Annotated in this window: 102 protein-coding genes, 3 tRNA genes and 2 riboswitches (1 of these 107 running past the window's edge); of the genes, 51 read left to right on the top strand and 54 right to left on the bottom strand. The window is 59.8% G+C overall.

All coding sequences use genetic code 11. The features are described 5' to 3' along the window. Positions 1-750 carry the 5' portion of a LysR family transcriptional regulator gene (locus B7O88_RS05805; protein WP_088274255.1) on the bottom strand. 201 nt of this gene lie to the left of the window's left edge, so 750 of the gene's 951 nt are visible here — the first part of the coding sequence; the start codon lies at positions 748-750; its stop codon lies beyond the left edge, outside the window. A 169-nt stretch (positions 751-919) separates the two neighbouring features. On the opposite strand from B7O88_RS05805, the gene B7O88_RS05800 reads away from it, so the two are divergent. Further along, the gene (locus B7O88_RS05800; protein WP_088274254.1) at positions 920-2,128 is read left to right on the top strand and encodes an acyl-CoA dehydrogenase; all 1,209 of its coding nucleotides are present in this window, start codon (positions 920-922) and stop codon (positions 2,126-2,128) included. Between the two features lie 230 nt (positions 2,129-2,358). Here B7O88_RS05800 and infA read toward each other — a convergent pair whose 3' ends face one another. The 3 genes from infA to aat all read right to left on the bottom strand — a co-directional run bounded on the left by infA (position 2,359) and on the right by aat (position 4,166). Further along, positions 2,359-2,577, bottom strand: coding sequence for a translation initiation factor IF-1 (gene infA / locus B7O88_RS05795; RefSeq protein ID WP_080050557.1), 219 nt, complete (start codon positions 2,575-2,577; stop codon positions 2,359-2,361). 130 nt (positions 2,578-2,707) lie between these two features. After that, the gene (locus tag B7O88_RS05790; protein WP_088274253.1) at positions 2,708-3,418 is read right to left on the bottom strand and encodes an arginyltransferase; all 711 of its coding nucleotides are present in this window, start codon (positions 3,416-3,418) and stop codon (positions 2,708-2,710) included. A 52-nt stretch (positions 3,419-3,470) separates the two neighbouring features. Further along, on the bottom strand, positions 3,471-4,166 hold the full coding sequence (aat, locus tag B7O88_RS05785) for a leucyl/phenylalanyl-tRNA--protein transferase (RefSeq protein WP_088274252.1): 696 nt from the start codon (positions 4,164-4,166) through the stop codon (positions 3,471-3,473). Between the two features lie 204 nt (positions 4,167-4,370). On the opposite strand from aat, the gene B7O88_RS05780 reads away from it, so the two are divergent. From B7O88_RS05780 to B7O88_RS05750, 7 genes are all read left to right on the top strand, one after another. Next, positions 4,371-6,773, top strand: coding sequence for a DNA translocase FtsK (locus B7O88_RS05780; RefSeq protein ID WP_412779061.1), 2,403 nt, complete (start codon positions 4,371-4,373; stop codon positions 6,771-6,773). 18 nt (positions 6,774-6,791) lie between these two features. Next, positions 6,792-7,433, top strand: a complete 642-nt coding sequence (gene lolA / locus B7O88_RS05775) for an outer membrane lipoprotein chaperone LolA (RefSeq protein WP_088274250.1) — start codon at positions 6,792-6,794, stop codon at positions 7,431-7,433. A gap of 49 nt (positions 7,434-7,482) precedes the next feature. Beyond that, the gene (locus tag B7O88_RS05770) at positions 7,483-8,766 is read left to right on the top strand and encodes a replication-associated recombination protein A (RefSeq protein ID WP_088274344.1); all 1,284 of its coding nucleotides are present in this window, start codon (positions 7,483-7,485) and stop codon (positions 8,764-8,766) included. After that, positions 8,759-9,130 (top strand): fluoride efflux transporter CrcB, encoded by a 372-nt coding sequence (gene crcB, locus B7O88_RS05765; RefSeq protein ID WP_088274249.1) that lies wholly within the window; start codon positions 8,759-8,761, stop codon positions 9,128-9,130. Before B7O88_RS05770 ends, crcB begins: the two co-directional genes overlap by 8 nt. A 36-nt stretch (positions 9,131-9,166) precedes the next feature. Then, the gene (gene serS / locus B7O88_RS05760; protein ID WP_088274248.1) at positions 9,167-10,450 is read left to right on the top strand and encodes a serine--tRNA ligase; all 1,284 of its coding nucleotides are present in this window, start codon (positions 9,167-9,169) and stop codon (positions 10,448-10,450) included. 81 nt (positions 10,451-10,531) lie between these two features. Further along, positions 10,532-11,959, top strand: coding sequence for a siroheme synthase CysG (cysG, locus tag B7O88_RS05755; RefSeq protein ID WP_088274343.1), 1,428 nt, complete (start codon positions 10,532-10,534; stop codon positions 11,957-11,959). A gap of 88 nt (positions 11,960-12,047) precedes the next feature. After that, positions 12,048-12,548, top strand: coding sequence for a thioesterase family protein (locus B7O88_RS05750; RefSeq protein WP_235005739.1), 501 nt, complete (start codon positions 12,048-12,050; stop codon positions 12,546-12,548). A 15-nt stretch (positions 12,549-12,563) separates the two neighbouring features. Here B7O88_RS05750 and B7O88_RS05745 read toward each other — a convergent pair whose 3' ends face one another. Further along, on the bottom strand, positions 12,564-13,250 hold the full coding sequence (locus B7O88_RS05745) for a VOC family protein (RefSeq protein ID WP_088274247.1): 687 nt from the start codon (positions 13,248-13,250) through the stop codon (positions 12,564-12,566). Positions 13,251-13,359: 109 nt separating this feature from the next. Then, a complete protein-coding gene (locus B7O88_RS05740; RefSeq protein WP_088274246.1) occupies positions 13,360-15,156 on the bottom strand; it encodes an arylsulfatase in 1,797 nt (598 codons plus the stop codon). A 206-nt stretch (positions 15,157-15,362) separates the two neighbouring features. Between B7O88_RS05740 and B7O88_RS05735 the strand changes: the two genes are divergently transcribed. From B7O88_RS05735 to B7O88_RS05690, 10 genes are all read left to right on the top strand, one after another. Then, positions 15,363-16,049 (top strand): type 1 glutamine amidotransferase, encoded by a 687-nt coding sequence (locus B7O88_RS05735; protein WP_200818412.1) that lies wholly within the window; start codon positions 15,363-15,365, stop codon positions 16,047-16,049. Further along, positions 16,046-16,585, top strand: coding sequence for a lipocalin family protein (locus B7O88_RS05730; RefSeq protein ID WP_200818411.1), 540 nt, complete (start codon positions 16,046-16,048; stop codon positions 16,583-16,585). The genes B7O88_RS05735 and B7O88_RS05730 overlap by 4 nt, the downstream gene beginning before the upstream one ends. 92 nt (positions 16,586-16,677) lie before the next feature. After that, positions 16,678-17,895, top strand: coding sequence for a GGDEF domain-containing protein (locus tag B7O88_RS05725; protein WP_140418566.1), 1,218 nt, complete (start codon positions 16,678-16,680; stop codon positions 17,893-17,895). 119 nt (positions 17,896-18,014) lie between these two features. Continuing rightward, the gene (locus B7O88_RS05720; RefSeq protein ID WP_088274243.1) at positions 18,015-18,563 is read left to right on the top strand and encodes a hypothetical protein; all 549 of its coding nucleotides are present in this window, start codon (positions 18,015-18,017) and stop codon (positions 18,561-18,563) included. Further along, complete coding sequence (locus tag B7O88_RS05715) at positions 18,563-18,868, top strand: winged helix-turn-helix domain-containing protein (RefSeq protein WP_088274242.1); 306 nt, start codon at positions 18,563-18,565, stop codon at positions 18,866-18,868. The genes B7O88_RS05720 and B7O88_RS05715 overlap by 1 nt, the downstream gene beginning before the upstream one ends. Before the next feature lie 49 nt (positions 18,869-18,917). Continuing rightward, positions 18,918-19,820, top strand: coding sequence for a MotA/TolQ/ExbB proton channel family protein (locus B7O88_RS05710; RefSeq protein ID WP_088274241.1), 903 nt, complete (start codon positions 18,918-18,920; stop codon positions 19,818-19,820). Position 19,821: 1 nt separating this feature from the next. Then, positions 19,822-20,256 (top strand): TonB system transport protein ExbD, encoded by a 435-nt coding sequence (gene exbD, locus B7O88_RS05705; protein ID WP_088274240.1) that lies wholly within the window; start codon positions 19,822-19,824, stop codon positions 20,254-20,256. Continuing rightward, positions 20,256-20,978, top strand: a complete 723-nt coding sequence (locus B7O88_RS05700) for a TonB C-terminal domain-containing protein (RefSeq protein WP_088274239.1) — start codon at positions 20,256-20,258, stop codon at positions 20,976-20,978. The genes exbD and B7O88_RS05700 overlap by 1 nt, the downstream gene beginning before the upstream one ends. Positions 20,979-20,993: 15 nt before the next feature. Further along, positions 20,994-23,609 carry an ankyrin repeat domain-containing protein gene (locus tag B7O88_RS05695; RefSeq protein ID WP_088274238.1) on the top strand — a complete coding sequence of 872 codons (2,616 nt, stop codon included), beginning with the start codon at positions 20,994-20,996 and terminating at the stop codon, positions 23,607-23,609. 48 nt (positions 23,610-23,657) lie between these two features. Continuing rightward, positions 23,658-25,184, top strand: a complete 1,527-nt coding sequence (locus tag B7O88_RS05690; RefSeq protein ID WP_088274237.1) for a phospholipase D family protein — start codon at positions 23,658-23,660, stop codon at positions 25,182-25,184. A 5-nt stretch (positions 25,185-25,189) separates the two neighbouring features. Here B7O88_RS05690 and B7O88_RS05685 read toward each other — a convergent pair whose 3' ends face one another. Then, positions 25,190-25,552 carry a DUF6746 family protein gene (locus B7O88_RS05685; protein ID WP_088274236.1) on the bottom strand — a complete coding sequence of 121 codons (363 nt, stop codon included), beginning with the start codon at positions 25,550-25,552 and terminating at the stop codon, positions 25,190-25,192. A gap of 87 nt (positions 25,553-25,639) precedes the next feature. Further along, on the bottom strand, positions 25,640-27,082 hold the full coding sequence (cls, locus tag B7O88_RS05680; RefSeq protein ID WP_088274235.1) for a cardiolipin synthase: 1,443 nt from the start codon (positions 27,080-27,082) through the stop codon (positions 25,640-25,642). Positions 27,083-27,179: 97 nt separating this feature from the next. On the opposite strand from cls, the gene B7O88_RS05675 reads away from it, so the two are divergent. Beyond that, positions 27,180-29,141, top strand: a complete 1,962-nt coding sequence (locus B7O88_RS05675; protein ID WP_088274234.1) for a CASTOR/POLLUX-related putative ion channel — start codon at positions 27,180-27,182, stop codon at positions 29,139-29,141. Between the two features lie 22 nt (positions 29,142-29,163). Here the strand turns inward: B7O88_RS05675 and B7O88_RS05670 are convergent, their stop codons facing one another. The 6 genes from B7O88_RS05670 to B7O88_RS05645 form a co-directional block, all read right to left on the bottom strand. After that, a complete protein-coding gene (locus B7O88_RS05670; RefSeq protein WP_200818410.1) occupies positions 29,164-29,502 on the bottom strand; it encodes a TusE/DsrC/DsvC family sulfur relay protein in 339 nt (112 codons plus the stop codon). After that, complete coding sequence (tusB, locus tag B7O88_RS05665; RefSeq protein WP_088274233.1) at positions 29,499-29,810, bottom strand: sulfurtransferase complex subunit TusB; 312 nt, start codon at positions 29,808-29,810, stop codon at positions 29,499-29,501. Before tusB ends, B7O88_RS05670 begins: the two co-directional genes overlap by 4 nt. Further along, positions 29,807-30,172: a sulfurtransferase complex subunit TusC gene (gene tusC, locus B7O88_RS05660; protein WP_235005738.1), complete on the bottom strand. Its 366-nt coding sequence runs from the start codon at positions 30,170-30,172 to the stop codon at positions 29,807-29,809. The genes tusB and tusC overlap by 4 nt, the downstream gene beginning before the upstream one ends. After that, positions 30,162-30,551, bottom strand: coding sequence for a sulfurtransferase complex subunit TusD (tusD, locus tag B7O88_RS05655; RefSeq protein WP_088274232.1), 390 nt, complete (start codon positions 30,549-30,551; stop codon positions 30,162-30,164). Before tusD ends, tusC begins: the two co-directional genes overlap by 11 nt. Before the next feature lie 69 nt (positions 30,552-30,620). After that, the gene (locus B7O88_RS05650) at positions 30,621-31,286 is read right to left on the bottom strand and encodes a Bax inhibitor-1/YccA family protein (protein WP_088274338.1); all 666 of its coding nucleotides are present in this window, start codon (positions 31,284-31,286) and stop codon (positions 30,621-30,623) included. Positions 31,287-31,423: 137 nt separating this feature from the next. Then, positions 31,424-33,994 carry a hybrid sensor histidine kinase/response regulator gene (locus tag B7O88_RS05645; protein WP_088274231.1) on the bottom strand — a complete coding sequence of 857 codons (2,571 nt, stop codon included), beginning with the start codon at positions 33,992-33,994 and terminating at the stop codon, positions 31,424-31,426. 370 nt (positions 33,995-34,364) lie between these two features. Between B7O88_RS05645 and B7O88_RS05640 the strand changes: the two genes are divergently transcribed. Further along, positions 34,365-36,218: a putative bifunctional diguanylate cyclase/phosphodiesterase gene (locus tag B7O88_RS05640; RefSeq protein ID WP_160003146.1), complete on the top strand. Its 1,854-nt coding sequence runs from the start codon at positions 34,365-34,367 to the stop codon at positions 36,216-36,218. Between the two features lie 169 nt (positions 36,219-36,387). Here the strand turns inward: B7O88_RS05640 and B7O88_RS05635 are convergent, their stop codons facing one another. Together B7O88_RS05635 and B7O88_RS05630 are read right to left on the bottom strand one after the other, a co-directional pair. After that, entirely contained in the window at positions 36,388-37,146 is a 759-nt protein-coding gene (locus B7O88_RS05635; protein WP_088274229.1) for a type 2 periplasmic-binding domain-containing protein, read from the bottom strand. Positions 37,147-37,204: 58 nt separating this feature from the next. After that, the gene (locus tag B7O88_RS05630) at positions 37,205-38,083 is read right to left on the bottom strand and encodes a LysR family transcriptional regulator (protein ID WP_088274228.1); all 879 of its coding nucleotides are present in this window, start codon (positions 38,081-38,083) and stop codon (positions 37,205-37,207) included. Positions 38,084-38,135: 52 nt separating this feature from the next. Between B7O88_RS05630 and B7O88_RS05625 the strand changes: the two genes are divergently transcribed. Further along, the gene (locus B7O88_RS05625) at positions 38,136-38,627 is read left to right on the top strand and encodes a multidrug/biocide efflux PACE transporter (RefSeq protein ID WP_235005743.1); all 492 of its coding nucleotides are present in this window, start codon (positions 38,136-38,138) and stop codon (positions 38,625-38,627) included. Here the strand turns inward: B7O88_RS05625 and zigA are convergent. After that, positions 38,595-39,809 (bottom strand): zinc metallochaperone GTPase ZigA, encoded by a 1,215-nt coding sequence (zigA, locus tag B7O88_RS05620; protein ID WP_088274226.1) that lies wholly within the window; start codon positions 39,807-39,809, stop codon positions 38,595-38,597. The two genes, B7O88_RS05625 and zigA, sit on opposite strands and share 33 nt — an antisense overlap. A 183-nt stretch (positions 39,810-39,992) precedes the next feature. Here zigA and B7O88_RS05615 point away from each other — a divergent pair, with 183 nt between their 5' ends. Beyond that, the gene (locus tag B7O88_RS05615) at positions 39,993-40,964 is read left to right on the top strand and encodes an alpha/beta fold hydrolase (protein WP_088274225.1); all 972 of its coding nucleotides are present in this window, start codon (positions 39,993-39,995) and stop codon (positions 40,962-40,964) included. Between the two features lie 42 nt (positions 40,965-41,006). Here the strand turns inward: B7O88_RS05615 and cyoE are convergent, their stop codons facing one another. From cyoE to cyoA, 5 genes are read right to left on the bottom strand one after another with little or no spacing between them, the layout of a single operon-like run. After that, positions 41,007-41,897: a heme o synthase gene (gene cyoE, locus B7O88_RS05610; RefSeq protein WP_088274224.1), complete on the bottom strand. Its 891-nt coding sequence runs from the start codon at positions 41,895-41,897 to the stop codon at positions 41,007-41,009. Further along, on the bottom strand, positions 41,894-42,235 hold the full coding sequence (cyoD, locus tag B7O88_RS05605; RefSeq protein WP_459562086.1) for a cytochrome o ubiquinol oxidase subunit IV: 342 nt from the start codon (positions 42,233-42,235) through the stop codon (positions 41,894-41,896). The genes cyoE and cyoD overlap by 4 nt, the downstream gene beginning before the upstream one ends. Then, complete coding sequence (locus B7O88_RS05600) at positions 42,232-42,849, bottom strand: cytochrome o ubiquinol oxidase subunit III (RefSeq protein ID WP_088274222.1); 618 nt, start codon at positions 42,847-42,849, stop codon at positions 42,232-42,234. The genes cyoD and B7O88_RS05600 overlap by 4 nt, the downstream gene beginning before the upstream one ends. Further along, positions 42,849-44,861 carry a cytochrome o ubiquinol oxidase subunit I gene (cyoB, locus tag B7O88_RS05595; RefSeq protein WP_088274221.1) on the bottom strand — a complete coding sequence of 671 codons (2,013 nt, stop codon included), beginning with the start codon at positions 44,859-44,861 and terminating at the stop codon, positions 42,849-42,851. Before cyoB ends, B7O88_RS05600 begins: the two co-directional genes overlap by 1 nt. Next, positions 44,861-45,814: a ubiquinol oxidase subunit II gene (gene cyoA / locus B7O88_RS05590; RefSeq protein ID WP_088274220.1), complete on the bottom strand. Its 954-nt coding sequence runs from the start codon at positions 45,812-45,814 to the stop codon at positions 44,861-44,863. The genes cyoB and cyoA overlap by 1 nt, the downstream gene beginning before the upstream one ends. Positions 45,815-46,395: 581 nt before the next feature. On the opposite strand from cyoA, the gene B7O88_RS05585 reads away from it, so the two are divergent. After that, the gene (locus B7O88_RS05585) at positions 46,396-46,827 is read left to right on the top strand and encodes a group II truncated hemoglobin (RefSeq protein WP_088274219.1); all 432 of its coding nucleotides are present in this window, start codon (positions 46,396-46,398) and stop codon (positions 46,825-46,827) included. A gap of 3 nt (positions 46,828-46,830) precedes the next feature. Here the strand turns inward: B7O88_RS05585 and B7O88_RS05580 are convergent, their stop codons facing one another. From B7O88_RS05580 to B7O88_RS05570, 3 genes are all read right to left on the bottom strand, one after another. Continuing rightward, positions 46,831-47,313 carry a GNAT family N-acetyltransferase gene (locus tag B7O88_RS05580; RefSeq protein ID WP_088274218.1) on the bottom strand — a complete coding sequence of 161 codons (483 nt, stop codon included), beginning with the start codon at positions 47,311-47,313 and terminating at the stop codon, positions 46,831-46,833. Continuing rightward, positions 47,310-49,622: a multiheme c-type cytochrome gene (locus B7O88_RS05575; protein WP_088274217.1), complete on the bottom strand. Its 2,313-nt coding sequence runs from the start codon at positions 49,620-49,622 to the stop codon at positions 47,310-47,312. Before B7O88_RS05575 ends, B7O88_RS05580 begins: the two co-directional genes overlap by 4 nt. Positions 49,623-49,699: 77 nt before the next feature. Continuing rightward, positions 49,700-50,416, bottom strand: coding sequence for a GGDEF domain-containing protein (locus tag B7O88_RS05570; protein WP_200818409.1), 717 nt, complete (start codon positions 50,414-50,416; stop codon positions 49,700-49,702). Positions 50,417-50,800: 384 nt separating this feature from the next. Beyond that, a riboswitch (TPP riboswitch) is annotated at positions 50,801-50,921 on the top strand. On the opposite strand from B7O88_RS05570, the gene B7O88_RS05565 reads away from it, so the two are divergent. From B7O88_RS05565 to B7O88_RS05555, 3 genes are all read left to right on the top strand, one after another. Then, entirely contained in the window at positions 50,911-52,293 is a 1,383-nt protein-coding gene (locus B7O88_RS05565; protein WP_088274215.1) for an SLC5/6 family protein, read from the top strand. It overlaps the preceding riboswitch by 11 nt. A gap of 153 nt (positions 52,294-52,446) precedes the next feature. Then, complete coding sequence (locus tag B7O88_RS05560) at positions 52,447-53,955, top strand: flavin-containing monooxygenase (protein ID WP_088274214.1); 1,509 nt, start codon at positions 52,447-52,449, stop codon at positions 53,953-53,955. A gap of 16 nt (positions 53,956-53,971) precedes the next feature. Further along, positions 53,972-54,925, top strand: coding sequence for a 3-hydroxyacyl-CoA dehydrogenase (locus B7O88_RS05555; protein WP_088274213.1), 954 nt, complete (start codon positions 53,972-53,974; stop codon positions 54,923-54,925). Between the two features lie 44 nt (positions 54,926-54,969). On the opposite strand, the gene B7O88_RS05550 is transcribed toward B7O88_RS05555, so the two are convergent. Together B7O88_RS05550 and B7O88_RS05545 are read right to left on the bottom strand one after the other, a co-directional pair. Beyond that, positions 54,970-56,190: an MFS transporter gene (locus B7O88_RS05550; RefSeq protein ID WP_088274212.1), complete on the bottom strand. Its 1,221-nt coding sequence runs from the start codon at positions 56,188-56,190 to the stop codon at positions 54,970-54,972. A gap of 116 nt (positions 56,191-56,306) precedes the next feature. Beyond that, entirely contained in the window at positions 56,307-56,765 is a 459-nt protein-coding gene (locus B7O88_RS05545; RefSeq protein ID WP_088274211.1) for a hypothetical protein, read from the bottom strand. Between the two features lie 125 nt (positions 56,766-56,890). Beyond that, positions 56,891-57,035, top strand: a riboswitch (FMN riboswitch). Positions 57,036-57,106: 71 nt separating this feature from the next. Here B7O88_RS05545 and B7O88_RS05540 point away from each other — a divergent pair. Beyond that, complete coding sequence (locus B7O88_RS05540) at positions 57,107-57,592, top strand: 6,7-dimethyl-8-ribityllumazine synthase (RefSeq protein ID WP_088274210.1); 486 nt, start codon at positions 57,107-57,109, stop codon at positions 57,590-57,592. A 32-nt stretch (positions 57,593-57,624) separates the two neighbouring features. On the opposite strand, the gene B7O88_RS05535 is transcribed toward B7O88_RS05540, so the two are convergent. Continuing rightward, positions 57,625-57,840, bottom strand: a complete 216-nt coding sequence (locus B7O88_RS05535; protein ID WP_088274209.1) for a dodecin — start codon at positions 57,838-57,840, stop codon at positions 57,625-57,627. Between the two features lie 165 nt (positions 57,841-58,005). Between B7O88_RS05535 and B7O88_RS05530 the strand changes: the two genes are divergently transcribed. The 3 genes from B7O88_RS05530 (at position 58,006) to B7O88_RS05520 (ending at position 61,920) form a co-directional block, all read left to right on the top strand. Continuing rightward, positions 58,006-59,361: an imelysin family protein gene (locus tag B7O88_RS05530; protein WP_088274208.1), complete on the top strand. Its 1,356-nt coding sequence runs from the start codon at positions 58,006-58,008 to the stop codon at positions 59,359-59,361. Positions 59,362-59,458: 97 nt separating this feature from the next. Next, positions 59,459-60,874 (top strand): di-heme oxidoreductase family protein, encoded by a 1,416-nt coding sequence (locus B7O88_RS05525; RefSeq protein ID WP_088274207.1) that lies wholly within the window; start codon positions 59,459-59,461, stop codon positions 60,872-60,874. Between the two features lie 8 nt (positions 60,875-60,882). Next, a complete protein-coding gene (locus B7O88_RS05520) occupies positions 60,883-61,920 on the top strand; it encodes an imelysin family protein (RefSeq protein ID WP_088274206.1) in 1,038 nt (345 codons plus the stop codon). Positions 61,921-62,007: 87 nt separating this feature from the next. On the opposite strand, the gene B7O88_RS18140 is transcribed toward B7O88_RS05520, so the two are convergent. Then, positions 62,008-62,202 carry a hypothetical protein gene (locus B7O88_RS18140; protein WP_235005744.1) on the bottom strand — a complete coding sequence of 65 codons (195 nt, stop codon included), beginning with the start codon at positions 62,200-62,202 and terminating at the stop codon, positions 62,008-62,010. On the opposite strand from B7O88_RS18140, the gene B7O88_RS05515 reads away from it, so the two are divergent. Next, positions 62,110-63,045: a DUF1513 domain-containing protein gene (locus B7O88_RS05515; protein ID WP_235005742.1), complete on the top strand. Its 936-nt coding sequence runs from the start codon at positions 62,110-62,112 to the stop codon at positions 63,043-63,045. The genes B7O88_RS18140 and B7O88_RS05515 overlap by 93 nt on opposite strands. 25 nt (positions 63,046-63,070) lie before the next feature. On the opposite strand, the gene B7O88_RS05510 is transcribed toward B7O88_RS05515, so the two are convergent. Next, on the bottom strand, positions 63,071-63,403 hold the full coding sequence (locus tag B7O88_RS05510) for a PilZ domain-containing protein (protein WP_088274204.1): 333 nt from the start codon (positions 63,401-63,403) through the stop codon (positions 63,071-63,073). Positions 63,404-63,633: 230 nt separating this feature from the next. Between B7O88_RS05510 and B7O88_RS05505 the strand changes: the two genes are divergently transcribed. Beyond that, positions 63,634-64,119 carry a copper chaperone PCu(A)C gene (locus B7O88_RS05505; protein WP_088274203.1) on the top strand — a complete coding sequence of 162 codons (486 nt, stop codon included), beginning with the start codon at positions 63,634-63,636 and terminating at the stop codon, positions 64,117-64,119. Here B7O88_RS05505 and B7O88_RS05500 read toward each other — a convergent pair. From B7O88_RS05500 to B7O88_RS05490, 3 genes are all read right to left on the bottom strand, one after another. Further along, positions 64,113-64,745, bottom strand: coding sequence for a trimeric intracellular cation channel family protein (locus tag B7O88_RS05500; RefSeq protein WP_088274202.1), 633 nt, complete (start codon positions 64,743-64,745; stop codon positions 64,113-64,115). The two genes, B7O88_RS05505 and B7O88_RS05500, sit on opposite strands and share 7 nt — an antisense overlap. A 27-nt stretch (positions 64,746-64,772) precedes the next feature. Beyond that, positions 64,773-66,137 carry a glutathione-disulfide reductase gene (gene gorA / locus B7O88_RS05495; protein WP_088274201.1) on the bottom strand — a complete coding sequence of 455 codons (1,365 nt, stop codon included), beginning with the start codon at positions 66,135-66,137 and terminating at the stop codon, positions 64,773-64,775. A gap of 61 nt (positions 66,138-66,198) precedes the next feature. Further along, positions 66,199-67,569, bottom strand: a complete 1,371-nt coding sequence (locus B7O88_RS05490; protein ID WP_088274200.1) for a UDP-glucose dehydrogenase family protein — start codon at positions 67,567-67,569, stop codon at positions 66,199-66,201. 172 nt (positions 67,570-67,741) lie between these two features. Between B7O88_RS05490 and B7O88_RS05485 the strand changes: the two genes are divergently transcribed. Further along, a complete protein-coding gene (locus tag B7O88_RS05485) occupies positions 67,742-68,902 on the top strand; it encodes a sensor domain-containing diguanylate cyclase (protein ID WP_160003144.1) in 1,161 nt (386 codons plus the stop codon). Here the strand turns inward: B7O88_RS05485 and B7O88_RS17935 are convergent. From B7O88_RS17935 to gacA, 7 genes are all read right to left on the bottom strand, one after another. Further along, positions 68,899-69,072 (bottom strand): hypothetical protein, encoded by a 174-nt coding sequence (locus tag B7O88_RS17935; RefSeq protein ID WP_088274198.1) that lies wholly within the window; start codon positions 69,070-69,072, stop codon positions 68,899-68,901. The two genes, B7O88_RS05485 and B7O88_RS17935, sit on opposite strands and share 4 nt — an antisense overlap. 350 nt (positions 69,073-69,422) lie before the next feature. Next, positions 69,423-69,509, bottom strand: a tRNA-Leu gene (locus tag B7O88_RS05475). Positions 69,510-69,520: 11 nt separating this feature from the next. Then, positions 69,521-69,594: transfer RNA gene (locus B7O88_RS05470), tRNA-Cys, on the bottom strand. Between the two features lie 47 nt (positions 69,595-69,641). Continuing rightward, positions 69,642-69,717: transfer RNA gene (locus tag B7O88_RS05465), tRNA-Gly, on the bottom strand. A gap of 325 nt (positions 69,718-70,042) precedes the next feature. Further along, positions 70,043-70,612 (bottom strand): CDP-diacylglycerol--glycerol-3-phosphate 3-phosphatidyltransferase, encoded by a 570-nt coding sequence (pgsA, locus tag B7O88_RS05460; protein WP_088274197.1) that lies wholly within the window; start codon positions 70,610-70,612, stop codon positions 70,043-70,045. Between the two features lie 30 nt (positions 70,613-70,642). Further along, positions 70,643-72,475, bottom strand: a complete 1,833-nt coding sequence (gene uvrC / locus B7O88_RS05455) for an excinuclease ABC subunit UvrC (RefSeq protein WP_088274196.1) — start codon at positions 72,473-72,475, stop codon at positions 70,643-70,645. After that, positions 72,472-73,116: a response regulator transcription factor GacA gene (gene gacA, locus B7O88_RS05450; protein WP_088274195.1), complete on the bottom strand. Its 645-nt coding sequence runs from the start codon at positions 73,114-73,116 to the stop codon at positions 72,472-72,474. The genes uvrC and gacA overlap by 4 nt, the downstream gene beginning before the upstream one ends. A 294-nt stretch (positions 73,117-73,410) precedes the next feature. Here gacA and B7O88_RS05445 point away from each other — a divergent pair, with 294 nt between their 5' ends. The 3 genes from B7O88_RS05445 to B7O88_RS05435 all read left to right on the top strand — a co-directional run bounded on the left by B7O88_RS05445 (position 73,411) and on the right by B7O88_RS05435 (position 77,432). Beyond that, positions 73,411-75,345 carry a DUF294 nucleotidyltransferase-like domain-containing protein gene (locus B7O88_RS05445; protein ID WP_088274194.1) on the top strand — a complete coding sequence of 645 codons (1,935 nt, stop codon included), beginning with the start codon at positions 73,411-73,413 and terminating at the stop codon, positions 75,343-75,345. Further along, the gene (locus B7O88_RS05440) at positions 75,342-76,052 is read left to right on the top strand and encodes a 3'-5' exonuclease (protein ID WP_088274193.1); all 711 of its coding nucleotides are present in this window, start codon (positions 75,342-75,344) and stop codon (positions 76,050-76,052) included. Before B7O88_RS05445 ends, B7O88_RS05440 begins: the two co-directional genes overlap by 4 nt. A gap of 135 nt (positions 76,053-76,187) precedes the next feature. Then, complete coding sequence (locus B7O88_RS05435) at positions 76,188-77,432, top strand: OmpP1/FadL family transporter (protein ID WP_088274192.1); 1,245 nt, start codon at positions 76,188-76,190, stop codon at positions 77,430-77,432. A 60-nt stretch (positions 77,433-77,492) separates the two neighbouring features. On the opposite strand, the gene B7O88_RS05430 is transcribed toward B7O88_RS05435, so the two are convergent. Beyond that, on the bottom strand, positions 77,493-79,259 hold the full coding sequence (locus tag B7O88_RS05430; RefSeq protein WP_088274191.1) for a sodium:solute symporter family protein: 1,767 nt from the start codon (positions 79,257-79,259) through the stop codon (positions 77,493-77,495). Between the two features lie 16 nt (positions 79,260-79,275). Then, complete coding sequence (locus B7O88_RS05425) at positions 79,276-79,542, bottom strand: DUF4212 domain-containing protein (protein ID WP_088274190.1); 267 nt, start codon at positions 79,540-79,542, stop codon at positions 79,276-79,278. Positions 79,543-79,837: 295 nt separating this feature from the next. Here B7O88_RS05425 and B7O88_RS05420 point away from each other — a divergent pair, with 295 nt between their 5' ends. After that, positions 79,838-80,515 (top strand): DUF4197 domain-containing protein, encoded by a 678-nt coding sequence (locus B7O88_RS05420; RefSeq protein ID WP_088274189.1) that lies wholly within the window; start codon positions 79,838-79,840, stop codon positions 80,513-80,515. Positions 80,516-80,655: 140 nt separating this feature from the next. Here B7O88_RS05420 and B7O88_RS05415 read toward each other — a convergent pair whose 3' ends face one another. Beyond that, a complete protein-coding gene (locus B7O88_RS05415) occupies positions 80,656-81,960 on the bottom strand; it encodes a serine hydrolase domain-containing protein (protein WP_088274188.1) in 1,305 nt (434 codons plus the stop codon). 187 nt (positions 81,961-82,147) lie between these two features. Here B7O88_RS05415 and B7O88_RS05410 point away from each other — a divergent pair, with 187 nt between their 5' ends. From B7O88_RS05410 to B7O88_RS05400, 3 genes are all read left to right on the top strand, one after another. Further along, a complete protein-coding gene (locus tag B7O88_RS05410; protein WP_088274187.1) occupies positions 82,148-83,788 on the top strand; it encodes a VRR-NUC domain-containing protein in 1,641 nt (546 codons plus the stop codon). After that, positions 83,785-86,109: an ATP-dependent DNA helicase gene (locus B7O88_RS05405; RefSeq protein ID WP_088274186.1), complete on the top strand. Its 2,325-nt coding sequence runs from the start codon at positions 83,785-83,787 to the stop codon at positions 86,107-86,109. Before B7O88_RS05410 ends, B7O88_RS05405 begins: the two co-directional genes overlap by 4 nt. A 190-nt stretch (positions 86,110-86,299) precedes the next feature. After that, the gene (locus B7O88_RS05400; protein ID WP_088274185.1) at positions 86,300-87,397 is read left to right on the top strand and encodes an AI-2E family transporter; all 1,098 of its coding nucleotides are present in this window, start codon (positions 86,300-86,302) and stop codon (positions 87,395-87,397) included. A 41-nt stretch (positions 87,398-87,438) separates the two neighbouring features. On the opposite strand, the gene B7O88_RS05395 is transcribed toward B7O88_RS05400, so the two are convergent. Further along, positions 87,439-89,274 carry a sensor domain-containing diguanylate cyclase gene (locus tag B7O88_RS05395; protein WP_160003143.1) on the bottom strand — a complete coding sequence of 612 codons (1,836 nt, stop codon included), beginning with the start codon at positions 89,272-89,274 and terminating at the stop codon, positions 87,439-87,441. Positions 89,275-89,528: 254 nt separating this feature from the next. Between B7O88_RS05395 and B7O88_RS05390 the strand changes: the two genes are divergently transcribed. From B7O88_RS05390 to B7O88_RS05380, 3 genes are all read left to right on the top strand, one after another. Further along, complete coding sequence (locus B7O88_RS05390; RefSeq protein WP_160003142.1) at positions 89,529-92,159, top strand: LuxR C-terminal-related transcriptional regulator; 2,631 nt, start codon at positions 89,529-89,531, stop codon at positions 92,157-92,159. A gap of 116 nt (positions 92,160-92,275) precedes the next feature. Beyond that, complete coding sequence (locus tag B7O88_RS05385; protein ID WP_088274337.1) at positions 92,276-94,078, top strand: acyl-CoA dehydrogenase; 1,803 nt, start codon at positions 92,276-92,278, stop codon at positions 94,076-94,078. 156 nt (positions 94,079-94,234) lie between these two features. Further along, positions 94,235-94,738: a winged helix-turn-helix transcriptional regulator gene (locus B7O88_RS05380; protein WP_088274182.1), complete on the top strand. Its 504-nt coding sequence runs from the start codon at positions 94,235-94,237 to the stop codon at positions 94,736-94,738. 1 nt (position 94,739) lies between these two features. On the opposite strand, the gene B7O88_RS05375 is transcribed toward B7O88_RS05380, so the two are convergent. The 3 genes from B7O88_RS05375 to B7O88_RS05365 form a co-directional block, all read right to left on the bottom strand. After that, entirely contained in the window at positions 94,740-95,780 is a 1,041-nt protein-coding gene (locus B7O88_RS05375; protein ID WP_088274181.1) for an MBL fold metallo-hydrolase, read from the bottom strand. 45 nt (positions 95,781-95,825) lie between these two features. Beyond that, a complete protein-coding gene (locus B7O88_RS05370; protein ID WP_088274180.1) occupies positions 95,826-96,683 on the bottom strand; it encodes a phytanoyl-CoA dioxygenase family protein in 858 nt (285 codons plus the stop codon). A 197-nt stretch (positions 96,684-96,880) separates the two neighbouring features. Continuing rightward, positions 96,881-97,762: a LysR family transcriptional regulator gene (locus B7O88_RS05365; RefSeq protein ID WP_088274179.1), complete on the bottom strand. Its 882-nt coding sequence runs from the start codon at positions 97,760-97,762 to the stop codon at positions 96,881-96,883. A 104-nt stretch (positions 97,763-97,866) separates the two neighbouring features. Here B7O88_RS05365 and B7O88_RS05360 point away from each other — a divergent pair, with 104 nt between their 5' ends. Next, entirely contained in the window at positions 97,867-98,766 is a 900-nt protein-coding gene (locus tag B7O88_RS05360; protein WP_088274178.1) for a DMT family transporter, read from the top strand. 35 nt (positions 98,767-98,801) lie between these two features. Here the strand turns inward: B7O88_RS05360 and uraH are convergent, their stop codons facing one another. Both uraH and B7O88_RS05350 read right to left on the bottom strand, forming a co-directional pair. Then, a complete protein-coding gene (gene uraH, locus B7O88_RS05355; protein WP_088274177.1) occupies positions 98,802-99,212 on the bottom strand; it encodes a hydroxyisourate hydrolase in 411 nt (136 codons plus the stop codon). Positions 99,213-99,245: 33 nt separating this feature from the next. After that, positions 99,246-99,740: a GlcG/HbpS family heme-binding protein gene (locus B7O88_RS05350; protein WP_088274176.1), complete on the bottom strand. Its 495-nt coding sequence runs from the start codon at positions 99,738-99,740 to the stop codon at positions 99,246-99,248. A gap of 142 nt (positions 99,741-99,882) precedes the next feature. On the opposite strand from B7O88_RS05350, the gene B7O88_RS05345 reads away from it, so the two are divergent. From B7O88_RS05345 to B7O88_RS05330, 4 genes are all read left to right on the top strand, one after another. Then, positions 99,883-100,554, top strand: a complete 672-nt coding sequence (locus B7O88_RS05345) for a heavy metal response regulator transcription factor (RefSeq protein WP_088274175.1) — start codon at positions 99,883-99,885, stop codon at positions 100,552-100,554. Beyond that, positions 100,551-101,921: a heavy metal sensor histidine kinase gene (locus B7O88_RS05340; RefSeq protein ID WP_088274174.1), complete on the top strand. Its 1,371-nt coding sequence runs from the start codon at positions 100,551-100,553 to the stop codon at positions 101,919-101,921. The genes B7O88_RS05345 and B7O88_RS05340 overlap by 4 nt, the downstream gene beginning before the upstream one ends. 532 nt (positions 101,922-102,453) lie before the next feature. Continuing rightward, on the top strand, positions 102,454-102,978 hold the full coding sequence (locus B7O88_RS05335) for a DUF3833 domain-containing protein (RefSeq protein ID WP_088274173.1): 525 nt from the start codon (positions 102,454-102,456) through the stop codon (positions 102,976-102,978). Continuing rightward, positions 102,978-103,679: an SDR family NAD(P)-dependent oxidoreductase gene (locus tag B7O88_RS05330; RefSeq protein WP_088274172.1), complete on the top strand. Its 702-nt coding sequence runs from the start codon at positions 102,978-102,980 to the stop codon at positions 103,677-103,679. The genes B7O88_RS05335 and B7O88_RS05330 overlap by 1 nt, the downstream gene beginning before the upstream one ends. A 51-nt stretch (positions 103,680-103,730) precedes the next feature. Here the strand turns inward: B7O88_RS05330 and B7O88_RS05325 are convergent, their stop codons facing one another. Further along, entirely contained in the window at positions 103,731-104,687 is a 957-nt protein-coding gene (locus B7O88_RS05325) for a sensor domain-containing diguanylate cyclase (RefSeq protein ID WP_088274171.1), read from the bottom strand. A 198-nt stretch (positions 104,688-104,885) separates the two neighbouring features. Here B7O88_RS05325 and B7O88_RS05320 point away from each other — a divergent pair, with 198 nt between their 5' ends. After that, complete coding sequence (locus B7O88_RS05320) at positions 104,886-105,830, top strand: L-threonylcarbamoyladenylate synthase (RefSeq protein WP_088274170.1); 945 nt, start codon at positions 104,886-104,888, stop codon at positions 105,828-105,830. 4 nt (positions 105,831-105,834) lie between these two features. Here B7O88_RS05320 and B7O88_RS05315 read toward each other — a convergent pair whose 3' ends face one another. Further along, positions 105,835-106,758: a LysR family transcriptional regulator gene (locus B7O88_RS05315; protein WP_088274169.1), complete on the bottom strand. Its 924-nt coding sequence runs from the start codon at positions 106,756-106,758 to the stop codon at positions 105,835-105,837. Positions 106,759-106,855: 97 nt separating this feature from the next. Between B7O88_RS05315 and B7O88_RS05310 the strand changes: the two genes are divergently transcribed. Further along, entirely contained in the window at positions 106,856-107,713 is an 858-nt protein-coding gene (locus tag B7O88_RS05310) for a DUF6671 family protein (protein ID WP_235005737.1), read from the top strand. A gap of 139 nt (positions 107,714-107,852) precedes the next feature. Here B7O88_RS05310 and B7O88_RS05305 read toward each other — a convergent pair whose 3' ends face one another. Then, on the bottom strand, positions 107,853-110,303 hold the full coding sequence (locus B7O88_RS05305; protein ID WP_088274168.1) for a YbcC family protein: 2,451 nt from the start codon (positions 110,301-110,303) through the stop codon (positions 107,853-107,855). Further along, the gene (locus tag B7O88_RS05300; RefSeq protein WP_088274167.1) at positions 110,300-111,826 is read right to left on the bottom strand and encodes an NADH-quinone oxidoreductase subunit L; all 1,527 of its coding nucleotides are present in this window, start codon (positions 111,824-111,826) and stop codon (positions 110,300-110,302) included. Before B7O88_RS05300 ends, B7O88_RS05305 begins: the two co-directional genes overlap by 4 nt. 105 nt (positions 111,827-111,931) lie before the next feature. Here B7O88_RS05300 and B7O88_RS05295 point away from each other — a divergent pair, with 105 nt between their 5' ends. Beyond that, entirely contained in the window at positions 111,932-112,816 is an 885-nt protein-coding gene (locus B7O88_RS05295; protein ID WP_088274166.1) for a LysR family transcriptional regulator, read from the top strand. A 156-nt stretch (positions 112,817-112,972) separates the two neighbouring features. Here B7O88_RS05295 and B7O88_RS05290 read toward each other — a convergent pair whose 3' ends face one another. Continuing rightward, the gene (locus B7O88_RS05290; protein ID WP_088274335.1) at positions 112,973-113,938 is read right to left on the bottom strand and encodes a calcium/sodium antiporter; all 966 of its coding nucleotides are present in this window, start codon (positions 113,936-113,938) and stop codon (positions 112,973-112,975) included. Positions 113,939-114,006 lie beyond the last annotated feature (68 nt).

Below are 114,006 nucleotides of genomic sequence, written 5' to 3'. Positions count from 1 at the left end.
GAACCGCTCATGCACCGTCATGATCAGGTCCGTTGACTCAAGCACCAGTGGCGCCATCTGATAATGCTGCGAACGCATGACAACGCGGCGCTGAATACCCATTTTGCCCAGAGCCAGATCCACATGACCCAGGCCGTTGCGACGGCTGGAGATATGTATGTGTGACTGGGCAAGATAATCGTCCAGAGTGATCTTGTCTTTCTTGGCCAGCGGATGCCCCTTGCGCATCACGCAGACATGGCGATCTTCGAACAACTTGACGTGACGAACCTGAGTATCGGTATTCAGCGGCGCATCAATGGCAAAATCCAGTCGCCCGGCGGCCAGCTCCTTGGTGGTTTCGCGGCGCTTGATCAGGAAACTGTCAATGTTGATGTTGGGCGCAGACCGGCGAATGCGAGAGGCCAGATGCGGCAGAATGACCGCCTCGGTGAGGTCCGTCATGCTGATGCGATAGGTTTTGGTTGCCTGCTCGGGAACGAAACTGCGACTTTCCTGCACCGACACCCGCAGCAGCTGAAGGGCGTTGCGAACAGGCGTGATGATATTTTGCGCCATTGGCGTCGGCACCATGCCCTGGGCCGTGCGCACGAACAGCGGATCGTTGAAGGTCTCGCGCAATCGAGCCAGCGCGTTACTGACCGCAGGTTGAGTGATGCCGACGATCTGGCCAGCCCTTGTCAGATTGGCTTCGGTGTAGATCGCGTCAAAGACAATGAACAGATTCAGGTCGACCTTACTGAGGTTCATCGCAACTTCCTTTAGTTAAATGACTCACGTCGAGACAAGGCAGTTCAGCACAAGGGCCAAGTATATATCGCTTATGAATGTTAATACACGGCAAAAATAGGTTAGATAAATCCATTAGCGTCATCTAGCATTTTGATCGTCGATACCAAACCAACCAAAGGCAACCACTATGGATTTCGGATACTCCCCCAAGGTTAAAGAGCTGCGCGAGCGCGTAGACAGCTTCATGCAGGAGCATGTGTTCCCGGCTGAACCCATCTTTCACCAGCAGGTAGCGGAAGGCGACCGCTGGCAGCCCACTGCCATCGTTGAGGAGCTGAAAGTCAAGGCGCGCGCAGCCGGACTGTGGAACCTGTTCCTGCCGGAGTCCGACCTTGGGGCAGGCCTCACCAACCTGGAATACGCACCGCTGGCCGAACTGATGGGCCGTTCCGGCCTGGCGTCTGAAGCCTTTAACTGCAGCGCTCCCGATACCGGCAACATGGAAACCATCGTTCGCTACGGTTCCGAAGAGCACAAGGAAAAGTGGCTCAAGCCCCTGCTGGCCGGTGAGATCCGCTCCTGCTTCGGTATGACCGAGCCGGGCGTTGCTTCCTCTGATGCCACCAACATGCAAGCCAATGCGCGCCGCGAAGGTGACGAGTGGGTCATCAACGGCCGCAAATGGTGGACTTCCGGTGCTTGCGACCCGCGCTGCAAGATCATGATTTTCATGGGTCTGACCAACCCTGATGCGCCGCGTCACCAGCAGCACTCCATGATTCTGGTGCCGATGGACTCCCCCGGCCTGAAAGTAATCCGCCCATTGCCCGTGTTTGGTTACGACGATGCGCCGCACGGTCATGCCGAAGTAGTGCTGGAAAACGTCCGCGTACCATACTCCAACGTACTGCTGGGCGAGGGTCGCGGTTTCGAGATCGCTCAAGGTCGCCTCGGCCCGGGCCGCATCCACCACTGCATGCGCTCCATTGGTGCGGCAGAGCGTGCGCTCGAGCTGATGTGCAAGCGTTCCGTCGAGCGTGAAGCCTTTGGCAAGCGCCTGGCTCAACTGGGTGGCAACATCGACCTGATCGCCCAATCGCGCATCGAGATCAATCAGGCTCGCCTGCTGACCCTGAACGCCGCTTACATGATGGATACCGTAGGCAACAAGGTCGCCAAGAGCGAAATCGCTCAGATCAAGGTGGTAGCACCGAACGTTGCGCTGAACGTCATTGATCGCGCCATTCAGATGCATGGCGGTGCGGGTGTTTCAGACGACTTCCCGCTGGCTCACATGTATGCCATGCAGCGCACGCTGCGCCTGGCAGACGGTCCGGACGAAGTTCACCGTGCAGCTATCGGCAAACTGGAAGTCGGCAAGTACATGCCGCGCTAAGCTTCCGGCTGTTAAAAAACCCGCTCTCGCAGCGGGTTTTTTAATGTCGGCTGATGCCTCACGGGGCACTCTGGCGAATTGACCTGCTTGAGCCGGAAGCCGGTCGGGCATCGGGGTCTGATTTGGCGGGCGCAACAACGCACACCCGATTTGCTCGGATGAGACAGAGTCTGGGTGGCGTTGCGATCAGCCGGGCGAGGGCAGGGAGGCCCGGCAGGGGACTGCGACTATCAGCGGGCGCGGTAGGTAATGCGACCTTTGGTCAGGTCGTAGGGGGTCAGTTCAACGCGTACCTTGTCGCCAGTCAGGATGCGAATATAGTTCTTGCGCATCTTGCCTGAAATGTGGGCAGTCACGACATGGCCGTTTTCCAGTTCAACGCGGAACATGGTGTTCGGCAGGGTGTCGATGATGGTGCCTTCCATTTCAATGCTGTCTTCTTTTGCCATTAAGCAACGACCTCTCGGGGTGGATTCTGGGTGGGCTATTGGTTGGTTACCCACAAAAAAGGTGGCCAATTGTGCCTGAAAACCGCACTTGAGCCAAGTTTGGCTGGATATTTTTACTGTTTATGTCGTTTCAGGTCAGGCGAACCCATTGCTGATTCACCAGCATCTCGAGTGGTCGGTACTCGGTTTTATAGTTCATCTTTCGGCAATTTCGGATCCAGTAGCCGAGATAAACCGCTGCGAGCCCTTGTCTGCGAGTCTCCTCGACCTGCCAGAGGATGGCATAACGGCCGAGACTGCGACGGGTTTCATCCGGCTCAAAGAAGGTGTAGACGGCCGATAATCCGTTATTCAGTTGATCGGTAACCGCTACAGCCAGCAAGCGATCCTCTTGATCCCGGAACGCATAAAAGCGGCAGAACTCCCAATTCTTGGCAAGAAAGGAGGCGAACTGATCCTTACTGGGGGGATACATGTCGCCATCTGCATGACGCGCGCAAATGTAGCGCTCGTATAGCGCGTAGATCTCGTCTGTCAGCTCAGGCTTGAGCTCGAATACCTGCAAGTCACGATTTCGCTTGAGTATTCGCTTCTGGGCCGAGGTGGGAGTGAAGGCATCGACAGGAATACGCGCCGGAATGCAGGCGTTGCAGTCCTTGCAATGCGGACGATAGAGATGATCGCCGCTGCGCCGAAACCCGAGATCAGAGAGCTGGCTGTATGTTTCCAGGTTGATCGGCTGCTGCGGATCAAGGAACAACGTCGTCGCCCGCTGATCCGGCAGATAGCTGCAAGGATGAGGGTGCGTGGCGTAAAACTTGAGTTGCGACAGGTCGGTCATGGGGTCTTCCCGGACAGCACTGGCCCGAGTATACGGCGAGCCTTGCGCGGGTTCAAAGCGCGTGCTGTCGCCATGCGTCTGCTGCATCTGGAGGGCACAGCCTTGCCAGCTCATGCAAAAAGGCTGCTCGCGGCATGCTTTCGGCACCCAGACTGAACAGGTGGTCCGTTGGCATCTGACAGTCGATCAACTCAAAGCCCCATTGCCCGAGTTGTTCAACCAGCGTTATGAACCCCAGCTTGGAGGCATTGCTCGCTCGGCTGAACATGGATTCACCAAAAAACACCTTGCCCAGCGCAACGCCATACAGGCCACCAACCAAAAGGCCGTCCTGCCAGACTTCTACCGAGTGGGCGATGCCCGCACGATGCAGATCGATGTAGGCCTGCTGCATCTGCGGGGTGATCCAGGTGCCGTCGGCGTAGTGCCGGGGCTCCGCGCAGGCGCGAATGACGGAGGAGAAGTCCTGGTCGAGGGTGACCCGCATACGCTGCTGGCGGATCAGCTTGCGCATGCTGCGCGAGACATGCAGGCCGTCCGGCCGCAGAACCGTTCTGGGATCAGGGCACCACCACAGGATCGGCTGGCCAGGGGCGTACCACGGGAAGATTCCATGCCGGTAGGCGGTGATCAGGCGTGGAACCGATAAATCGCCGCCGGCAGCCAGCAACCCGTTTGGTTCTTCCATCGCATGATCGGCAGACGGAAAGGCAAGGTCCTTTGCAGTTAACCAGGTCAGGTGCGCCATACGTGCTCCAGGTCCGCTTCAGTAATTCAAATGGTTTATCAGATTCGGGTTATAAGCTATTGTCCTGAATGAATAAAGCAGTACGCCGGGGCGGAACATTCAGAGCGCCTGACTGTCTGCTGTCCGATCAATGTGCCACGCGGTTATGAAATCGGCCTGATCAAGCCTTACAATATCCGCCTGAATCCAAATGGAAGCGTTGTTTTGAAGGAAACTGCAGCCCAGAAAATGTCGATGCCGTGGCGTGAGCAGCTGGCGTTGCGCCTGCGTGAGGGCGCCTTGCTGGCCATGATAGCCCTGTGCCTCTACCTGTGCATGGCGTTGTTTACCTTCGAGCCCAGCGATCCGGGCTGGACCCGCAGCAGCGGCAGTGCCGACGTACAGAATGCAGGGGGCGCCATGGGGGCCTGGATCGCCGACGTGCTGTTGCTGTCGCTCGGCTACCTGGCATTTCTGTTCCCGCTCATCGTCGCAGTAAAGGTGTACCAGATGTTCCGTCGGCGCCATGAGCCCATGATATGGAACGGCTGGCTGTTTTCCTGGCGGCTGATCGGCTTTGTGCTGACGCTGTTTGCCGGTACGGCGCTGGCAGCGCTGCATGGCTCTCCGGGTGCCCACTTCCCCGAAGGCGCAGGCGCGGGAGGTGTGTTGGGCCAACTGTTGCGCGACCTGACTTACCCTGCGCTCAACATGCAGGGCAGCACCTTGCTGTATCTGACCCTGTTTCTGTTCGGGCTGACCGTTTTCACCAACCTGTCGTGGCTGCGGGTTATGGATATTACCGGGCGGCTTACGCTGGACCTGTTTGATCTGCTCAAGCGCGCCTGGGCCGGGTGGCGGGGCCGACGCGCGGCATCGTCTGTTGCGGTTGCTCCGGCGCGCGAGCCGCGCCCGGCCCCCGGACCGCGCAAGGAGCCCTCATTCAGCGCAGAGGAACAGAAACGGGCGGACGCATCGCGTGCTCAGCGCCAGGAAGCGCTGGCCAGGCATGTGGCCTCACAAGAAAACCGCACTCCGCCGGAAATTGTCCCGCTGGATACCAAACCGGTGGAGGCCAGCGTTCGCACCCAGAAGGAAAAACAGGTCCGCCTGTTTACCGACGCAGCCGACCCTGACTCATTGCCGCCCATTTCGCTGCTGGACCCGGCCAGCAAGAAAACAAAAGGCTTTTCTGCCGAATCACTGGAAGGCATGTCGCGGCTGCTTGAAATCAAGCTCAAGGACTTTGGCGTCGACGCTCAGGTCGAGAAAGTGCAGCCAGGGCCGGTTATCACCCGGTTTGAAATTCAGCCTGCCCCGGGCGTGAAGGTCAGCAAGATTTCCAACCTGGCCAAGGACCTGGCACGCTCGCTTGCCGTCATCAGTGTGCGCGTGGTTGAGGTCATTCCGGGCAAGACCACGGTAGGGATCGAGATTCCCAACGAGGATCGCGAGATCGTGCGCTTGTCCGAAGTGCTGGAAACCCGCGAGTTCGACGAAGCCCAGTCCCCGGTCACCCTGGCCCTTGGGCACGATATCGGCGGTCATCCGGTGATGGCGGACCTTGCCAAAATGCCCCACCTGCTGGTCGCAGGTACCACGGGCTCAGGTAAATCGGTTGGCGTTAACGCCATGCTGCTGAGCATCCTGTTCAAGGCCACGCCCTCGGAAGTGCGTCTGATCATGGTTGACCCGAAGATGCTCGAGCTATCCATCTACGAGGGGATTCCGCACCTGCTGGCACCGGTCGTGACCGATATGAAGGAAGCCTCCAACGCGCTGCGCTGGTGTGTCGCCGAGATGGAGCGCCGCTACAAGCTGATGGCCGCAATGGGCGTGCGCAACCTGGCCGGGTTCAACCGCAAGGTTAAAGACGCCGCCAAGGCTGGCACACCGCTGACCGATCCGCTGTATCGCCGCGAAAGCATGGATGACCTGCCGCCGGAACTTGAGGCGCTGCCGGTGATCGTAGTGGTAATCGACGAATTTGCCGACATGATGATGATCGTCGGCAAGAAGGTCGAGGAACTGATTGCGCGTATTGCCCAAAAGGCTCGTGCTGCCGGCATTCACCTGATTCTGGCAACGCAGCGCCCATCGGTGGACGTGATCACCGGCCTTATCAAGGCAAACATTCCGACCCGTATGGCCTTCCAGGTATCCAGCAAGATCGACTCGCGCACCATCCTGGATCAGGGTGGGGCAGAGCAACTGCTGGGGCACGGTGACATGCTCTACATGCCTCCCGGCACCAGCCTGCCGGTGCGGGTACACGGCGCCTTTGTCTCCGATGATGAGGTCCATCGCCTGGTAGATGCGTGGAAACAGCGTGGCGAGCCGGATTACATCCAGGACATTCTGGACGGTGCCGACGACTCCGCAGCCAGCGGCAGCTATGATGGCGGCAGCGGCGGCGAGGACAGCGAGGAGGACGCGCTGTACGACGAAGCCGTGCGCTTCGTCACCGAAAGCCGTCGGGCGTCCATCTCGGCAGTACAGCGCAAGCTCAAGATTGGCTATAACCGCGCCGCGCGCATGATCGAAGCCATGGAAATGGCCGGCGTGGTTACCTCAATGAATACCAATGGCTCGCGCGAGGTCATCGCACCGCCGCCGATCCGCGACTGAGTGGAGAAACGCATTATCATGTTGAATATTCTGTCTGGCTGGCGTTGGCTGGGGCTGTGTGCGGCGCTGCTCGGTACGCCGGTACTGGCGCAGGACGCTGCAGACGCGGCAGCGCAGCGCCTGAACGAGCTGCTCTCGGCAGCCAATACCCTGACCGCCAACTTTTCCCAGATGACGCTGAGCTCCAACGGTTCCAATTTGCAGGAAACCAGCGGCCAGGTAACCCTGCAGCGTCCCGGCAAGTTCCGCTGGCATACCGATCCGCCACTGGAGCAGGTGCTGGTCTCCGACGGCCAACAGGTCTGGCTGTATGACCCTGACCTGATGCAGGTCACTATTCAGAAGCTGGATCAGCGCCTAACTCACACGCCGGCACTGCTGCTGTCGGGTGATGTCAGCACCCTCACGGACAACTTCAGCATCCGCTGGACTCAGGGTGGCAGCGTGGATGACTTTGTGCTGACGCCCAAGGCCAGTGACACCATGTTCGAGACTCTGAGGCTGTCTTTCCGTGACGGACTGATCAACGACATGCAGCTCAATGACCCGATCGGCCAGCGCACCAATATCCTGTTCCAGAACGTTGTGCTGAATGCACCGGTAGCCGGGTCACAGTTTACCTTCGAGGTGCCGGACGGAGTCGACGTCATCAGTGAATAACCGCGGCCTGTTTGCGCCGCCGGCGCCGCGCGAGCCGCTGGCAGCGCGAATGCGTCCGCGCACGCTCGATGAATACGCTGGCCAGGAGCATCTGCTCGGGGCCGGTCGACCGCTGCGCACCGCGCTTGAGCAGGGCGCTCTGCACTCGATGATCTTCTGGGGCCCGCCGGGCGTCGGCAAAACGACCCTGGCACGGCTGATCGCCACCGTGAGTGACGCCCACTTTGAAACCCTGTCTGCCGTACTGGCCGGGGTAAAGGATATTCGCCAGGCGGTGGACATTGCCCGCCAGAACTACGCCGCCAATGGCCGCCGCACTATCCTGTTTGTCGATGAGGTCCATCGTTTCAACAAGGCCCAGCAGGACGCCTTCCTGCCGTATGTCGAAGACGGTACGCTGTTGTTTATTGGCGCCACCACGGAAAACCCCTCCTTTGAACTGAACAACGCGCTGCTGTCCCGTGCCCGGGTGTATGTGCTCAAGGGGCTTGATGAAGACGCGCTGGGTGGTCTGCTTGATCGCGCCCTGACAGACAGCGAGCGTGGGCTCGGCGCACTGCAGCTGCAATTGGCGCCGCAGGCCCGGCAGCTGCTGCTCGATGCATCCGATGGAGACGCCCGCCGATTGCTGAACCTGCTGGAGATCGCTGCCGATCTGGTGGAACAGGGCGGCGTGATTGAAGCCGATCTGCTTGGCGAGTTGCTAAGTGATACCCGCCGCCGTTTCGACAAGGGCGGCGAAGCCTTTTATGATCAGATTTCCGCGCTGCACAAGTCGGTGCGAGGCTCCAATCCGGATGCCGCTCTGTACTGGTTCGCGCGTATGCTCGATGGCGGCTGTGATCCCCTGTATATCGCCCGTCGCGTCGTGCGCATGGCCAGCGAGGACATTGGCAACGCCGATCCCCGCGCATTGACGCTGTGCCTCAACGCCTGGGATGTCCAGGAACGCCTTGGCAGCCCGGAAGGCGAGCTGGCGGTGGCCCAGGCCATCACCTATCTGGCTTGTGCGCCGAAGAGCAACGCGGTGTATAACGCATTCAACACCGCCATGCGTGATGTTGCCGGCCAGGGGTCGCTGGACGTGCCGATGCATTTACGTAATGCGCCGACCAAGCTGATGAAAGACCTGGGTTACAACGAGGGCTATCGCTACGCCCACGACGAGCCCGAAGCCTATGCCGCCGGTGAAGACTATTTCCCTGAGGCGCTTGAGCCTCGCCGCTATTACCAGCCGGTCCCGCGCGGGCTTGAACTGAAAATCGCCCAGAAGCTGCAGCACTTGCGATCACTGGACGCGGCGAGCAGCAGGCAACGGAGGAAGGATGATTAAGCTGTATCTGGCTGTCATGCTGGGCGGCTCGCTGGGAGCGGCGGCACGTTATGGTGTGGCGCAGTGGTCAGCTGCCCACTGGCCCAAGCTGTTCCCGTTACCGACCTTGATCGTGAATCTGCTCGGATGCCTGCTGATCGGTGTACTATACGGCCTTTGGCTGGATCGCCCGGACCTGTCCCCCATGCTGCGCCAAACGCTGGTAGTGGGGTTCCTTGGTGCCTTTACCACCTTCTCGACCTTCTCGCTGGATACCCTCCGGATGCTGGAGAACGGTGAAGGTCTGCTGGCTCTGGCTTACATTCTGCTCAGTGTGTGCGTTGGTTTGTTCGCCACCTGGGCCGGCCTGTCGCTCGCGCGCTGACCGGCTGCCACCTGAAACTGTTGAAGATGATGACCCATGCTTGACGCAAAACTCGTTCGTACCCAACCGCAACTGCTCGCCGAGCGCCTTGCCACCCGCGGCTATGAGCTGGACCTCGCTCAGCTCGAGGCGCTGGAGTCCCGGCGCAAGGACGTTCAGACCCGCACCGAAAGTCTGCAGGCCGAACGCAACAGTCGCTCCAAGTCGATCGGGCAGGCCAAGGCGCGTGGCGAAGATATTCAGCCGCTGCTGGCTGACGTCGACCGCATGGGCAACGAGTTGGCTCAAGCCAAACAGGAACTCGAGGCAATCCAGGTCGAGCTGGACGCCATGCTGCTGAGCATGCCCAACCTGCCGGCCGAGACAGTCCCGGTAGGCAAGGATGAAAACGAGAATGTCGAAGTGCGCCGCTGGGGTACGCCGCGTGCATTCGACTTCGAGGTCAAGGACCACGTCGCACTGGGCGAGCAGCACGGCTACCTGGATTTTGAAACGGCCGCCAAATTGTCTGGTGCCCGCTTTGCCCTGATGCGCGGCCCGATTGCCCGTTTGCACCGCGCGCTGGCCCAGTTCATGCTGGATCTGCATGTTAACGAGCATGGTTACGAAGAGGCCTACACACCGTATCTGGTGCAGGCCGAAGCCCTGCAAGGCACCGGTCAGCTGCCCAAGTTCGAAGAAGACCTGTTCAAGATCAAGCGCGGTGAAGACCAGCGCGACCTGTACCTGATCCCGACTGCCGAGGTCTCGCTGACCAATATCGTCAGCCAGAGCATCGTTGCCGCCGAGGAGCTGCCGATCAGGCTGACCGCACACACCCCCTGTTTCCGCAGTGAGGCCGGTTCCGCCGGTCGCGATACCCGCGGCATGATTCGTCAGCATCAGTTCGACAAGGTCGAGATGGTGCAGATCGTTCGCCCTGAAGACTCTGCTGCCGCGCTGGAAGAGCTCACAGGTCACGCTGAAGACGTACTCAAGCGTCTGGAGCTGCCGTACCGCACCATGGCCCTGTGCACAGGCGACATGGGCTTTAGCGCCCAGCAGACTTACGATCTTGAGGTATGGATTCCGAGTCAGGGCAAGTATCGCGAGATCTCCTCCTGCTCCAACTGTGGCGATTTCCAGGCCCGTCGCATGCAGGCGCGCTGGCGCAATCCGGAAACCGGCAAGCCGGAACTGGTGCATACCCTTAATGGCTCGGGGCTTGCAGTGGGGCGCACCCTGGTGGCCGTGCTGGAAAACTACCAGCAGGCAGATGGCAGCATTGAAGTGCCGCAGGCCCTGCGCAGCTACATGGGCGGACTGGAGCGTATCGGCTAAGCCGAAGCCTCCAGCCTCACCAACAGCGGGAGCCAATGGCTCCCGCTTTGCCTTTTAATGATGTATGCCGAGGAAGCGAGCATGGAATTCCTGCCCCTGTTTCATAATCTGACCGGCCGCCGCGTGCTGGTCGTTGGCGGTGGCGAAATTGCCCTGCGCAAGGCTCGCTTGCTCAGCGAAGCGGGTGCTGCGTTGTATGTGGTGGCGCCCGAGGTCGAGCCGGCCCTGCGCGAGCTGGTTGCCGGCAGCAATGGCTCGATACGTGAGGGTGGCTATCAGCCATCGGATCTGGACGCAGCCGTGCTGGCAATTGCCGCGACGGATGACGAAGCACTCAACGCCCGGGTGTCGGCAGATGCTCAGGCGCTGCGTATTCCGGTCAACGCAGTGGATGCCCCGCACCTGTGCACCGTCATCTTCCCGGCAATCGTCGACCGCTCGCCGCTGTTGATTGCGATCTCCAGCGGCAGTCACGCTCCGGTGCTGGCTCGCTTGTCCCGCGCCAGAATCGAGACTCTGTTCCCCGCTGCCTACGGTCGACTGGCCCAGTTGGCCAAACGCTTCCGCCAGCAGGTCAAGGAGGCATTGCCGACCATCAACCAGCGCCGCGCGTTCTGGGAAAACATCTTCCAGGGCGAGGTGGCAGAGCGCGTGTTTGCCGGGCAGGACGACGAGGCCGCGCAACTGCTGGAGTCCGAGCTGAGCGGTCAGCAGGGACAGGTGTATCGTGGCGAGGTATATCTGGTCGGCGCCGGCCCGGGCGACCCGGACCTGCTGACGTTCCGCGCTCTGCGGCTGATGCAGCAAGCCGACGTGGTATTGCATGATCGCCTGGTAGCACCGGCCATCATCGATCTGTGTCGTCGTGATGCCGACCGTATCTATGTCGGCAAGGCGCGCAGCGATCACGCTGTGCCGCAGGAAGAGATCAATCAGTTGCTGGTGCGGCTAGCGAAGGAGGGCAAGCGCGTGCTGCGCCTCAAGGGCGGTGATCCGTTCATCTTCGGTCGCGGCGGCGAGGAAATCGAGGAGCTGGCAGCCCATGGCGTGCCATTTCAGGTCGTGCCGGGCATCACCGCAGCCAATGGCTGCTCGGCCTATGCCGGTATTCCGCTGACCCATCGCGATTACGCCCAGTCGGTGCGCTTCGTCACCGGACACCTGAAAGACGGCACCACCAATCTGCCCTGGAGTGAGCTGGTAGCCACTGGCCAGACGCTGGTGTTCTATATGGGGCTGGTCGGCCTGCCGGATATCTGCAGCCAGCTGATTGCCCATGGTCGCAGCGCCCAGACGCCCATCGCACTGGTTCAGCAGGGCACCACGAGCAATCAGAAGGTCCTGATCGGCACTCTGGCCGATATGCCCGAACGGGTCGCAGGCGAAACGATCAAGCCACCAACGCTGCTGATAGTCGGCGAAGTGGTATCGCTGCACGACAAGCTTAAATGGTTCAGGGCCGATGCATTGCCACCGGTGCAGGGTGTGCTGGGTACGGAACAAGGCTAAAACGCCAAATGCCGGACAGGCGCTGACGCCGCTCTGGCGTCGGGTAAGCAATTAGGGCAGGGTTTACCCTCTGTTTCAGGAGTACATCATGACCGATTCTGCCAACCTTACCCCGTCAGAAGACATGGAAGCCGACGCGCTGCCGGAAGAGCTGTCCCAGGCCGTTTACGGCTTCTTCAATCGGATTCCGTTCAATCGCCTGCTTGGAATCGAAATTGACGAAGTGCGACGCGACTGCGTAGCAATGAGTCTGGCGATGCGACCTGATCTGGTCGGCAACTTTACCCAGGGCATCCTCCACGGTGGAGCCATTTCCTCATTGATCGATGTCTGCGGCGGCGCCATGGCGCTGATCGGAGCCTTTGATCGTCACGCCCATCTCACTGTCCAGGAGCGCATGGTGCGCCTGTCGAAGCTGGGCACCATCGACTTGCGTGTCGATTATCTGCGTCCGGGGCGCGGAAAACAGTTTGTTTGTACCTCAACCCTGTTGCGCTCGGGCAACAAGGTCGGAGTGGTTCGCTCGGAGCTGCATGCCGACGACGGCACCCTGATTGCCGTCGGTACCGGCACCTATCTTTGCGGATAACAGCCAGGACGTGACTCAGGCGACCGGCTTGCCGGTCACCGAAGCGCGCTCCGACAGTTCAATCCAGACGCCGTCCGGGTCGCGGATAAAGGCAATACGTGCGGTGCTGCCAAGGGTCACCGGTTCACGGGCTCCACTGGCACCATTGGCCATAGCCTGTGCGTAGGCGAGATCACAGTCAAACACCTGCAGGGTCAGGTAGCGCAGCCCAAGCGCGGCAAGCGCCTGTTGATCGTCCGACGCGGGCGTATCTCCCTGTTCAAGCAGAATCCGTGCATCTGCGCAGCGAAGCATACCCGGGGCAAGCAGATCGCAGCCCAGCACGTCGGTGTAAAACCGTTGACTGCGATCAAGCTCAGCTACCCGCAGGCGCACTGCCAGCCCGGTAATGCCGTCGGTTCCGGCAGGCAGCAACGTGATGCGGTTGCCATCCGGGTCCTGCAGGGCGCGCTTTTGTGTCAGCCCGTCAATGCCAACCAGTATTTCGATGATGGGCATGGCAGCGGGTGAGGGCAGAGGGTCTCGTGCGTCATTAAGTTTCAATACCGCTTCACCAGCAGAGTAGCGGTGCTGAAGAATGCCACCACCCAGTTTCAGCGTATGGTCAAAGGGCAAGCCAACCTGCTCGCTCCAGAAGCGCTGCTGTGCATCGCGCTGATTGGTAAACAGACCGACATCAAAAAAGGCTTTGGCCAGACTCACGTCATTCTCCTTGGCAGACACGGGTGCCAACCCTAGCTCGCATCCCTTCCGGCTAGCGAGATGAAATCACACCCGGAATCGGCCACCATCGCTGCCGGTGATGGTGGCATCAGCGCCGACGGCGTTTCAGCAGCCAGCGCGCAGCCATTGCCACCAGCAACAGCAGAACCAGACCGGCCAATGCCAGAGCAACACGGTTCTTGGCAATAAACTGTTCACGGCCGTTACGCGTGACCTGTTCCCAGGCGCGATAGTCGGGCGGTACTTCGATCACCCGGTAGCGTTCGACGTAGTCGCGATAGGCCTGATAGAGCTCGGATACAATCTCTGGGTGCTGCTGCGCCAGATTGTGTCGCTCCAGCGGATCATTGGCGGTATCGAACAACTGCGGCCCGATACGCGCCGGGATGGCGTTGGTGCTTGAGGTAACCAGTTTGTAATTGCCACGCCAGACGGCGATTCCACCAGCCAGTTCGTAGACGGTCGTGCGGCTGGCGTCGTGAACCTGTTCCTGCCGGCCTTCGAGCAGGGCGCGCATGCTTTCACCCATGATCGGATGAACAGGCCTGCCCCGGTAGCTGTCGCCGGGCGGCGTGACACCGGCAATGTCGAGCAGCGTTGGGGTGATGTCGGTCACATAGCCAAAGCTGTTGGTTCGAGTGCCGGCGGCGACTCGACCCGGCTGACTGACGATCAACGGTACGCGCATCCCACCGCTAAACGGCGAGCCCTTGTAAGAGTAGAACGGTGTATTGGACGCATAGGCCCAGCCGGGACCGTATTCGCTGTAGCTGCCGGGCGCGCCGAGCGCATCAATATCCGTGTCATAGCGCAGGCGATAAAACAGCGGGGCGACCTCACGCAATACGGTCGATTCTCCCCCGTTATCGCTCATGAACAGGATCAGGGTATTGTCGTACTGACCGGTGTCCTTGAGATAGCTGAGCACCTTGCCGACGCTGGTATCCATCGCTTCAGCCATGCCGGCAAATACCGCCATTTGCCGTGCCCGATAGGCCTTCTCTTCATCACTCAGGCTGGCCCAGTCAATATGGCGACGAGCATAGAAGGTGCCCCAATCGTCGGTAACAGCGTTCTCACCGGTATCCGGCAACAACCCGCTCGCCAACTGGCGCTGGTAGCGCTGCTGGCGAATTGCATCCCAGCCCTGATCGTAGATGTCGGCATAGCGCTGAATATAGTCTTCAGGAACCTGGTGGGGTGCATGCACGGCCTGAAACGCCAGATAGCCGAAGAACGGCTTGCCGTCCGTACGACCGCTGTCGATATAGTCGATCAGCTTGTCGGCATAGGTGAACGAGGAATAAAAGCCCTCGGGAAGGTTCACCGGTTTGCCGTCCTCAATCCAGGTGGCGCTGCCGCCCGGTAGATAATGCTTGGCCTCCCAGTTGTCTGCACCGCTTTCCATCAGTGCAAAGGAGCGCGTGAAGCCGCGCGCAACCGGCTGACTCTGCGGGCGGTCGCCCAAATGCCACTTGCCGGCCATGTAGGTGTTGTAACCTGCATCTTGCAGTAGGGTTGGCAAGGTCACAACGCTGTCGTTCAACCAGGTTTCGTAGCCCGGCTGACCTTTCTGGTTGTCCGCCATGATCTCCTTCATGTTCCCCATGCCGACCAGATGATTGGTCACGCCAGTCATCAGCATTGACCGGGTTGGCGAGCAGGTTGCGGCCACGTGAAAGTTGGTGAACTGGACCCCGCTGGCAGCCAGCTGGTCGATGTTGGGCGTGTGGATTTCACCGCCGTACGCCCCCAGATCGCTGAAACCGAGATCATCGGCCACAATCAGCAGAATGTTGGGACGCGAGTCCGCGCTGGCGGTATTGAGCGGCAGCAGGATACTCAAGCCAAGGGCTGGAAGCAGGCGAAGGAGCGGGCGGTGCATGATAAAGTCCCTGTTTTTGTGGTTATGTGCAACCGAGTATAGGGAGCGCTATCGCGGGCGCTGCGGCCGAGTGTAGCCAAACGACTGTCCCTGGCAGCCAATCCTGGCGCCAGGCAGCGCCTCGTTACTCGGGAACCTTATGGCCGCCGGGCTGTTTATAGACAAGTTTGGACGGACTTTGCAGCAAGGGGGACGGGCGAGTGCACGTGCATTATCTGCAACATGTGGAATTCGAAGGGCTGGGCCTGATCGAACAATGGCTGACCGCTCACGGTCATACGCTAAGCGGCAGCAGGCTGTATGCCGGTGACGCACTCCCCGAGCTCGAGTCGGTTGACCTGCTGATCATCATGGGAGGCCCCATGAGCGTGAACGACGAGCAGGCCCTGCCGTGGCTGCGGGAAGAAAAGGCGTTCATTCGACGTGCGCTGACCGCCGACAAGGCGATGCTGGGTATTTGTCTCGGTGCACAACTGATTGCCGCAGCACTGGGCCAGCCGGTGTATGCCAATGCAGAACGCGAAATTGGCTGGTTCAGGGTAACGGGCAATACCCATCATAACGGCGCGGCCTTTCACTTCCCTGGTCAATTCCACGCACTGCACTGGCATGGTGAAACCTTTGATCTGCCTCCGGGCGCCATTTTGCTTGCGTCCAGCGATGCCTGCGAAAACCAGGCTTTCCAGCTGGGGCGTTCGGTTATCGGCCTGCAATTTCATCTGGAAGCCGATCGGGCATTGCTTGAACGCTTTGTCACCGCTGACGCACAGGCACTTTCTCCGGAACGCTGGGTCCAAACTGCCGGGCAGATTCTCAGTGTGGATGATATGACCCTGACCCGCAGCGCAGCGCTGCTGGATCACGTACTGACCTATCTGACGGAGGCTGTATGAAACACCGCATTTACGGATTGCTTGCCCTTATCGGGCTGGCGCTGCTCGGGGGCTGTGTTCAACTCCCGGATGGCATTGAGCCGGTAACGCCGTTTCAGGCTGACCGATACCTCGGGCACTGGTATGAAATCGCGCGGCTGGATCACCGTTTTGAACGCGGGCTGAGTCAGGTCAGTGCCGAGTACTCGCGTTCAGATAGCAACGAGATCAAGGTAATCAACCGCGGCTGTGATGCTCAAAGCGGATCCTGGAACCAGGCTGAGGGTCGTGCCCGCTTTGTCGACGACCCGAATACCGGGTTCCTGAAAGTATCATTCTTTGGGCCGTTTTACGGCACTTATGCCATCTTCGAGCTGGACCCCGAATATCAATATGCCTTTGTTTCCGGCCCCAATCGCGACTACCTTTGGTTCTTGTCGCGTGACCCCGAACCGGACGCAGCACTGCGTCAGCATTTCGTGAAGCGGGCTGGGGAGCTTGGCTTTGCAGTCGACGAACTTATCTGGGTCAAGCAGGGCGACAGTCGCTGCAGCTAGACGTGTTCGAAAATATGCACGGTCTCGTAGCCTTTCGCGGCGGCACAGGATACTCTTTGGCTCCAAGAATAATTACAGGCTGAGGCCGTTGCGTGCTTGATCTGACGACGTTGATGCTGGTGCTGGCGCTAACCACGGCCACAGCGGTGATTTGCCTGCTGGTTGCCGCCGCACTGAATCCCAGGGTTCCGTCCATTCGCTTCTGGGCGATTGGCCTCAGCATGGTCGTTTTCGGGGCTCTTTTACAGTCGGCACGCGCCTACATACCGATCTGGTTCAGCGCCATCGTCATTACCCAGGGCTACTTTGTACTGTGGTGGGGAGCGCGCTGCCACCAGCAGGGGTGGGCTGCCCCCCATTTCTGGCCAACCATGGCGACTCTGCTCGCTCTGCAGGGTGCAGCCTTCTTCCTGCTCAGGGATTCCCTTCGTTTCAGCATCATGACCCACAGCGCGATTGTAGTCGTGGTCGCCGGTCTCATGGTCTACGAAATTATCCGGGTACGACCAAGACCCCGTACCCTGACCTACGCCTGGTGCGCCATCTGGCTTGTTCATGCAGGCCTGTATCTGCGTCGTCTCATGCTGTACGGGCTTGATCCAGCGTATGCAAACGTCACCACCTTTGAGCAAGGCGAATCGGTCGAAGCGCTGAATTACCTTGAAGGCATCGTATTCATCTATGCCTTCACCATGATTTGCATCATGTTCCTGCTGCGCAGCCTTCAGGACGAACTCAAGACTCAGGCCATGCACGACCCGCTGACCAACCTGTTCAACCGCAGAGCTTTCGAACAGGCGGCACTGCGGCATCTGGAAGGTAACCGCAGGACAGGGGAGAGCGCAGCGCTGCTGTTGCTTGACCTGGACGGTTTCAAGGCAATCAACGACCGCCATGGCCATGCCGCAGGCGATGCAGTGCTGGCCCGATTTGCAGAGTTATTGCAGGACTCCTCACAGACACGGGACCTGATCTGCCGTTTTGGCGGAGAAGAATTTCTCTTGATGGTAGCCAACACGGATATGAACAAGGCAAGACAGCTTGCCGAACGGATTCGCGAAACCTGGCAACGTCAGCAGGTTCAGGTAGGCAGGCTAACGCTGAGCAATACCGTATCAATCGGGCTGACGCCGGTTCCGGCGGATTCCACATTGTCCCTGCACGAGCTGGTCGAACGAGCCGATCAGGCGCTGTACCAGGCCAAGCAGAGCGGGCGCAACCGCTGCTGCAGCTGGCCACTCACCGCTGACGACGCTGCCTGCCGAGAAGGCGAACAACGGAGTTTTGTTCAACTCGGCTCTCCGGAATAACCCAACAGGCATTGCCCCGGGCAATCTGCCCGCACCATTTTTCTTCATCATGTATTGCGTTTCCGAACTCTGTTCAATAGAGTGCTTTGCACAAGAATAAAACAAGCTGGATATGATGTATGCCGCCTTCACGCGAGGAAGCGGCGCAGGCCCTGCGCGAGATCAGCAATGTGCAGGCGCGTGTCGCCGGATTTCAGGACTATCGATTTGAAGCAAGCCAACTGATTCTCTGGGGGCTGCTTAATATCATCGGCTGCGTCGGCAGCGCTCTGTTCGCTGGCTACCTGCTTCCAATCTGGCTGGGTGTGGTGGTTGTCGGCCTGCTGCTCGGTGTATTCATGGCGGTCCACAGCGCCCCCCGAGTTCCCGGCGTAATCTGGCGCTATCTGCTGGTTATTCTCTCCATTTTGCTGTTTGACGTCATTCTGCACGTCATTTTCTGGCCTGTGTCTCCGCGCCAGGGCAGCATGATCGTCCCCCTGTTTGTTGCCACCATTTACATCGTTCGAGGCGCACAGTCACGGCCCCGTTACATCGCCGTTGGCGCCTTGCTGGCGGTGCTCAGCATGCTCAGCTTCCTGTTTGCAGGTGATGGCTACTGGTACTGGCTTGCACTCAGCTGGGGCGGCACCTTTGTGGTCTCGGGCCTCTGGCTGAGGAGGTGCTGATGCAGTCGCCAAACGACCTCATCCATCAGCCTGTGCGGCTCAAGATCATGGCCGCGCTCAACACGCTGGCATCCGATCAATGGCTGGAGTTTGTCTCGCTCAGGTCCATCGTCGATACCACCGATGGCAATCTTGGCGCACATCTCAATACCCTTGAAGCTGCCGAATACGTTCGAATCAAGAAGGATTTTGCAGGAAAGAAGCCGCGCACGCGGGTCTGCCTGAGCGCCAAGGGGCGTGTTGCATTCGGTCAGTATGTCGCCGAACTGCACGCCATTCTGGCGCCCCAGAACCTGGACACCTGATACGGCATCGCACCTGACTCACTCATAACATCAACAATCTGGAGTTGGCATGCACACTCGTTCGTTTATCTCGACCTCGGCCCGCTGGCAACAGCGTCTGCGTACCCTGTCATTGCTGGTGCTGCTTGTCGCCGGTGGCGGCGCAACCGGGTTGGTACTGGCCCAGGCCGATAACCAGCCGCCTGAAGCAACCGCAGCCAGCGCCGCAACAGCCACTGTCAGTGAAACGGTACCGGCGATTCAGGCAGCAGCACCAGAAGCCCAGCCGACAGTCGCGCACACCTCATTTGGCGTGCGTGAGATGTACCTGCAAGCCGATCCGCTGGTTAAATCGGTCATGATCCTGCTGGTGTTCTGTTCCGTGCTGACCTGGGCTGTGCTGCTCGAAAAGCTGTTCGTCTTCAGTGCAGCCAAACGCCGCAATAATCAGTTCCTCAAGGCCTATCGTGGCGGTCAGGCTGATCAGCTCGGAGAGCAGCTTGAGCGCAGCGCCATGGGACGGATGTGGAAGGTGGCCCAGGCCGAACTGAGTCACTACCGCACGCTGCCCGCCGAGGGCAACGATGCCGACCGGCTCAACCGTCTGCTGCAACGCATTGCGCTGACCGCCGGCATTGTTCAGGAACGCGATCTGGCCAGGATGGGAACCATGATGGGCGTACTGGCGACCATCGGCGCCACGGCTCCCTTTATCGGCCTGTTCGGTACCGTATGGGGGATCCTCAACAGCTTCGCCAGTATCGCCACCCTTAAATCTGCCAGCCTGGCCGTCGTTGCGCCCGGTATCGCTGAAGCACTGCTGGCAACGGCGCTGGGGCTGTTTGCAGCAATTCCCGCGGTGATGATCTTCAACAAGTTTGCCCGTGACATTAACGGCTTTGTCGGTTCGCTGGACAATTTCTCGGCAGAGATGATCGCCGGCGTCTCACGTCAGCTGGATGAAGGTCGCTGATATGGGCATCCAGCTGAACTCCGGGCCGCTGGTGAAGCGGCACAACTACCAGCAGAACGCCGAGATGAACATCACACCCTTTGTCGATGTGATGCTGGTTTTGCTGATTATCTTCATGGTCGCAGCGCCTCTGGCGACGGTGGACGTCCCGGTTGATTTGCCAAGCAACGCCGCAACACCGAATCCGCCACCGGACGAGCCGGTTTATGTCAGCGTGCAGGCCGACGGCATGCTGTTCGTGCAAGAGCAGCCGGTAGTACTGGCCGACCTTGCCGCCGGTGTCAACCAGCTGACCGGCGGGGATGTGCGAACGCGCCTGTTTCTGCGTGGTGACAAGGCGGTGGAATACGGAACCCTCATGCAGGTCATGAATACATTGCAGAAGGCCGGATACGGACAGATCAGTCTGGTCGCCTCGGAAGAACTGGAGCCCTGATGAGCGCCTACCGAGAACGCAGTAGCTGGCCGTTCCGGATACTGGTGGCAATCGTTGCCCTGGGCCTGCATATCGGACTGCTGGCGTGGTTGCAGAGCGCGGAGTTCCGCCACCAGGCACTGCCGGCCGGCCCGGATGTGGTGGCTGTTGATCTTTACGTGCCGCCGCCACCGCCGCCGGAGCCAGAACCTGAACCCGAGCCGGAACCCGAGCCCGAGCCCGAGCCACCAGCCCCCGAGCCGGAGCCGCAACCCGAGCCGCCAAAACCGACCGTTCGCAGGCCGCCCCCGGCGCCCGCAACACCGCCGACGCCCCGCGGCCCGCCGGTTCACAGCTTTGGTGCCAATCAGCAATGGGCAGCACCACCGACGCCGCCACCGGCAGCCACCAGCACACGCGGGAGAATGGCACCGTCCGGCTATGCCAACACGGTTAAGGGGCGAGTAACGGCCAACCTGCAGCGCCCCGAGGGCGCTGTTTACAAGCCGCCGCCAGGCTATCGTGGCGACCCCAACGACTTCAAGCGGCAATGCTACATCCCCTACGAAATCACGGTGGATGGTGCAGGCCAGATGGTCGGGTTCGAGATCGACCCCTGTGGCGATGCATTGCTGGATCAGGCTGCGCGTGAGGCCATCAGGCGTTCGGGTCCGTTTCCTCCACCACCCGGTGGCGGAGAAGGGCGCTACACCATTTACGGCACAGCCATCTTTTTGGACTGAATACGGAGTACTGGCATGTTTACCCCCACGCGTATTGTGTTGGTCTCAAGTGTGATCTTGCTGACGGCCTGTGCCGGTGCACCGGTGCCGCCGAAACCCAAACCGGATCTGACCCCCCGCCTGTCAGCTTTGCCGGATGCCGGAAGGGCAGGCTTTGATTGCAGCGGTGCCTTGCCGGAGGTGCATCGGCAGATCTGCGCCAGCGACAGCCTGGCGGCCCGGGATCGGCAGTTGACCGAGTTGCTGCACCAGCGTGTAAACGCACTGGATCTTCCCGGTGCGCTGCTGCTGGAGGCCAATCAGCGTCAGTGGCAACTGTCGCGTGCCGGAGCCTGTGGCCTGGGAACCGAGGCTGGTACCGCATTGCAACCAGATACCACAGCGCAAGCGTGCTTGGACGCCCTGTATCGCCAGCGCATCAATGAGCTGCGTAACTGGCCAGCGCCACCTAAGGTTACGTCATCACAGCGCCATGCCTGGTCCACCTATGCCGAGTTCAGAGTGGCTGAAGAACTCAGGCCCGGGTTCTGCAGCGCCATCGGTGCGGCCCTTAACCGCTCGTTGGCAGCAAAAGGCGAAGCAGACATTACCGTACTGTCCGGTGCCACCTTGCTGGCCGGCAGCCGCAAAGGGGATCGCGAAGCCAGCGTCGGCGGCCACCGTTACCGGGTGGAACTCTACAACCCGGGTCTGTACGCCGGCTACCAGCAACGGGCACGGGGGCTGCTGATTGATGACCGGGTCGTCATGGATCATCGGACCATGCCCGCCTGGATTGCCAAGCAACCGGGTTACGGCGGTCGGGCCAACGCATCCTCGTCACAAACCGGGGATTACGGCAGCATCGACTTGTTCAGCTATCAGGGCGAGCCGCTGGCACTGGTCAATGAAACCTGGGGCTTCTACTCGCCGGCTGCGCGTGGTGAGTCGGCCTATGCCGGCGTTTACGCACTGGGTAGTGATATCAAGCCACTGTGCCTGTTCCAGAGCTATCTCACACCGCCGCGTACAGACAACCTGCGCGGATTACCCACCTACGCACAGCTCAACAGTGCGCTCGAGCAACTCGCAGGTGACCCGCTGCCGGGCTATGCCCAGAGCGAACGCCGCGACCTGTTTCAGCGCTGGAAAGAGCGTCAGTGGACCCTTCTCAATCTGCCGTTGCTGGGTGTTGACGAATACCAGCGCAGTGGTCGCCAGGGCGCCATCGCTGCCCGCAACGATGCCGCAATGGAGCAGTTCTTCCTCTGGTCCGAGCGTAATATCGGCAACAAGCAACGCTACCGTCGGTTGATGCCGATGCTGGCTCCGGCGCATCAGGAGCTGCAGGCGATGTTTGTCGGTCAGGGACTGACGGCAGCAGAGGCCGGCATCGCCTCCGACCTGCTGTTCCACGAGACCTTTGCCCGCAGCATGGAGAATCTGGAACTGCCGGAGCAGGTGCCTGCGCTGCCAGCGGAACCTTTTGCACGCTATCAGGCGCGTTATGCGATCGCCCCTCAACCCGGCGCGCTTGAGCAAGGCAGGCAGTTTGCCACGCTGCACAGCGTCGTACTCAATGGTGCGCCGCTGAATGTGGTGTCCGATTTTATTGCCTATGAAACCGAGGTGCTGGGCGAAAATCGGGGGATCGGTCCTGATGGTGACACCGCACTGATGGCTGCCGTTGCGACCCCGGATGCTGTATCGCTGTTGCTGCAGCGCGGATTTGACGTTAATGCACGCAACCAGTGGGGGCGAACCGCGCTGATGGCTGCAGCCCAGAACGGGCAGAGTGAATCGGTACGCAGATTGCTGGCAGCCGGGGCCGACCTGTATGCCGAAACACGCGCTGTAGAAAATGCCGGTGTTGGTGGTCCGGATCGACAAGAAGCGGCCACCGGTCGACAGACCGCATTGCTACTCGCCGCAGCCAGCGGCGACGAGGCGACCATCAGAGCGCTGATGGATGCCGGTGCCATGCGTCAGGCCTGGCGTGGTTACGACCAGGCCATCTGCCGGGCAGTATCAACCAACGAATCGCTGACAACCGATCAGCGCGATAGCTTCAAGGCTTCCGAACTGTGCGCCTCGACTTACGCACCCCTGCCTGTCAGTGCCCAGAAGCCGATTGATATACGCGCCGGCGATGAACTGATTATCCGTGAAGACGGTCAGAGTTATCCGATCCAGCTGATTCGTCGACCTGCAATGACATTGTTCGGTAGACCGACTGAAATGCCGCCGGCGGATCTGACCGAAGACATCGGCCCTATGGCGATCAACGTTGCCACGACTGCAACCCGGCGTGCGAAGGTCAGGGTGACTGGACCGCTGAATCTGCTGTTCGACGATCTTGGCGCCAATTCGCCCGATCTGCTGCGCTTCCAGGTCAGTTTCCCTGTCAGCGGCTCGCCGGTACCTCAAGCGGGGTATCGTGTCTCGCAACAGCCGGAGCAGCAGGTATTGAGCCTGGATTTCGACCCGCAGCGTCATCAGGTCGAGGCTGCATGGCGGGCGCTCTACAGCGCGGCCTATACTCAGGGTCTGAATCCGGCCAAAACCGGCTATGTCGTGATCGATAACCGAGGCGTGCGCCGCGTCAGTTACCAGCTGGTTGTAAGCGATCAGTACGAGGAGCAAAACCCCTAGCCGTGGGCCGGTACAGGGCAGGGCGGCTACATTGAACGGGATACCTTCATGTTACGACTGTTCTGCCTGATGATCACAGCCTGTCTGATGACAGGCTGTGCGACTGCCGGCATGTCTCACAGCGAGCTGCCGACCTATTATCTGCCCGCGGACACATCAACCAAGCTGGGTCGCTATCTGGCAAAGCAACGCTCTACGGACCCGACGCAGTCCGGATTCATCCTCCTGCATGACGGTGCAGATGCACTCGCTGCGCGGATTCGGCTGATTGACATGGCCGAGCACAGCCTGGATATCCAGTACTACATCTATAACACCGATATTACCGGAGGGCTGATCACTGAGCGGCTGATGGCCGCGGCTGATCGCGGTGTACGAGTACGTCTGCTGATAGATGACGTCGGTGCCAACGTCGATGATGTCGGTATTGCTACCGTGGGCCTGCATCCCAATATCGACGTGCGCCTGTACAACCCGGTCAGCCTGCGCAGCAACTGGATGAAGCTGCTGGGCAAGGTAATCGAGTTCGGCCGCATCAACTACCGCATGCACAACAAGCTGATGGTTGCCGATAGCACAGCGCTGATCACCGGCGGGCGCAATATCGGTGATGAGTACTTTTCTCTGACCGATATCGACTTTCAGGACGTCGATGTCATCGCCATCGGCCCGATCGCCGAAAGCGCAGCTGACAGTTTTGACAACTACTGGAACAGCGGTATCGCCATCCCGATTACTGTGATGACTGGCGAGCGCACGGCAGAGGAACTTGCCGGAATGCGCGCAAAGCTCGGATCAGCGACGCGCCAGGCTGCGCGCAATCCCTACATAAGGGCGGTTGCAGAGTCGCGTTTCCTCAGTGATCTCGGTGGCAACGCCCTCTCATGGCATTGGGGCCAAGCGAGCTGGCTTTACGATGACCCGTCCAAGTCAGATCCCCGCGGCGACGGCAAGGAGATTGCCTACCTTGGCCGCAGCCTGATCGAGCCGATCAGGCAAACCGAAGAGGAGCTGCTGCTGACGTCCGCCTATTTTGTGCCACGCACAGGCGGAGAACGGCTGCTTCTGGGGCTGGTTGAGCGTGGCGTTGATGTCTCGGTACTGACCAACTCGCTGGCAACCACAGATGTACTGGCGGTACACAGTGGTTACGTCAAATCGCGTCGTCCGCTGCTCGAAGGTGGCGTCAGGCTCTGGGAGCTGAGACCGATTGCCGGACAGCAGGAAAGGGCCAGCCCATTCCTGGGTGAATCACTTGCCAGCCTGCACGCAAAAACCTTTGTGTTTGACCGCCAGGCAACTTTTATTGGCTCGGTGAACCTGGATCCGCGATCCATCAAAATCAATACTGAGGCAGGCGTCTACATCGAGAATCCCGAGTTGGCGCAGGAGATGGTCGAGCTTTTCGAGCGCTGGACCTCGGACGACTACGCCTTCAGGGTCGAACTGGATCGCCGGGGTGATCTGCGCTGGAGGGCCGAGGGACGAACCTGGGAAGCCGAACCTGATGCCAGCCGATTCCGTCGATTCATGAGCTGGAGCCTGGGCTGGCTGCCCTTGTCCGGACAGCTATAAACAAGTCATGCGAGACCTGACAGCCAGCGCCGGGCAGCAGCAAGGTACAGGCCTGCACAGCGCTTTACCTCGCTGGCATCACAGTGCTCTACCGCCCGATGCAGGGATTCCAGCGGGTCGGCAACCGGCGCAGCTGGAGAACCAAGTTGCAACAGATCGCTCTCCAGCTGATAACTGAGGTCCTCCAGGCGGCTGAGCGCGCTCTGGTCCAGCGGCTGCTCCAGCAATTGCTGTAGTGACAGGGTGTGCGCCTGGAGCTGCAAGACAGCAGGGTGACCGCTCGCGCCGGAGATCGCACCGGCGCCGGCCAGAGCTCCGGGCGCCATCATGCTGACCGTCAGACTTACTGGAACCAGATACATTTTCATGGCAAATCTCGCAAATGATATTCAATCTCATTTGGATTCTAGCCGGAATTGCCATGAAAGCAATAGCGCTGCAGCAGTTTCCTTGATTCAGAGCAAGGGGCTCAGGAAGAACATAAGGCGTTCCAACACACGCGCCCCACGCGAACGCTGCCGCCATTGCGCCCATTCAAGCTCAACGCTATCCGATATATAGCCGTCCAGCAGGCGTTTGATGACAGCGCAACCTTCTGGCGAAAAAAGCGGGACCGTGAGTTCAAAGTTGAGTTGGAGGCTGCGGATGTCCAGATTCACGCTGCCAACCAGCGCAAGCTGGCCATCCATCAGCATTGCCTTGGTGTGAAGCAGCCCGCCGCGAAACAGATAAATTGATCCACCTGCTTCGAGAAAACGCTCATAGTAAGCGCGGCTGGCCCAGCCGACCAGATGCGAGTCATTGCGCTCGGGTACCAGCACCTTGACCCGCACACCGCGCCGCGCAGCCTGGCAGAGCGCGTCAAATATCGCCTCTGATGGTACGAAGTAGGGCGTACTGATGGTGATACTTTCATTGGCGCGATAGATGCTGGACAGCACCGCCTGGGTGATCAGATCTTCGCCCATGCCCGGACCTGACGGCAGAATGGACAGCCATTTATAGCAGGTTGGCGGGCTGGGCGGCGCAGGGGCCAGACGACGGATACCGGTTTCGACCTCCCAGTCCCAGGCAAATACCTTGTCCAGGCCTCGTGCTGCAGGGCCATCCAGCCGCAGCATGATATCGACCCACTGTCCTACATTGGCCTCCTTCTTGAAGTGCGATGGGTCGGCCATATTCATCGAACCGGTGTAGGCAATGTGCCCGTCGATGACAACCAGCTTGCGGTGCAGACGCAGGTCGACGCGCTGCGCCAGTGCCCGCCAGAGTCGCACCGGCAGAGCCGGCACTACTTCGATTCCGGCATCGATGAAGCGCTTGCGCCAGCGCGAGCGAAAGAAAGGGCGACTGCCGGCGTGATCAATCAGCAGGGAAACCTGAACACCACGTCCGGCAGCGTCGATCAGCGCCTCGCTCAAGGTATCGATGCGCCCTCCGGGAAACCAGATATAGGTTTCCAGGTGAATACTGCTTTTGGCCTCACGCACATCCTGACACAGGCGATCGAAGATCTGCTCGGGCGTCTCCAGCAAATCCATTTGCTGGTAGCCCAACGCGCCAATGCCGAGGCGAGTTTCGATCAGTTGGCGAATCCCCTGCACCAGCTGCCCGCCGGGCAAGGGGGCCTTTTGGGTTTTGAAATCATCTGCAATGCTGGCGAGAAAGGGTTCCAGCATCGCCTCGGCCCGACGCGCACGTTGACGGCCAAGGTTGAGTTCACCCAGCATCAGATAGAGCAGGGCGCCCACAAACGGCAGGATGTAGATTACCAGCAGCCAGGATAGCGTCACGCTGACCGGATTGCGGCGGCCAATGACCCGGAAGGTGACCACGGCGGTAAAAAGCCAGTAGAGTACCGCCAGGGCGATGCCGATGATGTGTTCGATGTAGCTCATGCGGATTGAACAGAGTACCTGTCCAGACGTCCAATGAAGCAATCTAGCAGGATTTGCCCGCACCGTTAAGAACAAGCCGCCGCGAGATCTTCACCGCATGTTGCCATTTTCCTTTGTTGACCGCCTGCGTTATCTGGTCGAACGCCAGTTCATCAAGGGCGCGCACTATCAGTTGCTGGTGGTCGCTGCCTTCATTGCGCTTATCTCCCTGATTGGCGGCTGGCTGGTCTGGCCAACCGGCGGGGAGGCCAGTCTCGCTGACTCGGTCTGGTGGGCATTTCTGCGGCTGACGGATCCAGGTTATCTCGGCGATGACGAGGGCACCTGGCGACGTATCGTTTCCACAGTATTGACGCTCAGCGGTTATGTTGTCTTTCTCGGTGCCCTGGTGGCAATCATGACGCGCTGGCTGATTGCGATGATGGTGAAGCTTGAACAGGGACTCACGCCAGTCACCGTCAGCGGCCACATTGTCATCCTCGGTTGGACCAACCGCACCATCCCGCTCGTACAGGAGATCCTGGACGTTAATGGTGGGATTCAGCGCCTGCTCAAGGCGCGCCTGACAAAACGCCTTCGTCTGGTCATTCTGGCAGAGGACGTTACGGCAGAACATGTCCATGAGCTGCGCGCAGTCCCGCTGATTCGCAAGCACATGGGCAACATTATTCTGCGCTCGGGCACCGCCCTGCAGCCTGAAGACCTGGATCGCGCCGCCTGCCTGCAAGCGGCGGTCGTCCTTATTCCCGGGCGCAATCAGACCGCCGGCTCACTGGTCGGCAGCGATGTGGAGGCTATCAAGGCACTGCTAACCTTGCAGGCGCAGGCCCACCAGCGCGGAGTAACGCCCCCCTACGTCGTTGCCGAGGTTGATGACAGTCGCAAGATGGCGGTCATGCAGCGCGCCTACTCCGGCCCGCTGGAGGTGCTCGCCAGCGAGGCTCTGGTCAGTCGCCTGTTCGCTCAATCGATCATTCATCCCGGGCTGCCGGAGTTGTTTGGCGAAGTGATGACGGTGCATGAAGGCAACGAGTTTTACATACGATCTACCGATAACTGCGTCGGACAGACCCTGGCCAACATAGGCAGCCGCACGCCTGATGCCATCGTGTGCGGCCTCATGCGCCCGGATGGCGAGCGCTGGCGCACCTGGCTGAATGCACCGACCGGAGAAACGATCAGGAGTGGAGACAAGCTGGTGATGCTGGCTCGCGCCTACGAGCATGCTGCGCCACAGGGCGAACAGGTCGAAGTCAGCATGCGCCCGTTGCAACGCCCGGCCTCCGGTCCGTCACGTCCAGTCAGCACGGGTGGCATGCGCAGACTGCTGGTGCTCGGCTGGAACCGGCGTGTCCCTGCGTTGATCCACGAGCTTGCAGGATATCGCGAGTATCGCTTCGATGTGCACAACGTTGCGGTGGTCAAGGCAGACGAGCGGGCCGCCATGATCAGCAGCTACAGCCCGGCGACAGCCCGTGTCGACTGCCAGTTTACAGAGGCGGATTACATGGTCGAAGGGGCGCTGGATCAGCTGATGACGCAGCGTTTCGACAGCATCATCCTGGTGTCGTCTGATCGTCTGGACAGTGGAGAGGAAGCGGATGCCCGCGCCATGGTCGGCTATCTGATTGTCGACGAGCTGCTGCGCCAGCGTGCCATCCGTCCGCAAATTCTGCTCGAGTTGAGCGACCCGGCCAACGAAAGCCTGGTCGTGCGCAAGCGCGGCGAGACTATCGTCAGCCCCATGATTCTGAGTCACCTGATGGCACAGATAGCACAGCGCCGTGAGCTCGGGCTGATGTTCGAGGAGTTGCTGACCACCGGCGGTCCGGAGCTGGCGTTCCTCGATCCGCGGCATTATCCGATGCAGAGTGTTACCACCTTCGCCGACCTAGAGGCGATCGTCGCACTGCACGGGGATACTGCGCTGGGCGTATTTCGCCTCAAGGCCGATGAGCAGGGCAGGCGGCTGCAGCTGAATCCGCAGCGTGACAAGCCTCTGCGGCTGGCCGAAGGAGACCAGTTGGTGGTTCTGACCACCTTGCCCGAAGCGGCCTAGCTGGCGGCTGAACACCTTACAGCTAGAGACAGTTTTCCGGTTTGGGCAGCCCGGCGATCTTGCTGCCCAGCTTCGCCGGACTGCCCGGAAACAGCGTCAGCAAATACATGCTGTTGCCCTTGTCCTTACCCAGTTCCTGGCCAACAAACTTGACCAGCGCACGCATCGCCGGTGAGAGCTGAAAGGTCTGGTAAAAGCGGCGCAGCAGGAGGATGACTTCCATATGCGCGGGGGTCAGTTCAATACCTTCGCGCCGGGCCAGTTCATGTGCGACGGCTTCGGACCAGTCGTCCAGCGATACCAGGAAGCCTTCCTTGTCGACCGCAATGTCGCGGCCATCTGCATGGATAGTCTGCGTCACCAGCTCAATACCTTGTCATACCGGGTGCATAGCTCGACCATGTCCGGATAGTCGATCAGACTCACTCGCTGCGGCAGGTCATCTATCGCCAGGCCGCGGGCCAGAACGTCGGACTCCAGAGCAAACAACCTGATGCTGGCCGGTAACAATTGCATGGCGTTAACCGCGCTGGTGCGAGGCAGCAGCGCATAGACAGCATCCTCGATCAGCAGCAACCCTTGCTCCGGCCCGATAACTCGCAGGCTGGTGGCAAAATGGGTGTCATCTTGGGGGGCGTGACGCAGCAGGTGCAAAAGTGTTGACCTCATAAGGCTACCACCTGGTCGTGATGCTCCAGCAAGGTCGCGATCTCGGCGCTGTCAACGGCCTTGCAGTTGATGATGAATCGACCCGGCTGCAGGCCGCGCTCGGCAAGCGAATGCTGACACACGAACAGGTCTTCCACGCCGAACATCGGTAAAGCCTGAAGGTTGGATGCAACCGGCTTTTGCTCAATCAGTGTGGACTCTTGCCCCGGCAGCAACTGCAGAACGCCGGCGTCCATGAACAACAGGCTCACCGGCACGCCGAAAGCCGCAGCAGCAAGCGCCAAATCCAGTGCTTCCCGGGCCGCGATGGCTGTCGGCGGCTGGCGACTGATGACCAGCAGGCTTTTCAGATCAGGTTCCAAAGGTCACCGCCCGGTCTGCCGTCTGCAGCGCATCGACCCATTGCCCCAGCCCGGAAAGAACCCAGGGCTCTCCGGTGTTCGCCACTGGCCGCTCCCAGCGATCTGCCTCGGCGGCATCCAGTATCCCTCGGCGCAGGGCGGCGGCGATGCAGACGACTGCATCGAGGCCATTGTCGTTGATAAAGGCCTTCCAGCGCCGCGCCAGATCGCACTCGTCCTGCGGTTGCACACCCAGGGTGGAAGCAAGGTGCACCGCGTCACGGTAAAAAAACAGTCGGCTGATCTGGTGGCCGCCGGCCAATACAGCTTCGGCAAACATCAGGGCACTGCGTGCGGCAGGATCCTGCGGACCAGCCAGCAGGGCAATTGCAAACTTCATGGTTACATGCTCACAAACAAAATGGCCCGCCTTGAAGGCGGGCCATTGAGTATAACGCAGCAGGTTTATTCAGTCGTCGCTGAAGATACCCAGCAACTGCAGCAGACTCAGGAACAGGTTGTAAATCGAGACGAACAGGGTAATGGTCGCCATGATGTAGTTGTCTTCACCACCATGAATGATAGCGCTGGTCTGATACAGAATGACCGCCGAAGAGAACAGGACGAACCCTGCGGAAATCGCCAGTTGCAGACCGCTGATCTGGATAAAGAAACTGGCAACCACTGCGCACATCAGAACGATACAGCCCGCCATGATGAAGCCTGACAGGAAACTGAAGTCCTTGCGGCTGAGGATCGCGTAGGCGGACAGGCCAAAAAAGACCACCGCAGTCATGCCCAGTGCCATGGATACCAGCTGACCGCCATTGGGCAACGACAGATAGGCGTTCAGAATCGGACCAAGGGTATAGCCAAGAAAACCGGTAAAGGCAAAGGTGCTGACCAGTCCCCAACCGGAGTTACGCAGTTTGGTAGTCAGAAATAGCAGGCCGTAGAAGCCGACCAGAGTCACAATGATGCCGGGGTACGGCAAATTGAGGCTCATGGACACGAAGGCCACCACGGCGCTGAACGCCAGCGTCAGGGCCAGCAGCGAATAGGTGTTGCGGAACAGCTTGCTGACTTCCGCTTCGCTGACGCCAGCATGTTGAAGGGTCGTATTGTGTTCCTGCATGTTCATGTACAGCTCCTGTATCGGAAATCGAAAATCCGTTGGTAGACCCTGATCATACGGCTTGATCACAGCAAATCAAGCCGCCGAAAGCGTCCAACTATTACCATTCATGTGAAAACCGCCACAAACGGTATCCCTCACTTTGCCCGGGCGCGGTTCATGACGGCGTCCAGCATGCTCAGCAGTTTCTTTTCATCAACCGGCTTGTCGAGCCAGGCCAGCAACTCGTCAACCTGACCGTGCATCAGTCTCTGCCCCTCATCGCAGTAGGCCGATACAACCAGAATCGGCATGTGTGCCAGCGCTGCCTGCGCCCGAACCTCACGAATCAGGTTGAGGCCGTGCCCGTCCTGCAAGCGTAAATCCGTCACCATCGCGTCGTAGTGCGTTTCCTGCAATTGCTGTTGAGCGCCTTTCAACGTAACACTGGTTGTTGGCAGATAGCCGGCCTTTCGCAGTACCAGTGCAATGAAGTCTGCGATCATCGGGTCATCATCAACCACCAGAACGCTGGGTGTCTGCACCTGGGCAGTCGCCTCGGCCTGCACCTCAGCCTGCGCTTCAATCGGTAAGCTCAACCAGAACGTGGCGCCGTTCGGTGGCTCAGAGTCAAAACCGACGCAGCCATCCATTTGCGCCATCAACTCTCGCGAGATGGCGAGCCCCAGGCCAGTGCCTTCTTGTTTGCGCTTGTCTGAACCATCAGCCTGGGCAAACTTTGCAAACACCTGATCCCGGAACTCGGCAGGAATGCCTTCACCCTGATCGGTAACGCTTACCCGCACGGTATCCTGATCGGTTACTACATCGATCACGACCTGCGAACCCTGCGGAGAGAACTTGATGGCGTTGGACAGATAGTTGTTCAGCACCTGGTGCAATCTCATGCTGTCGACCCGAACCAGAACGTCATGGCAGCCATGGGACACCAGATTTACGCCACGGCTTTGAGCATAGGCCTGATTGGCTGCAAGAGCCTCGTCTATCAGTTCTTTCAAACTGCAAGTGCGAAGCTCGAACTTCATTTTGCCTGCAGCGAGCTTCTCCATATCAAGCAGGTCGTTGATCAGGTGGTTCAGGCGCTGGCTATTGGTCTCTGCAATTTCCAGCATTTTGCGCATGGGCGCAGGCACCTCACCGAGCGAGCCGCTGTTGACGATCGCCAGCGCACCAGAAATGGAGGTAAGCGGGGTACGAAGTTCGTGACTGACGGTGGAAACGAACTGGCTTTTCATCTGCTCAACCCGCTTCTGCTCGGTCAAGTCCAGCATTGTTCCACTTGCGCGTACAGCCAAGCCGCTTTCATCTCTCTGGATCGCGCCACGGAGCAAGACCGGAACTCGATGGCCAGCCTGATGACTCAGTGAAGTTTCAATCGAGAACGCCGATTGGTCCGACTGCAATGCCTCACGCAACAGCTTTATCAGTTTGTGCCGCTCTTCCGGAGCCACCAGAGCCTGCCAGCGATGCAGCGACTGAAAATCGGAGGTAGGAGGGTAGCCGAGCATTTCCCAGGCACGCTGGGACGCAATGAAGCGCATGTCATTCAGATAGATATCCCACCAGCCATCATTACTACCCTTGAGCACAAGGCGCTGGCGCTCCTCGCTTTGACGCAGCGCGGCATTGCTGCTGCGCAGTTGCTGGGTCATTGCGTGAGCCAACAGTTCTGCCTGATCACGACGCAGGACGAGGAGGGTAGCCATCAGAAACAGCAACAGACTGATGCCCAGCCCGGCAAAAGGTACCCAGCCACTGTTGTTGTAGCGATCATCAAACTCGGGCGTACTCTCAAACTCCAATTGCCAGTCGCGCCCGTAGAGGCTCAGCTGCACGGTACGCGTCAGAGCGGGAGAAGTGACCGTATCGTCGATATCGGAAAACAGGGTCGGGTTGTCTAGCCCGGGGGCAGTGTCGAGCAGCCGGTAGCCGACACCCGGGGTCAACGACCCGAGAATACCGGCAAGCAGATCACCCATACGATAGGGGCTGTAAACAAAGCCCCTCAATGCTGCCAGTCGCTCCTCGGTGGTCGAGACCGGCAAGCCGCCATAATAGACCGGCACATACATCAGAATCCCGGCCTGAATGACGCCGTGGGTCTCCTGCAACAGTTTGACCGGCCCAGTTACCCAGGACTTCCCCGATTCGGCCGCAGCCTGCATGGCAGCCTGGCGGGTAGGTTCGGAATACATGTCGTATCCAAAGGCTGCGAGATTGCGCCCTTCGAAAGGCTCAAGATACACAATCGAGGTATAAAGCGAGCGCTCCCCCTCAGGATGTACGCGAAAGTCGGGAAAGCCCTCTGCGCGGATTTGCCGTTCAAATTGCGACAGCACATTAGCGCGCACAACCTGGGTAAAGCCAACCCCAAGAATGCCCGGGTAATTATTCGCCAACTGCAATCGCTCGACCAGTATTCGCCACTTATCGCGATCGACTTCGACCGCTGCGTCAAACAGACCGGCACCTCCGAGCAGAATCTGCTCATGGTCAATCATGCGCTTGTGTATGGCAGACGTGATGTCGTCCGTTATCAGAAGGAACTCGCGATGTGCCGCACGCTCCTCGCGCTCGACCAGATAGGACCAGATAAACAGGGTCGCCAGGACACCGATACCGAGCACTAGCCAAGATAGAGCATTCTGACGACTGAAAGCGGCGTTTGAAACACCGGCACGGGCTTGCTGTTGCTCGAGTTCAGTCATCAGGCTATCCGGAAAAGGGCGACAGGGTGCCGGTTTGGGTAGATTTTGAGGCAAATCATAATGGGTTGGTTTTGTAGGTGCATAGCGTCAGATCAATCAAAGCAGTCCATGCATATTCACTCAGCGACCTGCCCATCTGCAAAGCATGATAAATTGACGCCCATTTATTGGCGCCGCAACAGACTCGAAGCTGCGTTGGCGACCAGGTAACGTAAAATCCTACAGCGCAATGGCTTGTGCGCAAGCTTGAGACGCGTTAGCGTTCGCGCGCTCAGCGCAAAAACATGCAAACCAGGGCAGCAGACCGGAAAAATTGACCATGGAAACGGCAGCATTCTCAGAAGGAGCAGGGGATACATTCGCTCTGCGTATGCGTGAACGCCAACACCGGCGACTGCGTCTGGTATCACATCTGGTCATCCTGATTTTGCTTGCAGTCGAAACTCGCGCGCTGCTGACTGGCGAATACGTCGCAGCAGCCCTGGTGGCGGTCATCTTGAGCGGTATCCTGCTGACCCTCAGACTCAACGCAAAACCCGGCCCGGATTGCGCTGCAGCCTTCGCACTGGTGTCGCTTACCGCGCTGCTGGGATACTCGATGTGGTCCAACCAGGGCCTCTACAGTGGCGCGCTCATTGCCTTTCCGACCATCCTTGTTATTGCCGGCCTGATTACATCAGAACGTCTGTTCTGGGGCCTGCTGACGCTAATGCTGATCACCGTGGCGGTGATCAGCATAGCTGCAGCCCTCGGTTATCACTCTTTTCATCCCTTGCCGATGGGGCTCCAGCGCTGGATGGTGGTGAGCAGCATTCTGCTGCTGTCAGCCGGCACCATAGTCTGGCTGATGAGAGAGATGCGCTGTATGCAGCGCTCGCTGGAATCGGAGGTAAAGCGGCTGCGCTGTTCCCAGGCCAAGCTTACCCATCTGGCAGGCCACGACGCCCTGACCGGACTGAGCAACCGGGCATCGTTCAACAGTCACGTTGCACGGATGATCGAAATGGCCGGCCGGCGTAAAGGCTGCATTGCGGTGCTTTATCTGGACATCGACAACTTCAAGACCATCAACGACTCACTTGGCCACTCAGCGGGGGACGAGCTGATACAGGCAATAGCCTCGCGCCTCAGGCAGGTAGTGCGGGATGCCGATGCCCTCAGCCGGCACGGCGCAGACGAGTTTGTCATGGCCCTGGCAGATGTCGAAGACCTGCAAACGGCAATCCGTGTAGCTCAGCGCATGCAGACGGTCATATCGCAGCCTTTCGAGGTCAACGCCAAGCAACTGTTTACCTCGCTGTCGGTCGGTATTGCGGTATTTCCTGATGACGGCACGGACGTCGACACTCTGGTACGGAAGTCCGAGGTTGCAATGTTTCAGGCCAAGAAAGCAGGGCGCAACACCCACATCGTGCATCAGGCAGATATGGCGTCGGACAATCACGACCGACTGGATATCGAGCAAGCACTGCGGCATGCCATCGCTCGGGATGAGCTCGAACTTTTCTATCAGCCGATCATTGCCTTGCGCGGAGACCGGCTGATTGGTGCAGAGGCATTATTGCGCTGGCGCCACCCTGAATATGGACTGCTTGGGCCAGACCGTTTTATGGACGTTGCCGAACAGTCAGGGCTGATTGTCGAGATCGGCGAGTGGGTACTCGGCCAAGCCTGTCGAGAAGCGGTACGCTGGCAGACCGAGGGGCTTGAAGGTCTGGGCGTATCAGTCAATCTGTCGGCGGTACAGCTGCGGCGGAACAACCTTGAGACGGTTGTGGCCGACGCGCTGGCCAGCACCGGTCTGGGCGCAGCAATGCTGGAACTGGAGCTGACTGAATCCATGCTGCTGGAGAAGTCGGATCAATTCCTGCAACTGCTGCGCAGCCTCAAGCAGATGGGCGTAAAGCTCGCCATTGACGACTTTGGCACCGGATATTCGAATCTGTCGTATCTGCAGCGCTTTCAGGTCGACCGGCTCAAGATCGACAAATCCTTTGTCAGTCAAATTGGCAGCAACGAACAAAACCGCGCCATCGTTACAGCAGTGATCCAGATGGCGCACAGCCTCAAGCTGGAAGTAACTGCCGAGGGGATTGAGCATCAACTGGTGCAACGCATCCTCACGTCGCTGGGTTGTGATCATGCGCAGGGCTATCTATTTTCAAGACCCGTGGAAGCAGACCGGTTTCTCGAATTTGCCAAGGCTCACAGCAGCATTGCCTAGGTTGGACGCCTGGAGGATTCGACGCTGGCAGCACTGGTAGCGCCCGCAGCCATCGCTTCGCATAATATATATTATGTTAAATAGCGTATTACGATTAACACGTAATGGAAGCTCTGGTCAGAATGCCCCGCCGCCTGCACCACTGTGCTCGACTCATTCCGCGACCGACTTACCTGGCAACCAAACACAGATCGCCCTCTGGCGGCGTTGCAGTTTGAGCTTGCAGCAGCCTTCTGACTAGCGCGATATTCTCCTGGTTGTCGGGCTCATCGCGCATCGCAATGACCAGAGGCTCTTCGAATAGCATCCTGGCAACCCGCACATCGCCTATTCCATGTCTGATAGCCAGATACTCCATCACTGTCGGATCCGACACAGCCAAATGAAATCGCCCCATGCTCAACATCTTCAGTAATGACAGCTCACTGCTGGCACCACGGTCAATGCTGTCAGGAAAACGCTGCAGTAATGATTGAAATCGCTCCGGATAGATGTAGCTTTTAACAATACCGATACGGTGGCTGGCAAAAGCCTCGTCAATCTCGGCAACCTGGACATCGCTATCGGCCATCTCCATCAGCGCCAGATGTGATGGCGTTACCTCGCCTGAGGAAACGAAGCCATCTCCCACCTCTATCGGCCAGGCAGGGAAAAAACCGAGATAGCCTGGCTGATGCGCGATCTGCTGGGCGCGCCGCCAGGGATAAAACTCGACCTGCAGGTCAATGTTGCACTGGCCGAGAATGGTTCGCAGATGCTGGATGGCATTACCGCCATGGACCATAGAGGACCCGGTATAAGGCTCCCAATCAAGTGCGGTGATTTTAAGCGTGCGTTGCGCCGACGCGTGCTCACCTGCGGCGAGCGCCGGTGATGAGGCCATGACTGCCAGAAACAGCGGAATATAAAGCCAGGTGCGCAGGTTCAAGCGATAGCTCCAATATCAGCCGCTTACCAATATCTGCAGCATAGCAGCAGATGCGATATCAAGGATGGCTGGCCAACGCGTCTCGCAACCAGTTCCCGGCAGGCCCCAAGGGTCGCTTGCGAGACCAGACAACCTCCAGCGCCTGGAATCGTGGCCAGTCTGGCAGCGTCAACTCGACCAGCTTGTCGGCGGCATAGGCATCAACGAGCCACCGTGGCAGTACCGCCCAGCCAAACCCCATAACCGCAAGATCCAGCAAAATAAGATAGTTGGGGGCAGACCAGCTGCGAATCTGGCTGACTGGCTGCCACTCCTGCCCCTGCGCAGATCCGCTCAAGGTATTCAATCCAAGGTGTCGCCACTGCGCGAGCTGGCTCGATTCAATTTCCCCCTGCTGCACCAGCGGGTGCCCGGGGCTTGCATAAACGGCGAACTCGGCCCGTTCGGCGACCGGCGCGCGGCCTATTTCCGGCAGGAGCTGGCCTTCAACCGGCAACAGTCCCAACGTGGCACGGCCACTGCTTATGAGGCTGATAATGTCGGCATTTTCGGCAAATATGCATTCAAACTCCAGCTCGGGAAAGCGTTCGGCCAGCTGCATGATCCGACTCTTGAAATGCTCTGACTGATAGGCATCGGACAGTACCAGAGTCAGCCGTGACTCCAGCCCGCCGGCCAGCGCACTGGCAGTACGCTGCAGTCGGTCAGACGCCGACAGCACCTCCTCTACCCTGCCCAGTAAAGCCTGCCCTGCAGCGGACAGGACGGGCGACTTTCCGGATCTGTCAAACAGGGTCAGCCCCAGATCAATCTCCAGCCGTGAAATCGCTTCGCTGACAGTTGACTGGCTTTTGCCCAATTGGCGCGCTGCGGCACTGAAACTGCCAAGGCTGGCAGCGTGAGCGAAGGCTTCGAGTGATTCAGGAGATAACTTCATATCGGATTTACCGATGGATTCTAATTTCGTCCATCAGGTTAAACCTATGAGAATGCATCTGTCGAATAACCGGAGAGTTTTCATGACCGTGAATGTTGCCGATGCCGGAATGTCTCTGCGCGAGCGCATGCTCCACGCAGGACTCTTTGAGCTGATTGCAGTCATAGTGTTTGCACCGCTGATCACCTGGGTAACGGGCAAGCCGCTGCACCAAGCCGGCGCGTTGACGCTGACGCTTTCATGCATCGCGATGTTGTGGAATATGGTATTTACCGCCGCGTTTCAACGCATCGAGCGCCAGCGCGGCTGGCGCCGAACCCTGAGGGTTAGGCTCCTTCATGCCGGCCTGTTTGAATGCGGCCTGGTAGTGGTGATGGTCCCGGTCATCGCACTTTGGCTGCAGGTCAGGCTATTGGAGGCCTTGCTGCTTGATATTGGCCTCATTCTGCTGTTTCTGCCGTACACCCTGGTGTTCAACTGGCTGTACGACCGGGCCAGAGCGCGGGTATTGTCAGGCCGGCTCGGGCGCCTCAGCAATCCATGAGCCAAATGGGTCGCCAAGGGCCGCCCAATATGCCGGCTCTAGCTGCATTTCAGCATCGGACAACAGGCAACTGTCCAGATCCTGCCGCAACTGGCCGGCGTCCAGGCCTTGACCAATGAACACCAGCTCCTGCCGGCAGTCGCCACTTTCTGGCCGCCATTGCTGCATGATCTCCTTGAGCATGTCAGGATCGGTCGGCCAGTGTTCGCGATCAACAAACCGCCACCAGCGCCCCGCCAGCCCATGCCGCATCAAGCTGCCCGCCTGGGACCAGCTGCCCGCCAGAGTCCACTTGCTGGCCAGCCAGAACAGCCCCTTGGAGCGCAGCAGCCTGCCGTTGCGCCACGAGCGGCTGATGAAGCTGTAAAAACGTTGCGGATGAAACGGGCGGTTCGCTCGGTACACGGTAGAGCCAATACCGTATTCCTCCGTTTCCGGAATGTGCTCGCCGCGCAGTTCCTGCAGCCAACCCGGCGCTTCGGCAGCCCGCTCGAAATTGAACAGGCCGGTATTGAGTACCTCGCGCAGCGGGACGTTACCCATCACCATTGGCAGGATTTTCGCGTGTCGATTGAGGTTGCGCAGGATGGACGTCAGCTCGGCGAGCGCGTCTCGACTGATCAGATCACTCTTGCTGATCAGGATGACATCGGCGAACTCGACCTGCTCCACCAGCAGGTCGGTAATCGAACGCTCGTCGTCCTCACCCAGGGTTTCGCCGCGGCTGGCGAGACTGGCGGACTGTTCATAGTCGTTCAGGAAGTTGACCCCATCGACGACCGTAACCATTGTATCGAGTCGGGCCATATCAGCCAGAGCAGTGCCCTCCCCATCCCTGAAGGTAAAGGTCTCTGCGACCGGCAGCGGCTCGGATATGCCGGTGGACTCGATCAGCAGGTAGTCATATCGCCCCTCTTTCGCCAACCGGCCGACTTCCTCCAGCAGGTCCTCACGCAGGGTGCAGCAGATGCAGCCGTTGCTCATCTCAACCAGCCGTTCCTCCGCCCGATTCAGGGTGACATCCCGCTGGACCTCGCTGGCGTCGATATTGATTTCACTCATGTCGTTGACGATAACGGCAACGCGCAGTCCGTCACGGTTTTTAAGAATGGCGTTAAGCAACGTACTTTTTCCAGCGCCCAGGAAGCCGGACAGGACAGTGACAGGTAGGTTTTCAGGCATGGCGTTAATCTCGGATTTCAAAATTGGTTATAACATAACATTTAATCCAGAAAAGTCACGCACCAGTCGGCCTGGGCATCAAAGCGTTGAATACGTCGGTATGTAACATGGCGGTCTTGCTTGATTGTCTGGCAGGTTAGGAGGTATTCAAGCTGCACGCCCTGCCCTATATAAGGAAGAACAATGTACTGCCTGGACGATATCCGCTTCGAACAACAACAGATAAGCGGACTGAGCACCCGCATGGCAAGGGTGGGAGCCGGCCCGGTTGCACTGTTTATTCACGGCTGGCCTGAGTGCTGGTATTCCTGGCGGCAGCAGATGGTGGCGCTGGCTAATGCGGGCTATACGGCGGTCGCCCCTGACATGCCCGGCTTCGGCGAAACCGAGGCGCTGGCGCAAATTGATGATTACAACGTCACCCGCATTGCCGGCTTTATGCAGGCGCTGGTCGCGCACTACAGCCCGGACGCGCCGATATTGTTGATCGGCCACGACTGGGGCGCGATCAACAGCTGGCAGTTTGTGCAGTTGCATCCGGAATGCGTCGAAAGGCTGATCATCATGAGCGTCCCGCTGCGCCCGGTTGCCGATGTTCCGCCAATCGAGTTTCTGCGCAGCTATTTCAAAGATCAGTTCTTTTATCAGATCTACTTTCAGGAACCGGGCGTTGCCGAAGCCGAGTTTGACGCTGATCCGGAAGGCATTTTGCGCGCGCTTTACTGCTCCCCGGATACGCCGCGCCACCCTCCTCTGCTGGGCAAGTCGCTTTCCGAAGGCGGCGGCTGGATTAGCCGCCTGGGTGTACCGAAGGAGCAACCTGCCTGGCTCACCGACGAGATGCTCGCTTACTATCTGAATGCCTATCGGCACAGCGGATTCGCCGGCGGTATCAACTACTACCGCAATCTGGACGAGAACTGGCGCCGCCTGCTGCCACTGCGCGAGAGTAAAATCACCTGCCCGGTGCTGTTTATTACCGGTACTGCAGATATGGTGATTCAAGGCATGGGCGCAGATGCACTGCGTGACATGATGGCGCCACGCGTTCCGCACCTCGACATCGTCATGCTGCCGAAGATTGGCCATTGGCTTCAGAACGAGGCGCCCGAGGCTGTAAATGAGGCGATGCTGCGCTTTCTCCAGCAGCCTTAAGGCGGGGAAATGCGCCTGAGCATTAAGCTCAGGCGCATTCAATCAAAGACCGGCAAACAGCGTTGGCGATGGCAAGACCCGAAAGTCGATCGACATCATCAGACTCAGCGCGGTGATGGCGATGATCGAGAAGCCGAACAGCTTGCGTGCCCACAACCGATCATCCACCTCTTCGCGGTAACCGGACAGCGCAATCACCAGCCACCAGATGCTGACCAGCAGCGCGATGACCAGATACCCGTAGCCGGCAAACCCGGACAGCGTCAGCATCAGTGCTGCCGCCGCAAAGGCGAGGATGTACCAGACGATATGCTGCTTGGTGACCCGAATGCCCTCTTTGACCGGCAGTACCGGAATGCCGGCTGCGCTGTAGTCATCAAAGCGGAAGATCGCAATCGCGTACGAGTGCGGCATCTGCCACAGACAGAAGATCAGCAGCAACAGTGCGGCGCCGGTATCGAACTGTCCAGTCACGGCGCAGTAGCCCACCACCGGCGGCATGGCGCCTGACAGGCTGCCAACCAGCGTGCCGTAGACCGAACGGCGCTTCATCCAGAGGCTGTAGACGCCAACATAGATAAAGAAGCCGAACGCCGCCAGCGCCGTGGCCACCGGTGTGGTGTACCACCACAGCAGACCGAAACCGGCCAGGCCCAGCACCACACCGTGCGCCAGCGCCGCCGGCAGCGAGATCTGACCGGTGACCAGCACCCTGCCCCGCGTGCGCTGCATATGCCGATCAATGTCGCGGTCGATGCAGTTGTTCATCACACAGCCGCTGGCAACCACCAGCGACAGCCCGATCACGGTGGCCAGCAGCAGAGCAAGATCGATCTGCCCCTGGGCAGCGAGGAAGTATCCCCCCGCCACCGCAATCAGGTTGCCAAAGATGATGCCGGGCTTGGTGACCAGCAGGTAGCGTTTGAGTTTCACTGGAACATCCAGGGCATCATCAGCATGTCGGCGTTGACCATGATCCAGATGGCCAGCCCCACCAGCATGACGATGATCAGCACGGTGAACAGGAAGGCCACCAGATTCCAGCGACCCTCGGACGAGGTGTTCATGTGCAGGAAGCACACCAGATGCACCACGATCTGCACAACGCCCATGACCAGCATGCCGATCAGGTTGACGCTCTGGCTGAACTGCCCACTCATCACCATCGCGAACGGGATGGCAGTGAGGATCACCGACAGGATGAAACCGATAGCGTAAGAGCCGTAACTGCCGTGGCCGGCACCGGCGTCGGAATGCGCATGACTCATCAGATAGTCCCCATCAGATAGACAATGGTGAACACGCAGATCCAGACGATGTCCAGGAAGTGCCAGAACAGGCTCAGGCACATCAGGCGTGTGTTGTTACGATCGGTCAGACCGCGCCGGCTGACCTGCAGCATCATGACGATCATCCACACCAGACCGGCGGTCACGTGCAGACCGTGCATGCCGACCAGGGTGAAGAAGGACGACAGGAACGCGCTTTTGTCTGGGCCAAAGCCTTCGGCAATCAGGTGGTGGAATTCGTTGAGTTCCATCCCGATAAACCCCGCGCCCAGCACAAAGGTCGCCGCCAGCCAGGCTAGCGTCTGCCCTTTGAAGCCGCGGTGCGCTGCGATCATGGCAAAGCCGTAGGTGCAGCTGCTGACCAGCAGCAGTGCGGTTTCACCCAGCACGTAGGGCAGCTCGAAGATGTCCTTGCCGCTGGGGCCACCGGCTGTGTGATTGACCAGCACGGCATAGGTGGCGAACACGCTGGCGAACAGGATGCAGTCGGTCATCAGGTACAGCCAGAAGCCGAATACGGTGTTGCCGCCGGTGTCGTGGTGTGCGTGGTCGTCATGTGCCACGGCGTGGTTTGAGTGCATTACAGTGCTCGACATCAGATCTGCTCCGCAACGGGTTGAGTGTTTAGCACCGAACGCGGCGCCGCAAAGTTGGCGTGATGCCGGTTCTCGACGCGCTCGATTTCGTCGGGCTGCACGTAGTAGTCGACGTCCTCGTTGTAGCTGCGCGCGATGAAGGTCGCGATCATGCCGATGAAGCTCACGGCCCCCAGCCACCAGATGTGCCAGACCAGCGCGAAACCGAATACCGCGCCCAGCAGACCGATGATCACGCCAGCCGAGGTGTTCTTCGGCATGTGAATCGGCGCGTAATGATCAGGGCGCAGGTAGGCTTCGCCACGCTCTTTCATGTCCTGGAAGGCATCCAGTGCACGCACGGTCGGGGTAACCGCGAAGTTGTAGAACGGCGGCGGCGAGCTGGTGGACCACTCCAGGGTGCGACCACCCCACGGGTCACCGGTCACGTCACGCAGCGATTCACGGTTGCGCAGACTGACCACCAGCTGTGCCAGTTGGAACAGAATGCCGCACAGAATCAGGCCGGCACCGAAGAAGGCAACGATCAGGTACGGCTGCCACATCGGATTGTCGTAATGATTCAGGCGACGGGTCATACCCATGAAGCCGAGGATGTAGAGCGGCATAAAGGCCACGAAGAAGCCGGTAATCCAGCACCAGAAGGCCCCCTTGCCCAGACGCTCATCCAGCTTGAAGCCGAAAGCCTTCGGGAACCAGAAGGTAAAGCCGGCCAGATAACCGAATACCGCACCACCGATGATGGTGTTGTGGAAGTGAGCGATCAAAAACAGGCTGTTGTGCAGCACGTAGTCCGCACCCGGTACGGCCAGCAGAACGCCCGTCATGCCGCCTACCGTGAAGGTCACCATAAAGCCCAGGGTCCACAGCACCGGGGTAGTGAACTGCACGCGGCCGCGGAACATGGTGAACAGCCAGTTGAACAGCTTCACCCCGGTCGGCACGGAAATGACCATGGTGGCAACACCGAAGAAGGCGTTGACGTTGGCACCCGAGCCCATGGTGAAGAAGTGGTGCAGCCAGACCACGAAGCCCAGTACGGTGATCGCTCCGCTGGCCCAGATCATCGAGGTGTAGCCGAACAGTTTCTTGCCGGAGAAGGTCGAAATCACCTCAGAGAAGATACCGAACGCCGGCAGGATGAGGATGTACACCTCGGGGTGACCCCAGGCCCAGAACAGGTTGATGTACATCATGGCGTTGCCGCCAAGCTCGTTGGTGAAAAAATGCATGTCCAGATAGCGGTCCAGACTCAGCAGCGCCAGAGTGGCGGTCAGAATCGGGAAGGACGCAATGATCAGGATGTTGGTGAAGGTGCAGGTCCAGGTGAAGACCGGCATTTTCATCAGCGTCATGCCAGGCGCGCGCATCTTGAATACGGTCACCAGGAAGTTTACGCCGGTCAGCAGCGTCCCTAGCCCCGATAACTGCAGCGCCCAGATGTAATAGTCAACCCCCACGCCCGGGCTGTATCCCAGTTCGGCCAGCGGCGGATAGGCAACCCAACCGGTGCGGGCGAACTCCCCTACCCCCAGTGACACGTTGACCAGAATCGCGCCGGCCACGAACAGCCAGAAGCTGAGCGAATTGAGGAACGGGAAGGCAACGTCACGGGCGCCAATCTGCAGCGGCACCGCGATGTTCATCAGACCGACCATGAACGGCATGGCCATGAAGATGATCATGATCACACCGTGCGCGGTGAAGATCTGGTCGTAGTGCTCCGGCGGCAGGTAGCCCTGCGAAGCGCCTTCGGCAATTGCCAGCTGGCCGCGCATCATGATGGCGTCGGCAAAACCGCGCAGCAGCATGATCAGGGCAACCAGGATGTACATCACACCGATTTTCTTGTGGTCGACCGAAGTCAGCCACTCGGTCCACAGGTAGCCCCACTTGCGGTAGTAGGTGATGGCGCCAAAGATCCCCAGACCGGCAATCGCAACGACCGCCAGGGTAATCATGATAATGGGCTCGTGGAACGGCACGGCCTCGAGTGTCAGCTTGCCAAACATCAGTGGGTCTCCTCGGCTGCATTCATGGGCATGCCAGCCATTTCGGCGCCTTCATGGGCCTCATGGCCTGCATGACCAGCGTGGTCTTCGTGGCCGGCCGCGTGCTTACCGCCGTTGTGGTATTGCATGAGGATGGTGTCGTACAGGATCGGGCTGACGCTGCCGTAGTAGCGGACCGGATCGGCCTTGCTCGGCGCTGCCAGCGCCGGATAGCTGTCCAGATCCAGCGTCTCGCTGTTGGCCTTGACCTGACTGACCCAGTCGTTAAAGCCCTGCTCATCGGTAGCGATGGCCTGGAACTTCATGTCGGAGAAGCCTTCGCCACTGAGGTTGGCGGAGAACCCGTCGTAACTGCCTTCATGGTTGGCGATCAGGTGCAGCTTGGTCTGCATGCCGGCCATCGAGTAGATCTGGCTACCCAGCGCCGGAATGAAGAACGAGTTCATCGCCGACTGGGAGGTGATCTTGAAGTTGACGGGCGTGTCGACCGGGAAGGCCAGTTCGTTGACGGTGGCGATGCCCTGTTCCGGGTAGATGAACAGCCATTTCCAGTCCAGCGACACCACCTGCACTTCGATCGGCTTTACGTCCGAGTCCAGCGGGCGGTACGGGTCCAGTTCGTGGGTGGTCTTCCAGGTGATGGTGCCGAGGATGGCGACGATCACACAGGGAATGATCCAGACCACCAGTTCAATCGCGGTGGAATGGGACCAGTTGGGTCTATAGGTCGCCTTGGTGTTGCTTGCGCGGTACTTCCAGGCGAACACCAGGGTCATCACGATGACCGGAATAACCACGATCAGCATCAGCAGTGTGGCGGTGATGATCAGCGACTTTTCGTCGACGCCGACCTGCCCTTTCGGGTCCAGCAGCACCATCTTGCAGCCACTGAGCATCAGCAGCGGCAGCCAGGCGAGCCGTTTCAGGAGTGAAGTTATCTGCTTCGGGTTCATGTTGCAGCCTTAGTCGTTGAACAGGCCCTCGCGCCCGACAGGGAACGAGGTGCAACAGGCCCCAGTGATGTGCACCCACCAGCCGACCAATAGCCCGCACAACAGCCCCCGTGGCGCTCCCGCATGAGCGTGTCAGGTGCTGCCGGCTGGTTTTTATGGGTCAGCGTAATGTCTTTGTGCAGACTGAGACGGCGTACAGCATCAATCGCCAAACTGGCCGCGGGAGCGGCGCCTTCCGTGGGGAACCAGAGCGACGCCTGGAACCTGTTGCGGAAAGTATTACAAAGTATTTCCGGAAGCTGCGCAATTGTAACAAGTAGTGACTCAGGTCAATGCAGCACTTCATAATTGCGACTAAAGCATTCGCTGAAGACAAATGAGAAATGCTCGCAAGTCACGCATGGCGCGGGGTTTAAGCCTCAAGCGAGGTCCCCGCAACAGCTGTTGCAGGGGTGCGGCAATGTGCCGCGCTGGAAGACAGGTAAGCGCAGTGAGTGGCGTGCGGCGACAGGCCGCAGCACGGTTGCTGGAGAAAATGTGTCGAAGGCGTACCATCACGGCATTAACGCGAGGTGCTCAACATGACTCAATCCACGCCAGCTTATGGCACAGCAGATGCTTCCTATCAGGCCGCAGGCGAAATCGACGGCATACGTCGGCTGGTCGATGATTTCTACCAGGAGATGGACAGCTGGGAGGGGGCACAGGAACTGCGCGCTCTGCACGCGCCTGACCTGGCATCGGCTCGGGCCAAGTTGAGCGCATTTCTGTCAGGCTGGCTGGGCGGCCCGCGACTGTTTCAGCAGCAGTATGGCGGCATCAGCATTCCCGCCTTTCACGCCAAATGGGATGTAGGCCCGGAGCTGCGTGACCAGTGGCTGGAGTGCATGGCGCGGGCGATAGCAAAGCAGCCCTACTCTCCCGCATTTGCCAGCTATCTGCTGGAGCAACTGCGCGTGCCGGCCAACCGGGTGGTGCAGGCCAGTCAGGCGATGCGTCAGGCGCAGCAATAGCCGCTAGAGGGGCTTTTCCCAGAACATTGCCCGGCCCATTTCCGGCACCAACTGATAACCCTCAAAGCCAAAACCCCGGTAGGAACGCTGTGCCGCCTTGTTGCCCTCCAGCACTTCAAGGGTGAGCTTGCAGCAACCTCGCTGGCGGGCAATGTCCTCGACCTGAGTCAGCATCTGCCTAGCAATGCCCTGCCCTCGCCAACGGCGTGACACAATCACGTCGTGGATATTGATGAGCGGCTTGCCCTTGAACGTGGAAAACCCCTCGAAGCAGTTGACCAGGCCAACATACTGGCCGTCGGCAACCGCGAGCACAAACAGGTAGTCCGTCCGTGAGGACAGCTTGCCCGGTAGTGATTCGAGCAACTCAGGGGCAAGCGCCGCAGCGCCACCCATAGGGTCAAGCGCATATTCAGCGAGCAACGACTTCAACGCCGTAGCATGTACTTCGTCGCCAAGATCGCCGACGATCACTTCCAAGGTCATTGCGTTGCATCCTTGTTCTGAAGCTGTTGCTGCAGTGTCAACAGGGTTTGGTTGGCCGGGGTCAAATCAAGCCCTTCGGCAATTAGCACCAGGGCAGCGTCGCGCTGATCGGCACTGTCGAGCGCGACGGCCAGCACGTATCGATAGTGGGCATTCTGCGGGTCGAACACAACTGCGCGGCGCAACTCGATCAGGGCGTCGGCCATATCCTTGCTGCGTACCTTGAGCAGCCCCAGGCTGAAGTGCAACGGGGCAGCCTCCGGCAACGCTTCCAACCCTTTGTTAAGCAGTGTTTCGGCCATAGGGTCGCGCATCGACGCGCGATACAGATCGGCCAGATTGATGTAGGCACCGATGAAATAGGGATCAAGCTCTAAGGCCCGCGCGTAGGCATCTTCCGCCAGCGCAAGCTGGTTACGCGCCTGATAGTACAGGCCGATGTTCAACTGTGCCGAAGGGTCATCGGCGTTGGCCTGTTGCGCTTGCAGGTATTGCTGCTGCGCCTGGCGCAACTTTTCAATGTCATCAGCCTGCATCTGCTCTGGCGGAATATCCAGCAACTGCGCGGCCGCCTGCAGCCTGACCACGCGTTCAGGCGCATCCAGTAGCGGGCTGGCAAGCTGCCAGCGGGTGACCGGCGGGTAACTGCCAATCGCCTCCAGCGCGCCCAGGCGAATCACCGGGTCCTTCGCACGCAGGGCAACAAACAGCGATTGGGCCACCTCCGGCCCGGGCCAGGCCTGCAGCAGGCTGGCGGCAGTGGCGCGGGCGATCGCTGGCTGGTCTTCGTCGGCCAACAGCTTCAGCAAATCCTGCCGGGCGCCAACCGATCCCGCTCGGCCCGCTGCCAGAGTGTGCGCATACTGCTGCGCGCCCTGCGGCACGTGACCGTACCATTGTTCGACATGCTCTGCCGCCCATTCAGGTGTTTCGTCGCTGTGACACTGATTGCAGGCGTTGGGCACACCGAGGCTGACGCTCAGATCAGGACGCGGAATACGCAAGCTATGATCGCGCCGAGGATCCACCTCCATGTAAGTGGTGGTCGGCATATGGCAATCCACGCAGGCGCTGCCCTGAACGCTGCTGTGAAAGTGGTGTTTCGGCGTCTGGTATTGGTCGGCATGGTGACACTGCACGCAGACACCATCGCCGGGAACCTTGAGTTCCAGCGAGTGCGGGTTGTGGCAGTCACTGCAGGTCACCCCGGCCTGATACATTTTGCTCTGCAGGAACGAGCCATGCACAAACACCTCATCCTGAATCTGACCGTCCGGGTGATACAGCCCCTGATCAAGGGTTGCGAGCAGATAATTTTCTACCAGCAAACCGGCATCCTGCGGGTCATCAAACAGTTGCGCACGGCGGGAGTGGCAGGCAGCGCAGGCTTGAATTTCTCTCTCGCTGTCGCGCGGCTTGCTGCGGCCGGGCGTGCCGTTGTCGTTGTGCTGCCAGGTCACACCTTCACGCTCATCAAAGCGCACCGCAAGCCCAAGGGTCGCGGCCATATCTGGATTAGCGTCAGGAGCAGCGGCCCACTTCAGGTGGTCTGAAGCCGGTCCGTGGCACGCCTCGCAGGATACGTCGATCTCGGCCCAGCGGGTGTCATAACGGTTGGTTGCGGCATTGAAGTTGCGTTCCAGATTGGTCGAGTGGCATTCGGCGCACATCAGGTTCCAGTTGAACTGACGCCCACTCCAGTGCAGCGCGTTGATCGGATCATCGCCATTGACATCGGGGTTGAGCTGAAACCAGCGCTGGCCGCCCTCCCCAGCCGGCCGTGCATCCCAGGCAACACTGAACGCCTGATAACGGCCGCCCGGCATCGCCAGCAGATACTGCTGCAGCGGATAGACCCCAAAGGTGTACTCGGCAACATAGACCTGCTGGCGGCCATCCGGACCGAGTGTATTGACCAGAAACTGGCCGTCACGCTGGAAGAAGATACTGGTTATGCCGCCGTAGCTGAAGCTGGCGTTATTGAAATCGCCAAGCACAGTGTCGGCATTTGCTTCCTGCATGGCCTGATCATGGTGCGACCCGACAAACTCGGCGCTCTGCTCGGCATGACAGGCAATACAGTTCTGACGGCCAGCATAGTGCCGACTCCCGGCAGTCTCGACGCGAGCGGGGAGCGCATTTTTCTGCTCGGCCATGAGCGCTGGCGCGGACAACTCGAACTCTGCATCGGCGGTGGCAAACCACCAGACAGCGACGGCAGAGAGCACAAGAACCAGCGGAAGCAGCAGGCGCCACAGCGGCGGTTCAGGGGCAAGGTGTCGGGCAGATTGAGTCTTGTTACTGTCCATCGTCTGGCAACATCCTTATTGCAACAATGCGTCTTGCGGGCAACTCCGGTCGATGCAACGGTCTGGCCCGGACAGCCTCAAGAGCCAATCTGCACCCAACCCTGATCCTCAATCCGGTTGCGACCCGTGCTTTTGGCTCGATAGGTTGCGATATCAGCGGTATTGAGCAGCAAATCCAGGCTGGCTTCACCGTTTTGCGACGCTGTAACCCCAAAACTGCAAGTAACCAGAATGGTCTCCTTACCGTGGCTCAACCTCAGCGCTTCGATCTTCGCTCTCAAGCGCTCCGCAAGCTCCCTCGCCTCATCCAGCCCCGTCGCCGGCAGAAGAATCGCAAACTCCTCTCCTCCGAGCCGAGCCGCAACGTCGGCGGCCCGTGTATGCTGCTTCAGCACGCCGGCAAGCGCACGCAGAACAGCGTCACCGCCAGCATGGCCAAAGCGATCATTGATTTGCTTGAAGTGATCGGCATCCAGCGAAATAAGCGCCACCGGGTGCCGTTGCCTGCGCGCCTGCTCAAGCGCCGCGTTACCCAAAGCAAACAACGCTCGCCTGTTGGCCAGCCCAGTCAACGCGTCCTCATTGGCGAGTTGTTCTGCCTGGCGTTGCGCTTGTGTGAGCTGGTCCTGCAAGTCCTTGATGTCGGAAATGTCAGTTGCGATTTCGATTCTGACAAGACGCCCGTCCGGCCAGCGGGTTGCCTGATCACGGCACTGATACCAGCGGCCCGTGAGGGTATTGCGAAATTCCCAGCGATAGACGCCGGTTGGCATTCCCTCTTCATCCAGCAGCAACGGGTTGGTGCAAAACGCGCACGGCCCTGTCTGGCCCTTCTGCAGTACCTGCCAGCATTTTCGCGCACCCGGCTCCCCCCATTTTTCACGCCCGTAGGCGTTGAGAAACAGAAGCTCGTGGGTATCCATATCGGCGACATAGACAAGCGCATCAAGACTGTCGAGCACGGTCTCGATGGCAAGCCTGTCCACACTCTGGTTGTCTGGCATTTTTTATCTGCGGAGCTCCGGCCGGCAACGTCACCTGCACACTGTTGGCGGTGTTGCACTGATTACGCGAATCGCGTTTGCTGGTCAGACTGTGTGCAATCCGATTATGCGGCAGCTTACGTGGTCTGGCCAATCTGTGACATCATCTTGCTGTTAAACATCTATCCCACTTTAATTTGTCGCCAGGGGTGTCCGGTGCCATGCATCGGGCTGAGAACACGCCATGCCCAGGCTGGCCAAACCCTGGAACCTGATCCGGATCATACCGGCGGAGGAAGCGCGACATGTTGTATCTGACGATTGCAGCCCTGGCTGCGGTTCTGCTTTTGTTTGTCTGGGTTGGCCTGCGAACCCGCCGAAACGAGGCTCTCGACGACTTTATTACGGCGCGCAATAGCCAGAACCGCTGGGCCATTGGCCTGTCGTTTCTGGCCTCCGGCATGGGTGGCTGGATCCTCTTTGCTCCACCGGAAGTCGGCGTACTGGTCGGCCCGCTTGGTCTGGCCGGGTATGCGCTGGGCGCCGCCCTGCCCTTTATCGTGTTTGCCCTGTGTGGGCCCGCTATTCGTCGAAGACTGCCGGCAGGGCGCAGTATTGGCGAGTTCGCAGAGCACTGCTATGGCGGCGGCGTACGCCGCTGGGTCGGATTGATATCACTGTTGTACATGACCTGTTTTCTGGTCGCGGAATTGACCGCCATCGGCGCCATTACCGCGATGCTGTCCGACATCAATGGCAGCCTGATTGTCATCGGCGTTGCCGTAACCACGCTGATCTATACGGCCTGGGGCGGTCTGCGGGCCAGCATGACAACCGACCGCTGGCAGGGCTGGTTGCTGATTGCGCTGATGCTGCTGGTCGGCGGCGTCGCTGCGACGCGGCTGCCCGCCTTCAGCCCGGATACAGCGCTTCCCGGCATACCCGCGTCGGCCGCGCTCAGCGTTGCGCTAACCCTTGTCATTGCCGTGACTGCAGCCAACCTGTTCCATCAAGGCTACTGGCAACGGCTCTGGGCCGCGCAGGACGAAAAGGCACTGGGCCAGGGCGCGCTGATTGGCGGTGTGGCGACCATTCTGGTTGTCGCGCTGGTTGGCGGCCTCGGTATTATGACGGTCATGAGCGGTGCAGATGTTGGCTCCCCACCCATTCCGTTCTTCGCAATGCTGCGTGATGCCTCCGGCTGGCTGGCGCTGCCGGCGCTGGTGCTGGCAATCACCCTGGTTGCCTCCTCGGTCGATACCTTGCAGAACGCTATCGTGTCGCTGGCGGTCACGGAGCGAAAAGGACTGAGTCTTGCCGCTGCTCGCTGGTTTACCTTTGTTCTGATGATTCCGGTGGTGATTATCGCCCTGCAGGGCATCTCGGTTCTGCGGCTGTTTCTGATTGCCGATCTGCTTTGCGCCACTGCGGTTGTGCCGGTCCTGCTGGGCCTGTGGCAACGGATGTCACCGGCAGCTGCGATAGCGGGTGCACTGGCAGGGCTGGTCGGCGCAGCGCTGCCCGGCTGGATTGCAACTGGCAGCGCGCTTCAGGGGCTGCTGCTTGCCAGCTTCCCGGACACCGTTCCGACCCTGCCGCCGTTTCTCGGTGCCCTGGCTGCCTCGGCACTGGTCAGTGTACTTTTCGCCCTCTTGCTGCCTGCCAGAAAGCCCGAACTCGCCGGCTGATCAACAGCGCAGCCGTGCCGCACGGCTGCGCTCCTGCCTCCCTCTTTGGCACTAAATGCCGATTAATTTGCCGTTTTGAACCAGCCAGCCATGGGGCCTGGCTGGCAGTCTATAGTCGTCCGTACGCACCCAAAATAAAAAGAGAACAAGACGATGACCAATGAGCACTTCGATGTGCTGATTATCGGTGCCGGCCTCTCCGGTATCGGTACGGCTGTGCACATATCACAGGAATGCCCCGGCAAACGATTGGCAATCCTCGAACGCCGCCAGCGCGTTGGCGGTACATGGGACCTGTTCAGCTATCCCGGAATACGCTCCGATTCGGACATGTTCAGCTTCGGTTACGATTTCAGGCCGTGGAATGATCTGAATACACTCGCCGACGGCCAATCCATTCGCAACTACATCAGTGATACCGCCCGCGAATATGGCGTCGACAAACTGATCCGCTTCGGGATCGAAACCGAGCAAGCTCAGTGGTGCAGCGAGCAGCAGCAATGGATCGTCAGCGCCCGGGATCTGGATACCGGTCTGGCCCGCCACTTCAGTTGCGACTTCCTTATCAGTTGCACCGGTTACTACGATCACAAAACCGGCTATCTGCCCGACTTTCCGGGCGTGGAGCAATTCCAGGGGCAATGCATTCACCCCCAACACTGGCCGGCCGATCTCGACTATCGGGGCAAGAGGGTCGTTGTCATCGGCAGCGGCGCCACTGCTGTCACAGTCGTGCCCGCCATGGCCGATCAGGCAGCCCACGTCACGATGCTGCAGCGCTCTCCATCCTACGTGATGACCGTACCGGCACGTGACAAGTTGACCGAAGTTCTGCGCAAGATCATGCCCGAGCGGTGGGCCAATGATCTGGCACGCAAGCGCAACATTCTGATTCAGCGCTGGCTGTTCAAGGCCGCCAAACGGTGGCCGGAGCGTATGCGCAGCTATCTGCTCAGGCAGGTCGCCAAACAGTTGGATGATCCGGCCAACATGAAGCACTTCACTCCCAGCTATATGCCCTGGGACCAGCGCCTGTGTGCGGTGCCGGACGGTGATTTGTTCAAGGCCATCAACAGCGGCAAGGCATCGGTGGTGACAGACCGCATTGACCGCTTTACCGAACACGGCATCCGGCTGGCATCCGGCAAGGAACTGGAAGCCGATATAGTCATCACCGCCACCGGATTGAAGCTGCAACTGCTGGGGGGCACGCAGCTGCTGATCGACGGCAAGCCGTTCGATCTGCAGCAGCAGATGACCTACAAGGGCGTGTTGCTGCAGAACGTACCGAATATGGCGTGGATTTTCGGTTATACCAACGCGCCCTGGACGCTGAAAGCCGATATTGCCGCGCGCTACGTCTGCCGGCTGATCAACCACCTGCAGGCAACAGGAATGCAAGTAGTTACACCTCGCGACCATCAGGGCTGCGCAATTGCAGACATGTCGGTCATGGGCGCACTGGAGTCGGGCTACGTGCAGCGGGCGAATGCGATTCTGCCCCGCCAGGGTCGGAGCCTGCCATGGCGTCTGCTCAATGCCTATGAACAAGATCGTGTGATGTTGCTCGACGAGGTACTTGAAGACGACAACCTCGAATTCCTGCCGCGCAACTCAGAATCCGGTAACAAGACAGCAGGCAGCAACAGCCGGGCAGCATAACAATGGGGATAATGCTTTGAACAACTCAATACAAAACCTGACAGTACTGGGCGCCGGCGTACTGGGCGGCCAGATCGCCTGGCACAGCGCATACAAGGGCAAACAGGTTGTGGTCTATGACCTGTTCGATGAAGGGCTGGAGCGCTGCAAGATCGCACATCAGCAGTATGCAGCCATTTACCAGAAAGACCTTGGCGCCACTGACGAGCAAATTGAACAGACTCGCGCCCGCTTGCGTTACAGCACTGATCTGGCAGATGCGGTCGGGGCTGCCGATCTGGTGATTGAAGCCGTGCCCGAGATTCCCGAGATCAAGTCACAGGTCTATCGTGACATGGCTCCCCTGCTGCCCGCTGAGTGCCTCATTGCCACCAACTCATCAACGCTGCTGCCGAGCCAGTTTGCCGAGGATACCGGGCGGCCTGCCGACTACTGCGCGTTGCACTTCGCCAACCTGATCTGGTCGATCAACCTTGCCGAGATCATGGCTCACGCAGGGACAGGCGAGCATACCCTGCGCAGCATCACGCGCTTTGCCATTGAAATAGGGATGATTCCGGTGCCGGTACGCAAACCGCAGAACGGCTATGTCATCAACTCGCTGCTGGTGCCGCTGCTGTCGGCCGCACAAACCCTGGTAACCAACGGCGTTGCCACACCGGAAACCGTCGACCGAACCTACATGGTGATGAACCGCGGAGCGAGCATGGGCCCGTTTGGCGTGATCGACGTCGTGGGCATGAAGACCGTCTACGACATCACCCAGTATTGGGGAAGCCTTAATCAAGACGAGCAGGCGCTCAAGAACGCGGATTACATCAAGCGCCACTTTCTCGATCAGGGCAAGCTCGGACTACAGACCGGCAGCGGCTACTATCAGTATCCAAACCCGGCCTACGCTGATCCGGGCTTCCTCGTCGAGCCGGGGCTGGAGGTCATCGATGAGATCGTCAGACTGACGCTTCCCTGATAAGCATTTCGGTGGCGAGGCCGTCTGGCCAAGCCACCAGGCCGTTATTGAGTTTGAACCTCGGTTTGGCAGGGTTTATCCGGATCAAAAACCAGCAACACGATCAGGGCCAACAGCGGCATTGCGCCGCCCAGCAGGGAGGCCACGAGCCAACCGCCGCTGACATAGGCCCACGCCCCCGCGGCGGAACCCACCGCTCCGCCAACAAAGAATGTCGCCATATAAATGGCATTCAATCGGCTGCGCTCGGCTTCACCCAGTGCGTAAATCGCACGCTGGCCAAGCACGACGTTACCGGATACTCCGAGATCAAGCAGCACCGCAGCGGCAACGAGTAACAGCAGTGACAGCGCTGAGCCGGGCGCGACGATATGCGTCATGGCAAAGGCAACCATCACGCAAAGCATCGCGCTGATCGTAGCCACACGGGTCAGCCCACGATCTGCCAGCCTGCCGGCAACAGGCGCAGATACCACGCCAGCGACGCCTGCCAGCGCGAACAGTGCGATACCTGACTGCGACATATCAAAGTCAGGCCCGGCCAGCAGCAGCGGAGTGGTTGTCCAGAACAGGCTGAAGGCGCCAAACATCATCGCCTGATAAAGCGCCCGGCGCTGCAGTATCGGAGTATGTGCCGCCAGCGTTGCCATCGAGCGCAGCAGCGCCAGATAACCCATGCTGGCGGTCGGAATACGGCGCGGAATGAGGCGATGCATCACCAGTACCAGCAACACCATCAGAGCGGCCGAGATGAAGAACATCCAGCGCCAGGATGACAGATCGGCAACAAAGCTCGATATCGGTCGGGCCAGCATGATGCCGAACATCAGTCCGCCCATCACATTACCGACCACCTGCCCGCGTCGTTCCGGCGAAGCAAGGTGGGCCGCCAGCGGGACAATAATCTGCACCGCAACCGCGCCAATGCCGATTATCAGCGAACACAACAAAAACTCGAGTGCACTCTCGGATAACGCCGTACCAACCAGCGCCAAAGCCAGCAGCAACACCATTGCGCTGATCAGCGCCCGGTTTTCCAGACGATCGGCCAAAGGCACTACCAGCAGCAGGCCGACGACATAACCGATCTGGGTCAGCGTCACTATCAGGCCGCTGGCTTCAGGGCTCATGCCCAGCGACGCGCTGATGGGCCCCACTAAAGGCTGGGAATAATACAGGTTGGCGACGATAAGGCCGCAGCAGGCAGCCAGGAAGAACATCAGTCCACTGGCAATGCTGCGGGTGTTGTCGGATAGGTCTGGCATGGCAACTCTCGATACCTGGATGTGCAGGGGGAGCCATACTACGCCTATTTATTCGTATTTTGTCGAACTAAAGTCACGGACGTCGTGAACAGACTGTTGCAGCAATCAAACAACGCTCATTCATTAAGCAATTTGAGCATGCTGGCGCGCTGCTCATCGCTGAGCGCTTGCTGCTTCATTGCCTTGGCGAGACTGGCATAGGCCGTACTCAATGCAGAGGAAAGGCTGGCGAGCTGGCTGCGCAGCCCATCCATCAGGGTGCTGCGCTCCTCGTCCGGCAGCCCCTGCTGACGCGCCAACTCAGTGATTTGCTGCTGTAGCTCGGCAATCTGCTGTTTGAGTTCGCGAATGTGCTTGAGCAGCCGCTTGATGACTTCAGGCAACTCACTGTCGTCGATATCCTGATTGCTGCTGCTTTTCAACGCCTTTTCAGCCCGCTCCGACAGCGCGACCTTGACGCTTTCTGCAATTTCCCGATTGCTCTGCGGCACAGCCTCCGGCGAGCGCTCCGTAACGCCGTCCGTCCCGTTACTGCGGGTAGCAGGATCAGTCCAGGTGAGATCGCCGATACGCATGATTGCGCCCTTCGCAGTGATGGATATCTATTCATATCGGTCGTTTATCGAAGGACTTTAGCTGCCACTGGCTTTGACCGGGGCGACAAGCTTCCCTATATTGTCCGCCGCCGCAGCCACTGCGGCATCGTTCTCGGGGCGGGGTGAAATTCCCCACCGGCGGTAACGGAGCCTGGCTCCGAAGCCCGCGAGCGCTCTGCAATGCGGAGGTCAGCAGATCTGGTGAGATGCCAGAGCCGACGGTTACAGTCCGGACAGGAGAGAACGCGACAGCACCCGCGTCGACGTAAGTCGGCGTGGCGCTGCCCGTTCGCCCTGATTCAATCTCACAGGATTTATCCATGAATCAGAGCAAGACGATGACCCAATTCCTACCTTCGCAACAGCGCATTGCCTTCATTCACGCGTCCTGGCACACCGACATCGTACTGCGTTGTCTGGACGGCTTCCGCGAGGAAATAGCAACGCGGGGCTACCATCCGGAACAGATTGACGTGATCGCCGTTCCCGGTGCCTACGAAATCCCCCTGCAGGCCAAGCTGCTGGCCAAAACCGGACGCTACGGCGCGATCGCCTGTTCGGGGCTGGTGGTCGATGGCGGTATCTACCGCCACGACTTTGTCGCCAACGCAGTAATCAGCGGCCTGATGCAGGTTCAACTGGAAACCGAAGTGCCGGTACTGACCGCGGTCCTGACGCCTCACCACTTCCACGAACACGCCGAGCACCAGAGCTACTATCGCACCCATTTTGTCACCAAGGGCAAAGAGCTCGCTGCCGCTGCCGACAGTGCCATGGCGCTGCGCTGGCAGGTACTGAACAGCTGAACAGCTGAACACCGGTCACACCGCCGGTGGCGTCAGCTGCCGGCAATCCTGAATCCGACCTGAAGAACCACCTGAAAATGCGCGACCTCATCGTTCGCAATATGGCCGCGGGTTTCCTTCACTTCAAACCACTCCATGTAGCGAATGGTCTTTGCGCACTCGGCAATCGCTACCCGAATGGCGTCATCGATACTGTTTGGGGACGAGCCGACAACTTCCACCTTCTTGTAGACATGATGGTTGGACATGATTTACCTCCGCCTTCTTGTCATGGGGTTCCCCCCAGTATGGCAAAGGGTTGCCGGTCTCGCCCGCCAAGTCCCGCTGCATTGCAATATGCTGTCATACGCATATAATCACAAATGCAAATCACTATCATTATTTGATTGATCGCAATCCAAAGGGAGCTTTACATGGCCGTGCGTTTTCCTCTGCAGGCGCTTGCGCTGGCAATTTCGACCACTTTCCTTCTAACCGCATGCAGCGACGACAAGCAAACCAGCGCTCCAGAAGCGAGCGCACCTGAAGCGCCGGTCGCAGAACAATCTCTTGCAAGTGCTACTGAATCTCCAGCCGTTGCCCCTGCCGCCATAGTCAATCATTACGCAGACCTGGCGCTGGCAACCTTCGAGGACGCACTGACAACCGCGAAAGCGCTGGACGCGGCCACCGACGCCCTGATTGCCGAGCCTACCGAAGAGAACCTGGCTGCCGCGCGGGCGGCCTGGTTGCAGTCGCGCGTCCCCTACCAGCAATCTGAGGTTTTCCGCTTCAGCAACGCCGTGGTTGACGATTGGGAAGGTCAGCTGAATGCATGGCCACTGGACGAGGGTCTGATCGACTACGTCAAGGCAGACGATTATCAGCATGCTCTGGGTAACGAAGGCGCCAACGCCAACATCATTGCCAGCACAGAGCTTAACGTCGGCGGTGAAACCCTGGACTTGACGACGATCACACCGGACCTGCTTGCCAGCCTGAACGAGGTTGGCGGTTCTGAGGCCAATGTTGCGACCGGCTACCACGCTATCGAGTTCCTGCTCTGGGGCCAGGATTTGAACGGCTTTGGCGCAGGCGCCGGCGAGCGCAAGGCAACCGATTACGCAACCGGAGAGGCCTGCACAAACGGCAACTGCGACCGCCGCGCAGCCTACCTCGATGCGGTCACCGATCTGCTGGTGTCTGATCTCAACTGGATGGTGGATCAATGGAAACCCGGAGTTGACAGTAACTACCGTGCCGAACTGACAGCACTGGAGCCTACAGCTGTCTATCAGAAAATGCTGTTCGGCATGGGCTCGCTGTCACTGGGTGAGCTGGCCGGTGAGCGCATGAAGGTCGCATTGGAAGCCAACTCCTATGAGGACGAGCACGACTGTTTCAGTGACAACACCCATAACTCCCACTACTACAACGCGCTCGGCATTCAGAATGTCTATACCGGCAACTACAAGCGGGTGGACGGTACCGAGCTGAGCGGCGCATCGCTGGCTGACCTGGTTGGCGAGATCAAACCTGAACTGAATCAGCAGCTGATCGGCCAGCTGGACGCCAGCGTTGCGGCATTGGGTCACATGAAGGAGATCGCCGAGGCAGCGGAAAACCCGGTTGCCTTTGATATGATGATTGCACCCGAAAACACCCAAGGTGCAGAGATTATCAACAACGCCATTAGTGCTCTGGTAGAACAAACCGGCTCCATTGAGCAGGTAGCTGCTGTTGTTGGCGTAGACTCCCTCGAACCCGACGATGCCGGCCACCAGTTCTGATTTGGCGTAGCTTCGGAGCCCGGCGGCTGGCCCGCCGGGCGTCCTGACAGAAACGATCCCTGCTGATACTTACTCCAGGCACAGTGAAACGCAATCCATGCTTCATTCTTTTCTGCGTGCCAGCGCCCTACTGGTCCCTGCGGTACTCTTCTCCAACCTGATCCAGGCCACTGAAGCCCCCTACCCAATTCAGGACACCCCGCTCACCGGTGGTGCCGGCAGTGTTAGTCAACACGACCAGAACGCTTACTCGCTGCCGCTGGCAAACATGTCGATGACCAGGCGTTTGGACTTCAGCGTAGGCAACAGTTTTTTCCGCAACCCCTGGGTTGTTGCTCCGGCGAGCACCGATGCCCGCGACGGCCTCGGGCCGCTGTTCAACACCAACTCGTGTCAGGGCTGCCACCTCAAGGACGGGCGTGGGCACGCCCCGGTATCCATCGATATGCCCTCGGTTTCGTTGTTCCTGCGCCTCTCCGTTCCGGCGGACCCGGCACAGGATGCAGACCTGCTGCGCGAACATGGCCTCAAACCTGCACCCGTGTATGGCGGCCAGCTGCAAACCTCAGCCATTCCCGGCATGAAGCCGGAAGCAGATATGATCGTTGAGTGGCAACCCGTCACCCAGACACTTGCAGACGGCACAGAGATCGTCATGCGCAAGCCGATTTACCATATCGAAAACCCCAACTACGGCCCGCTGCCGGATAACCTTCTGACCTCACCAAGGGTGGCATCGCCCATGATCGGGCTGGGCCTGGTCGAGGCGATTCCCGAGTCTGCCCTGCTGGCAAACGAAGATCCGAACGACGCTGACAGCGACGGTATTTCTGGACGCGCCAACCGGGTCTGGGACCGCACCAGCAAACAGACTGTTATCGGCCGATTCGGCTGGAAAGCCGGACAGCCCTCCATCCTGCAGCAAAGCATGGACGCCTTTGCCGGTGATATGGGTCTGACCTCCACCGTCGCTCCATCCACCGATTGCACCTCAGAGCAGGAATGCGAACGCTTCCCCGATGGCGGCCAGCCCGAGGTAACCGACAAAGTCGCCAGTTTTATCGAGTTTTACGCCAGCAGTCTGGCTGTCCCGACCCGCCGGGACATGGACGATCCGATCGTGAAGCAGGGTGCCAAACTGTTCAATGACCTGACATGCGCCGCCTGCCATACCCCAAGCCACACCACCGGTCAGGTCACGCGGCCGGAACTGAGCAACCAGATCATCTGGCCCTACTCCGACTTTCTTCTGCATGACATGGGGCCGGGGCTCGCGGATGAACGCCCGGAATTTCTCGCCGATGGCAACGAGTGGCGCACACCGCCGCTGTGGGGGCTTGGCCTGACCAAGGTGGTCAACCCGCAGGCAGGCTTTCTGCACGATGGCCGGGCGGAGACCATTGAACACGCTATTCTCTGGCACGACGGCGAGGCGCGCGCAGCCGCCGACGGCTACCGTCAACTGCCAAAGAATGAGCGTGACGCCCTGATTCGCTTCCTCAATTCCCTGTGAGGCAACACATGACCTTGACCCTTTCCCGGTTACTTTTGGCCACCACCACCACCCTGGGCATTAGCGTCGCAGCACAGGCGCAGGACACCTCCGCCCGAGCAGCCTGGCATGCCCAGATTGGGCATGGCTACCAACAGCTGGCAAGTCAGACTGAACAATTCGCCCAACAGGCAGACATGTACTGCTCCGCGCCCGGCAGCGACGACCTTAATGAGGTCAAGGCCGCATGGAGCAGCGCCTTTGCAGCGTGGCAGTCGGTTCGCTTCGTGGATTTTGGCCCTATTGAGCAGAACACGCGTGCCTGGAAGTTCCAGTTCTGGCCCGACCCCAAAAATCTGACCGCGAACAAGGCCCGCTACTGGCTCAATCCAGAGCGTGGTGAAATTACCGAACAGGTGCTTGCTCGCGACAGCGTTGCCATCCAGGGGTTTCCGGCCACCGAATATTTGCTGTTCGATGCCCAGGTAGCCGATAGCGAGCAAGCGCTGCCGGACGCGCGCTCCTGTCAGTTGCTGACGGCAATTGCGCACAACCTGCAAACCAACGCGAGCGGCCTCAGCAGTGACTGGCAACAGTTGCAGGCACGTTATCTGCAGGTTTCCGACTATGACAACGGCACCTTGACTGCAGCCATGCACGCCCTGGAGATCATGGCTGACTGGCGGTTGGCGGCGCCTCTGGGGGCGCGAGGCAACGGTAAACCCAACCCCTACCTGGCAGACGCCTGGCGCTCGGGGCAATCACTGGACATGATCCAGGCGTCACTGCAGGGGTTGGCCGACTATTTCGTTCCCGGGCTGAATGCCCTGATGGCCGAGAATGATGCCCTGCCTCTGGCCGAACAATTCAGTGCTCAATTGAACCGAACCCTGACCCGATTCGACACCCTGCCAGCCGATATCACACCGCTGCTTGAAAGCGAGGAAGGGATCGCCAGTCTGAACGCGCTGCTGGCCGACGTACGTGCGACCGGCCAACTATTGACCGGGCCGATCGCCGCCGAACTCAATGTGGTACGCGGGTTCAACTCCAGTGATGGAGACTGACCGATGCTTGATCGACGCCGCTTTCTAAAAGCGTCCTTCGCAGCCGGCTCATTCGCAGCACTGACAGCCTGCAGCACGCGCTTGCTGTCAAACGATGCGCCGCCGCTGACCCTGGTCAGTGCCGCAGACGATGCTGCCGGCCAGCACTATATCGGCGCCGTCGATGCAGCCGGCCAGGCTCGCTTGCAGATACCCGTTCCAGAGCGCTGTCACGGCGGATGTGCGCAGCCACTCGGAGATCATGTCGTCGTTTTTGCCCGCCGCCCCGGACGACTGATGCATGTACTCAACACGCGCCGTGGTGAGCTGGAGCGTACCGTTGAGGCGGGTGACGGCTACCACTATTACGGCCATGGCGTGTATAGCCCGGATGCACGCTTTCTCTACGTCACCATGAATAATTACCGCACCTCTGCCGGCCTGGTGCGGGTCTATGATGCCTTTGATGGTTACAGCACCGTAGCCGACTACGATCTCGCCGGCATCGGGCCGCACGAACTGCGCCTGCATCCCGATGGCGTTACGCTGGTTGTTGCCCTTGGCGGTATCGAAACCCACCCGGACTACGACCGCATCAAGCTGAACCTCGACCGAATGGCGCCCGCGCTGATACTGATGGACCGACATACCGGCGAAATCAGCGCACGGTACACCCCCTCACATCATCAACTCAGCTGCCGACATCTGGATGTGAGCCCTGATGGTATCGTCATCGCCGGCTATCAGTATGAAGGGCCGGAATGGGAGTCGCCCCCGCTGGTCGCACGTCTCGACACGGCCACCGGCGTCTTCAGCGAACTGGATTGGCCAGTAGAGGAACTGCTGCCACTCAGGAACTATACCGCCAGCATCGCAATCAGTCGGCAAAGCCCCTATGTCGTTGTCACAGCTCCTCTCGGTGGCCTGGCGTTGATCATTGACTACCGCTCGGGCAAGGTCATTCAGCGCGTATCGGTGACGGACGTTGCAGGTGCCCTGCCCCACGGCAAGAACGGATTTATAGTGTCTTCAGGGATGGGCGGCGTGTATCAGCTTTCGGCAGACAGCGGTCAGGCATTGCTGCGCGGAACCTATCCCATGCGCTGGGACAATCACCTCACGCCGGGGCAGTACCTGGCAAGTTGACCAGAAGAAACCCGGTCGCCACCGCTCAGCGGCTGGCGACCATTTTGGATATACATTGCCGGGACTCCTCCGGCAGGTCGATAAAGTGCATACCCGTCCAGAACTGCTCGCCGTTGATGCTGACACGGTTCCACAGGCTTTCAGCATCGAGCAGAAACTCATTCACGCCATTAAGGGTCATCGGCAGATTGACCTGAAGAGCAAAGGCCCGGTTCAGATCAACCGGACGATTGCTGAGCAGCATCAGGCCCTCCTCATGAAGGTCTACCACACGACCAAGGTGGTCTCCGGTATCCAGGTCAAAAACCTCCAGACTGCTGCTCATCTGATGCCGTTCCAATCGCCTTCGCTCTGTCATGTCGTACTCAACTTCTCAGGGGAGACTGCCGGTGACAAGGTCACTTCAGCAGGACCAGTTTGCGGGAAAAAAATAGTGGCGAAAAGCTATATCGACACCCATTTTGTCTAACCAATCCACATTTCCATCATTGTTCCCGGAGAAGCCACCAGCGGCGCATTGTCACTTCATCCGACCTGCTGTTTCAGGGTATTGTTCTGATACCACACCCGTATACCAAGGAATCTGACATGCGATTCAATCGTTTCTCCTTGCTCCTGATTGGCTGCGCAATGGCCCAATTAGTTAATGCCCACGAGTTTGAAGCCGGATCGTTACACATCGACCACCCCTGGTCGCGCGCTCTGCCACCCGTTGCACCAACCGGAGCCGCTTACCTGCAGATCAGCAATCAGGGAGAGCAAAGTGACACGCTTCTGGGTGCCGACACCCCGGCCGCCGAAAAAGTGGAGATTCATGAACACGTCCACGCTGACGGGCTGATGAAAATGCAGCGTGTTGATCGCCTGGAGCTCGCCCCCGGTCAAACGGTTCTCTTCAAGCCCGGCTCTTACCACCTGATGCTGTTCAATCTGAAGCAACCCTTGCAGGCAGGCGAGCAGTTTCCGTTAACCCTGCACTTTGATCGGGCGGGCGACGTACAAGTAATGGTGAATGTACAGGCAGAGGATGAGCCAGCATCCTCGAATGCCGACTCGGGTCACATGCATCACTGATCGGGGCGATCGCGATCGAGCAGATGGAAGCGCGGCAGTTCCAGATGCCAGCGGATGGCAGCCAGCCTGATCGAAAGCACCAGAGCGATGCAGATGGCGATGCCGAGGTCTTCGTGCAATCCCAATGACTGCAGGCCGATATAAGCCAGGGAGCCGACAATACACGCAGTGGCGTATATCTCCTTTTGAAAGATCAGCGGGATTTCATTACAGATGATATCCCGCATGACCCCACCTGCGACCCCGGTCATTACCCCCATGATTACGGCTGCACTGACCGGCACGCCATAATTAAGCGCGACCTGAGTACCTATCACGGTAAATACTGCCAGGCCGAATGCATCTGCAACCAGCAGCCCCGTTTCATTGATGGGACGGGTCAGTCGGACCCAGATCACCGTGCCGACAGCTGCCAACGTGGCAACCAGGATGTATACGTCGTCGCGAATCCAGCTTACCGGGTGATTACCGAGTATGGCGTCACGCAGAGTGCCACCACCCAGGGCAGTGATGATCGCGATGACCAGCACGCCAAACAGATCCATCGACTTGCGCCCGGCCATCAGCGCGCCCGTAATGGCAAATACCGCTACACCAAACAGATCAAAGACGTAGAACCAGTTCATTCAGGCAGCACTCCGAGGTGGCCCTGATCAATCCTCTCGACTGGGAGTTCTCATGGTCACAAACTCCTCGGCTGCTGTGGGATGAATACCCAGCGTGGCATCGAACACCGCCTTGGTTGCGCCTGCCTTGATCGCGACCGCCAGCCCCTGCACGATCTCGCCCGCCTCGGGCCCGACCATATGCACCCCGAGCACCCGATCGGTGTCCTTGTCGACCACCAGTTTCATCAGACTCTGCTCGCTGCGGCCGGCCAGAGTGTTGCGCATGGCACGAAAACGGCTTTCATAGATACGCAGACGATGCCCATCGGCACGGGCTTGCTCTTCCGATAGACCAAGCGTCGCGATATTGGGAATGCAGAACACCGCAGTCGGAATGTCGTTATAGTCAACCGGTACATACTCCTCCGGCCGATACAACCGACGCGCCAGCGCCATGCCTTCCGCCAACGCCACCGGCGTCAACTGCACGGTTCCGGTAACATCACCAATCGCCAGCACCGCCGGGTCGGTTGTCTGATAGTGCTCATCAACCCGAATGTTGCCGTTGTCGTCCAGCTCTACAGCGGTGTTCTCCAGCCCCAAATCGTCGGTGTGCGCGCGACGCCCCGTGGCATAGAGCACCAGATCCGTTTCCATCTGCTCACCACTGGCGAGGGTCACGCTCAGTGACTGATCAGCATTACGCTCAATGCGGGCGACGTCGCCGTTGAACCGCAGCCTGACTCCCTTCTCGGCGAGCACCGAGGCCATGTGCTCCCGCACGCTGCAATCAAAACCGCGCAGGAACAGCTCCCCACGATAGAGCTGGGTAGTTTCGCAACCAAGACCATGGAAAATGCCGGCAAACTCGATGGCAATATAGCCACCCCCAACGACCAGCACCCGTTTTGGCAGCTTATCGAGGAAGAACACCTCGTTGGAACTGATAACGTGCTCGTTGCCCGGGAAGTCCGGCACGTGCGGCCACCCTCCTGTTGCAATCAGAACACGCTCGGCACTGTAACGCCGACCATCTACCTCTACGTGATGCGAGTCGATGAATCTTGCCCGTCCTTCAATCAACTGCACGCCAGCGGATAGCAACAGGTTGCGGTAGATGCCGTTCAGCCGACTGATCTCGGCATTCTTGTTGGCGACCAGACGCGGCCAATCGAAACCGGGGGCAGCAACATCCCAGCCATACCCGGCCGCGTCGGCAATGTCCTCGGAAAAATGTGCCGCATAGGAAAACAGCTTCTTCGGCACGCAGCCTACGTTGACGCAGGTCCCGCCCAGATAGCGATCCTCGGCTACAGCCACCCTCGCCCCGAATCCTGCTGCCATTCGACTGGCACGCACACCGCCGGAGCCGGCGCCAATAACGAAGAGATCAAAATCATACTGGGACATGGGCTGTATTCCTGCCTGGACTTGAGTAATTGCTCAAGCATACCCCAAAACAGGCATTGGCTCAGACTACCTTGCGCAGCAGTGGCGCAGGCGCGTCTACCGGCAAGCGGCCGACACCAAGATGACGAAAGCCGTGCGCTCCGACCACTGCCGGATCGTACTGGTTTCGGCCATCAATGATGACAGGTGCACGCATGAGTTGGGCCATGAGTGCGAAATCCGGCTGCCGGAACTGCTTCCACTCGGTCAACAGCGCCAACGCATCAGCTTGGTTTAGCGCGACATAGGGGTCGGAGAACAATTGCAGCTGACCCCGTGCAACAGCTGCCGGATAGGCTCGGGCGATGTTGTCACCGGCTACCGGATCAAACGCCTTCACCATCGTGCCGGCGGCCAGCAACTCATCAATCAGCTCGCGACTGGGCGCATCGCGAATATCATCAGTGCCAGGTTTGAACGACAGCCCCCAGACAGCCACGGTACAACCGGCCAAACGCTCACCATAGACCTTGCGCAACATGCGTAGCGGCCAGCCCTTCTGCGCCTGGTTTCGCTGTTCAACAGCGGTCAGAATCGGCAACTCCGTATCATGCTCCCGCGCCATGTGCAGCAGAGCGCGGATGTCCTTCGGGAAGCACGATCCGCCATAGCCACAACCGGCATAAATGAAATGGTGGCCGATACGCGGATCAGCACCAATCCCCTTGCGCACCTCCTCTACGTCGACACCAAGCAGCTCGCACAGGCTGGCCACTTCATTGATAAACGAAATCTTGGTCGCCAGGAAGGTATTGGCCACGTACTTGGTCATTTCCGCCGCACGCCGCGGCATGCAAAGAATGCGGTCATGGTTACGGACAAACGGCTCATACAGTTGGCGCATGGTTCGCTCGGCGTCGGCATCCTCGGTACCGAGGATAATCCGGTCAGGCCGCATGAAGTCGTCGATGGCGGCCCCCTCCTTGAGAAACTCCGGATTACTCACCACACGATGCTGCCAGCCCAACCCTCGGCGCTGGCAAAGCTGGTCTAGAATCGCTTGCACCCGACAGGCCGTACCAACCGGCGCCGTTGATTTGCAGACAACGATGGACGGGCTGTCCAGGAGCACCCCGAGCTGCGCTGCCACCCCAAGAATTTGGGATATGTCGGCAGAGCCGTCCAGCGCCGGAGGTGTGCCAACCGCAATGAAGACAATGTCACTGTGGCTGAGCCCTGGGCCCAGTTGAGGGTGAAACGTCAGCCGTCCCGCACGCCGATTGGTCTGCAGCAACCCTTCTATCCCGGGTTCGTAGATCGGCGACATCCCACGCTGAAGCGCCGCAATACGCTCCTCATCAGCATCCACGCACGCAACCCGATTACCCATTTCGGCAAAACAGGCAGCCGTCACCAAACCAACATAGCCGCATCCAATAACCGTGATCTGCATGCCCGTCTCCTCAATGATGTGCAACGAGGATTGCGCCATGACGGCGTGACAGATGGATTACTCCACGGTTAAGCCTTGATGACGCGCCAGCATTGTTACCACGGCACGCCCTACCCCCATGGCAACGCGCAGGCTACAATCGGTGCAGGACACTCCACCAGCGGCAGACCCCATGAAAGGCACTACGCCGGAAAATTCGCACTGGATCGTGCAACTCAATTACCGCAATCGTACCGGCTCGTTCGCATTGCTGTTCGCAGCCATCGGAGTTCACTTTGCAGGGCTTGCGCATGGATGGCTCGCCTGGGCGCTGCTTGCTCTCCAATTCCTGCTGTATCCACACCTGATGTACCTGCGAGCAAGGCGCTCTGAGGCTCCCCTGGCAACAGAGCTGAATAGTCTGTTATGTGATTCTGTCCTGTTTGGAGCCTGGATAGGCTGGCTTGGCTTCCCCCTGTGGCTGAGCTACACCATGCTAATGGGCGTTACCATTAACCTTATGGTGTTTCGCGGACCCAGAGGGCTATTTCAGTCGCTCTTCGCGCTGGCTTGCGGTATCGCCTTCTCGGCCTTGCTGCAGCCTTTGCACCTCACGCTGTACAGCAACTGGATATCCAACCTCCTCTGCATCACCGGTCTGAGTCTTTATCTGATGATGGTTGGTAACGTGGCATTTACGCGAAATCAGCGCATCCGCGAAGCACGCGATCAACTACACGAAAGCCAGGAGACATTGCAGCAGGTCAACCGGGCACTCCAGCAGCAACTGCAGGAGAACACCGAGTTGCAGAACCAGCTCCGCGAGCTCGCCGACCGGGATCCGCTAACTGGCACTTACAACCGCCGCTACTTCGACGTCACCATTGCAAGAGAGTTGAGCTACTGCAGACGCCACGGAACATCCCTGGCGCTAATTCTGATCGACATCGATCACTTCAAATCAGTCAACGACACCTACGGTCACCAGGCTGGCGATCAACTACTGATATCACTGGCTGACCTGCTCAAACGCAACTCTCGCGGCAGTGACATTATTTGCCGGTTTGGCGGGGAGGAATTTTTAATTGCACTGCCGGATACTGACTGTGCCACGGCCGTAGCTCGTGCCGAGGAATATGCCAGAGGGTTTTCCGATGCCGGCGTTCGGTGGCAGGGCCAGCAGATCAGCGCAACCTTGTCCGCCGGTGTCGCGAGCTTTCCCGAGCAGGCTGAGGATGCAGACAAATTGCTCAGGTGCGCAGATATCGCACTCTACCAGGCCAAGAAAAGCGGGCGTAACCGAGTGGTTGCCTATAGCGGGGAAATGCGCTTGCAGATCCCTGCGACCGATTAGAGCGTAACGCTTCGGGGAATATAATAGAAAACCAGAGCCAGCATGCAGAGCGCACCACCCCAGATCAACGCCATGCCGGTCGGCGTTTGTGAGCGAGAGAAGCCGCCACCGATAAGCAGGACCCCCAACGTAAAGATGGCTACCGTGACCCAGAACTGTTCGCCGCTCATGCGCGCTCTCCTGCGTTGATTTGTTGGAAGTATATCTCAGGACAAACCCTGGCAATCCTGATTCACATCAGCTCACAGGAGGTTGTGCAAACGCAATCTTGCGGAGAGCGCAAAGCGTGAAACGCGTGAAACGCAATTCGCTGAGAAAGGCCTTGGCAACGGTAGTAAATCAGATTGGCTAGTGCGCAGATGACCGATTAACTCGAACATGCGCAGATGAACGCTCGCACAAACGCATCGACACAGGGGCGCAATAACGAGAACAGAAAAGGAGGGCAAACCATCAAGGACCGCAAGCGGCTTGCAGATCAGCAGAGATTTTTACGTATTACGCAAGCCCGCATGGAAACTGGTGCCCGGAGCCGGGGTCGAACCGGCACGACCTAAAGGTCGAGGGATTTTAAGTCCCTTGCGTCTACCAATTTCGCCATCCGGGCGAAAGAAAAGTTGGAGGCCGAGGTCGGAATCGAACCGGCGTACACGGATTTGCAATCCGCTGCATGACCACTCTGCCACCCGGCCTCAAAAGAGATAAGCTGCGCTGTGGATGACGTCAGCGCAACAAAAACTGGAGCGGGAAACGAGACTCGAACTCGCGACCCCGACCTTGGCAAGGTCGTGCTCTACCAACTGAGCTATTCCCGCTTAAAATCTTTACTACCTGACCATCTGGTCGCGAGACCTCGCGAGGCTGCGCGCCCCGCCCCGACCTAGTAAGGTCGTGCTCTACCAACTGAGCTATTCCCGCTTAAAAACCTTTACTACTTGACCATCTGGTCGCGAGACCTCGCGAAGCTACGCGCCCCGCCCCGACCTCGGAAGGTCGTGCTCTACCAACTGAGCGAATCCCGCTAAATGCCCTGCAGTGCCTTAACGCTTGCTGTCTGAGCTTGCCAGACTGCTCACTGCATCGGACGGCGCTCATTCTATCCATCTGCGCCGGCCTGTCAAGTTATTGATTCAAAAAAAGTTATTTGGAGGAATTTTGATCACTGTCCGGGCGCAGATGGGGCCATGCCGCGATCAGATAGACCACCATGGACCACAAGGTCAGCACCGCCGACATCGCCAGCAATATGTAGCCCACAATAACCCAAAGCGTAAGCTCCGGGGGGTTGGCCAGCAACACAACCAGCGCCACCATCTGCAGCGCCGTTTTGTACTTCCCGAGCTTGGACACCGCGACATGGGCTCGCGCGCCCATTTCCGCCATCCACTCACGCAATGCAGAAATCACCAGTTCACGACCGATGATAATGGCGGCGGGAGCGGTAACCCAGAAGTTGGCATGGTGCTGAACCAGCAGGACCAACGCGATAACTACCATGAGCTTGTCAGCAACCGGGTCCAGAAAAGCCCCAAATGGTGTACTTTGCTGCAGTTTTCGCGCGAGATAGCCATCCAGCCAATCGGTCACGCTGGCCAGGGTAAAGACCAGTGCTGCCGCAAGGTAGCTCCAGTGAAACGGCATGTAAAACAGCAGGATAAAAATGGGTATCAGCGCGACCCGGAGCAGGGTCAGGATATTTGGAATGTTCATGGGTTCCGCAGCCTTGGACGAACGGCCATTCTAATCGCTATGCAGAACAGCATAAATCTGTTCTGCGAGTTTTTTACTGATCCCCGGTGCTTTGGCAATTTCGGCTGCGCTGGCGCGCTTCAACTCCTGAAGACCGCCGAAATGTTTAAGCAGCTCTCGTCTGCGCTTGGGGCCGACCCCCGCGATACCTTCAAGACTGGAACTGGTTCTGGCCTTTCCCCGCCGTTGGCGGTGGCCGGTGATCGCAAAACGGTGCGCCTCGTCACGAATATGCTGGATCAGGTGCAGCGCCGGCGAGTGACCGGGCAATACCAGTTCATTGTCCGGGGTATTGAGAAACAGGGTTTCCATGCCTGCCTTGCGCGTTACACCCTTGGCAACGCCAACCAGCGTCAGATCATGGATAGCCAGCTCCTGCAACACATCACGCGCCATGTTCATCTGACCCTTGCCGCCATCGACCAGCAGGATATCCGGCATCTTGCCCTCACCGTCCTTGATCCGCGAGAAACGGCGCATCAGAGCCTGATGCATTGCCGCATAGTCGTCGCCTGCGGTAACACCTTCGATATTGAAGCGGCGGTAGTCGCTCTTGATCGGCCCCTCGGGCCCAAACACCACACAGGAAGCGACCGTCGCCTCACCGCTGGAGTGGCTGATGTCGTAGCACTCCAGCCGCGTCGGCATGTCGTCAAGCTGCAGCGCCTGCTGCAAGGCTTCAAATCGTTGCTGGACATGCTGACGATTGCTCAGGAGGCTGGCCAGTGACTGCTCGGCATTACTGCTTGCCAACTCCTGCCAACGTCGCCGCGTACCACGTACCCGCGGACTGATGCTGACGTTGAAGCCGCGCGCCTCGCTCAACGCACGGGTAATGACAGCAAAGTCCTCGTGCTCGGCGTTAACGATAATTTCCGCCGGCACCTCGCGCTCGGCACTGCCCAGGTAATACTGCGGCAAAAACGCAGCGAGCACCTCACCAGGCTGCTGCTCGATCGGCACCCGCGGGAAATGGTTCTTGCTGCCAAGCACTCGACCGTTTCGCACCATGATGACGTGCACACAGGCGCCACCCGGGGCGACCGCTGCGGCAACGATATCGGCGCTCCCCTGCTCGGTGTCGATGCTCTGCTGATCCTGCACCCGGCGCAGCAAGGCGATCTGGTCACGCAATTCAGCGGCCCGCTCAAAATCCAGTGCGGTGGCTGCCTTCTCCATCGCCGCGGTCAGCTCGTCGTTGAGCGCGTTGCTGCGTCCTTCCAGAAACATGACCGAATGGCGCACGTCCTCGGCATACTCCGCCGCATCGACCAGCCCAACACACGGTGCCTTGCAGCGTTTGATCTGATACTGCAGGCAGGGCCGCGTGCGGTTACGGTAATAACTGTCCTCGCATTGACGCACGAGAAAGGTTTTTTGCAGCAGGTTGAGGCTCTCGCGAATGGCACCGGCGCTCGGATACGGGCCGAAATAACGGCCCTTGGCGCGCTTGCTGCCACGGTGCAGACCCAGCCGAGGGAAGTCATCGTTACTGGAGAGAAACACGTAAGGGTAGGATTTGTCGTCCCGCAGCAGAATATTGTAAGGCGGACGGTTAGCCTTGATCAGGCTCTGTTCCAGCAACAGCGCTTCGGTTTCATTACCCGTGATCGTGGTATCGATCTGCTGAATGCGGGCGACCAGCGCTTCGGTCTTGGGGCTGAGCCCGGTCTTGCGGAAATAGCTGGACAGGCGTTTTTTCAGATTGCCGGCCTTGCCGACATACAGAAGCTCGCCGTCGGCATCGAACATGCGATACACGCCGGGCTTGCTGCTGGCCGAGGCCAGAAAGGCCTTGGCATCGAATACGGGTGAGCTGCTCACTGTCGGGACGGATCAACCATGCCGTGGCGCACCGCCAGCAGGGTCAGCTCGACATCACTGGTGATGCCCAGCTTCTCGAAAATGCGATAGCGATAGGTGTTGACGGTTTTCGGACTGAGGCAAAGCTTGTCGGAAATGCTCTGCACCTTCTCGCAATTGACAATCATCAAGGCGATCTGGATCTCGCGCTCGGAAAGGCAATCAAAGGGCGAATTGCCGCCCGGGTTGAACTGCTTCAGGGCCAGTTGTTGCGCAATATCAGGGCTGATATAGCGCAGTCCGGCGTGAACCTGGCGTATTGCCGTCACCATTTCGTCCAGCGCCGCGCCCTTGGTCACGTAACCTGCAGCACCGGCCTGCATCAAACGGGTCGGGAAGGGGTCTTCGTCGCAAACGGTTACAGCAATCACCTTTATGTGCTTGTCATGCTGGACCAGCTTCCGGGTAGCTTCAAGGCCACCGATACCCGGCATGCGCACGTCCATCAGGATGACGTCAGGCTTAAGCTCGCGGGCGCGAACCACTGCGGTCTCTCCACTATCGGCCTCGCCTATGACAGACAGGCCCGGGACATCGCTCAGCATGCGACTGATGCCTGTGCGCACCAGGTCGTGGTCATCGACTACCAGTACCTTGATCAAGTCCTACCCCTTGAACAAACCGAACCGAGCTATCCCACCGGGAGCGGAGGCAGCATCCGGACACGCAGCCTTACTATAATGGGCGAACGCACCATCCTGCCCGACAAGGAAATGCTCTGTCAGGCAATGATCGACGTGTTTTAGGCGCAACGATACCAAAACGACCAGCCAGATGAAATCACTTGTCCAGCTGCGCGAACTGCCGGTACCCGTCCAATGACTCAGCTACCATGGTCTGATGGACGTTATGGGTACTGCACGCAACACTGGCTGCAAACAACAGGCGCATAGCCCATGAACGAAAACGACAAGTTTACCCAGGCCGGCAAAACAGCGGTCATGCAGAACATTCAGGGCATCATCGGCTTTCTGCTTGGCTACCCGCCCTTCAATCTGATGGAGCAGGGTCATCTGGCTTGGCTGGTGGAGCACGCCCAGCTGCGTTTTTTTGCCGCTGGCGACCCCATTCTCCAGCCTCAGGATGGCCCCGTTCAACACTTCTTCATCGTCAAGCAGGGTTTGATTCGCGGAGAACGCGTAATCTCCGGCAACGACGAGCCCGATACCACATTTGAAATAGGTACCGGCGAGTGCTTTCCGCTGGCAGCCCTTCTGGGGGAGCGGGCTACGCGCACCCTTCACCGCGCAGCAGAGGACAGTTTCTGTCTGACGATCAACCGCGACGACTTCGTTACCCTTTTCAGCCAGTCAATGCCGTTCAGGGACTTCGCCCTGCGCGGTGTCAGCAGCCTGCTTGAACAGGTGAATCAACAGGCTCAGAAACAGGCGAGCGAAACCCTGGGAGCGCATTACTCCCTGGATACCAGGCTGGACAGCCTGATCGGGCGCGAACCCATCTGCTGCCCGCCAGAGACCAGCATTCGCAATGCAGTCAAGCAGATGCATGAAGCCGGGGTCGGCAGTATCGTCGTCATAGATCCGCAGCAGGCGCCGGCGGGTATTTTCACTCTGCGCGACCTGCGTGCACTGATTGCCAATGATGCCGCTGACCTGAACAACAGCATCGCGACCGTGATGACACCGCAACCAGCTGCGCTCCCCTCCTCCGCCAGCGCGTTCGACGCAGCCATCGCGATGACCAGACGGCATATTGCACACATCTGTCTGGTCGATGATGGCAAGCTGGTTGGCGTTGTCTCCGAGCGGGACCTGTTCTCGCTGCAACGGGTCAACCTGGTGCACCTGGCCCGTACGCTGCGTCAGGCCGAAAGCATCCAGCGGCTGCGTGACTTGCGCAGCGACATTCACCAGCTGGTCGACAGCATGCTGGCACACGGCGCATCCTCCGGGCAGATCACCCGGATCATCACCCTGTTCAACGATCACACGGTGTGTCGTGTCATCGAACTCAGCCTGGAGGAACACGGCGATCCGGGCATCCCGTTCAGTTGGCTGTGCTTTGGCAGCGAAGGACGCCAGGAGCAGACCCTGCATACCGATCAGGATAACGGCATGCTGTTCAGCGCAGCATCAGGCGCAGAGGCCGATGCGCACCGCGAACGTCTGCTGCCGCTGGCCCGCCATATCAATAATGCACTCGCCGAATGCGGCTTTACCCTGTGCAAGGGCAACATCATGGCCAGCAATCCGGACCTGTGCCTGTCGGCTCAGGAATGGCGAGACAAGTTTTCGCGCCTGATACGCAGCACCACACCGGCCAACCTCCTGAGTTCTTCGATCTACTTCGATTTCCGGGTGGTGTGGGGTGATAAACGTGGCCCTGAACAGGTTTTCGCCGAGGTCTTGCGCCAGATCGGCGGCAACACGCTGTTCCAACAGCAGATGGCGCAAAACGCCCTGCTCAACCGGCCACCCATTGGCCGCCTGCGTGACTTTGTAGTCGCACGCAGCGGCGCGGAGAAAGATACGCTGGATACCAAGGTGCAGGGGCTGAGCCCCTTTGTGGACGGTGCCCGACTGCTGGCGCTGGCCAATGGTATCAGCGTCACAAACACCCTTGAGCGCCTGCAACAACTGCGCGAACGCAGAGTGCTAGATCCCCAGGACGCCGACGCCTATATCGAGGGCTATCAGTTCATTCAGTTGGTGCGGATGCAGCAGCACCAGCAGCAGGAACGCGATGGCAAGACATTCAGCAACCGGCTGGACCCGGACACGCTCAACCAGCTCGACCGTCGCATTCTTCGTGAATCGTTCCGCCAGGCCAAGCGGCTGCAGGCCAGTCTGGCCTTGAGGTATAACCTGTGAACCCTCTCTCCTGGCTGGGCATTCGCCGCCGCGGGCTATCGCCAGCGCAGCAGCAACGGCTCGATGCACTGCCTGCCCCACAACCACTGGACGATACCCCGCTGGATGATTGTCGCTTTGTGGTGGTGGATCTGGAGACCAGCGGGCTGAACGTCAACCGCGACCGTATTCTGTCAGTCGGCGCAGTGGTGATCGAAAATAGCCTGATTGACCTGGGCAGCCAGTACGAATGCACCCTCTACCAGGAAAACCACCGTGTTACCGAGTCGGTCCTGATTCACGGCATCGCCCCCAGTGCGGTGGCAGACGGCGTAGCGCCTGCTGACGCCCTGCTGGACTTCATGGACTTTGCCGGTACCTGCATCTTCGTGGCCTTCCATGCCGCCTTCGACCATCGCATGCTGCAGCGCGGCCTGCGTGACGAACTGCGCCACCGGTTGCGACACCGCTTTGTTGATGTCGCCGAGCTGGCCCCCATGCTGTGCCCTGCCGGGGGGCGCAGGCAAAGCCTCGACGAGTGGCAACAGCACTTCAAGGTCGTCAATCAGCAACGTCATCATGCTGCTGCTGATGCACTGGCAACGGCCGAGTTGATGCTGATTCTGTTGTCACTGGCACGCCGGGAAAAACTTGAAACCCTGGCAGACCTGGATTCCCGTCTGCGTCACTGGCGCCGCTTGCGACAGGCTCGAATCGGCGCGATGTAGCGCGATAACCGGCATTTTGCCGTCATTTTACGCCACCAAAACCGCTTTTATCGACAAGCAGCTCTGGCAAATGGCACTGATTCTTGATAGCGTGCGCGCCCTCACCGAATCACCCATCCCTATCCGGAGCATTCCATGAACAGACACGCCTGGCTGAAGTCATCTGTTGCCTTGGCCGTCACCCTCGCCGCAAGCAGCGTCAGCGCCAATGGCCTGAGCATCAACGAACAAAGCGCCAGCGGCATGGGAACTGGATTTGCAGGACGCTCATCCGCCGCCGAAGACGCCAGCACCCTGTTTGGTAACCCGGCTGGCATGTCCAGGCTGGACAGAACCGAGGTCAGTGGTGGCTTTGCTGCCATTTTCGCTTCTACCGATATTGATGACGCTCAGGGTTTCGCCTCGGGCACCAATAAGGGCGACATGGTTCCGACGGCAACCATTCCGTTCGGCTACCTGGTAACCCCGCTGAACGACCGCTGGCATGCCGGCATCGGTATCTACGCCCCCTTTGGCGTTATCAGCGACTACGAAAAAGGCTTTCAGGGCCGCGTCCACGGCCTGTACAGCAAGGTGCAGGTGGTTACCCTGCAGCCCACCCTGAGCTACCAGATCAATGACCGGGTATCCGTCGGTTTTGGCCCTACCATCAACCGTATCAGCGGCAAGCTGACCAGCCAACCGCTTGCGGCGCTGGGCAGCGATGCCAAAGTCAACATCAAGGGTGATGACACCGGCTACGGCTTCAACGCTGGCGTGCTGGTGCAGGTTACCGATCAGGTGCGCTGGGGCCTGACTTACCACTCAGCCATCGACTTCGGGCCCGAAGGCCGTACCAAGCTCAGTGGTTTCTCGACGTACCCGGGGCTGGACGGCAGTTACGACGCCGCGCTGGACATCACCATGCCCGAATCGGTCGACACCTCCATCACCTGGGAACTGGATGACCGCTGGACCGTTTACGCCGGCAGCACCTGGACCCGCTGGAGCCGCCTGGACAAGATCGTGGTTGAGAACAGCGGTTTGCTGGCACCCTACCAGCCTAACTTCGGCAGCATTGAAGAACAAATGAAGTGGGACGACATCGTCTCCTGGGCGGTTGGTGCATCCTACCAACTGAACCCGCAGTGGGTTCTGCGTGCCGGCTTCACGTCTGACCCGTCGCCAACCAACGACACCCATCGCACCGTGCGTATCCCGGTATCGGACCGCAAGGTCTTCTCGGTAGGCGCCGGCTGGGATGTTACATCAGACCTGACGCTGGATATCGCGTACTCCTACCTGCGCGAAGCCAAGGGTGAGATCAACACCGCGGACTACACCGCCGAGTTCCGCAACCAGGCACACGGCCTGGCAACTCAGGCCACCTGGCGCTTCTGATCGACAGGCAATAAAAAACGCCCCGCATAATGCGGGGCGTTCTTGTTTCAGTGCTGCTGATCAGTGATCAACCGCAGCGCCTGCTCCACGCGGGATACGAATATCCTCGATCAGGTGCTGGATCTTCTCCGGCGGCGCCTTGGTTACGGATGCAACCAGTACCGCAGCGACGAAGTTGAAGATCATACCCAGGGTACCGATACCTTCCGGAGAGATTCCGAACCACCAGTCTTCTGCAGTCGCGGTCGGGTTGATGAACTTGAAGTAGACGATATAGCTGAAGGTGAAGGTCAGACCGACAATCATCCCCGCGATAGCGCCTTCCTTGTTCATCTTCTTCGAGAAAATACCCATGACGATGACCGGGAAGAACGAGGCCGCCGCCAGGCCGAACGCGAAGGCGACCACCTGCGCCACGAAGGCTGGAGGGTAGATCCCGAACAGGCCGGCAATGGCGATGGCGACACCCGCAGCTACCCGGGCAGCAAGTAGCTCCTGCTTCTCGGTAATGTTCGGCGCCATGTTGCTCTTGAGCAGGTCATGGGAGACCGAGGTTGAAATCACCAGCAGCAGACCTGCTGCAGTAGACAGCGCTGCAGCCAGACCACCCGCTGCAATCAGCGCAACCACCCAACCGGGCAGATCCGCAATTTCCGGGTTGGCCAGAACCATGATGTCGCGGTCCACGTACAGCTCGGTGGCAGCATCAGTCGGCTCGTTGCTGATCAGACGCTCACCGTTGGCACCACGCTCGTCAGTAAACTTCGGCGCACCAACGAACGGAGCACCCGGGCCGTATTGAATCACGCCATCGTTGTTCTTGTCCTGCCAGGCAATCAGACCGGCATTTTCCCAGGTCTTGAGCCAGGTCGGCACCTGTTCGTAAGCGACGTTCGGCACCGAAGTCAGCAGATTGGTGCGAGCAAACGCAGCAACCGCCGGCGCAGTGGTGTAGAGAATCGCGATGAACAACAGAGCGTAACCGGCTGATTTACGGGCATCACGCACGGTCGGAGTGGTGAAGAAGCGAACGATAACGTGCGGCAGACCGGCAGTACCCACCATCAGCGCCATGGTGATGAAGAACACATCGATGGTCGACTTGGACCCATCCGTGTATGCCCCAAAGCCCAGCTCAGCGCCCAGACCGTTCAGGCGTTCCAGTACCGATTGCCCGGTTCCGGTGACCTCGCTACCAAAACCCAATTGCGGGATCGGGTTACCGGTAATCAGCATGGAGATGTAAATGGCGGGAACCATGTAGGCGAAGATCATCACGCAGTATTGCGCCACCTGGGTATAGGTGATGCCCTTCATACCGCCGAGAACGGCGTAGAAGAACACGATGGCCATGCCGATCACGACGCCGGTGTTGATATCCACTTCCAGGTAACGGGAGAACACGATGCCAACACCGCGCATCTGGCCTGCCACGTAAGTAAAGGAAATGAAGATCACACAAATCACCGCTACCACCCGCGCGGTCTGCGAGTAGTAACGCTCGCCAACAAACTCCGGCACGGTAAACTTGCCGAACTTGCGCAGGTAGGGTGCCAGACACATTGCCAGCAGCACGTAGCCGCCGGTCCAGCCCATCAGGTAGACCGAGCCATCGAAACCGGTGAAGGAAATGATACCGGCCATGGAGATGAAGGATGCCGCAGACATCCAGTCAGCCCCGGTAGCCATACCGTTGGCAATCGGGTGCACGCCCTTGCTCGCCACATAGTACTCGCTGGTGCTGCCCGCGCGAGACCAGATGGCAATGGCGATATACAGCGCGAAGGTCGCGCCGACGAACAGATAGATCAGAGTTTGGGTATCCATCGCAGGGATCCTGTTCTTATTCTTCGTGGAAGTCGTACTTGCGATCGAGCTGGTTCATCTTCCAGACGTACACGAAGATGAGCACCACGAAGGCGTAGATGGAACCCTGCTGGGCAAACCAGAACCCCAGCGGGAAGCCGAAGAACTGGATGGCGTTGAGCTGGTCTACGAACAGCACGCCGGCACCGAAGGAAACCACAAACCAGACGACCAGCAGGGTCAGCATGAGTTTGAGGTTTTCACGCCAGTAACCGCGCGCTGCCTCTTCTTTTGACATGGACATTAGCGTCTCCATTGTTGTTGTTATTACGCCAGTAACGGTAGCACCGGGATGCGCTGGTGAAGAGTAAGACTTTGGTAGAACGGACATTCAGGATCACGAAATAAAACCTTGAAAACACATAAACTTATAAATATAAAACACTGATTTTTATTATCTTTAATAAATAAAGAAATAAAAATGACCAACCTATTAGACTAAAGACACGCCCTAGGCAGGAAGCCTTGAATACACGGCGAACGCCCACAATGGCAGACATCGTCTAGAGTGAAGGAACACCACTGGAGCGGAGACAGCCATGAAACACGTTGCTTTGTTGCTCACCAGCCTGTTTCTTTCGGCTCAGGCCATGGCGTTGTCGCTGTCCGACCTTACCCAACAGGACACCGCAACCGCCATGAAGGAGGCACTGACCCAAGGCGCGCAGCTGGCCGTCAGCGAACTTGGCAAGCCCGGCGGGTTCAGCAACAACCCGGATGTGCGCATCGAACTGCCCGGCAAATTGGGTAGCGCTGCACGCACGCTGAAAATGATGGGAATGGGGAACCAGATCACCGCACTGGAAAACAGCATGAATCAGGCCGCAGAGGCAGCAGTGCCCCAGGCGCAATCCATTCTGGTCAACGCCATCAGCAGGATGAGCCTGACAGACGCCAAGAGTGTCCTCACCGGCGGTAACGACTCGGCAACCCAGTATCTCGAACGCAGCAGCCGAGAAGAAATTCGCGCGCTGTTCTTTCCGGTAGTCAAGCAGGCCACTGACCAGGTCGGGGTAGCCCAGCAATACAACGCATTTGCCTCCCAGGCGGCGGGGTTTGGCGTTGTCGACGCCAACGCGACCAGCGTCGAGACCTACGTCACCGAGAAGGCGCTGGACGGTCTGTTCGAGATGATTGCCCAACAGGAAGCAACTATTCGCAGCAACCCGGCAGCGGCGGCCACCAGCATGGCACGCAAGGTATTCGGCGCTTTGTAATGCGCGGCAACCGGGCGTTATACCCGATTGCCGCTTGTCCTATTCGGTAATCACGCACATGGCCTTCAGCTTGACGAATCTGCTGCCGGTAATGCCCTACCCGATAATGGATACACAGACCGTAAAAGCTCCGTTCAATATCAGACCCGGCCACCAAGATGGCCTGCCAACCGCTGCATCGCAGCAGTGGTCATTTCGTAAGTGAACTCATTACTGGCAATCGGGTGTGAGGCGGTCCGAACAACAGTCAGCTCCACCGCCGGATTGATATGTATCAGTTGCCCATGCACCCCCATGGCTTCATACACGCCATCGGCGTTGTGACTGATCCACCACTGATTGTGATAGGAATAGCCGTCCATGCCACGCCGGCCGAAATCGGCAAAGGCTTTACGATCGGCGCCGCGCTGCAAATCCTCAATGATTGCGGCGGGAATGATCTGCTGGCCGTTCCACTTTCCGCCGTTGCGCATCATCTCGCCGAACCGGGCGAGATCTCGCAAAGTCGCATTCAGCCCCGCACCAGCCCACTCGGTCCCGGTCGGGTCGAGCAGCAACAGCGCGTCCTCCTCTGTCCCCAGCTTGCTCCAGATGCGTTCACCAATATGGCTCGCAACATCCTTGCCGCTGGCACGGCGAATCAGCCAGCCCAGTACCTCGGTGTGTACCGTGCGATACGCAAAATAACGGCCGTGCTCGCGGGCTGGGCCGATGGTCGGCAGGTAATCATAGAGACGGGTTGGGCCGGTCCATTGCGGTGACTGGGTAATGCCGGCAGCCAGGCCGTAGTACTTCACATCCGAGGTGCCGTCAGCGTAGACCTCGGAATACTTGATGTCCGCTGTCATATCCAGCACCTGCTGAACGCTGGCACCACGCCAACCGGAACTGCCCAGTTCGGGAATCAGATCAGTCACCTGGGCGTTCGGATCCATAACGTCCTCGGCGATCAGCATCGCTGCCACCAGACCGGTGAACGACTTGGTCACCGACCAGAGCATGTGCGGGCTGAGCGGATCGGGCTGATTGGGATACTGCTCATAAATCACCTTGCCGCGGTGCAGAATGATGCAGGCGTCCGCGTAGCTACGCGACAGAAACTGACTAAAGTCGATTTTGCTGCCGTCATTCAATGTGATGCTGAGCGCGTCGATCTGAGCGGTCAGATCGGCACCGCGAGGCAACTCACTGGCAGCACCACTGCCACGCCTGATCTGGCGTGACGGCACAAGCTCGCGCATATGCTGGAACGCCCAGCGCAGCTTCGGGTACTCGACCAGGTAGTTCTCGCGGGTAACCAGTTTCTCGGGGGCCGGCGGAAAGCCCTCCATGAAGCCCAGCAGCTCATAGCGCACGGTATCCGGCGCGGGAAGATCGGGTGCCGCATCAGCAGCGGCATGCAGGCGACGCCCCATACCCGGTTGAAAGCCATGAATCAGTGTCATCGAACTGTCCTGTTTTTGTTGTTGTGCAGCCCCTCACGTTAGGAGGTCGGTGTCAGCGCAGCAAGCATCCCCTGCTGAACGCTATGTTCCATCATTCAGACATTGAACGTTGGCGGCCAGTGTGGCTTGAATTCACCCACGCAGATGCGCACAATGCTGGACATTCAACCAGTATCCAATTCAAGCCATGCCCGCTCTGCTCGCGACCGACTTCTACTACCTGCGCAACTTCGAATTTGTTCTGGAGTGGGTGGGTGCGCGCTATGACGATCTGCTGAATGAGCAGGAGCGCCGGTTTATTCAGCATTTTCCGACTCTGCCCGAGCGCTCACGGGCGCTGCTGGTGCGCTTGATCATGCGCAAGGGCGATCATTTCCGGGTCAGCCGGCTGTGCTATGACGAGATCGGCGATATTGAGTCCGCGGCGCAGCCTCTGCTGGAGCTGAGCTGGTTGTCCGTTGAAGAACCCATCGATGTATCCAGCCTCGCCAGGCTGCTGCTCAAGACGGAATTGGCGTCACTGGATCTGGGGGTGGAACAGGCCGGCAAGCTGGGCAAGCAGGCGCTGATCGATGCATTGCTGGCCGGCAATCACGCACCACGGCCCTGGTACGCCTGGCCAGGCATCCCGACAGACAATGTCTTGAGTCTGCAGATCAGCGATCTGTGCGACCGGTTCAGGTTGCTGTTTTTCGGCAATCTGTCGCAGGACTGGAGCGAGTTCGTGCTGACCGAGCTCGGCCTCCAGCAGTACGAGTCGGTGCCGTTTCCGGCCGAATCGCGCAGCTTTCATCAGCCAGGCGATGTTGACCAGTACCTCTATCTCAGGCGCTGCCGGGACGAGCTTGAGGCCGGCGGCGACGCCATGACGGTTGTCGACCAGCTCTCGCATCTCACTACCAGCAACCCCTGGATCGAACGCCGGCATCAGCGTTTGCGCTTTCAGCTTGGCCAGCAGTTGGAACGCGAGCAGCAACTGGAGCAGGCGCTGGCACTCTACCTGCAGTGCAGCCACAGCGAAGCGCGCCAGCGGGCAATCCGGCTGCACGAACGGCTGGAGCAATACGAACAGGCCTACGCGCTGGCAACCACGGCGCATGCGGCGCCGCACACTGCAAGCGAGCAGCAGTTGGTCGAGCGGGCACTGAAGCGGCTGGGGCGCAAACTCCAGCAACCGGTACCCAGGCCCGGGCCGGAGCCCGAAACGAAAACCACGCAACTGATACTGCCGGGGCCGGACCCGCAGGGTGTTGAGCTGGCTGTTGCCGCCCATCTGGCTGCGCCGGATGCACCGGTGTTCTACGTCGAGAATGCGTTGATCGGCAGCCTGTTTGGCCTGCTCTGCTGGGAGGCGATTTTTGCGCCCCTGCCCGGCGCCTTCTTCCACCCGTTCCAGAGCGGGCCAGCCGACCTGTACGACGCCGACTTTGCCGACCGTCGCGCAGCGCTGTTCGATGCCGCGCTGGCCCGGCTGGACGATGGCAGTTACCGCGAGCATATCCGCAGCATCTGGCAGCAGAAACAGGGGCTGCAGTCGCCCTTTGTGTTCTGGGGGCTACTCGACGAGCCACTGCTGGAACTGGCTTTGCACTGCATCCCTGCCCGCCACCTGCGGCTCTGGTGTGAACGCATGCTCAGAGACATCCGCGCCAACCGCGCCGGCATGCCCGACCTGATCCAGTTCTGGCCCGCCGAGCAGCGCTATTGCATGGTCGAGGTCAAAGGGCCCGGCGACCGCCTGCAAGACAATCAGCGCCGCTGGCTGGCGTTCTGTGCCGAGCACGCGATGCAGGTTGAGGTAGTACATGTGCAGTGGGAGACGCCATGACCTACCAAGTTGCCGTGCGCGCGCTGTGCGAATTTACCGCCAAGCATGGCGACCTGGACCTGCGCTTTACCCCTGCGCCCACCGCGCAGGAAGGCATCGCCGGGCACCAGACCGTGGTCTCACGCCGGGGCGCAGGCTACCTCAGCGAGCTGACGCTGGCAGGCAGCTATCCCGGTTTGCTGGTAGCAGGACGGGCCGACGGCTACGACCCCGAGCAAAATCTGCTGGAAGAGATCAAGACCCACCGCGGCGACATCAGCCGCATCCCGGACAACCATCGGGTGCTGCACTGGGCGCAGGCCAAGGTCTACGGCTGGCTACTGTGTGCCGAGCTGCAACTCGAAGAGATCGATCTGGCGGTGGTGTACTTCAACGTGGTCACCCAAAAGGAAACCGTCTTTCGTGAGACGTTTGCCGCCGATGCGCTACGCCAGTTCTTCGCCCAGCAGTGCGACCGCTTTATCGCCTGGGCCCGGCAGGAAACCCATCACCGTGGTGCCCGCGACCAGCAGCTGCAGCAACTGACCTTCCCCTACCCCAGTTTCCGTGCCGGCCAGCGCCAACTGGCCAAGGCGGTTTACCGCGCGGCGCGTGACGGCAAGACGCTGATGACCCAGGCCACCACCGGCATTGGCAAGACGCTCGGCACCCTGTTCCCGCAGCTCAAGGCGATGCCAGAACAGCAGGTGGATCGGCTGTTTTTTCTCACTGCCAAGACACCCGGTCGGCAGCTCGCGCTGGACGCTCTGCAAAGCCTGCGTGCGCACAGCGAGACACCACTGAACCTGCGCATTCTGGAGCACATCGCACGCGACAAGGCCTGCGAGCACCCGGACAAGGCCTGCCATGGCGAATCCTGCCCGCTCGCCGAAGGCTTCTACGACCGCTTGCCGGCCGCCCGTGCCGAGGCCGTTGCCGAGCAATGGCTAGATCAGACCGCCGTGCGCCGCATCGCCCTGAAACACAATATCTGCCCCTACTACCTCAGTCAGGAGCTGTGCCGCTGGAGCGATCTGGTGGTGGGCGACTACAACTACTACTTCGACATGACCGCCCTGCTCTACGGACTGACGGTCCTCAATGACTGGCGCGTCACCGTACTGGTCGACGAAGCCCACAACCTGATTGATCGGGCACGCGGCATGTACACCGCTGAGCTGGACCAGGGCGTATTCAATACCCTGCGCAAACAAGCCCCGGTGGCCCTGAAAGCACCACTGGACCGGGTCGCCCGGCACTGGAATGCGCTGCACCGCGACCAGACCGAGGACTATCAGATCTACCCGGCGATTGCCGACCTGTTCATCCTCAGCCTGCAAAAAGCCGTCAGCGCCATTACCGAACATCTCACAGACCAGCCCGATGGCAACGCCAACGCGCTGATTCTGTTCTACTTCGACGCCATGCTGTTCTGTCGCTTGGCCGAAGCCTATGGCCCGCATTCATTGTTCGACATCACCCGCCATGCCGGCGCCAGTGGCCGCCGCACCTTGTCGACCCTGTGTCTGCGCAACATGGTGCCGGCTCCGTTCCTGCAGCAGCGCTTCACCACCGCCCATAGCACCACGCTGTTTTCTGCGACCCTGAGCCCGGCCAATTACTACCGGGATCTGCTCGGGCTACCCGAGGACAGCCAGTGGCTGGAAGTCGAGTCTCCGTTCCATGCCGACCAGCTCAGCGTCTCGGTCATTCGCAACCTGTCTACCCGCTATCAGCACCGCACCGCCAGCCTGCAACCGATCAGCGAACTGATGGCCAAGCAGTTTACCCGCCAGCCCGGCAACTATCTGGCCTTCTTCAGCAGCTACGCCTACCTCGAACAGGTCGTGGAGAAGTTCCAGCGCCTGTACCCGGATATCCCGGTCTGGACTCAGTCACGCAGCATGAACGAAGGAGAACGCAGCGCCTTCCTGGCGCGTTTCCATGAGCACGGCCAAGGCATCGGCTTCGCCGTGCTCGGCGGCGCCTTTGGTGAGGGTATCGACCTGCCGGGGCGTCGTTTGATCGGCGCCTTTATCGCGACCCTCGGGCTGCCGCAGATCAACCCGGTCAACGAAGAAATGCGCGAGCGGCTGGAGGTCATGTTCGACGGCAGCGCTGGCAGCGGATACGAATACGCCTACCTGTACCCCGGACTACAGAAGGTAGTGCAGGCCGCCGGACGGGTAATTCGTACAACGGAGGATCAGGGCGTGGTCTATCTGCTCGACGACCGTTTCGGTCAGCGTACGGTGCGCGAGCTGCTGCCGCGCTGGTGGAGGATCGGCAACCGCAGCCTCACATTGAATAAAATGATTTATAAAGCACCTCTAATTAATTGATTTAAATTGAAATACAGAATAAATATCAGGCCATCATTCCCCCCTTTAATTCGCCCGCACTGTCATGCCATTGCCACCAACGTAGCGGCTTGAACGCGACACAGATGCAAGGTAACCGAGGCAGCCACAGAGGTGTAAAAGTTGCAATTTTCTGCTCAAATCGGGTTTTCCATGGCAGGAGCCCGAGCCAATGCAGGCAAAACTTGAACAACGATCCTTTCTGCTGATGCTGGTCGTTGTAACCTTGCTGTTTCTCTATCTGCTCAAACCTTTTTTCGGCGCCGTATTCTGGGCATGCGTGATTGCACTGCTGTTCCACCCATTGCAGCTGCGCTTGAGCAAACGCTGGAGCGGCCGGGACAACATGGCAGCCCTGGCTACCCTTGCGGTGTGCATGGCCCTGTGTATCCTGCCAGCGGTATTCGTTATCACCTCGTTTGTTCAGGAAGGCCATGCCCTTTATGAACGGGTACAGACCGGCAAGCTGGACCCGGCAGCGATCATGGAAAAGCTGAAGACCAGCTTCCCGTTGGTCGAAAGCCTGTTTCACCGTCTCAACATTGACCTAGAAGGCGTCAAGGCCCTTGCCACCAACGCCGCCGTTACCTCAAGCCGCTTCCTCGCCCAGAACGCGTTCCAGCTGGGCCAGGGCACATTGAGCTTTTTCGCAAGTCTGGCGCTGATGCTCTATCTGGCGTTCTTCCTGCTGCGCGACGGTCCAGAGCTGGTACGCATGCTGGTTCGTGCCCTGCCGCTGGGTGACGAGCGCGAATACCAGCTATTCGGCAAGTTTGCCGAGGTAACCCGGGCGACGGTAAAAGGCAACCTCGTGGTCGCAGCAGTTCAGGGCGCACTGGGCGGGCTGATCTTCTGGGCTTTGGGCATCCCCGGTGCGCTGCTCTGGGGTGTGGTAATGATGATGTTGTCGCTGATCCCGGTGGTCGGCGCCAGCCTGATCTGGGGCCCCGTCGCGATCTATCTGCTGGCAATCGGGCACTGGACCCAGGGTATTATCCTGATCGCCTTCGGCGCGCTGGTAATCGGCCTGGTCGATAATCTGCTGCGCCCGCTGCTGGTTGGCCGTGATACCAAGCTGCCGGACTATCTGGTGCTGTTGTCTACCCTCGGCGGCTTCGCCCTGTTCGGCATAAACGGCTTTGTCATCGGGCCCTTGATTGCAGCGCTGTTTATTGCCTTCTGGCAGATCTTTTCCGAGGAATTCAACCCGATGGCAGACGCGAAGGCGCAGGAGCCGGAGACACGGCCGCAGGCCGAAGACCCACAGTAGCAGTAGTGCCACTACCTTCCTGTCGCCGCTCAGCACGGGCATTAGCTGCCCGTCTGATCCGGCGTCCAGGACACGACCCTGTTGCGTCCCTGCGCCTTGGCAAGGTAAAGCGCCCGGTCCGCAAGATTGAACCAGTGATCAACATCGTGCAGACCATCAAAAAAGTCGCAGTAGCCGATGCTGACGGTAATGCCGATTTCGATGTCGTCGTCGAGCTGGATGCAGGACGCCTGCAGCGACAGCCGAAATCGCTCCAGCACATCGAGCGCATTTGTTTCTGACGTCTGGGTCAGCAGCACCGCAAACTCCTCTCCCCCTACCCGCGCATGCACATCCGAGCGCCGAACCGCATCGGATAGAGTCTGCGCAAACATCTGCAGAACCTTGTCTCCCGCCTGATGGCCGTATTTGTCGTTTACCGACTTGAAAAAATCGATATCCATGACCGCCAGCGAGACCTGCTGGCCATAGCGCAATGCCTGCTCGAACAGACTGTCGGCCATGCTGAAAAACAATTTGCGATTGGCCAGTCCTGTGAGGGCATCATGGGTTGCCTCACGCAACAGCGCAGCTTCGGCTAAAGCCCGCTGCTCTTCCAGCTGGCGGGCGCGGATCATGGTGCCCAGCACGCTCGCGAACGGTGCCAGCAACTCAATCTGTTCGCCGCTGTAACCACCCTCCCGGTTGCCAACCGCAATCATCCCCACAGCCTCACCATTGAACCGCAGCGGAATGCCCAGGAAATTATCAATCGACGGATGCCCGGACGGCTGCCCCCGACTGGCCGGATGACGGCTGACCATATCGGTGCAGACCACTGTATTGTGGGTTACCACATGGCCAAACAGGTTGTTAAGCGAGTGAAAGCGCAGGGACTGACCCTCGTCCCGGTGGGAGGCATACCAGGCGCGACTGGCGTCATCCCAGCTGATATTGGAGATGCTGGGCACCTCCAGATACTGCGAACCGTCTTCGCTGTTACGCAGAATGCCAATAAATCCGACCTGACTGTCCGTTATTGCCAGCAGCGGCTCAAACAATCGGTCGCAGGCCGCCACCAGACTCTGATCCACCAGAAAGGCCTGCTGAACCTCGGCCGCCAACGACATCAATTGCTGCTGGCGCAGATCCAATAGCTCGAGCCGTCTCAGTTCGGTCACATCCCGAATACTGCCGCAGAGCCGTGCATACACCCCCTGTTCCTCCGCTGGCAGTGATGCTGCTGCAACCACGATCCAGCGGTAATTATCCTCACCGACGCTGACGCGCAGTTCTATTTCGTGAATTTCGCTGGTAGAGCGACTGAACGATCGGCTTCGCACCAGATCAATCAGTCGCTGCCGATCACCCGGATGCACGCGCGCGAGGCAAGCGTCCAGTGACAGCTCGCCGGCATGTGAGCCGATCCCCAGCCACTGCGCAACACGCTCGCACAGCGAAATGAACGAATCACCCGAATACCATTCCCATACCCCAATGCAGGCGGTTTCCAATGCGACCAGCAGACGTTGTCCTGCTTCATATTCGGCGCGTTCCCCCTGTTTTAACGGGGTAACGTCCTGCAAGTGCACCCGCACCAGTCCAGGTCCAGGACACACACCGTCAAATGACAGCAGAATCCAGCGCTCGCCAACCAGAAAGATCAGTTGGCGACGCCTGCTGTGATCTTTCGCCAACTGAATAAACAGCTCATCAAGGCGCCGCGCAGACAGCGGTGAAACGAGCAAGCCAAGCCCGATCCCTTGGCTGATCCGCATCGTGGTGTCAGACCCTACAACAGCATCCAGCGCGCCATCCCAGTCGGCGAGCACATAGGGTGAGGCCAGGTGGATGACCACCTCGGCGTCGTGGCGTAATTCTTCCGTGTTGCCGCTCATGTGCCTGGCCATTGCACACATCCCTCATTGACTCGAATCCTCTTTACAACGAGTCGGTGCACACACTGATCTCCGCGTCAGCACTGCTTGCGGAGATCAAACTCGCTATGCCCTGGAACTATATTGCAGTTTCTTGAAGCATAGTTTTGATCAGTGATGGCGCAAGGCCGCTTGGGTCAAGAGATTCCCCAGGTCTATGCGGAATGCGCGCCAGCCGTATAATGGCCACCTTGTTCAGGGTAACGGGCAGGTCAATGACAGAGCTGCAGCAGTCAGGCAACGTGATAACAGCGCAAGCGGTCATACTCAACCGCGCACGCCTGCGCCCGCCGCCGTTACCCAAAGCCATGCTTGAACGCGATGCGCTGATTCAGCGCCTGCGTGGAACAGGCAACCGTCTGACCCTGCTGACCAGCCCCCTCGGTTACGGCAAGACGACGCTGATGGCAGCCTGCGCCATCAACATGGACGAAGACTGGGGCTGGCTGCGATGCTGCAGCGCAGACAACCAGCCGGTGGTGTTTCTGCAGCATCTCGCTGCCCTGTTCGGCCTGCTGCCGTCGTCCCCTGAACAGGAGCAGACACTCGGCACCGCGTTGTTCAATGCACTCGAAGCCCGTTCCCGGCCTTTCACCCTGTTTCTCGATGATCTTCATCTGCTGCGCTCGCCAGGCACCCGACGGCTGCTGAATGACCTGATTGGCTTCGCCGCGCCCCAACTAAGGATCGTCGCGGCAAGCGAAGGGCTACCCGAACTGGAAATCGCGCACCTGCGCAGGGACCAGCAATTACAGCTGATCGGCACCAGTGAGCTGTCGCTCGACAACACCCAGATCGCGCAACTGGCAGCCATACGTGGCGCCCAGCTGGATAACGACAGCATCTACCAGCTGCGCACCAGCAGCGAAGGTTGGATCAGCGGCGTGCTGCTTGCGCTGGCAGCACGCGCTGACAACGCAGACGCCGGCGAATATATCGCTGACTACCTCAGCCAATCGCTGCTGCAGGGTCTGCCGCCCAAAATACAGTACTTTCTTCAGCAGACAGCGGTGGTCAGTGCGTTCAACCCGGAGCTGGCCGCCCTGCTAAGCGGGCACGAGCAGCCTGAGCGTACCCTGCGCTGGCTAACTCGCCACGACCTGTTCATTCAGCCCAACCCCGATGATCTGCTGACCCACCGCTATCACCCCGCCCTGCGCAGCGCCTGCCTTCGTCACCTGCAACGCCGCGACTCAGCGTCACTGCGTGCCCTGCATCTGCAGGCCGCCGACTGGCTGCTGCAGCATCGCTGCTATGGCGAGGCGGTCTACCAGCTCGGCCGCGGCGGCGATTACAACCGCTTGCTGGCCGAGGTCGAACAGCACAGTTTTGACCTGCTGCGCGAGGGCAAAGTCGACTCCATCGTCGACTTCCTGATGGACTTGCCCGACCGTGACACCGATCACCTGACACTGGCGATCACCGAGGCGAGCACCGTAATCGCCACCAATGATATCGAGCGTGCGCGCCACTGCCTGCTGCTCCTGCAACGCCTGGTGCGTGAGGCGCAGGTGCCCGCCGATCGCCCCGAGCGGCTATTCCAGACCATCGCTTTTTTGCGCAGCAGACTTGCCGTACTGGGCGGCAACTACCGGCATGGTCTGCGTCTGACCGACAGCAGCATGCGGCACTGGCCCCAACGTACCGCCGCCAGCGCTGTGCTGCTCTACAACCGCGCCAGTTGCCTGCTGGCACTCGGCGATCTGGATTGCGCCGAGCAGGCGGCCCATGAGGCACTGGAACAACTGACCCAGTTCGCCTTCCGCGGCTACACCCACAACCTGCACCTGCTGCTGACCCAGATCGACCTTGCTCGCGGCGATACCCTGCAGGCTGACCAGCGCCTGGTGAGCATGCTGCAGCACGACCCGGCAGCCACTTCCAACACTTTCTACGACCTGTTCCTCAACATTGGCCAGGCGCTGGTCCAGATGCAGCAAGGCAAATTCGAGGCAGCACGCCAGCAGCTGGCCCAGGCCGAGGCCGCCGCGCTGGAGGTGGTGCACAGCGCAGCCCTGCCCTGGGTATTGCACCATCAGGCCTGTCTGTACGACGCCTGGGGTCAGCCCGAGCAGGCAATCAAGCTCTGGGATGAGTCGCGCAGGCTGGCATGGCAATACCGTTTGTACGGTATCTATCGCATCGCCGGCGCCTGGCGGGTACGACTGGCGGTGCGTCAGCAGGACGAGCCCATCATTGCCCAGTGGCTGGATGAATGGGCCTGGTGTGAGGCGCACTACGGTGAGGCACTGCACTATGAAGAACGCCTGGCCCGCGGGTGGGTGCTCTGCCATCAGGGGGAGACTCGAACGGCGCAGGCGCTGGCCCACCAGCTACAGGAGCAGGCAAGTGTAAAGGGCAACCGACTGCTCGCGTTGCAGGTGCATCTGCTCAACGCTCGGATCGCCCGAAACGGGCATCAGCAGGCCGAGATATACTCGGCGCTGGAACAGGCTTTGCAGCTGAGCCTTGGCCACCGCCTGGGCCAATTGCTCCAGCACGAAGGCACCGAACTGCGCAACGAGCTGCGTAAGTTACTGTCACCCGCCTTCCGACGCCAGCAAGGCTTGCCCGACCTGCCGACCAGCAAGCAACTACCCAATCCACTGCAGGCCCTGCTTGCTGACGCCGATCCGCAGCAAACCCTGATCGATCCCTTAACCCGACGTGAGCAGGACGTGCTGCAGCGGATCGCTCGCGGCCAGGGTAATCAGCAGATTGCCGAGGGTCTTAACGTCAGCCTCAGCACGGTCAAGACCCATATCAACAACCTGTTCCGCAAACTCGGCGCCGCCGAGCGGCAGCAGGCCATTCAGATTGCCCGCACACTGAATTTGCCGACCTGAATCTCCACCCGTCTCCACCCAAAATTCAACCTGTAAATCCACCCGTGGTTTGACGCAAACCCGCGTCCGGCTTGTTACAACGTCTGCCTGTGATCCACCCTGCCGACGAGGCCATCATGTCTGACAAGCTGCTGAACGAACGCGAGCTGAATTTCCAGCTCTACGAAATGCTCGACACCGAGGCGCTGCTGCAACGCCCGCGCTACGCCGAGCACGACCGCGCCGTCTTCGACGCCACGCTGGAAACCGCCCGCGGCATCGCTGCCGAATTTCTTGCTCCGCACAACCAGAAAGGCGATGCCAACGAGCCGACCTTCGACGGCGAAAAGGTCACCCTGATTCCGGAAACCAAAGCCGCCTGGGATGCTCTGGCCGAAGCTGGTTTCCACGCTGCGCACCACGACGCCGAAGACGGTGGCCTGCAACTGCCGGAAGTCATCCTGCGCAGCTGCGTTGCGTATTTCAGCGCCGCCAATATCTCCACTTCCGGCTACTCCTTCCTGACCATCGGCTCCGCCAACCTGGTCAAGAGCTTCGCCAGCGATGCGTTGCGCGAGCGTTTCCTGCCGCCGATGCTGGACGGCCGCTACAGCGGCACCATGGCCCTGACCGAGCCGGGCCAGGGCTCCGCGCTGGGCGACATCCGCACCACCGCGCGCCCGGCAGCAGACGGCAGCTACCGCGTATTCGGCCAGAAGATGTTCATCTCCGGCGGCGACCACGAGCTGACCGACAACATCGTGCACATGGTGCTGGCTCGTATCGAAGGCGCACCGGCTGGCGTCAAGGGCATCTCGCTGTTCCTGGTACCCAAGGTGCTGGTCAACGAGGACGGCAGCCTGGGCGCGCGCAACGACGTCGCACTGGCCGGTCTGCTGCACAAGATGGGTTACCGCAACACCACCTCCACCGTACTGAGCTTCGGTGAGCAGGACGGTGCGGTCGGCTATCTGGTCGGCGAGGCCAACAAGGGCTTGTCGTACATGTTCCAGATGATGAACGAAGCCCGTATCGGCGTAGCCCTCGGCGCCTCCGTGCTGGCCTATCAGAGCTACATTCACGCGCTCGACTACGCCCGCGAACGCCCGCAGGGCCGTCTGCCGGGCAGCAAGGACCCGCTGTCAACCCAGGTGCGCATCGTCCAGCACGCTGACGTGCGTCGCATGTTGCTGCAGCAGAAGGTCTACGCCGAAGGCAGCCTGAGCCTGTGCCTGTATGCCAGCAGCCTGTTCGAGGACTCGCACACCGCGCCCACCGAAGCCGAGCGTGAAGACGCCAACGAGCTGCTCGATCTGCTGATCCCGATGGTCAAGTCCTACCCGTCCAAGTACGGCGTGATCGCCTCCGATCTGGGTATCCAGATCCTCGGCGGCTCCGGTTACATCCGCGAATATCCGCTGGAACAGTACTACCGCGACAACCGCCTGAATCCGATCCACGAAGGCACCGAAGGCATCCACGGCCTCGACCTGCTGGGCCGCAAGCTGAGCCAGCGCGGCGGCAAGGGCTACCGCCTGTTCCTCGCCGCAGCGCGCGCCAGCATTGCCGAAGCCGGCACCAGCAAACAGTGCGCTGGCATGGCCGCGGCGCTGAACGACGCGGTTGGCATTCTGGATCAGGTGAGCAGCGATCTGCTGCAACAGGTCGCTGCTGACGTCGATCTGGGTCTGGCCAACGCCACCGCCTACCTCGACCTGTTTGGTCGCGTGGTTGTCGGCTGGATCTGGCTGCGTCAGGCACTGGTGGCCGAACGCGCGCTGGAGGCTGGTGCAGACGGCAGCGAGGCCGACTTCTACCAGGGCAAGCTGCACGCCGCGCGCTACTTCATGGACTGGGAACTGGCCAGCCTCGCCAGCCAGGCCCGCCTGCTGAGCGCCGGCAACCGCCTGACCTACGACATGCAAGACGCCTGGTTCTGAGTTTGGGCCTCAGAGCCTGAAATCGGAAAGGTTGCGGGCGGCTCCACGCCGCCGCCCGCGCCATCTGCTTTTACCTCCTGCACTGCCTCCACTGTACCTCATCAAGCACAGAGTCCCCCAAGACAGTACCTTGTATGCAACCGGACGATCAGATTTGTGCAGCGAAATAAGCTCACCCACGTTGAATGCCCCATTGCCCGCAGCCTGGATCAGGTCGGCGAGTGGTGGAGTATTTTGCTGATGCGTGACGCCCTGCAGGGGCTGCGCCGGTTCGATCAGTTCTCTCAGAGTTTAGGCATTGCACCGAACATGCTGACCCGGCGTCTGAACGCACTGGTCGAGGCCGGAATGCTGGAACGGGTGCCTTACAGCCAGCGACCGCTGCGCTACGAATACGTGCCGACGGCCAAGGGTGAGGACTTTGCGTCGGTGCTGATGGCCTTCGTTGACTGGGGCAATCGCCACTATGCCACTGAGGGCGAAAGCGTGCAGGTGGTGGATCGTGACACCGGCAGGCGCCTGCAGTTGGCCTTTACCGACCCGGAGGACGGCCGAGTGCTCGTGCCGCAACAGTGCACAGTGCAACCGGGGCCGGCCGCCAGCGACGCGATGCGCGAGCGGCTTGGCCGCGAGTACGCTCCCCCAGCGTTGACCACCTGATTCAGTGCCCGCGGGCCCGATACCACTCCACGCCATAGGCATCGTGCTGCATTTCGACCTGGCCCTGCGCAATCAGGCAGTTGAGGTTGGCGCGGCTTTCACCGGTCGCCAGCGCCAGCACGATGCCGTCATCCATGCCAATCGGCCGACCAAACAGGCACTCGAAAATATCGACACTGCGGCGGGGTTCGCGCAGCTCGGCATGCAGCCGCTCCAGCAGGCGCTGCTGACTGTCTACCAGATCATTGATTCGCGCGTGCAGGCCACGGAAGCAGTCATTGTGGGAAGGCAGTACCAGCACGCGATCGCTGACCCTGTCGCGAATCCGCCGCATTGAGACCATCCACTCGCCCAGCGGGTCGCCATCCGGCTCGCGGGCCTGCACCGATACGTTGGATGAAATCAGCGGCAATACCTGATCGCCGGAGATAAACAACTCGAGTTCCGGGCAGTACAGGCAGGCATGCTCGGCGGTATGGCCCTGAGCGACGATCACCTGCCAGTCGTGCTCGCCAATGCTGAGTACGTCGCCGTCACAGATACGGCGGAAGTACTCCGGCAACGGATGCACCATGCTGGAGATACCACCGTAGTTGTCGCGCCAGTAAGCGAGCGCGCTGTCATTCCAGCCGGCACGACGGTAGAACGCCAGCTCCACGTCGGGGGCTTCCCGGCCCTGCAGCCGCGCCGCGTTGCAGGCGTGATATTCGATATGCGGCATCCACAGCTCGCAACCAAAGCGGTCGACCAGCCAGCCGGCGAGACCTGCGTGATCCGCATGACGGTGAGTACAAATCACCCGCGTCACCGGCAGGCCACCCAGCACCTCATCAAACAGGTGTTTCCAGACGCCCATCGCCTGTTTTGTCCAGACGCCGGTATCAATCAGCGCCCAACCGTCGCGGTCACGCAACGCCCAAAGGTTCACGTGATCCAGCCTGAAGGGCAGCGGCATGCGAATCCACAGCACGCCCGGCTGCACCTCCAGCGTAGCGCCCAGTGCGGGTGTGTTAAGCGGATAAATCAGACCTTCTGTAGCCATAGCGTTACTGCTTCTTGATCAGGAGTGAGGAGTGGGTCAGCCGGGCTAGTCTTCCAGCAGCCGTCTTGGGTGCATGCCGTTGACCATGCCCATGAACGGCGGGTGGATCGAATATCCCAGCATGCGCTGAATATGCGGACTGCATTCGCGGGCGCGCGGCAGCGGAACAGACAGGCTGAAGTTCTCCTGCTGACGTACCCAGGGCTCGCAGTACTGCGCGGTCACGGCAAGACGCGGCGCGGCGCTCTGGTTGGCGCCACCGCCATGCCAAAGGGTGCCGAGAAACAGCACCATTGAGCCCTTGGGCATGATCACCGGGATCGATCTGGCACAGTCGTCGGGCGTTGGCGCACGGCCGTCCCAGGTATGGCTGCCGGGGATCACCACGGTTGCGCCGTTGTCAGCGGTAAAGTCGTCCATCGCGATAATGGTCGCCGCGCCGAAATGCGGACGTGGACGCGGCACCGGGTAGAAGGCATCGTCGTGATGCAGCGGTTGCGCCTGCTCGCCGGGCAGAATGTTGATCACCTGCAGCTGCGACAGCAGATAATTCGGCGCCAGCACTCGATCCAGCAACCCCAGCACCAGCGGATGTTCCACCAGCGGGTTGCAGGCCAGGGTCTTGGTAATCACCGCGTAGAGCCGCTGGGTCAGCGTGCCCTCAAAATCGTTGCGCCCGCAGTGCGCGGGCAGCAGGCTGCGCAACTCGGCACTGATCTGCTCGACCTGTGCCGCGGGGACAATCCGCTCCAGAATCACATAGCCGTCGCGCAACAGTGCTGCATGCAGCCGCTCAAGCTCGGCGGCATCGACCGCCTCCTGACTGCCGGCAGTCGACTGGTAAGCCTTGGCGTAGCCGCTTTTAAGGTACTCACTGTCACCGGATAACACACGCTGACTCATGCTCGCCCCCCTGTTGTCGTTGTTGGCCGACGCGCAGATGCGAGGCACCTGTCGGCATCGGTGGACGTGAACGATGCGATGACCGCGCCAAGCGCAGCGCGGCGATATCCCATTGTAGAGAGGCTGGCTCCCCTGATAAGGGGCACAAGGCGGACGATCCTGCCAATTACCGGACTGGTCAGTCTGCTGTTGAGGGGCTATTCAGCGAGCAAATGATCGATCAGGGCGCGGGCGAACGATGAAACCGGAGCCTTGCTGCTGGTGCAGATTTTCAGGTCACGCTGAGCCCAGCCGTCTTCCACTTCGATGATCGATACCGGCTGGCGGCCCGACAGCTTGACTGCCTCACGCGGCACCAGACCAACCCCAACCCCAGCGGCAACCATTCGGCATACCGCCTCGAAGCTGTTGACCTGCACGCGCACGTTCAAATGCGAGCCCATGTTGGAAGCGGTATTCATGGTGAAGGTATGGATCGCCGAGCCCGCATGCAGCATGACAAAGGGCTCACCGATCACCTGGGCGAAAGCCAATGAGCCGGCTGTCGCCAGACGATGCCCTGGATCGGTGATCAAGACCAGCCGATCCGCCCGATATGGCACCAAATCAACTTCCTGATAGTCGTCGTAGCCGGCAACGATGCCGATTTCTGCGTCACCGCGAGCAACACCGGCGAGGATGTCGGCGCTGGTGTGCTCCTCCAGATTCACGCTGACCTGCGGATGCTCAGCCAGGAACGCTGCCAGATCATTCGGCAGGTAGTTGTGAATCGCGTGCGTGTTGGCCCACAGCCGCACATGCCCCTGCACCCCTTCGGCAAAGGGCGCGAGATCCGAATGCATTTGCTCCAGCCGGGCAAACACCTGACGGGCATGACGCAGAAATATCTCGCCGGCGCGTGTCAGCTCCACCCCGCGCGAGCGACGGTGCAACAACACCGTACCAAGCGAGGCCTCCAGCATCTTGATTCGGTGGCTGGCGGAAGATGGCGCAAGGAATGCCCGTTCGGCCCCGTGTGTGAGGCTCTGGCACTCGGCTATGGCGATGAACAATCGCAGGTCGGTCAGGTTGTATTTCATATGAATTCGAAAAATACGAACGCTTCAGTGGGGAAAACGCAATTCTATAGGCAGTAAAAGCACAATAGCATCCAACAAGTTGAACAAACTCAGCAGAGTGCTATATGACTCGCACCGCCCTTACCCCACGACAAACCGGCATGCTGCTCGCCGTCCTAGCTGCCTTCGGCTTCTCGTTCAAGGCGATTTTCGTCAAGCTCGCCTATCTCGTCGGCCCCGTCGACGCGATTACCCTGCTCTCGCTGCGCATGCTGTTTTCGCTGCCGATGTTCCTGCTCAGCGGTTACGCCTATCTGCGCACCGGCCCCCGCCTCAACCGCAAGGATTGGGCGCTGCTGATCTTTCTCGGTCTGACCGGTTACTACGGCGCGTCGATTCTGGACTTTGCCGGGTTGCAGTACATCTCTGCCGGGCTGGAGCGGGTAATCCTGTTCACCTACCCGACCATCACCATCCTGATCGGCCTGCTATTTCTTGGTAAAACCGCCAGCCCGCGTCTGATCGGCGCCCTGGTGCTCTGCTACGCGGGGGTGAGTCTGGTGTTTCTCAGCGGCCACCAGTTCTCTGAAGACAGCATTGCGCCCTGGATCGGTGCTGCCCTGGTGTTCGCCTCGGCCGTGTCATACGCCTGCTATACCGCGTTCGCCGAAGTGTCGATCGCCAAACTCGGTGCCGCGCAGTTCTCCATTCTGGCGTTGATCGTGTCGATCCTCGCCGCGCAGCTGCACTTTGTGGTGACCAACCCGATCAGCGACCTGATCCAGCCGTGGCCAATCTACGCCTACTGCGCCGCCATGGCGCTGTTCTCGACCGTGCTGCCGATCTTCTTTCAGTCCGGCGCGATTCAGCGTATTGGCGCAGGGCCGACGGTTTTGGTGGGGATGCTTGGTCCGGTCATGACCATTTTCTTCAGCTGGCTGCTGCTGGCCGAACCGCTGACCTGGGTGCAGCTCGGTGGCACGGCACTGGTGATAGCTGGCATTTACCTGATCCGCAAAAGCTGAGGCGCGGCGCCCCTCCTCAGGTCGCCGCGCAAGACTCAGTTACCGCGGTAGGTTGAGAAGCCGTAGGGGCTGAGCAGCAACGGGATGTGGTAATGAGGCACGGAGGCATCGACCTCGAAGATCACCGGCACTTCCGGGAAGAAGGTCTTGGCCTGCTGCTTCGCAAACCAGTCACCGGTTTTGAAGGTCACGCGGTAGGTGCCGTCCGTGAGTGTCTGGTCGTCCGGATACAGCCCGGTAATGCGGCCCTGTGCGTTGGTCACACCTTCGCTGAGTGCCTGCCATTGCTCACCCTGCAGACGCTCCAGCGTTACCTGAACGTCCGGTGACGGCAAGCCGCTCTCAAGATTGAGTACGTGAACGCTGAGCGGGTTGTTCGCAGCGGCGGCCAGGCTGCTCATGGTTGCCAGCAGCACAGCGCCAGCGGTAACAAGGATACGATTCATAAACATAACTCCAGACAGTGAGATAAATGCGCGTTATTGCGCCGGGAATACCTGTGAAATAGCGCTCTGGGCGCAGGCCTGATCGGTTTCGGCGCCGCCAGCACCGGCCACGCCCACCGCGCCGATGACTGCGCCGTCGACCAGCACGGGCACGCCCCCACCCAGCAGCAACAGCTCATCAAGGGTCGTGAGGTTGGCAGCATCGGCATTTCTTTGGGCTTGCTCGGCGAGCACCAGCGTTGGTGTCTTGGTCGACAGCGCGGTGAAGGCCTTGCGCTGGGCAGCAACGGTGTTGTGCGGGCCTACGTTGTCGTCACGCTGCAGGCTGACCAGTTGACCGGACCGGTCGACCACGGCCACCACAGCGGTTCGCTGCTGGGCGTGGCAGGCCGCTAGCGTGGCATCGGCCAGTTCATTGGCCAGTGACAGCGTGAGGTCGGGGCGGCTGGCAATGGCAACGGTTTCGGCCTGCACGGCACCGGCGCCAAGGCCGACGGCCAGCGCAAGGACTGGTTTGGATATGTGCATCTGCGGAATCTCCTGGGTTGCTCAAGCACAGCCGCATCCTGCAGCGCCCAGGCCATCGGCAGCATTGCCGGCAGATTACGCTTTTGTAATGGGCATCCGGCGCGCTTGGCTCTACTCTGTCAGCCTGAACGAGGAGAACACGATGCGCATTCTGGTGGCAGAAGATGAACCCAAGGCAGCCGAGTACCTGCAACGCGGACTGAGCGAGTCCGGCTTTCAGGTCGACATCGCGCTCAACGGCCTTGATGCGCGCCACTTAATAGAGGAAGACCGTTTTGATCTGGTAATACTCGACGTCATGCTGCCCGGTATGGACGGCTGGCAGTTGCTGCGTCTGATCCGCAGCCGCGCCGATACGCCGGTGCTGTTCCTGACCGCCCGCGACAGCATTGAGGACCGGGTAAAGGGTCTGGAACTGGGCGCCGACGACTATCTGGTCAAACCGTTCTCCTACGCCGAACTGCTGGCCCGCGTGCGCAGTCTGCTGCGTCGGGCACCGCTGCGTGAGGTCGAGTTCTACCGGCTGGCGGACCTGCAGGTCGACCTGCTGCGGCGACAGGTACACCGCCAGGGCCAGCGCATTCATCTGACCAACCGCGAATTTGCCCTGTTGCAGTTGCTGGTCAGCCACCCCGGTGAAGTCATGTCGCGCAGCCGCATCGCATCGGAGGTCTGGAATATCAATTTCGAGAGCGACACCAATGTGGTTGACGTTGCCGTGCGCCGTCTGCGCGCCAAGCTTGATGACCCGTTTGATCTCAAGCTGATTCACACCGTACGCGGCATGGGTTACAAGCTGGACGAGGCACCATGAACCGTTGGCGGCGCTCCCTCAGCCTGCGCCTTGCGCTGGCCTTCGCACTGGTCAGCCTGCTGGTGCTCGGCGGCATCGGTCTGTATCTGTACCGCTCGCTGCAGCAGGAAATCGCCTGGCGCGATGACCAGACCCTGCTTGGACGGCTCGACCGCATGGCGAACCTGCTGCGCGACGCAGCGGATATACAGGCGTTGCGGGCACGACCCGAGCTGTACGCCAACATGCTCGGCAACACCGAACATTTCCTTTGGGTGCTCGATAGCAGCGGCACGGTGCTGATCAGCATCAATCCCCGCGAACTGCCATTACCGGATCTGCACGCCGGCCCGGAGCCGCATTTTCAAGAGGGCTCGGGTGAGCCATCCTATCGACTGGTTACCCAGCAAAGCCGTATCCACGGTCAGACGCTGACGCTGGTAGCCGGGCACCTGCTCAGCGAGCGCGAGAACATGCTGGCGGCCTACCGCAACAATCTGGTCCTCGCCCTGCTCTGCGCAGGCCTGCTCAGCTTTGTGCTTGCAGCCCTGATCAGCCGTCGTGGTCTGCGCCCGCTGCGCCAACTCGCGGCACAGGCCGCCGAGCTGGATGCTGCTCGGCTGCACACCCGCCTGCACACCGGCAGTACCTACGCCGAACTCGATGGGCTTGAGCACAACCTGAATCAGGCGCTGACACGGATAGACGAGGGTTATCAGCAACTGATGCGCTTCTCGGCCGATCTGGCACACGAGATGCGGACCCCGCTGAACAACCTGATAGGCCAGACTCAGCAGGTGCTGAGCAAGGCCCGCTCGGTCGACCGCTATGAGCAGGTGCTGGAGTCCAACCTGGAGGAGTTTGAACGCCTGGCGCGAATGATCGATAGCCTGCTGTTTCTGGCCCGCAGTGAGCACCCGACCACCGCTGTACAACGTCAAACGGTCGATCTGCACGATCTGACTGCACGGCTGTGCGACTACTTCGAGGACATGGCCGAGGAGCGCGGTCTGATGCTGCAAAACCACTGTCAGGGAAGCCTGCAGGCCGACCCGGAGATGCTGACCAGAGCCCTTGCCAACCTGATTGCCAACGCCATCCGTCACGCCGATACCGGCAGCGACATTACCATCAGCAGCGCCCACAGCGCAGACCGGTGCGTGCTTGCGGTAACCAACCGGGGCGCCCACATTGAACAGCCCCATCTGGCCCACCTGTTCGACCGTTTTTATCGGGCCGACGCCTCGCGCAGTGCGCCGGGCAGCACCGGCGGGCTGGGGCTGGCCATAGTGCAGGCGATCATGCGCCAGCATTGTGGCCACGCCAGCGTCACCAACGAGGGCGACGGCGTACGGTTTGAACTGGTGTTCCCGCACACCACAACATGACAACACTGTAATCCCCGGGTCATCCGGCGGTTCCCGGCGGAGCCCTATCGTGGCCAGGCAATGCGGTGACGGTCACCGCGCACAGCCCGGAGAGAGTCCCCGATGAAATACCTGATTGCCCTGACCTTGTCTGCCCTGTTCATGACTACCCTGTCTGCCCATGCCGAAGATGGCAGCGAACGTCTGCGCCAGATGCACGCCAAGCACCTCGAACGCCAGTAAGCCCTCTCGCTACCACTCCCGGCCGTCAGCCTCGCTGACGGTCACCCCACTCCTGGCTTTCATCTCGCTGCCAGGCCGTTGTACAACACCCGCCTCTAGCGCTTTCCTGTCAGCACGCCATCGCCGGCAAAACGTACGCGGCGTAGGTTCGTTCCGATGAAGACACAGGCAAAAGTTATTCAAATGCTGTACATGTCAAATATTCCGTATAGGATTTGGCGTTAGCGCCCGGTACTCGTCCGGCCACGCCCTGGTGCGTTGGCGTGGTTAACGGTATCAGGCAATCTTGACCCCGAATACGAGGTGGAACATGAAACGGCTTCTGGTGCTTTTTTGCTGTCTGTGGCTTGCCAGCTGCGGCAGCGTCACGGTGCAGGATTATGCAGGCGAACAACCGAAACTGGACCTGATCAGCTTCTTCGACCGCCCGGTCGAAGCCTGGGGTATCTTCCAGGACCGCAGCGGTCAGGTCATCAAGCGTTTTCATGTCGATATCACCAGCCGACGCGACGGAGATCGACTGATTCTCGATGAGCGCTTTGTCTACAGCGACGGCACTACCCAGCAGCGGGTCTGGACCCTGACCCCGGATGGCACCGACCGCTGGCGCGGCACCGCCGATGACGTGATCGGCGAAGCCATCGGTGAACTGGCGGGCAACGCCCTGCGCTGGCAATACCAGCTCAACCTGCCGGTCGACGACACCACCTATGTGGTGACCTTTGACGACTGGATGTACCTGATGGACGAAGACACCCTGATCAACCGCTCAAGCATGCTGAAGTTCGGCGTCGAACTGGGCCAGGTAACCCTGTTCTTCCGTCGCCAAAACTGATGACAGCGCTCAAATCATTCGGCAATGGCTATCGCGCGCTGGTGATAGGCGCCAGCGGTGCACTGGGCCAGGCCTTCTGTGACATGCTGGAGGCCGATCCGGGCTGTGCGCTGGTGACGCGCTTGAGCCGCAACAGCGTGCCCCCGCTGGACCTGGAAGATGCAGCCTGTATTCCGCTGGCTGCAGAAACCGTTGCACAGCACGCGCCGTATCACCTGATCATCGTCAGCAGCGGTTTGCTCCATCGCCCGGGCATCAGGCCGGAAAAGAGCCTGTCAGCACTGGATGCAGACGCCCTGCAGGCGGTTTTTCAGGTCAATACGCTGGGGCCGGCGCTGCTGCTGCGCGATTTCCTGCCGCTGCTGGATCCTCAGGGCGCCATGGCCTTGCTGTCTGCCAAAGTCGGCAGCATTGGCGATAACCGACTGGGCGGGTGGTACGCCTATCGAGCGTCCAAGGCAGCGCTGAACATGCTGATCAAAACCGCGTCCATCGAGCTGGCGCGGCGTGCGCCCAGGGCGCGGCTGCTGAGTCTGCATCCGGGCACTGTCCAGTCAGCGCTGTCCCAGCCGTTTCGTGGCGCCGCTGCAGCGAGACCCGCCGCACAGGCGGCCCGGGAGCTGCTGGCCGTTATCGATAACTGCAAGCCAGCCGATAGTGGCGGATTTTTCGCGTACAACGGCGAGCGCATCGAGTGGTAACCGGGGCTACTGCATGGCTGGAGAGTCGGGCTTGCTGCGCAGACCGTCTCGCTACCCCCGGCACACCGCCCTACCGCCACTGTCCTTGACCTTGTAGAGGGCATCATCGGCCAGCTGCAGCAGCGCATAGCGATCAGGACAGTCCTGCGCCTGCTCGGGAATGCGACTTGCCAACCCGACGCTGGCTCTGACCTGAACCCCATCAGCGCAAACAAGGTGCAGACGATCAACCTCGTCAACGATTTTTCGCGCAACTGTCTCGGCCCCGGCGGCATCCGTATCCGGCATCACCAGCACGAATTCGTCGCCGCCAAAGCGCGCCGCCATATCGGTCTCCCTGCGTGCACACGCCGCCAGCACTGCGCCGACTTTCACCAGTGCCTGATCTCCTTCAAGGTGGCCCAGGCTGTCATTGAAAGACTTGAAGTTGTCCAGATCGATGATCAACACGCTGATGGGGCTGATCGCACGCCGGGCACGACGCCACGCCTTGGCCAGGAAGGTCTGAAAACCGCGGCGGTTGGCCAGTGCGGTCAGAGGGTCGTGGTGAGCTGAGTGTTCGGCTGCCTGCTCGCTCAGCTTGCGACGGGTGATATTGTGATGACTGAGGACGACGTAAACCTTGCCTGAAAAAAGGGTACGTGCGCCCCTGAGAATGAACCACTGTTTCGCTTCAGGGGTATGACACGGATATTCGTGATAAAAGGTCTCCGCGCGACCGGATATCAGATCTTCCAGTGCATCCGCGACGGATGAGGCATCGGCGTCTCCGCAGCGGATGGCCGAACGGCAGACACTGAGATAATTCTGCCCAGTCCAGTCAAACTCTGGAGCCACCCCATTGGACTGTGCAACAGTGCGCCAGGTCTGATTAACAAAAACGATTACGCCCAGTTCATTAAGCACGGCGATCTGGTCTTCCAGACCATCCAGTACCGCACGAAAGAAGCCGTCAGTGGCACCTTCGCTTGCATTCCCTACTCGCTCGACTACTACTTCAGCGGCCATTATTCACCCCTAGAAACCGGCGAGTGCGCGTAACGCGAACCCAATCGGGCAAGCATATCAGCAACCCTGTGCTCCGGGGCATTTATGAATGCTACATTACCGGCTCCAGCTCTTCGCACAAGCGCCGCGCAAAGATCCGCTGACGCAGCCAAAGGCGTATAATGCCGAGCTTTCCGCCACCACAGACACGCTGCTCCAATGCCCCGGATTACCGAGAACCTCAACGACTGCGCTGTCCGGTTGCGCGCCGGCCAACTGGTCGTGATGCCAACCGAAACCGTCTACGGACTCGCCGCTGATGCCCGTCAGGACACGGCGGTGCAACAGGTATTCGCACTCAAGGGCCGCCCCGGCAACAATCCGTTGATCGTGCATCTGGAAAACGCCGCACAGGCCACTGAGTGGGCATCTGTCGTACCGACTGCAGCCAGGGAGCTGATGGCCGCGTTCTGGCCGGGGCCGCTGACGCTGGTTCTGCCGGCACGCGACGAGGTATCACGCCTGGTCACCGCCGGCCAGGACAGCGTCGCCCTGCGGGTTCCGGCTCATCCGACAGCACGGGCGCTGCTGAGCGCATTTGGCGGTGCGCTGGTCGCCCCGTCGGCCAACCGTTACATGTCCATCAGCCCTACCTGCGCAGCCCATGTGGCGCAGCAGTTTGCCGACAGTGACCTGCTGATTCTCGACGGCGGAAGCTGCCAGGTAGGCCTGGAATCGACCATTGTCAGCGTTCTTCCGGGTGATCGCCCCCGTCTGCTGCGCACCGGCATGCTGGGCCAGCCTGCATTGGAAGCTGTTCTGGGTCAGCCGCTGGCGGACCGGGACGGTGGCCCTCGTGCACCGGGTCAGCACCACCGGCACTATGCACCGACAACCACCACGCTGACGTTCCGGGAGACGCCAACTGAAGCGCTTGGGTCAGCGGATTGTGGCTGGCTATGGTGCGCAAACGCGCAACCAACCCATGGCCCGGCACTGGACCTCGGCACAGATCCCCACGTTTATGCTGCCAACCTGTATGCAGCACTCTATGAGCTGGACGCGCTTGACCTGACGCGCCTGTATATTCAATTGCCGCCGTCGGACGCGGCCTGGGCTGCAGTGCACGACCGACTGGCGCGTGCCAGCCAGCGCCTGAACTGAGTCGCTATTGCGGCAGAACTGGCGTATCGGATGGTATTTCGGCAAAACGGCTGAATGCCTGCGCGGCGGGAGATGGGTTCTTGGTTCGCCAGCGCACCAGGTACCAGCGATTCGGAATCGGAAAACCCTCCACATCAAGCTCGACCAAATTGCCAGGCGCGGTATGAATAAGGGTATGGCGTGACAGGATGGCGATGCCCAACCCTGCGGCGACAGACTCCTTGATCGCCTCATTACTTTCGATCGTCATCTGCGGACGCACAGTCCAGCCAAAACGGGCAAAGTGCTCCTCGATAGCCAGCCTGGTGCCCGATCCGGGTTCTCGGCTGAGGAAGGGCTCATCAACAAGCTGCTCCCAGCGCAGGCGTTTGCCGGCAAACCGATGCCCTGCAGGCGCAATAACCACCAGCGGGTTGTCAGCGAGAGGAACGACATCCAGATCAAGGTGTCTGGGTGGCTGGCTGAACACGTACAGATCATCCAGATTGCGTTCAAGGCGGCGAATGACCTCGGAGCGGTTGGCGATATTCAGCTCCACCTCGACCTGGGGATACTGGCGGCAGAACGGTCCCAGCAGGCGCGGTACCAGATACTTTGCCGTGGTGACGGCGCCCAGACGCAACTGCCCTGCAGTCAGGCCGTTAAGGTGGGCCAGGCGCATATCCAGGTGGTCCAGCGCTGCAAAAATCTGCCGGGCACCGGCCTGCACTTCTTTACCGGCATCGGTCAGATGCAGGCGCTTGCCAATCTGCTCGAACAGCTTCAAACCGAGCGATTGTTCCAGTTTGGCAATCTGTGTCGATACCGACGGCTGGGCCAGATGCAGCACGCGTGCCGCCTCCGTTACGCTGAGACGCTCGGCAACCAACAGAAAGGTTTCCAGCTGTCTGAAGGTCGTCTGGCGCGTGTGGAAATGCTGTCTTTTCATAGCTTTTTGACTATGGTTTCCTGCCAAATAATCTATTTTTTACTATAGCCATTACTGTTCAAACTGCACGCAAGATCCCTGCAAGGAGACCTTGCTCATGAACATCACTTTCGCCCGTCCAGCGCATCAAGCGGCCCAATCTCCGGCGCATTGCGTCGCTTTCCTGACCTGCCACGACAAGGCGCATCTGGTCTCCGATGCCCTGGCCCCGCTGGGTCTGGATGTCCAGCCGATCAGCAGCTACGACACCGATAATTTCGGCACCTTCAGCCGGGAAATACCGCGCCAGGGCAGTGCCCACGACACCGCACTTCGCAAGGCCAAACTGGCCTGTTCTCTGGCAGCAACGCGCTACGGTCTGGGCAGTGAGGGCAGCTTCGGCCCCGATCCGCATATTGGCTGGATGCCATGGAATTACGAGATCCTTTGCCTGTGGGACGACGAACGCCAGTATGCCCTCTACGTCATGGCCAGCTCGGGGGCTACCAATTATGCGCAGGGCGAGATCGACAGCCTGCAGGCCGCAGAATCCTTCATGCAAAGGACCCGCTTCCCTTCACATGCACTGATTCTCGGGCGACCGGATGAACCCTGGTTCCAGAAAGGCATCCGCGACCGCGACTGGTTGCTGGACAAGATCGCTACCCTGCTCACTCAGCACCCAGCGGTCTGGCTCGAAACCGACATGCGGGCCCACCTCAACCCCCTGCGCCAGCAGATGATCCGCGAGGCAGGCGAGCAACTGGCAAAACAGCTGGGCAGTCTTTGCCCTCGCTGCAGTGCGCCGGGCTACGCCATCGCACGCAGCGAGCCTGGCCTGTCATGTGCCGATTGCGACCTGAGCACTCCCCTGGCGGCGGCCTATATCTGGGAATGCCCCGCGTGCGAGTACCAGGAACGCATCGCTACCAGCCAACTGGCCGCCCCCGGGCACTGCGAACGCTGCAATCCGTGACGACAATGGCCGACCGGGCGCTCGGCCATACCCTTCCTGCATAAGCTGCAGCCAACATCATGCCGCACCCGGACAGATAACCAACTGCCCGAATTCCAGGCGCGCTGCACCGCTTGGCGGTACAGCGCGACCACCCCCTCTATTCAAACCCTGGCAGCGGCTGCCAGCCCCCGGCCGTGCGACGCTCCAGCCGCAGCGGCGTGCCATCCATGCGCAGCAATTCAAGCCAGCCATTGTGGACGAGGTCACGCACCGCCTGATGAGTGGCGATCACCTCATCGATCATCGCCCGGGGCGCTTCAATCACGGCCTGCAGCCGCAGCGGCCGATGCATCCACTGCTTGCCATCGTGCAGCGATTGTTTGGCCAGGCCGATCCGCAGATCGCCGCCGTTCCCCTCGAACACGCCGATATGCCCCCCCACCACGTTGTGAAGCAGCTTGTTGCCACTGCCGAACCGCAGGTTGTCAGTAGTGGACGTGAAGTACTGAAGGTTGATCCAGTGGGCTACCACCATCGGCGCGGTCATGATCAGCTCCAGCACCCCGCCGCCTTCGTCCTGACGCCAGTCATAGTCATGCAAAAAGGCACGCCCCTGCAGATCGATACCACGGGTTCTGGAACGCGGCGCGGCAATAAATGCCGCATTGCCGGCCAGCCCCCACTCCGGCCGGGTCTGGGCCCAGTCGCGCGCACGCCGGCGCAGGCGGCTCAACAACCTGTCAGGCTGGTCCTGCAGTGCTTCCATTCCAAGTCCGGCGGCTCGCTGCTGACGCACCTTGGCTGTGGCCGTCTCCAGCGCCTGACGCAATTGCTGCCAATTGGCCTGAAGGGCCGCCGGAATCGCTTCAGGGTCGAAAATCCGAATTTCGTCCGTGGTGGTATTGTGCAACCCGGCCAGAGCATGAAACTGGGGTGGCAGGTCGACGCCCCGCTCGCGCAGCTGTGCCTGCACAGCCGGTTCGTTGAACAGTCTGGCCAGCAGGCGCGCATTGACCTCGCCGCTTTGCCCGCAACAGGCGCCGCAATCCAGGCCCGCTGCCTGCGGGTTGTTACTGCTCTGACTGCCGTGTCCGAGTAACACAACCAGTGCCGGCACCGCTCCGCGAATCCCCATGGCCTTGAGAATACGCTCGGCCAGATCACCCTTCTGCGCTACTGTCATGGCCGGTAGCTGCGGTGCCAGCTGGGCCCACTCACGCGGCTGCAGAGCGCTGCGGTGCGGCTCAACGTCGTTGCCTGTTATCCCGAAGGTACGCCCCAGCAAAGCACCGGCGTATCCCAGTCCGATACTCTCAACCAGGGTAAAGGTTGAAGCGGGCAGTCGCTCGAACAGGCGCCAGCGGTCCCGGCGGGTCAAACGGCTCTGACGCAACAGGGTCAGATGCTGATCCCTTGCCGCATCGCCACTGCTGTCACTGACCTGGAGCTGAGGCGCCAGCAGACCGGGCAGCTGCGGGCGTGTCGCCCCTGTACCCAGCGGCGTGTAAGCAATCGGCAGCCCGAAAAAGCCGGCAAAGCCCGCCGTTTCAATTGCCGGACAGCTCTGTTCCAGCGCCCGCCGCATCGGCTCGGAACGCACGTCGATACAGAAGAACAGCTTGGCTACCGGAACCTCGGGCGTCGCTGACGGCTGCGTCTGACACAGCCGGTTATGCAACTGCTCCTGCCACGACAGTTCCTCGGCCCGCTGCCACAACTGCAAAGCGCGCCAGGCAGCCGATGGCGGCTGTTGCAGACGGGCCTGCCAGTCCGCACGCCACTGTTGCCAACGGCTGCCGTTGCCGCGCTGACGATCATCGACCAACGACTCCCAGGCCGCGCGGATTGCCAGCAGCGCCATGACGGAGTGATCGTCCTCCCCCTGCAATCGGGCCTGCCAGCGCAGATAGGCACACCAGGACGCCCAGCCCAGGCTGCGCAACAGCAAACAATCGAACCACAGGTGCCACTCATCCGGCTTGAGCCCAAGACGCTCCACCGCAAACGCCAGCGCGGCAAGCGGTTCGCAAGGCAGCTCTTCAATACGCTGATGCAGTTGCGGGCAGGCACTGAGCACACTCAATCCCCTGTCCTCCAGCATGCTGGCGCGCCAGGCCTGGTAAAGACCGGCGCTTTCGCCTGGGCGCCAGTCTGCCTGTTCGTGGTCGAACCAGGCCGCACAGCACTGACCAATCTGCTGATTGATCAGTACCGGCCAACCCGGCAGCGCAATACCGGGATCGGCCATATCCTCCAGCAGCGGCAGCCCGTTGAGGTCGGCCGGCGACTCATCCAGCGCCCGCAACAATTGCTCGACGCTGTGTGATCCACCCTGCTCGGTTTGCGCTTGCAGAAGATGGCGTTCGGCAATGACCCCGTCATGCCAGGCCCTGCGGTAGTCGTCGGGCTTGAGGGTCAGGCTGATACCTGCGCGCTGCCAGAGCTGCTCGGCGACGCTATGCCACGCCTGCTCCCTGCGCTCCCAAAGCGGGTTGACGGCGATCATGCGGTCCAGCGGCCAGGTCGGCGCTATCTTCGCACAAGACTGACGAACGGCATCGTGCAGGAGGTCCCGGTCGAGGCCGGTGAAGGATTCAAACGCGGTCATTGGCGATCTCCATGAGTCGGGGCAACAGGGTGCAGCGGGCGCGGAGGCCATACCCGGAAGGTCAGGCGGGTGAAGTGTTCATCAAGGGAGAAACCGGCGAATGCCAGGGGATACAGACGCTTGGCCAGTCCACCCGCAGGATTGGCCAGAATCTGGGCCTGAATCAGATACAGCGTCAGAAACAGCGCAACGGCGAAGCTGGTCAATGCGGCGGGCGCCGGGCTCAACTGCTGCGCCAGTATCCATCCGGCGATCTCATGCCAGAGCAGATAAGTGCCAAGCAGCAGGCAAAACATCAGCAGGCCGTACCCGAGCTGGCCGCGACGCAGGCACCAGGGTGCGAGACCAACGGCCAGGATGGCCAACGCTACCAGGGGCAATTGATGGCCCGGCAACAGGTTCGTCACGAACGCCTGCAGTGCAATCAGGACGCCGCCAGCCAACACAATGGCCACAAGCAGGCTGCTCAGCGCTGGAACCGGCACCTTCGGATGCAGCGCGTGATGACGCGCATGAGCTACCGTTTCTCCTGCTGCCAGGAAGGCATGGGCTTTATAGAGCGAGTGGGCCAGCAAGTGCACCAGCGCCAGTTCCCACAGCCCAAGCCCGCATTCGAGCAGCATCAGCCCCATCTGCGCACAGGTGGACCAGGCCAGGCGTACCTTGATGCTTACCCGCGTCATCATGACCAGTGCCGCCAGCATTGCGGTTAAACCGCCGACCACTACCAGCAGGGTCTGCGCCGGTACCGTTACGGAAAACAGCGGTGCGAAACGCAGCAGAAGAAAACCACCCAGATTGACTACGCCGGCATGCAGCAGAGCCGATACCGGCGTCGGCGCCTCCATTACCTGAATCAGCCAGCCATGCACCGGCAGCTGTGCCGACTTGAGAATCACCGCCATGGCAAGCAGCAGTGCGGCCAGCTGCATGTCCCAGCCAGGCTGACCATCGGCCTGCAAGCGCACGTCAAGCACCTGCAGGATGACGGCGATATTGCTGTCGCCCGCTGCTCGCACAAGCAGAACAGTCGCAATCAGCATGCAAATATCGGCAAGCCGGCTGGCGAGAAATTTCTTGTGCGCGACCACAATTGCCTGTGGCCGGTCGCGATAGAAGGTCAGCAACTGATGCAGGCACAGACTGGACAGGATCCAGGCACCCACCAGCAGATAAAGGTCGGTGCTGGTCACCACTGTAGCTACGCAGGCCAGGGTCCCCAGCAGTGAGAGCACGTAGCGTCGCTGCCCTGCCTCACCCTCCAGGTAGCGATGGGAATACTCGACGATCACCATGGCCAGCAGACCAATCAGACCTGTCATCAATAACCCGAGGCGATCATTGCGTAGCCCATCAAAGGCTGCCTCAAATCCGGCCATGACGACAAACAGCAGGGCCAGAACAGCCGCGAAGCGTGCGGGCAACCACAAAGCCCGCACGGAGCGTGCGAGGGCAACCGGCAGCAGCGCCGCCGCATAGATCATCGGCAGCAACTGAAGCAGGGAAATGGACAAACTCGGCATGAAAGGCACTCCGCAACAACGTGACTGGCCAAGTGTCGGGGAGTGCTTGAAATAATAAAAATAGATAGATAAGAATGGATTATTAACTTAAAGAGAATGAAATTGATGCGTCGACTGAATTTCCACCACCTGCACTACTTTTGGGCCGTTGCCAAAGAAGGCAATCTGACACGTGCTGCCGAAAGCCTGCATGTATCCCAGTCAGCCCTGTCGACCCAGATCCGCGCGCTGGAAGATCAGTTGGGCCATGCACTCTTCCTGCGCGCCGGGCGGAGCCTGCAGCTCACCGAAGCAGGCCAACTGGTGCTTGATTACGCCGAAAACATCTTTGCCCTTGGCAGCGAACTGCAAACCACACTGCAAAGCAGCCGGCAGGCCAGCAGGATCTTGCGTATTGGTGCGGTGGCTACGCTGTCGCGGAACTTCCAGGAAAACCTGCTGCGACCCTTTCTCGGTCGTGACGATCTGCGCATCACGCTGGAATCCGGCAGCATCGATGACCTGCTCGAGCGCCTCACCGTGCATAAACTGGACGTCGTGCTTACCAACAAGGCGGTGAGTGCAGATAACCAGCGCAGCTGGCAATGTCGCCGGCTCGCCCGTCAGGCAGTGTGCCTGATCGGCCCGCCCCGCAAGCATGCAACCCCGTTTGATCTGCAGCGCGATCTGCAACGGGTGCGCCTGATCGTTCCAGGCCCCAGCAGCGATGTGCGCAGCCAATTCGAGGTGTACTGCAACAGCAACGGCCTCAAACCGACCATATGTGCAGAAGTGGATGACATGGCTATGCTGCGCCTGCTTGCCAGGGATTCCGGTGACGTTGCCCTGCTGCCGGCGGTCGTCGTGCAGGACGAGCTGCGCAGCGGCGCGCTGCAACTCTACGCCGAGGTACCCGACGTTGCCGAGCAATTCTTTGCGGTCACCCTGGAGCGCCAATTCAGGCTGCGTATTCTGGACGAGCTGCTCCAGCAGGCAGCGCAGGAAGCGTGACCGGCTCTGACCACTCCCTGCTCAGAAACACAAGAACCCGGCGAAGTCCCGCCCGCCTGCAGCAAAGTCGGGCGGGCGGCAGCTGATTGTGGCCAGTACGGGTGCCACCGCGGCATCTCCGGCTGCCAGTCAGAACAAGCCGGACATACTCCGGCGCTAGAATACAGTGCTGATCAGATAGGTCGTGTAGGCCACATAGGCTGTCATTAACGCAGCCCCTTCCACACGGTTGATACGCCCGGCGCTGCGAAATCCGTAGCCGATAATAAACAGCGATACGGTCAGCGCAATCATCACCAGCATGTCTCGGTTGAATACCTCCGGCCCGACAGACAATGGATGAATCATGCCTGCGATGCCAACCACAGCCAGGGTATTGAAGAGATTTGAGCCCAGAATGTTGCCAAGGGCGATATCGTGCTCGCCTTTGCGAGCCGCGATAACCGAAGACGCCAGCTCAGGCAGCGACGTGCCCACCGCAACGATTGTCAGGCCGATTATCAGGTCACTCACGCCAAACACGTGTGCGATCTCGACGGCACCCCAAACCAGGATCCGGGAACTGACTATCAGCAGTACCAACCCCAGAATCAGCCAGTAAACCGCCCGGCGAATTGGCATGACGCTCTGGTCCAGCTCCTGCTGCATTTCGCTTCCCAGCGCATCACTCTGCTTGCGCAGCCCCTGCCAGATGGTCCAGGCCATCAAGCCGGCAAACACGCACAGCAATATGACGGCGTCGAGTCGGGAGATATGACCATCCCATAACTGCCATGCAGCCAGCGCAGTCACCGCCGTCAGAATCGGCAACTCCTTGCGAAGCACCTGCGAATGGACGGCAATAGGACTGATCAACGCGGTCACACCGAGGATCAGGGCGATGTTGGTTATGTTTGAGCCATACGCGTTGCCCAGCGCGATCCCCGGGTTACCCTGAGAGGCTGCCAGCGCCGATACCACCATCTCTGGGGCCGATGTACCGAACCCCACGATCACCATGCCGATCAGAAGCGGCGGCATACCGAAATGGCGAGCGGTTGAAGCCGATCCTTCGACGAAACGATCAGCACTCCAGACAAGAAGAACCAAACCCAGAACAACAGCAATGATTGCCAGCGTCATATAGACATTTAACTCGTTGAGAAAATAGAGGGTTATCGACAACGAACAAAACTGCAGATACTGCCAGC

This window comes from Halopseudomonas aestusnigri (assembly GCF_002197985.1).
Lineage (GTDB): Bacteria > Pseudomonadota > Gammaproteobacteria > Pseudomonadales > Pseudomonadaceae > Halopseudomonas > Halopseudomonas aestusnigri.
This window is presented reverse-complemented; position numbering and strand designations above follow the sequence as displayed.

What these genes read in the sequence shown, in the direction of transcription:
- B7O88_RS05800 (WP_088274254.1), top strand. Translation starts at nt 920, where the DNA reads ATGGATTTCGGATACTCCCCCAAGGTTAAAGAGCTGCGCGAGCGCGTA.
- infA (WP_080050557.1), bottom strand. Translation starts at nt 2,577, where the DNA reads ATGGCAAAAGAAGACAGCATTGAAATGGAAGGCACCATCATCGACACC.
- B7O88_RS05790 (WP_088274253.1), bottom strand. Translation starts at nt 3,418, where the DNA reads ATGACCGACCTGTCGCAACTCAAGTTTTACGCCACGCACCCTCATCCT.
- aat (WP_088274252.1), bottom strand. Translation starts at nt 4,166, where the DNA reads ATGGCGCACCTGACCTGGTTAACTGCAAAGGACCTTGCCTTTCCGTCT.
- lolA (WP_088274250.1), top strand. Translation starts at nt 6,792, where the DNA reads ATGTTGAATATTCTGTCTGGCTGGCGTTGGCTGGGGCTGTGTGCGGCG.
- B7O88_RS05770 (WP_088274344.1), top strand. Translation starts at nt 7,483, where the DNA reads ATGCGTCCGCGCACGCTCGATGAATACGCTGGCCAGGAGCATCTGCTC.
- crcB (WP_088274249.1), top strand. Translation starts at nt 8,759, where the DNA reads ATGATTAAGCTGTATCTGGCTGTCATGCTGGGCGGCTCGCTGGGAGCG.
- serS (WP_088274248.1), top strand. Translation starts at nt 9,167, where the DNA reads ATGCTTGACGCAAAACTCGTTCGTACCCAACCGCAACTGCTCGCCGAG.
- cysG (WP_088274343.1), top strand. Translation starts at nt 10,532, where the DNA reads ATGGAATTCCTGCCCCTGTTTCATAATCTGACCGGCCGCCGCGTGCTG.
- B7O88_RS05750 (WP_235005739.1), top strand. Translation starts at nt 12,048, where the DNA reads ATGACCGATTCTGCCAACCTTACCCCGTCAGAAGACATGGAAGCCGAC.
- B7O88_RS05740 (WP_088274246.1), bottom strand. Translation starts at nt 15,156, where the DNA reads ATGCACCGCCCGCTCCTTCGCCTGCTTCCAGCCCTTGGCTTGAGTATC.
- B7O88_RS05730 (WP_200818411.1), top strand. Translation starts at nt 16,046, where the DNA reads ATGAAACACCGCATTTACGGATTGCTTGCCCTTATCGGGCTGGCGCTG.
- B7O88_RS05720 (WP_088274243.1), top strand. Translation starts at nt 18,015, where the DNA reads ATGCCGCCTTCACGCGAGGAAGCGGCGCAGGCCCTGCGCGAGATCAGC.
- B7O88_RS05715 (WP_088274242.1), top strand. Translation starts at nt 18,563, where the DNA reads ATGCAGTCGCCAAACGACCTCATCCATCAGCCTGTGCGGCTCAAGATC.
- B7O88_RS05710 (WP_088274241.1), top strand. Translation starts at nt 18,918, where the DNA reads ATGCACACTCGTTCGTTTATCTCGACCTCGGCCCGCTGGCAACAGCGT.
- exbD (WP_088274240.1), top strand. Translation starts at nt 19,822, where the DNA reads ATGGGCATCCAGCTGAACTCCGGGCCGCTGGTGAAGCGGCACAACTAC.
- B7O88_RS05700 (WP_088274239.1), top strand. Translation starts at nt 20,256, where the DNA reads ATGAGCGCCTACCGAGAACGCAGTAGCTGGCCGTTCCGGATACTGGTG.
- B7O88_RS05695 (WP_088274238.1), top strand. Translation starts at nt 20,994, where the DNA reads ATGTTTACCCCCACGCGTATTGTGTTGGTCTCAAGTGTGATCTTGCTG.
- B7O88_RS05690 (WP_088274237.1), top strand. Translation starts at nt 23,658, where the DNA reads ATGTTACGACTGTTCTGCCTGATGATCACAGCCTGTCTGATGACAGGC.
- B7O88_RS05685 (WP_088274236.1), bottom strand. Translation starts at nt 25,552, where the DNA reads ATGAAAATGTATCTGGTTCCAGTAAGTCTGACGGTCAGCATGATGGCG.
- cls (WP_088274235.1), bottom strand. Translation starts at nt 27,082, where the DNA reads ATGAGCTACATCGAACACATCATCGGCATCGCCCTGGCGGTACTCTAC.
- B7O88_RS05675 (WP_088274234.1), top strand. Translation starts at nt 27,180, where the DNA reads ATGTTGCCATTTTCCTTTGTTGACCGCCTGCGTTATCTGGTCGAACGC.
- tusB (WP_088274233.1), bottom strand. Translation starts at nt 29,810, where the DNA reads ATGAGGTCAACACTTTTGCACCTGCTGCGTCACGCCCCCCAAGATGAC.
- tusD (WP_088274232.1), bottom strand. Translation starts at nt 30,551, where the DNA reads ATGAAGTTTGCAATTGCCCTGCTGGCTGGTCCGCAGGATCCTGCCGCA.
- B7O88_RS05650 (WP_088274338.1), bottom strand. Translation starts at nt 31,286, where the DNA reads ATGCAGGAACACAATACGACCCTTCAACATGCTGGCGTCAGCGAAGCG.
- B7O88_RS05645 (WP_088274231.1), bottom strand. Translation starts at nt 33,994, where the DNA reads ATGACTGAACTCGAGCAACAGCAAGCCCGTGCCGGTGTTTCAAACGCC.
- B7O88_RS05640 (WP_160003146.1), top strand. Translation starts at nt 34,365, where the DNA reads ATGCGTGAACGCCAACACCGGCGACTGCGTCTGGTATCACATCTGGTC.
- B7O88_RS05630 (WP_088274228.1), bottom strand. Translation starts at nt 38,083, where the DNA reads ATGAAGTTATCTCCTGAATCACTCGAAGCCTTCGCTCACGCTGCCAGC.
- B7O88_RS05625 (WP_235005743.1), top strand. Translation starts at nt 38,136, where the DNA reads ATGCATCTGTCGAATAACCGGAGAGTTTTCATGACCGTGAATGTTGCC.
- zigA (WP_088274226.1), bottom strand. Translation starts at nt 39,809, where the DNA reads ATGCCTGAAAACCTACCTGTCACTGTCCTGTCCGGCTTCCTGGGCGCT.
- B7O88_RS05615 (WP_088274225.1), top strand. Translation starts at nt 39,993, where the DNA reads ATGTACTGCCTGGACGATATCCGCTTCGAACAACAACAGATAAGCGGA.
- B7O88_RS05600 (WP_088274222.1), bottom strand. Translation starts at nt 42,849, where the DNA reads ATGTCGAGCACTGTAATGCACTCAAACCACGCCGTGGCACATGACGAC.
- cyoB (WP_088274221.1), bottom strand. Translation starts at nt 44,861, where the DNA reads ATGTTTGGCAAGCTGACACTCGAGGCCGTGCCGTTCCACGAGCCCATT.
- cyoA (WP_088274220.1), bottom strand. Translation starts at nt 45,814, where the DNA reads ATGAACCCGAAGCAGATAACTTCACTCCTGAAACGGCTCGCCTGGCTG.
- B7O88_RS05585 (WP_088274219.1), top strand. Translation starts at nt 46,396, where the DNA reads ATGACTCAATCCACGCCAGCTTATGGCACAGCAGATGCTTCCTATCAG.
- B7O88_RS05580 (WP_088274218.1), bottom strand. Translation starts at nt 47,313, where the DNA reads ATGACCTTGGAAGTGATCGTCGGCGATCTTGGCGACGAAGTACATGCT.
- B7O88_RS05575 (WP_088274217.1), bottom strand. Translation starts at nt 49,622, where the DNA reads ATGGACAGTAACAAGACTCAATCTGCCCGACACCTTGCCCCTGAACCG.
- B7O88_RS05565 (WP_088274215.1), top strand. Translation starts at nt 50,911, where the DNA reads ATGTTGTATCTGACGATTGCAGCCCTGGCTGCGGTTCTGCTTTTGTTT.
- B7O88_RS05560 (WP_088274214.1), top strand. Translation starts at nt 52,447, where the DNA reads ATGACCAATGAGCACTTCGATGTGCTGATTATCGGTGCCGGCCTCTCC.
- B7O88_RS05550 (WP_088274212.1), bottom strand. Translation starts at nt 56,190, where the DNA reads ATGCCAGACCTATCCGACAACACCCGCAGCATTGCCAGTGGACTGATG.
- B7O88_RS05545 (WP_088274211.1), bottom strand. Translation starts at nt 56,765, where the DNA reads ATGCGTATCGGCGATCTCACCTGGACTGATCCTGCTACCCGCAGTAAC.
- B7O88_RS05540 (WP_088274210.1), top strand. Translation starts at nt 57,107, where the DNA reads ATGAATCAGAGCAAGACGATGACCCAATTCCTACCTTCGCAACAGCGC.
- B7O88_RS05535 (WP_088274209.1), bottom strand. Translation starts at nt 57,840, where the DNA reads ATGTCCAACCATCATGTCTACAAGAAGGTGGAAGTTGTCGGCTCGTCC.
- B7O88_RS05530 (WP_088274208.1), top strand. Translation starts at nt 58,006, where the DNA reads ATGGCCGTGCGTTTTCCTCTGCAGGCGCTTGCGCTGGCAATTTCGACC.
- B7O88_RS05525 (WP_088274207.1), top strand. Translation starts at nt 59,459, where the DNA reads ATGCTTCATTCTTTTCTGCGTGCCAGCGCCCTACTGGTCCCTGCGGTA.
- B7O88_RS05520 (WP_088274206.1), top strand. Translation starts at nt 60,883, where the DNA reads ATGACCTTGACCCTTTCCCGGTTACTTTTGGCCACCACCACCACCCTG.
- B7O88_RS18140 (WP_235005744.1), bottom strand. Translation starts at nt 62,202, where the DNA reads ATGCATCAGTCGTCCGGGGCGGCGGGCAAAAACGACGACATGATCTCC.
- B7O88_RS05510 (WP_088274204.1), bottom strand. Translation starts at nt 63,403, where the DNA reads ATGACAGAGCGAAGGCGATTGGAACGGCATCAGATGAGCAGCAGTCTG.
- B7O88_RS05505 (WP_088274203.1), top strand. Translation starts at nt 63,634, where the DNA reads ATGCGATTCAATCGTTTCTCCTTGCTCCTGATTGGCTGCGCAATGGCC.
- B7O88_RS05500 (WP_088274202.1), bottom strand. Translation starts at nt 64,745, where the DNA reads ATGAACTGGTTCTACGTCTTTGATCTGTTTGGTGTAGCGGTATTTGCC.
- gorA (WP_088274201.1), bottom strand. Translation starts at nt 66,137, where the DNA reads ATGTCCCAGTATGATTTTGATCTCTTCGTTATTGGCGCCGGCTCCGGC.
- B7O88_RS05490 (WP_088274200.1), bottom strand. Translation starts at nt 67,569, where the DNA reads ATGCAGATCACGGTTATTGGATGCGGCTATGTTGGTTTGGTGACGGCT.
- B7O88_RS05485 (WP_160003144.1), top strand. Translation starts at nt 67,742, where the DNA reads ATGAAAGGCACTACGCCGGAAAATTCGCACTGGATCGTGCAACTCAAT.
- B7O88_RS17935 (WP_088274198.1), bottom strand. Translation starts at nt 69,072, where the DNA reads ATGAGCGGCGAACAGTTCTGGGTCACGGTAGCCATCTTTACGTTGGGG.
- pgsA (WP_088274197.1), bottom strand. Translation starts at nt 70,612, where the DNA reads ATGAACATTCCAAATATCCTGACCCTGCTCCGGGTCGCGCTGATACCC.
- B7O88_RS05445 (WP_088274194.1), top strand. Translation starts at nt 73,411, where the DNA reads ATGAACGAAAACGACAAGTTTACCCAGGCCGGCAAAACAGCGGTCATG.
- B7O88_RS05435 (WP_088274192.1), top strand. Translation starts at nt 76,188, where the DNA reads ATGAACAGACACGCCTGGCTGAAGTCATCTGTTGCCTTGGCCGTCACC.
- B7O88_RS05430 (WP_088274191.1), bottom strand. Translation starts at nt 79,259, where the DNA reads ATGGATACCCAAACTCTGATCTATCTGTTCGTCGGCGCGACCTTCGCG.
- B7O88_RS05425 (WP_088274190.1), bottom strand. Translation starts at nt 79,542, where the DNA reads ATGTCCATGTCAAAAGAAGAGGCAGCGCGCGGTTACTGGCGTGAAAAC.
- B7O88_RS05420 (WP_088274189.1), top strand. Translation starts at nt 79,838, where the DNA reads ATGAAACACGTTGCTTTGTTGCTCACCAGCCTGTTTCTTTCGGCTCAG.
- B7O88_RS05415 (WP_088274188.1), bottom strand. Translation starts at nt 81,960, where the DNA reads ATGACACTGATTCATGGCTTTCAACCGGGTATGGGGCGTCGCCTGCAT.
- B7O88_RS05410 (WP_088274187.1), top strand. Translation starts at nt 82,148, where the DNA reads ATGCCCGCTCTGCTCGCGACCGACTTCTACTACCTGCGCAACTTCGAA.
- B7O88_RS05405 (WP_088274186.1), top strand. Translation starts at nt 83,785, where the DNA reads ATGACCTACCAAGTTGCCGTGCGCGCGCTGTGCGAATTTACCGCCAAG.
- B7O88_RS05400 (WP_088274185.1), top strand. Translation starts at nt 86,300, where the DNA reads ATGCAGGCAAAACTTGAACAACGATCCTTTCTGCTGATGCTGGTCGTT.
- B7O88_RS05395 (WP_160003143.1), bottom strand. Translation starts at nt 89,274, where the DNA reads ATGAGCGGCAACACGGAAGAATTACGCCACGACGCCGAGGTGGTCATC.
- B7O88_RS05390 (WP_160003142.1), top strand. Translation starts at nt 89,529, where the DNA reads ATGACAGAGCTGCAGCAGTCAGGCAACGTGATAACAGCGCAAGCGGTC.
- B7O88_RS05385 (WP_088274337.1), top strand. Translation starts at nt 92,276, where the DNA reads ATGTCTGACAAGCTGCTGAACGAACGCGAGCTGAATTTCCAGCTCTAC.
- B7O88_RS05375 (WP_088274181.1), bottom strand. Translation starts at nt 95,780, where the DNA reads ATGGCTACAGAAGGTCTGATTTATCCGCTTAACACACCCGCACTGGGC.
- B7O88_RS05370 (WP_088274180.1), bottom strand. Translation starts at nt 96,683, where the DNA reads ATGAGTCAGCGTGTGTTATCCGGTGACAGTGAGTACCTTAAAAGCGGC.
- B7O88_RS05365 (WP_088274179.1), bottom strand. Translation starts at nt 97,762, where the DNA reads ATGAAATACAACCTGACCGACCTGCGATTGTTCATCGCCATAGCCGAG.
- B7O88_RS05360 (WP_088274178.1), top strand. Translation starts at nt 97,867, where the DNA reads ATGACTCGCACCGCCCTTACCCCACGACAAACCGGCATGCTGCTCGCC.
- uraH (WP_088274177.1), bottom strand. Translation starts at nt 99,212, where the DNA reads ATGAATCGTATCCTTGTTACCGCTGGCGCTGTGCTGCTGGCAACCATG.
- B7O88_RS05350 (WP_088274176.1), bottom strand. Translation starts at nt 99,740, where the DNA reads ATGCACATATCCAAACCAGTCCTTGCGCTGGCCGTCGGCCTTGGCGCC.
- B7O88_RS05345 (WP_088274175.1), top strand. Translation starts at nt 99,883, where the DNA reads ATGCGCATTCTGGTGGCAGAAGATGAACCCAAGGCAGCCGAGTACCTG.
- B7O88_RS05340 (WP_088274174.1), top strand. Translation starts at nt 100,551, where the DNA reads ATGAACCGTTGGCGGCGCTCCCTCAGCCTGCGCCTTGCGCTGGCCTTC.
- B7O88_RS05335 (WP_088274173.1), top strand. Translation starts at nt 102,454, where the DNA reads ATGAAACGGCTTCTGGTGCTTTTTTGCTGTCTGTGGCTTGCCAGCTGC.
- B7O88_RS05330 (WP_088274172.1), top strand. Translation starts at nt 102,978, where the DNA reads ATGACAGCGCTCAAATCATTCGGCAATGGCTATCGCGCGCTGGTGATA.
- B7O88_RS05325 (WP_088274171.1), bottom strand. Translation starts at nt 104,687, where the DNA reads ATGGCCGCTGAAGTAGTAGTCGAGCGAGTAGGGAATGCAAGCGAAGGT.
- B7O88_RS05320 (WP_088274170.1), top strand. Translation starts at nt 104,886, where the DNA reads ATGCCCCGGATTACCGAGAACCTCAACGACTGCGCTGTCCGGTTGCGC.
- B7O88_RS05315 (WP_088274169.1), bottom strand. Translation starts at nt 106,758, where the DNA reads ATGAAAAGACAGCATTTCCACACGCGCCAGACGACCTTCAGACAGCTG.
- B7O88_RS05310 (WP_235005737.1), top strand. Translation starts at nt 106,856, where the DNA reads ATGAACATCACTTTCGCCCGTCCAGCGCATCAAGCGGCCCAATCTCCG.
- B7O88_RS05305 (WP_088274168.1), bottom strand. Translation starts at nt 110,303, where the DNA reads ATGACCGCGTTTGAATCCTTCACCGGCCTCGACCGGGACCTCCTGCAC.
- B7O88_RS05300 (WP_088274167.1), bottom strand. Translation starts at nt 111,826, where the DNA reads ATGCCGAGTTTGTCCATTTCCCTGCTTCAGTTGCTGCCGATGATCTAT.
- B7O88_RS05295 (WP_088274166.1), top strand. Translation starts at nt 111,932, where the DNA reads ATGCGTCGACTGAATTTCCACCACCTGCACTACTTTTGGGCCGTTGCC.
- B7O88_RS05290 (WP_088274335.1), bottom strand. Translation starts at nt 113,938, where the DNA reads ATGACGCTGGCAATCATTGCTGTTGTTCTGGGTTTGGTTCTTCTTGTC.